General features: G+C 67.0%; 107 protein-coding genes, 1 tRNA gene and 2 pseudogenes (1 of these 110 only partly in view). 56 read left to right on the plus strand and 54 right to left on the minus strand.

All coding sequences use genetic code 11. From position 1 onward, the window contains the following. Positions 1-317: 317 nt before the first annotated feature. Both HZF05_RS03440 and HZF05_RS03445 read right to left on the minus strand, forming a co-directional pair. Positions 318-1,409 carry an alkene reductase gene (locus HZF05_RS03440; RefSeq protein WP_160366300.1) on the minus strand — a complete coding sequence of 364 codons (1,092 nt, stop codon included), beginning with the start codon at positions 1,407-1,409 and terminating at the stop codon, positions 318-320. Beyond that, positions 1,406-2,284: an SDR family oxidoreductase gene (locus HZF05_RS03445; RefSeq protein ID WP_160366301.1), complete on the minus strand. Its 879-nt coding sequence runs from the start codon at positions 2,282-2,284 to the stop codon at positions 1,406-1,408. Before HZF05_RS03445 ends, HZF05_RS03440 begins: the two co-directional genes overlap by 4 nt. Before the next feature lie 119 nt (positions 2,285-2,403). Here HZF05_RS03445 and HZF05_RS03450 point away from each other — a divergent pair, with 119 nt between their 5' ends. Beyond that, positions 2,404-3,324 (plus strand): LysR family transcriptional regulator, encoded by a 921-nt coding sequence (locus HZF05_RS03450; RefSeq protein ID WP_160366302.1) that lies wholly within the window; start codon positions 2,404-2,406, stop codon positions 3,322-3,324. A 246-nt stretch (positions 3,325-3,570) separates the two neighbouring features. After that, positions 3,571-4,017 (plus strand): VOC family protein, encoded by a 447-nt coding sequence (locus tag HZF05_RS03455; protein ID WP_160366303.1) that lies wholly within the window; start codon positions 3,571-3,573, stop codon positions 4,015-4,017. Here the strand turns inward: HZF05_RS03455 and HZF05_RS03460 are convergent. After that, the gene (locus HZF05_RS03460) at positions 4,014-4,319 is read right to left on the minus strand and encodes a helix-turn-helix domain-containing protein (protein WP_160366304.1); all 306 of its coding nucleotides are present in this window, start codon (positions 4,317-4,319) and stop codon (positions 4,014-4,016) included. The genes HZF05_RS03455 and HZF05_RS03460 overlap by 4 nt on opposite strands. An 85-nt stretch (positions 4,320-4,404) precedes the next feature. Between HZF05_RS03460 and HZF05_RS03465 the strand changes: the two genes are divergently transcribed. The 14 genes and pseudogenes from HZF05_RS03465 (at position 4,405) to HZF05_RS03530 (ending at position 18,811) form a co-directional block, all read left to right on the plus strand. Further along, positions 4,405-4,743 (plus strand): VOC family protein, encoded by a 339-nt coding sequence (locus HZF05_RS03465; RefSeq protein WP_220129692.1) that lies wholly within the window; start codon positions 4,405-4,407, stop codon positions 4,741-4,743. Positions 4,744-5,110: 367 nt separating this feature from the next. After that, a complete protein-coding gene (locus HZF05_RS03470) occupies positions 5,111-5,956 on the plus strand; it encodes a LysR substrate-binding domain-containing protein (protein WP_160366305.1) in 846 nt (281 codons plus the stop codon). A gap of 89 nt (positions 5,957-6,045) precedes the next feature. Beyond that, complete coding sequence (locus HZF05_RS03475; protein WP_160366306.1) at positions 6,046-6,729, plus strand: peroxiredoxin-like family protein; 684 nt, start codon at positions 6,046-6,048, stop codon at positions 6,727-6,729. Then, complete coding sequence (locus HZF05_RS03480) at positions 6,726-7,661, plus strand: aliphatic sulfonate ABC transporter substrate-binding protein (RefSeq protein ID WP_160366307.1); 936 nt, start codon at positions 6,726-6,728, stop codon at positions 7,659-7,661. Before HZF05_RS03475 ends, HZF05_RS03480 begins: the two co-directional genes overlap by 4 nt. Before the next feature lie 192 nt (positions 7,662-7,853). Continuing rightward, positions 7,854-10,196: a TonB-dependent receptor gene (locus tag HZF05_RS03485; RefSeq protein ID WP_160366308.1), complete on the plus strand. Its 2,343-nt coding sequence runs from the start codon at positions 7,854-7,856 to the stop codon at positions 10,194-10,196. Positions 10,197-10,219: 23 nt separating this feature from the next. Continuing rightward, positions 10,220-11,608 (plus strand): LLM class flavin-dependent oxidoreductase, encoded by a 1,389-nt coding sequence (locus HZF05_RS03490; RefSeq protein WP_160366309.1) that lies wholly within the window; start codon positions 10,220-10,222, stop codon positions 11,606-11,608. 58 nt (positions 11,609-11,666) lie between these two features. Beyond that, positions 11,667-12,437, plus strand: coding sequence for an ABC transporter permease (locus HZF05_RS03495; RefSeq protein ID WP_343046821.1), 771 nt, complete (start codon positions 11,667-11,669; stop codon positions 12,435-12,437). Position 12,438: 1 nt separating this feature from the next. Then, positions 12,439-13,209 carry an ABC transporter ATP-binding protein gene (locus HZF05_RS03500; protein ID WP_160366310.1) on the plus strand — a complete coding sequence of 257 codons (771 nt, stop codon included), beginning with the start codon at positions 12,439-12,441 and terminating at the stop codon, positions 13,207-13,209. Next, positions 13,206-13,796: a cysteine dioxygenase family protein gene (locus HZF05_RS03505; protein ID WP_220129693.1), complete on the plus strand. Its 591-nt coding sequence runs from the start codon at positions 13,206-13,208 to the stop codon at positions 13,794-13,796. The genes HZF05_RS03500 and HZF05_RS03505 overlap by 4 nt, the downstream gene beginning before the upstream one ends. Before the next feature lie 10 nt (positions 13,797-13,806). Further along, positions 13,807-15,045, plus strand: a complete 1,239-nt coding sequence (locus tag HZF05_RS03510; RefSeq protein ID WP_343046822.1) for a rhodanese-like domain-containing protein — start codon at positions 13,807-13,809, stop codon at positions 15,043-15,045. Positions 15,046-15,587: 542 nt separating this feature from the next. After that, positions 15,588-15,971, plus strand: coding sequence for a hypothetical protein (locus tag HZF05_RS03515; protein WP_160366312.1), 384 nt, complete (start codon positions 15,588-15,590; stop codon positions 15,969-15,971). A 145-nt stretch (positions 15,972-16,116) separates the two neighbouring features. Further along, a pseudogene (locus HZF05_RS03520) lies at positions 16,117-16,473 on the plus strand (heme-binding beta-barrel domain-containing protein); the annotation flags it as partial. Positions 16,474-16,644: 171 nt separating this feature from the next. Further along, the gene (locus HZF05_RS03525; RefSeq protein WP_181638786.1) at positions 16,645-17,889 is read left to right on the plus strand and encodes a PepSY-associated TM helix domain-containing protein; all 1,245 of its coding nucleotides are present in this window, start codon (positions 16,645-16,647) and stop codon (positions 17,887-17,889) included. A gap of 73 nt (positions 17,890-17,962) precedes the next feature. Next, on the plus strand, positions 17,963-18,811 hold the full coding sequence (locus tag HZF05_RS03530) for a GDSL-type esterase/lipase family protein (protein WP_160366314.1): 849 nt from the start codon (positions 17,963-17,965) through the stop codon (positions 18,809-18,811). On the opposite strand, the gene HZF05_RS03535 is transcribed toward HZF05_RS03530, so the two are convergent. Genes HZF05_RS03535 through HZF05_RS03545 form a run of 3 tightly spaced genes read right to left on the minus strand, consistent with a single transcriptional unit; the run spans position 18,745 to position 22,901 of the window. Next, positions 18,745-20,103, minus strand: coding sequence for a dipeptidase (locus HZF05_RS03535; protein WP_160366315.1), 1,359 nt, complete (start codon positions 20,101-20,103; stop codon positions 18,745-18,747). The genes HZF05_RS03530 and HZF05_RS03535 overlap by 67 nt on opposite strands. A 1-nt stretch (position 20,104) precedes the next feature. After that, positions 20,105-21,115, minus strand: a complete 1,011-nt coding sequence (locus HZF05_RS03540) for a M48 family metallopeptidase (protein WP_160366316.1) — start codon at positions 21,113-21,115, stop codon at positions 20,105-20,107. Beyond that, positions 21,102-22,901: a peptide MFS transporter gene (locus HZF05_RS03545; protein WP_160366317.1), complete on the minus strand. Its 1,800-nt coding sequence runs from the start codon at positions 22,899-22,901 to the stop codon at positions 21,102-21,104. The genes HZF05_RS03540 and HZF05_RS03545 overlap by 14 nt, the downstream gene beginning before the upstream one ends. A gap of 191 nt (positions 22,902-23,092) precedes the next feature. Here HZF05_RS03545 and HZF05_RS03550 point away from each other — a divergent pair, with 191 nt between their 5' ends. Then, positions 23,093-23,665, plus strand: a complete 573-nt coding sequence (locus HZF05_RS03550; RefSeq protein WP_160366318.1) for a nitroreductase family protein — start codon at positions 23,093-23,095, stop codon at positions 23,663-23,665. A 48-nt stretch (positions 23,666-23,713) separates the two neighbouring features. Then, positions 23,714-24,055, plus strand: coding sequence for a GntR family transcriptional regulator (locus tag HZF05_RS03555; RefSeq protein WP_160366319.1), 342 nt, complete (start codon positions 23,714-23,716; stop codon positions 24,053-24,055). Between the two features lie 129 nt (positions 24,056-24,184). Here HZF05_RS03555 and HZF05_RS03560 read toward each other — a convergent pair whose 3' ends face one another. Further along, the gene (locus HZF05_RS03560; RefSeq protein ID WP_160366320.1) at positions 24,185-24,469 is read right to left on the minus strand and encodes a hypothetical protein; all 285 of its coding nucleotides are present in this window, start codon (positions 24,467-24,469) and stop codon (positions 24,185-24,187) included. Between the two features lie 276 nt (positions 24,470-24,745). Here HZF05_RS03560 and HZF05_RS03565 point away from each other — a divergent pair, with 276 nt between their 5' ends. Beyond that, positions 24,746-25,498 carry a metallophosphoesterase gene (locus HZF05_RS03565; protein ID WP_160366321.1) on the plus strand — a complete coding sequence of 251 codons (753 nt, stop codon included), beginning with the start codon at positions 24,746-24,748 and terminating at the stop codon, positions 25,496-25,498. A 24-nt stretch (positions 25,499-25,522) separates the two neighbouring features. On the opposite strand, the gene HZF05_RS21715 is transcribed toward HZF05_RS03565, so the two are convergent. Continuing rightward, positions 25,523-26,929: a sugar transferase gene (locus HZF05_RS21715; RefSeq protein WP_343046823.1), complete on the minus strand. Its 1,407-nt coding sequence runs from the start codon at positions 26,927-26,929 to the stop codon at positions 25,523-25,525. An 808-nt stretch (positions 26,930-27,737) separates the two neighbouring features. Here HZF05_RS21715 and HZF05_RS03575 point away from each other — a divergent pair. Next, positions 27,738-27,992 (plus strand): hypothetical protein, encoded by a 255-nt coding sequence (locus HZF05_RS03575; protein WP_160366438.1) that lies wholly within the window; start codon positions 27,738-27,740, stop codon positions 27,990-27,992. Between the two features lie 96 nt (positions 27,993-28,088). Here HZF05_RS03575 and kynU read toward each other — a convergent pair whose 3' ends face one another. The 3 genes from kynU to HZF05_RS03590 are packed head-to-tail and all read right to left on the minus strand — an operon-like array spanning position 28,089 to position 31,587. Further along, positions 28,089-29,318 carry a kynureninase gene (kynU, locus tag HZF05_RS03580; RefSeq protein WP_160366322.1) on the minus strand — a complete coding sequence of 410 codons (1,230 nt, stop codon included), beginning with the start codon at positions 29,316-29,318 and terminating at the stop codon, positions 28,089-28,091. Then, complete coding sequence (locus HZF05_RS03585; protein ID WP_160366323.1) at positions 29,315-30,106, minus strand: tryptophan 2,3-dioxygenase; 792 nt, start codon at positions 30,104-30,106, stop codon at positions 29,315-29,317. The genes kynU and HZF05_RS03585 overlap by 4 nt, the downstream gene beginning before the upstream one ends. An 8-nt stretch (positions 30,107-30,114) precedes the next feature. Beyond that, complete coding sequence (locus HZF05_RS03590; protein WP_160366324.1) at positions 30,115-31,587, minus strand: CYTH and CHAD domain-containing protein; 1,473 nt, start codon at positions 31,585-31,587, stop codon at positions 30,115-30,117. Positions 31,588-31,787: 200 nt separating this feature from the next. Here HZF05_RS03590 and HZF05_RS03595 point away from each other — a divergent pair, with 200 nt between their 5' ends. Continuing rightward, positions 31,788-32,192: a hypothetical protein gene (locus HZF05_RS03595; protein WP_160366325.1), complete on the plus strand. Its 405-nt coding sequence runs from the start codon at positions 31,788-31,790 to the stop codon at positions 32,190-32,192. Here the strand turns inward: HZF05_RS03595 and HZF05_RS03600 are convergent. The 5 genes from HZF05_RS03600 to HZF05_RS03620 all read right to left on the minus strand — a co-directional run bounded on the left by HZF05_RS03600 (position 32,189) and on the right by HZF05_RS03620 (position 36,624). Beyond that, positions 32,189-34,288, minus strand: coding sequence for a S9 family peptidase (locus HZF05_RS03600; protein ID WP_160366326.1), 2,100 nt, complete (start codon positions 34,286-34,288; stop codon positions 32,189-32,191). The two genes, HZF05_RS03595 and HZF05_RS03600, sit on opposite strands and share 4 nt — an antisense overlap. A gap of 56 nt (positions 34,289-34,344) precedes the next feature. Beyond that, a complete protein-coding gene (locus HZF05_RS03605) occupies positions 34,345-34,986 on the minus strand; it encodes an NrsF family protein (protein WP_160366327.1) in 642 nt (213 codons plus the stop codon). After that, on the minus strand, positions 34,976-35,515 hold the full coding sequence (locus HZF05_RS03610; RefSeq protein WP_160366328.1) for a sigma-70 family RNA polymerase sigma factor: 540 nt from the start codon (positions 35,513-35,515) through the stop codon (positions 34,976-34,978). Before HZF05_RS03610 ends, HZF05_RS03605 begins: the two co-directional genes overlap by 11 nt. A gap of 111 nt (positions 35,516-35,626) precedes the next feature. Continuing rightward, entirely contained in the window at positions 35,627-35,764 is a 138-nt protein-coding gene (locus HZF05_RS03615; RefSeq protein ID WP_160366329.1) for a hypothetical protein, read from the minus strand. A 104-nt stretch (positions 35,765-35,868) separates the two neighbouring features. After that, positions 35,869-36,624 (minus strand): YciC family protein, encoded by a 756-nt coding sequence (locus tag HZF05_RS03620; protein ID WP_160366330.1) that lies wholly within the window; start codon positions 36,622-36,624, stop codon positions 35,869-35,871. A 223-nt stretch (positions 36,625-36,847) separates the two neighbouring features. Here HZF05_RS03620 and HZF05_RS03625 point away from each other — a divergent pair, with 223 nt between their 5' ends. The 8 genes from HZF05_RS03625 to HZF05_RS03660 all read left to right on the plus strand — a co-directional run bounded on the left by HZF05_RS03625 (position 36,848) and on the right by HZF05_RS03660 (position 48,050). Continuing rightward, complete coding sequence (locus HZF05_RS03625; RefSeq protein ID WP_160366331.1) at positions 36,848-37,480, plus strand: hypothetical protein; 633 nt, start codon at positions 36,848-36,850, stop codon at positions 37,478-37,480. Beyond that, positions 37,477-38,697 (plus strand): DUF4350 domain-containing protein, encoded by a 1,221-nt coding sequence (locus tag HZF05_RS03630; RefSeq protein ID WP_160366332.1) that lies wholly within the window; start codon positions 37,477-37,479, stop codon positions 38,695-38,697. The genes HZF05_RS03625 and HZF05_RS03630 overlap by 4 nt, the downstream gene beginning before the upstream one ends. Beyond that, positions 38,694-39,650, plus strand: a complete 957-nt coding sequence (locus tag HZF05_RS03635; RefSeq protein ID WP_160366333.1) for an AAA family ATPase — start codon at positions 38,694-38,696, stop codon at positions 39,648-39,650. Before HZF05_RS03630 ends, HZF05_RS03635 begins: the two co-directional genes overlap by 4 nt. Next, positions 39,647-40,966, plus strand: a complete 1,320-nt coding sequence (locus HZF05_RS03640) for a DUF58 domain-containing protein (protein ID WP_160366334.1) — start codon at positions 39,647-39,649, stop codon at positions 40,964-40,966. Before HZF05_RS03635 ends, HZF05_RS03640 begins: the two co-directional genes overlap by 4 nt. Next, entirely contained in the window at positions 40,966-42,024 is a 1,059-nt protein-coding gene (locus tag HZF05_RS03645) for a stage II sporulation protein M (RefSeq protein WP_160366335.1), read from the plus strand. Before HZF05_RS03640 ends, HZF05_RS03645 begins: the two co-directional genes overlap by 1 nt. Then, the gene (locus HZF05_RS03650) at positions 42,021-42,893 is read left to right on the plus strand and encodes an RDD family protein (protein ID WP_220129694.1); all 873 of its coding nucleotides are present in this window, start codon (positions 42,021-42,023) and stop codon (positions 42,891-42,893) included. The genes HZF05_RS03645 and HZF05_RS03650 overlap by 4 nt, the downstream gene beginning before the upstream one ends. 156 nt (positions 42,894-43,049) lie before the next feature. Continuing rightward, complete coding sequence (locus HZF05_RS03655) at positions 43,050-46,454, plus strand: autotransporter outer membrane beta-barrel domain-containing protein (RefSeq protein ID WP_160366336.1); 3,405 nt, start codon at positions 43,050-43,052, stop codon at positions 46,452-46,454. A 117-nt stretch (positions 46,455-46,571) separates the two neighbouring features. Continuing rightward, complete coding sequence (locus HZF05_RS03660; protein ID WP_160366337.1) at positions 46,572-48,050, plus strand: helicase HerA domain-containing protein; 1,479 nt, start codon at positions 46,572-46,574, stop codon at positions 48,048-48,050. A 3-nt stretch (positions 48,051-48,053) separates the two neighbouring features. Here the strand turns inward: HZF05_RS03660 and HZF05_RS03665 are convergent, their stop codons facing one another. Further along, a complete protein-coding gene (locus HZF05_RS03665) occupies positions 48,054-48,395 on the minus strand; it encodes a hypothetical protein (protein WP_160366338.1) in 342 nt (113 codons plus the stop codon). Between the two features lie 98 nt (positions 48,396-48,493). Here HZF05_RS03665 and HZF05_RS03670 point away from each other — a divergent pair, with 98 nt between their 5' ends. Both HZF05_RS03670 and HZF05_RS03675 read left to right on the plus strand, forming a co-directional pair. Next, on the plus strand, positions 48,494-48,859 hold the full coding sequence (locus HZF05_RS03670) for a CsbD family protein (RefSeq protein ID WP_160366339.1): 366 nt from the start codon (positions 48,494-48,496) through the stop codon (positions 48,857-48,859). Then, positions 48,856-49,569, plus strand: coding sequence for an endonuclease/exonuclease/phosphatase family protein (locus tag HZF05_RS03675; RefSeq protein ID WP_160366340.1), 714 nt, complete (start codon positions 48,856-48,858; stop codon positions 49,567-49,569). Before HZF05_RS03670 ends, HZF05_RS03675 begins: the two co-directional genes overlap by 4 nt. On the opposite strand, the gene HZF05_RS03680 is transcribed toward HZF05_RS03675, so the two are convergent. From HZF05_RS03680 to HZF05_RS03690, 3 genes are read right to left on the minus strand one after another with little or no spacing between them, the layout of a single operon-like run. Further along, entirely contained in the window at positions 49,570-50,040 is a 471-nt protein-coding gene (locus tag HZF05_RS03680) for an NUDIX domain-containing protein (RefSeq protein ID WP_160366341.1), read from the minus strand. Between the two features lie 4 nt (positions 50,041-50,044). After that, a complete protein-coding gene (locus HZF05_RS03685; protein ID WP_160366342.1) occupies positions 50,045-54,256 on the minus strand; it encodes a translocation/assembly module TamB domain-containing protein in 4,212 nt (1,403 codons plus the stop codon). Further along, positions 54,256-56,154: an autotransporter assembly complex protein TamA gene (locus tag HZF05_RS03690; protein WP_246331545.1), complete on the minus strand. Its 1,899-nt coding sequence runs from the start codon at positions 56,152-56,154 to the stop codon at positions 54,256-54,258. The genes HZF05_RS03685 and HZF05_RS03690 overlap by 1 nt, the downstream gene beginning before the upstream one ends. A 319-nt stretch (positions 56,155-56,473) precedes the next feature. On the opposite strand from HZF05_RS03690, the gene HZF05_RS03695 reads away from it, so the two are divergent. From HZF05_RS03695 to dinB, 3 genes are all read left to right on the plus strand, one after another. Then, entirely contained in the window at positions 56,474-57,409 is a 936-nt protein-coding gene (locus HZF05_RS03695) for a YihY/virulence factor BrkB family protein (protein WP_160366343.1), read from the plus strand. Between the two features lie 86 nt (positions 57,410-57,495). Continuing rightward, positions 57,496-58,449 carry a helix-turn-helix domain-containing protein gene (locus HZF05_RS21720; RefSeq protein ID WP_160366344.1) on the plus strand — a complete coding sequence of 318 codons (954 nt, stop codon included), beginning with the start codon at positions 57,496-57,498 and terminating at the stop codon, positions 58,447-58,449. Next, positions 58,449-59,534: a DNA polymerase IV gene (gene dinB / locus HZF05_RS03705; protein WP_160366345.1), complete on the plus strand. Its 1,086-nt coding sequence runs from the start codon at positions 58,449-58,451 to the stop codon at positions 59,532-59,534. The genes HZF05_RS21720 and dinB overlap by 1 nt, the downstream gene beginning before the upstream one ends. Here dinB and HZF05_RS03710 read toward each other — a convergent pair. Next, a complete protein-coding gene (locus HZF05_RS03710) occupies positions 59,531-61,576 on the minus strand; it encodes a protein-disulfide reductase DsbD family protein (protein ID WP_160366346.1) in 2,046 nt (681 codons plus the stop codon). The two genes, dinB and HZF05_RS03710, sit on opposite strands and share 4 nt — an antisense overlap. 75 nt (positions 61,577-61,651) lie before the next feature. Between HZF05_RS03710 and HZF05_RS21725 the strand changes: the two genes are divergently transcribed. Together HZF05_RS21725 and HZF05_RS21730 are read left to right on the plus strand one after the other, a co-directional pair. Then, entirely contained in the window at positions 61,652-62,470 is an 819-nt protein-coding gene (locus HZF05_RS21725) for an alkaline phosphatase family protein (RefSeq protein WP_246331547.1), read from the plus strand. Continuing rightward, positions 62,416-63,303, plus strand: coding sequence for an alkaline phosphatase family protein (locus tag HZF05_RS21730; protein WP_246331570.1), 888 nt, complete (start codon positions 62,416-62,418; stop codon positions 63,301-63,303). Before HZF05_RS21725 ends, HZF05_RS21730 begins: the two co-directional genes overlap by 55 nt. 2 nt (positions 63,304-63,305) lie before the next feature. Here HZF05_RS21730 and HZF05_RS03720 read toward each other — a convergent pair whose 3' ends face one another. After that, complete coding sequence (locus HZF05_RS03720; protein WP_160366347.1) at positions 63,306-64,811, minus strand: DUF4139 domain-containing protein; 1,506 nt, start codon at positions 64,809-64,811, stop codon at positions 63,306-63,308. Further along, positions 64,811-66,235: a DUF4139 domain-containing protein gene (locus tag HZF05_RS03725; RefSeq protein WP_160366348.1), complete on the minus strand. Its 1,425-nt coding sequence runs from the start codon at positions 66,233-66,235 to the stop codon at positions 64,811-64,813. Before HZF05_RS03725 ends, HZF05_RS03720 begins: the two co-directional genes overlap by 1 nt. A gap of 136 nt (positions 66,236-66,371) precedes the next feature. Between HZF05_RS03725 and HZF05_RS03730 the strand changes: the two genes are divergently transcribed. Beyond that, entirely contained in the window at positions 66,372-66,827 is a 456-nt protein-coding gene (locus HZF05_RS03730) for a hypothetical protein (RefSeq protein ID WP_343046824.1), read from the plus strand. Positions 66,828-66,891: 64 nt separating this feature from the next. Then, a complete protein-coding gene (locus HZF05_RS03735; protein ID WP_160366349.1) occupies positions 66,892-68,223 on the plus strand; it encodes an amidohydrolase in 1,332 nt (443 codons plus the stop codon). Between the two features lie 153 nt (positions 68,224-68,376). Here the strand turns inward: HZF05_RS03735 and HZF05_RS03740 are convergent, their stop codons facing one another. Both HZF05_RS03740 and HZF05_RS03745 read right to left on the minus strand, forming a co-directional pair. Then, positions 68,377-68,769, minus strand: a complete 393-nt coding sequence (locus HZF05_RS03740; protein WP_160366350.1) for a response regulator — start codon at positions 68,767-68,769, stop codon at positions 68,377-68,379. Positions 68,770-68,773: 4 nt separating this feature from the next. Then, positions 68,774-69,979 carry a GNAT family N-acetyltransferase gene (locus tag HZF05_RS03745; RefSeq protein ID WP_160366351.1) on the minus strand — a complete coding sequence of 402 codons (1,206 nt, stop codon included), beginning with the start codon at positions 69,977-69,979 and terminating at the stop codon, positions 68,774-68,776. Between the two features lie 45 nt (positions 69,980-70,024). Here HZF05_RS03745 and HZF05_RS03750 point away from each other — a divergent pair, with 45 nt between their 5' ends. Next, positions 70,025-71,074, plus strand: a complete 1,050-nt coding sequence (locus HZF05_RS03750) for a LysR family transcriptional regulator (protein ID WP_160366352.1) — start codon at positions 70,025-70,027, stop codon at positions 71,072-71,074. Positions 71,075-71,302: 228 nt separating this feature from the next. After that, positions 71,303-71,422: pseudogene (locus HZF05_RS22370) on the plus strand (tetratricopeptide repeat protein); the annotation flags it as partial. An 89-nt stretch (positions 71,423-71,511) separates the two neighbouring features. Here HZF05_RS22370 and HZF05_RS03760 read toward each other — a convergent pair. Continuing rightward, a complete protein-coding gene (locus HZF05_RS03760) occupies positions 71,512-72,003 on the minus strand; it encodes an Lrp/AsnC family transcriptional regulator (RefSeq protein WP_160366353.1) in 492 nt (163 codons plus the stop codon). Positions 72,004-72,119: 116 nt separating this feature from the next. On the opposite strand from HZF05_RS03760, the gene ald reads away from it, so the two are divergent. Next, complete coding sequence (gene ald / locus HZF05_RS03765) at positions 72,120-73,205, plus strand: alanine dehydrogenase (RefSeq protein ID WP_160366354.1); 1,086 nt, start codon at positions 72,120-72,122, stop codon at positions 73,203-73,205. 112 nt (positions 73,206-73,317) lie between these two features. On the opposite strand, the gene HZF05_RS03770 is transcribed toward ald, so the two are convergent. Together HZF05_RS03770 and HZF05_RS03775 are read right to left on the minus strand one after the other, a co-directional pair. Further along, on the minus strand, positions 73,318-75,774 hold the full coding sequence (locus HZF05_RS03770; RefSeq protein WP_160366355.1) for a zinc-dependent metalloprotease: 2,457 nt from the start codon (positions 75,772-75,774) through the stop codon (positions 73,318-73,320). Positions 75,775-75,848: 74 nt separating this feature from the next. Continuing rightward, positions 75,849-76,565: a PAS domain-containing protein gene (locus HZF05_RS03775; RefSeq protein WP_220129695.1), complete on the minus strand. Its 717-nt coding sequence runs from the start codon at positions 76,563-76,565 to the stop codon at positions 75,849-75,851. Positions 76,566-76,767: 202 nt separating this feature from the next. On the opposite strand from HZF05_RS03775, the gene HZF05_RS03780 reads away from it, so the two are divergent. Beyond that, the gene (locus HZF05_RS03780) at positions 76,768-77,304 is read left to right on the plus strand and encodes a TadE/TadG family type IV pilus assembly protein (protein ID WP_343046825.1); all 537 of its coding nucleotides are present in this window, start codon (positions 76,768-76,770) and stop codon (positions 77,302-77,304) included. Between the two features lie 9 nt (positions 77,305-77,313). Then, positions 77,314-78,954, plus strand: coding sequence for a pilus assembly protein TadG-related protein (locus tag HZF05_RS03785; RefSeq protein WP_160366357.1), 1,641 nt, complete (start codon positions 77,314-77,316; stop codon positions 78,952-78,954). Here the strand turns inward: HZF05_RS03785 and folE are convergent. The 7 genes from folE to HZF05_RS03820 form a co-directional block, all read right to left on the minus strand. Beyond that, positions 78,951-79,562 carry a GTP cyclohydrolase I FolE gene (gene folE, locus HZF05_RS03790; RefSeq protein WP_160366358.1) on the minus strand — a complete coding sequence of 204 codons (612 nt, stop codon included), beginning with the start codon at positions 79,560-79,562 and terminating at the stop codon, positions 78,951-78,953. The genes HZF05_RS03785 and folE overlap by 4 nt on opposite strands. Positions 79,563-79,658: 96 nt before the next feature. Then, entirely contained in the window at positions 79,659-80,258 is a 600-nt protein-coding gene (gene wrbA / locus HZF05_RS03795; protein WP_160366359.1) for an NAD(P)H:quinone oxidoreductase, read from the minus strand. A gap of 119 nt (positions 80,259-80,377) precedes the next feature. Further along, positions 80,378-80,454: transfer RNA gene (locus tag HZF05_RS03800), tRNA-Arg, on the minus strand. 38 nt (positions 80,455-80,492) lie between these two features. Further along, positions 80,493-80,909 (minus strand): DUF1178 family protein, encoded by a 417-nt coding sequence (locus HZF05_RS03805; RefSeq protein ID WP_160366360.1) that lies wholly within the window; start codon positions 80,907-80,909, stop codon positions 80,493-80,495. Next, positions 80,906-81,733, minus strand: a complete 828-nt coding sequence (locus HZF05_RS03810) for a carbon-nitrogen hydrolase family protein (protein ID WP_160366361.1) — start codon at positions 81,731-81,733, stop codon at positions 80,906-80,908. Before HZF05_RS03810 ends, HZF05_RS03805 begins: the two co-directional genes overlap by 4 nt. A gap of 4 nt (positions 81,734-81,737) precedes the next feature. Continuing rightward, positions 81,738-81,995, minus strand: coding sequence for a glutaredoxin 3 (gene grxC, locus HZF05_RS03815; protein WP_160366362.1), 258 nt, complete (start codon positions 81,993-81,995; stop codon positions 81,738-81,740). Positions 81,996-82,043: 48 nt separating this feature from the next. Beyond that, the gene (locus HZF05_RS03820; RefSeq protein ID WP_160366363.1) at positions 82,044-82,796 is read right to left on the minus strand and encodes a ComF family protein; all 753 of its coding nucleotides are present in this window, start codon (positions 82,794-82,796) and stop codon (positions 82,044-82,046) included. Positions 82,797-82,838: 42 nt separating this feature from the next. Here HZF05_RS03820 and HZF05_RS03825 point away from each other — a divergent pair, with 42 nt between their 5' ends. After that, a complete protein-coding gene (locus tag HZF05_RS03825) occupies positions 82,839-83,702 on the plus strand; it encodes a class I SAM-dependent methyltransferase (RefSeq protein WP_160366364.1) in 864 nt (287 codons plus the stop codon). On the opposite strand, the gene HZF05_RS03830 is transcribed toward HZF05_RS03825, so the two are convergent. Further along, positions 83,699-84,106 (minus strand): (deoxy)nucleoside triphosphate pyrophosphohydrolase, encoded by a 408-nt coding sequence (locus tag HZF05_RS03830; RefSeq protein ID WP_160366365.1) that lies wholly within the window; start codon positions 84,104-84,106, stop codon positions 83,699-83,701. The two genes, HZF05_RS03825 and HZF05_RS03830, sit on opposite strands and share 4 nt — an antisense overlap. Positions 84,107-84,315: 209 nt before the next feature. On the opposite strand from HZF05_RS03830, the gene HZF05_RS03835 reads away from it, so the two are divergent. Together HZF05_RS03835 and HZF05_RS03840 are read left to right on the plus strand one after the other, a co-directional pair. Next, positions 84,316-84,492, plus strand: a complete 177-nt coding sequence (locus HZF05_RS03835; protein ID WP_181638787.1) for a Flp family type IVb pilin — start codon at positions 84,316-84,318, stop codon at positions 84,490-84,492. 139 nt (positions 84,493-84,631) lie between these two features. Then, the gene (locus HZF05_RS03840) at positions 84,632-84,796 is read left to right on the plus strand and encodes a Flp family type IVb pilin (RefSeq protein WP_160366366.1); all 165 of its coding nucleotides are present in this window, start codon (positions 84,632-84,634) and stop codon (positions 84,794-84,796) included. Between the two features lie 174 nt (positions 84,797-84,970). Here HZF05_RS03840 and HZF05_RS03845 read toward each other — a convergent pair whose 3' ends face one another. The 4 genes from HZF05_RS03845 to HZF05_RS03860 are packed head-to-tail and all read right to left on the minus strand — an operon-like array spanning position 84,971 to position 88,824. Further along, entirely contained in the window at positions 84,971-85,909 is a 939-nt protein-coding gene (locus tag HZF05_RS03845; protein ID WP_160366443.1) for an acetyl-CoA carboxylase carboxyltransferase subunit alpha, read from the minus strand. Between the two features lie 11 nt (positions 85,910-85,920). After that, on the minus strand, positions 85,921-86,859 hold the full coding sequence (locus HZF05_RS03850) for a tyrosine-type recombinase/integrase (RefSeq protein ID WP_160366367.1): 939 nt from the start codon (positions 86,857-86,859) through the stop codon (positions 85,921-85,923). After that, a complete protein-coding gene (locus tag HZF05_RS03855; RefSeq protein ID WP_160366368.1) occupies positions 86,856-88,694 on the minus strand; it encodes a hypothetical protein in 1,839 nt (612 codons plus the stop codon). Before HZF05_RS03855 ends, HZF05_RS03850 begins: the two co-directional genes overlap by 4 nt. Next, positions 88,678-88,824, minus strand: coding sequence for a hypothetical protein (locus HZF05_RS03860; protein ID WP_160366369.1), 147 nt, complete (start codon positions 88,822-88,824; stop codon positions 88,678-88,680). Before HZF05_RS03860 ends, HZF05_RS03855 begins: the two co-directional genes overlap by 17 nt. 91 nt (positions 88,825-88,915) lie before the next feature. On the opposite strand from HZF05_RS03860, the gene HZF05_RS03865 reads away from it, so the two are divergent. Then, positions 88,916-89,470, plus strand: coding sequence for a shikimate kinase (locus HZF05_RS03865; RefSeq protein WP_160366370.1), 555 nt, complete (start codon positions 88,916-88,918; stop codon positions 89,468-89,470). Then, the gene (gene aroB, locus HZF05_RS03870; RefSeq protein ID WP_160366371.1) at positions 89,467-90,573 is read left to right on the plus strand and encodes a 3-dehydroquinate synthase; all 1,107 of its coding nucleotides are present in this window, start codon (positions 89,467-89,469) and stop codon (positions 90,571-90,573) included. Before HZF05_RS03865 ends, aroB begins: the two co-directional genes overlap by 4 nt. 98 nt (positions 90,574-90,671) lie before the next feature. Here aroB and HZF05_RS03875 read toward each other — a convergent pair whose 3' ends face one another. From HZF05_RS03875 to HZF05_RS03890, 4 genes are read right to left on the minus strand one after another with little or no spacing between them, the layout of a single operon-like run. Then, the gene (locus HZF05_RS03875) at positions 90,672-91,013 is read right to left on the minus strand and encodes a DUF423 domain-containing protein (RefSeq protein WP_160366372.1); all 342 of its coding nucleotides are present in this window, start codon (positions 91,011-91,013) and stop codon (positions 90,672-90,674) included. A 10-nt stretch (positions 91,014-91,023) separates the two neighbouring features. Continuing rightward, positions 91,024-92,814 (minus strand): cation:proton antiporter domain-containing protein, encoded by a 1,791-nt coding sequence (locus tag HZF05_RS03880; protein ID WP_160366373.1) that lies wholly within the window; start codon positions 92,812-92,814, stop codon positions 91,024-91,026. Next, the gene (locus tag HZF05_RS03885) at positions 92,811-93,248 is read right to left on the minus strand and encodes an iron-sulfur cluster assembly scaffold protein (protein WP_160366374.1); all 438 of its coding nucleotides are present in this window, start codon (positions 93,246-93,248) and stop codon (positions 92,811-92,813) included. The genes HZF05_RS03880 and HZF05_RS03885 overlap by 4 nt, the downstream gene beginning before the upstream one ends. Before the next feature lie 44 nt (positions 93,249-93,292). Further along, positions 93,293-93,835, minus strand: a complete 543-nt coding sequence (locus HZF05_RS03890; RefSeq protein WP_181638788.1) for a CvpA family protein — start codon at positions 93,833-93,835, stop codon at positions 93,293-93,295. A 218-nt stretch (positions 93,836-94,053) separates the two neighbouring features. Between HZF05_RS03890 and HZF05_RS03895 the strand changes: the two genes are divergently transcribed. Beyond that, positions 94,054-94,674 carry a hypothetical protein gene (locus tag HZF05_RS03895; protein WP_160366375.1) on the plus strand — a complete coding sequence of 207 codons (621 nt, stop codon included), beginning with the start codon at positions 94,054-94,056 and terminating at the stop codon, positions 94,672-94,674. Positions 94,675-95,264: 590 nt separating this feature from the next. Next, complete coding sequence (locus HZF05_RS03900) at positions 95,265-95,441, plus strand: hypothetical protein (protein WP_181638789.1); 177 nt, start codon at positions 95,265-95,267, stop codon at positions 95,439-95,441. Positions 95,442-95,976: 535 nt separating this feature from the next. On the opposite strand, the gene radA is transcribed toward HZF05_RS03900, so the two are convergent. The 3 genes from radA to HZF05_RS03915 form a co-directional block, all read right to left on the minus strand. Next, positions 95,977-97,350, minus strand: a complete 1,374-nt coding sequence (radA, locus tag HZF05_RS03905; protein ID WP_160366376.1) for a DNA repair protein RadA — start codon at positions 97,348-97,350, stop codon at positions 95,977-95,979. Positions 97,351-97,561: 211 nt separating this feature from the next. After that, positions 97,562-99,082 (minus strand): Ppx/GppA family phosphatase, encoded by a 1,521-nt coding sequence (locus HZF05_RS03910; protein ID WP_181638790.1) that lies wholly within the window; start codon positions 99,080-99,082, stop codon positions 97,562-97,564. Between the two features lie 81 nt (positions 99,083-99,163). Continuing rightward, positions 99,164-99,628: an Lrp/AsnC family transcriptional regulator gene (locus HZF05_RS03915; protein WP_160366377.1), complete on the minus strand. Its 465-nt coding sequence runs from the start codon at positions 99,626-99,628 to the stop codon at positions 99,164-99,166. Positions 99,629-99,726: 98 nt separating this feature from the next. Here HZF05_RS03915 and putA point away from each other — a divergent pair, with 98 nt between their 5' ends. Next, positions 99,727-103,326 carry a trifunctional transcriptional regulator/proline dehydrogenase/L-glutamate gamma-semialdehyde dehydrogenase gene (gene putA, locus HZF05_RS03920; RefSeq protein ID WP_160366378.1) on the plus strand — a complete coding sequence of 1,200 codons (3,600 nt, stop codon included), beginning with the start codon at positions 99,727-99,729 and terminating at the stop codon, positions 103,324-103,326. Between the two features lie 39 nt (positions 103,327-103,365). Here putA and HZF05_RS03925 read toward each other — a convergent pair whose 3' ends face one another. From HZF05_RS03925 to HZF05_RS03935, 3 genes are read right to left on the minus strand one after another with little or no spacing between them, the layout of a single operon-like run. After that, positions 103,366-105,600 carry an RNA degradosome polyphosphate kinase gene (locus HZF05_RS03925; protein ID WP_160366379.1) on the minus strand — a complete coding sequence of 745 codons (2,235 nt, stop codon included), beginning with the start codon at positions 105,598-105,600 and terminating at the stop codon, positions 103,366-103,368. Positions 105,601-105,622: 22 nt separating this feature from the next. Beyond that, on the minus strand, positions 105,623-106,231 hold the full coding sequence (locus HZF05_RS03930; RefSeq protein WP_160366380.1) for an HdaA/DnaA family protein: 609 nt from the start codon (positions 106,229-106,231) through the stop codon (positions 105,623-105,625). Continuing rightward, complete coding sequence (locus HZF05_RS03935) at positions 106,228-107,529, minus strand: heavy-metal-associated domain-containing protein (RefSeq protein WP_343046826.1); 1,302 nt, start codon at positions 107,527-107,529, stop codon at positions 106,228-106,230. The genes HZF05_RS03930 and HZF05_RS03935 overlap by 4 nt, the downstream gene beginning before the upstream one ends. A gap of 60 nt (positions 107,530-107,589) precedes the next feature. Here HZF05_RS03935 and purM point away from each other — a divergent pair, with 60 nt between their 5' ends. From purM to HZF05_RS03950, 4 genes are all read left to right on the plus strand, one after another. Continuing rightward, the gene (purM, locus tag HZF05_RS03940; RefSeq protein WP_160366381.1) at positions 107,590-108,684 is read left to right on the plus strand and encodes a phosphoribosylformylglycinamidine cyclo-ligase; all 1,095 of its coding nucleotides are present in this window, start codon (positions 107,590-107,592) and stop codon (positions 108,682-108,684) included. A gap of 124 nt (positions 108,685-108,808) precedes the next feature. Continuing rightward, on the plus strand, positions 108,809-109,369 hold the full coding sequence (purN, locus tag HZF05_RS21735; RefSeq protein ID WP_343046827.1) for a phosphoribosylglycinamide formyltransferase: 561 nt from the start codon (positions 108,809-108,811) through the stop codon (positions 109,367-109,369). Positions 109,370-109,398: 29 nt separating this feature from the next. Continuing rightward, positions 109,399-109,728 (plus strand): MmcQ/YjbR family DNA-binding protein, encoded by a 330-nt coding sequence (locus tag HZF05_RS21740; protein WP_246331551.1) that lies wholly within the window; start codon positions 109,399-109,401, stop codon positions 109,726-109,728. Then, positions 109,725-110,375 carry a hypothetical protein gene (locus HZF05_RS03950; protein WP_160366382.1) on the plus strand — a complete coding sequence of 217 codons (651 nt, stop codon included), beginning with the start codon at positions 109,725-109,727 and terminating at the stop codon, positions 110,373-110,375. Before HZF05_RS21740 ends, HZF05_RS03950 begins: the two co-directional genes overlap by 4 nt. Before the next feature lie 110 nt (positions 110,376-110,485). On the opposite strand, the gene ndk is transcribed toward HZF05_RS03950, so the two are convergent. Further along, positions 110,486-110,908, minus strand: a complete 423-nt coding sequence (ndk, locus tag HZF05_RS03955; protein WP_160366383.1) for a nucleoside-diphosphate kinase — start codon at positions 110,906-110,908, stop codon at positions 110,486-110,488. Between the two features lie 144 nt (positions 110,909-111,052). Between ndk and HZF05_RS03960 the strand changes: the two genes are divergently transcribed. Further along, positions 111,053-111,364: a hypothetical protein gene (locus HZF05_RS03960; protein WP_160366384.1), complete on the plus strand. Its 312-nt coding sequence runs from the start codon at positions 111,053-111,055 to the stop codon at positions 111,362-111,364. Here the strand turns inward: HZF05_RS03960 and HZF05_RS03965 are convergent. The 3 genes from HZF05_RS03965 to HZF05_RS03975 all read right to left on the minus strand — a co-directional run. Beyond that, positions 111,361-111,786, minus strand: a complete 426-nt coding sequence (locus HZF05_RS03965) for a DNA polymerase III subunit chi (protein ID WP_160366385.1) — start codon at positions 111,784-111,786, stop codon at positions 111,361-111,363. The genes HZF05_RS03960 and HZF05_RS03965 overlap by 4 nt on opposite strands. 44 nt (positions 111,787-111,830) lie before the next feature. Beyond that, on the minus strand, positions 111,831-112,727 hold the full coding sequence (locus tag HZF05_RS03970; RefSeq protein ID WP_160366386.1) for a fructose bisphosphate aldolase: 897 nt from the start codon (positions 112,725-112,727) through the stop codon (positions 111,831-111,833). Positions 112,728-112,812: 85 nt separating this feature from the next. Further along, positions 112,813-113,112, minus strand: the 3' end of a protein-coding gene (locus HZF05_RS03975; RefSeq protein ID WP_160366387.1) for a phosphoglycerate kinase. 888 nt of this gene lie beyond the right edge of the window; the window shows 300 of its 1,188 coding nt (coding positions 889-1,188); its start codon lies off the right edge, out of view — the gene reads right to left on this strand; it ends in the stop codon at positions 112,813-112,815.

A 113,112-nucleotide genomic window follows, 5' to 3' on the forward strand; every position in this document is an offset into this window, starting at 1 on the left:
GCCCGACCGCCTTCTTCTCGACGATTGTACTCGCTGCCACCGTCATCTTCTGGCTCTGATCAGGGAGTCCTGACCCTAGGCGCCGGCTTGTCGCTGTCGCCATAGCGCCGGCTGTCGGGATTCAGCACCGAAAACCCCGCCTCAGCCGGTATCGGTGCCCGCGCGACGTCTGGACAACATGGCTGGTCGGCAGGAAGTCATGCCACAGGATCACAGGTTGCCCATCGGGATCGCCGCCGATCCCGTAATGGAGGCGAACCCCGCCGACGGTCGCGAAGGCGCTGCGACAGTGGTCGATCTAGGCGGGCGCATTCATTTCAAGCGGGTTCGACGTCAGCCACCGTCGGATAATCGGTATAGCCCTTGGCGCCGACACCATAGAAGGTTGATGGATCTGGCTTATTAAACGGCGCGTCGGCGCGCAGCCGCTCGACCAGATCGGGGTTCGCGATATACGGCACGCCGAACGCCACCGCGTCGGCCTTGCCATCGGCGATCACGGCATTGCCCTTCGCCCTGTCGAATCCGGTATTGACGATCAGCGGCACCGCGACCTGCGCACGGAATGTTTCGGCGACATGCTCGATCTGGACACCCTTCTCCGCGTCCTTGGCGTTAGGTTCGAGCAAGGTCAGATAAGCGATGCCGAGACCGTTTAAGCCGTCGATCACGGTCCCGAAAGTTTCTTGCTTATTGCTGTCTTCCATACCGTAGAGAAAACTCGACGGCGACAGGCGGACGCCGACGTGCGCAGCGTCCCAGGCCTCTATCATCGCCTGCGTTGTCTCGATCATCAGCCGCGCTCGGTTCTCGGCCGAGCCGCCATAGGCGTCACTGCGCTTGTTCGATCCGTCCTGCAGGAATTGATCGTGGAGATAGCCATTGGCGCCATGCAGTTCGACACCATCGAACCCGGCGGCCAGCGCGTTGCGTGTCGCCTGCGCGAAGTCAGCGACGATGCCGGAAATTTCCTCGATCCTCAATTCGCGAGGTATAGGAAAATCGACCCGGCCCGACGGCAGGAAGAAATCGCCTGTGGCCGGAATCGGCGATGGGGCGACCGGCATCTCGCCGTCGCGCATGCCGGGATGCGCGACGCGGCCGCAATGCCAGATCTGGCAGAAGATGCGGCCGCCTGCACGATGCACGCGATCCGTCACCATCCGCCAGCCAGCGATCTGATCGTCGCGCCAGAGGCCGGGACCGCGGATCACGCCTTTGCCCTGAGCGGAAACCGCGGTGCAGTCGGTGACGATGAGGCCGGCGTCCGCACGCTGCGCGAAATACTCGGCCATCGCCTCGGTCGGCACATTGTCCTCGGTGGCGCGCGTGCGCGTCATCGCCGACATCCAGACGCGGTTCGGCAAGTCGAGCGCGCCGATCTGCAGGGGGGAAAAGAGATCGGTCATGCGGGGATCCTTTCTCGCTGTTCGGCATCCTTGGATTGCCGGCTGCGGTCAGCGAGTTGCTCGAAATAGGCACGGAGTGTGCGCGGCTCGCGGCCCAGGATTGCAGTGAGAGTCACGGCGTTCCCGCGCAGGCCGATCGTGTCGTAATGATCGAACATCGGCCGCATCGCCTGTGCGTCCGCGGGAAGCATGTCGGGATCAATCCGCCGGGGCGTGATCTCGTGATCCAGCACGTCGCCGATCAAAGCGGCGATGTCGTTGCGATCGAACCAGCCGTCGGCGCACAGCTCGAATGTGCCGTAGAGCAACCGATCTTCGGTCAGCGCGATCGCCGCTACCTCCGCGACGTCGCGATAATCAACGCGCGAGAAGCGCGTCTCGTTCGACCAGGGCTCGGCGATTACGCCGGATTGGACGATGCCGTCCCAAGCGCCGGCGAAATTCTGGAACAGGACGGTCGGATGCAGGAAGACATATTCGAGGTGCGAATTCAGCACAGCGTCCTCGACCGGCGCTTTGAACGCATGGTTGGGCAAGCCGCTCAGCACCGGATGGATCACAGACGAAAAGACGAAGCGACGCACCCCGGCGTCTATCGCAGCAGTGACGAACGCCCTGCCAACCTCGGCTTCTTTCGGAAGCGCCACAGGGGCAACGTAGAACACGCGGCCGACGCCCTTCAGCGCGGCCGCCACGCTGTCTGGGTCGCCGAGATCGCCGACCACGACCTCCTGCGCCCCCGCTTCGCGAACAGCCGAAATGTCGGCCGCCTTATGAACCATGCCGCGGATGTTCGCTCCGCGTGCAGCGAGCTCGGGAACGACCAGGCCGGCAAACTTGCCGCTCGCGCCTACCACCAATATTGTCTCGTCCATCGGATCAGTCCTCAAGCCAGAGCTAGGTTCACCAGTTTCTAGACCACATAATCTCCCACCGCTGGGATAGTTCGTCGCATCTGTTGGACAGACTGTGCCGGTAAGTGCAACAATGCCTTATGCTCGACCTCAACTCCTTGCAGATCTTCGACAAAGTCGCCTCGCTGAAGAGCTTCACTGCTGCAGCACGGGCGCTGGGCTTGCCGAAATCCAATGTCAGCCGCGCGATCGCCCGTCTCGAGGACGCTCTCGGTACCCGTCTTTTCCAGCGGACCACGCGCGACGTCGTGCTGACCCTGACCGGGCAGGCATTGCTTGAAAGGAGCGCCGACATCATCGCCAGCCTCAGCGAAGCACTGAACTATGTCGGCAGCCTCAGTGGTCAGCCTCGAGGCACGCTGAAGATCAGCGCCGGCATGGGGTTCGGCGTCAACGTGTTGGCCGAGCAGCTTCCGGATTTCCTGCTGCGCTATCCTGAAATCGATATCTCGCTCGATCTCGAAAGCCGCGCTGCCGACCTCATCGCGGACTCGGTCGACGTCGCGGTCCGCCTTGGCCCGTTGCCCGATTCCGGGCTGGTCGCGGTGAAGCTTGGCGAAATGCGCCGCTATCTATGTGCGGCGCCGGCCTATCTCGAGCGGTCCGGATGGCCTGCATCGATCGAGGACGTCGCGCGCCACGACACCATCGACATGCCCGCGCAGGACGGGCGCGCGAGGGCCTGGTCCTTCTCTCGTGGGACGGAGACGATCCGTCTGGAGACAAAGCCGCGTATCTCCGTCAACGAGGCACTGACGATCCATCGTCTGGTGTCCAACGCGGCGGGACTGGGCCTGCTATCGGGTTATATCTGCGGACCGCTAATCGAAGCCCAACGGCTGATTCACCTATTCCCGGATTGGTCGCCGCCTGCCGTCGAAGTCAGTCTCGTATTTCCCAGCCGCCGTGAGCTTTCGCCCACAGTTCGCGCTTTCGTGGACTACATGAAGGAGGTCAATCGTCCTGGTTATCTGTGGCTGAACGATTCCTTCAATTGCTGAATTGACAACAACAGGGATTTTCCACAGTCGACCAACTCAGGCCATTCCGGGCACGCATGAAGGCGCCAGAAAGTTGCCGTTGCGTGCCTCGGTCGCATGGCCGTTTAAGTCGTGCACCGACGGCGGAATTTGAGCAATTGTTGCTATAGCAATCAACGCCCGGCTTGTCGCGATGCTAGCCGCGCATTTAACTCCGCCCACGGCATTCGGCCGCAGTGTCAGCGCAACATCGGAAAGGGATGATGGATGTCACTCAGGCCCTTTGGCATTTTGGCCGCCGTCGCCCTCATCTGGCAGGGGGCCGCCTTGGCTGAGCAACCTGGTCACGTCACCGGCATCGGGGGTGTGTTCGTCAAGAGCAAGAATCCCAGGGCTCTTGCGGAATGGTATCGCGAGGTCCTTGGCCTTGATGTAAAGCCATGGGGTGGAGCGGCGATGCCGTTCGACGCACCCGGCCATCCGCCGAAGATTGCCTGGACGGCCTTTCCTGACTCCAGCGATCACATGAGTCCATCGGCGCGCGAGTTCATGATCAACTTCGCAGTCGATGACATGGACGCAATAGTTGCGCGCCTGACCGCACATGGCGTGCCGATAATCAAGCGCGACGACGATGATAGCTTCGGCCGGTTCGCCTGGATCCAGGATCCCGATGGCACAAAGATCGAGCTTTGGCAGCCGAAACGAGACTAGGCGGAGCGCAGCCGGCGCCAAGGTGTCAGGGGTTCGTATTTGGGAATGTCGGTCGCGCCCTGTCGCGTCACGCGCAACAGGCTTCTGTCGACGAGATGGAGGACTGCGTCCTGAACGCTGCGCTTCGACAGCCCGGTTCGTTCCGCAAGCTGGGCGTGACTGAGGCGCGCCGCGCCGTCGCCAGCCTCCGTGGTCAGCGTCAGATAGACCAGAAACGCCGATGCGCGGTGGTCGTGGCCGACAAGGTCTCTCATCAGCGCGTCCACGACATACGCATCGACTGTGTACCGCCTGTCGCTCATTGCTATAGCATAGGTGACAAGCGTGGCTCGGCAAAGCGGGCTGACGCAAGCGTGGGAGGTCACGTTGCTCCGAAGGCTCAACTATGTGGGCATTCCGACCCGCAATCAGGACCGGGCGCTGACCTTCTGGACCGAAATAATGGGCTGCATCATCACCACCGACCGCCTCGTCGGCGAGAAGCGCTGGATCGAGCTCGCCATACCCGGCGCGCAGACCGGCCTGCTGTTGCTGACCCCTGAAGGGCAGGAGGACCGGGTGGGGACCTTCTTCAACGGATCCTTCGGATGCGACGACGTTGAATACGCATACGAAAAGCTGTGTGCGCGAGGCGTGGAATTTCTTGGTCCGCCCGAGAAGAAGCCATTCCCGCACGTCTACTTCAAGGACCCGGATGGGAACTCGTTCTTCCTTTCGAGCCGCTAACACCCGCTACGTTGCTGCGCAGAAAGTGGCTATTGACCAGGCGTGAGTAGGTGATCGCGCACCAGTCGCCGAACGCCAGAGGCTGGTCGACTGCGATCAGCGTCAGGTACGTGCTGCCGGTCGGCACGTGATCAGACCAAGACCCCCGGGCCATCTATCATCGATCCCAAAAGCGGACCTGCCCGAGCACGCGATTTCACGCGGTGACATTGATCGCGAGTCCGCCTTTCCCCTCCCGAGGTCCCCCCGAATTCGGAGCCCCAGCCCACAGAACCATGGGAGCGAAGGCGACCGTCATTATCTCAGATTGTCGCGACTTAAGTTTTTCACTGCTCGCATATCCCTACCTATTTGGTAGGCTATTGCTATGGCCGTCAATCTCCCAACCAATATCCTTCGGAGCTTCGTTGCGATCGCCGATGCCGGGTCGATGCTCCAAGCGGCCGACCACGTCTTTGTGACGCAGTCGGCACTCAGCCTCCAGATTCGCAAGCTCGAGGATCTGCTCCAACAGTCGCTGTTCCATCGGGACGGGCGGCGGCTCTCGTTGACATCCTCCGGCGAGCTTCTGCTCGATTACGCGCGCCGGGTGCTCGCGCTCCACGACGAGGCAGTGACAGCGATTGGTTCGCGGCAATTCGTCGGGCCAGTACGCATCGGCATGGTCCAAGATTTCGCCGAGGCGCTGCTGAGCGGCGTGCTGGCGCGCTTCTCCGAACTGCATGCCGATGCCCAAATCTATGCGCGCGTGGCCGGCACCGCCGAGCTTCTCGGCATGCTCGAGCGCGACCAGCTCGACATCGTGGTCGGCTACGCTGCGGCGGACGCGGCCGACGCCGTGTCGTTGGCTCCCATGGCCTGGTATGGGGACGAGGCGCTAGTCCACCGCGATGTCCTACCCATCGCCGTGCTCGAACCGCCATGCCGTTTCCGTGAGGCGGCGATCAGCGCTCTCGATGCGGCGGGACGCCCTTGGCGGATCGCGATCGAGACGCCGAACCTGTCGTCGCTACGCGCCGCCGTCGACGGCGGCCTCGGCATCACCTGCAGAACCTCGCTCTTCTCCAGCGATCCCCCTCTCAGGACACCATCGCTGCCCGGTCTTCCGGCGGTCACCTCGATCCTGAGGAGCGGCGACGGTCGCGATCGCGCGGTGCAGGGGCTTCTTGCCCTCGCCCATGAGGTCGTGGCGGGAACCGAGGCGGCCTTATGAGCGGCGATCATCGATCGCGACTGCTTCTCGTTGGTCGCAGCGGCGGAGCGGGCCTAGCTGTCGTCATCCGGAACATCCGGAGAGAAATCATGCCCGAACAGTCACCCCTGGCATCCGCGTTCGCGGCGCTCCAGCAGGAGCGCGAATCGAACTGGGCTGCGGAGGCCCTTGCCGCCAACCACTCGCAGCGGCGGGCATTGGTGAAGAACTTCGACCCGGCGAAGGCTGTTCGCGCTGGCGACGTGCTCCCGGAGGCCTCGTTTCTCGACCTCGAGGGCAACGAGATCCGCCTGGATTCGCTCGTCGCCGACGGCCCCGCGGTGCTGATCCTGTTCCGCCACGCGACCTGCGCCGCCGACAACCTGGCGCTGCCCATCTATGATCGCGACCTGCGCGAGCCTCTCGCCGCCGAGGGCGTGCCTCTCGTCGCCGTCAGCCCCCAGGTCCCCGAGAGGCTGTCCGCCATACGGGAACGGCACGGCCTGAAGCTGACCGTCCTGAGCGACCCCGACAACCGCTTCGCGCGTGAACTCGGCGTGCTGTTCGCACCGATGGATCAACCGTCGCCGCCGCCCTCCGGCTGGATCGGCGAGGTGACCGGAACGGGAAGCTGGGAGCTCCCCCAGACCAGCGTCCTGATCGTGGACCGCGGTCGGATCGTCCGGTTCGTGGCCGTCAGCCCGGACTGGCTCGACCGGGTCGAGCCTAAGGACGTGTTCGACGCGCTCCGCGCCGTTCAGGACCATCCTACCTCGAAGCAGGCGGCAGCATGAGCCTCCTCGACCGCCGCCAGTTGCTCGCGAACGGCCTCGCTGGGTTCGTCGCCGCTTGCAGCCGCTCCGCGACCGATGACACCGGAACGCTGCTCGTCGGCGACCAGCGCGGCGGGCAGAAGGTGGTGCTCGACGCGACGGGAGCGCTCCGCGATCTCCCGTACAGGATCCAATGGTCCTCGTTCCCCAATGCCGCCCCGGTCCTCGAGGCCCTGAACGCCGGTGCCATCGACGTCGGGTTCGGCGGAGATTCCGCCTTCGTGTTCGCCGTCGGCTCGGGCGCCAAGGTCAAGGCGATCGGCGGGCAGCGCTATGAAGGCCCCGGCCCGGTGCTCGTCGTCCGGGGAGATTCACGGATTCGCACCATCGATCAGATCGCGGGCACGCGGATCGCGACGCCCCGCGGCTCGGTCTCGCACAACCTGATCCTTGCCGCGCTCGAGCACCAGGGCAAGCCGCTCGACGCCGTGACCTTCGCCTTCATGTCGCCCCAGGATGGGCAGGCGGCGCTCCAGGGCGGTTCGGTCGACGGCTGGGCGATCTGGGATCCGAACGCCACGCTCGCCGTCCGGCAGGGCGCGCGCATCGTCGGCGGCAGCGCCGGCCTGGTGCCGTCCTACGCTCTCCTCTTCGCGCGCGATGGCGCCCTCAAGACCAAGCGCGCCGATCTCCTGGACTACCGCCGCCGCATCGACGCAGGATGGCAATGGGGCGCCGACAACGTCGACGCCTACGCCGACCTGCTGGCGAAGGAGACCGGCGTTGCGGCCGATGTCTGGAGGGAGGTCGCCCGACGGACGAAGCGGCTCCCGGCCCCGATCAACGACGCGCTGATCGCAGATCAGCAGAGAACAGCCGATCGCTACTTTAGAGCCGGCCTACTCCAGAACAAGTTGGACATTCGTACGGGATTCGATCGAAGCTTCTCATAAGATCGCGATAAAAACTATGAGCGTAAATGGAATAATATTGGCAATATAAATAAGCATTAAATCTATCGAACAGCGTCGAATCGATTTGTTACTAGGGTTCTCTAACTAGAATATTACAGGCCCATCATCGAAAGGGCCAACATGAACTCGGCGAGAACTCGATTGAGACTGACTCTTGTGAGCGGAGTAGCAATGCTGGCCCTGTCTTCACCCGCACGTGCGGAGGACGCAGCGGCGGCGCCTGCATCGGCGGCGGGCGCCGCCGACGGCACCCCAAGCCAGAACGTCGGCGAGATCACCGTCACGGCGCGTTACCGCAAGGAGAGCGCGCAGAACGTGCCCATCGGCATCACCGCTCTGCCGGCGGACACCCTCGCCAGGCAGGGCGCGTTCAACATCAAGCAGGTCGTCCAGCAGCTGCCGAGCCTCAACATCCAGGGCTACAGCGGCCGCAACCAGACCATCACCATTCGCGGCATCGGCACCAACGCCGGCGGCACCAACGACGGTCTCGAACAGGGCGTCGGACTCTACGTCGACGGCGTCTATCGCCCGCGCACCGGCTCGGTCATCACCGATCTGATCGATATCGACAGCATCCAGCTGCTACGCGGTCCGCAGGGCACACTGTTCGGCAAGAACACCGTGGCGGGCGCGATCGACATCCACACCCGCGAACCGAGCTTCACGCCGGAGGCGAGCGGGGAGATCACCTACGGCAACAAGAACTATCTCCGCGGCTACCTCTCGTTGGATTCGACGATCGGCGACGACATCGCCTTCCGCGTCTCCTACCTGCGCACGCAGCGAGACGGCCTGATCTACAACACCCGATACCATCAGGACTGGGACAATCTCGACAACCACTCGGGCCGGTTCGACCTGCTCTACAAGCCCACGACGAACTTCAAGCTGAGACTGATCGCCGACTACAGCATCCAGAAGGGCAACATGGGCTTCCAAAGCGTCGCGGCGGTCCTGCCGACCACGCTCGCCAACGGCACGCAGGTCCGCGGCTTCTACAGGCGCGCGGCCGACATCGGCTACACGCCGCCGCCGATCGACCCGTTCGCGCGAACCACGGACATCGACAGCTCCCAATACGACAAGATGCCAAGCTGGGGCGTGCAGGCGAAGGCGGACCTCACGCTCGCCAACAGCGCCACGCTGACTTCGATCAGCGCCTATCGGAACTGGAAGTGGATACCCAACTTCGACGGAGACCAGTTCGGTGCAAACATCTCGACGGCCTCCAACGTCGTCACCCACCAGCAGCAGTTCAGCCAGGAGGTGCGCCTCACCTCGCCTGGCAGCCAGACGATCGACTACACCGCCGGCCTCTACTACTTCTGGCAGAAGGCCAACGACACGCAGGTCACCGGCTACGGCCGCGACGCATCGGTTTGGCTGACCACCCCCAACACGCCGACCGCCGCCGTGTCGACGCTGCCGAGCGCCGCTCTCAACGGGCTCTACGCCTATGCACGCCAGGTCCCCGTCACCTACAGCTACGCCGCCTACGGCCAGGCTACTTGGAACATCGCGCCCGTGTTCAGGATAACCGGCGGCCTGCGCTTCACCTACGAGCACAAGACTGGCCTCTACGACGCCTATGCCGGCGGGGACGTCGCACCGATATCGAGCTTCGACCCCAGCCTGCAGGCCACGGTGGCGGCACGCCGCGCCGCCCTTGCTCCGGTCGGCTCCTACACGGCTTCCAAGGACACCAAGAACGTCTCCGGCACGCTGATAGCCGCCTACGACCTGAGCGCGGACATCCACAGCTACGCGTCCTACTCGCGCGGCTACAAGTCACCCGGCATCAACCTCGTCGCGCCGTCGAACGGCATCGACATATTCGTGAAGCCAGAGAAGGTCGACGACTACGAACTCGGCCTGAAGAGCCGGTTCGCCGGGGGGAAGATCGAACTCAATCTCGCGCTCTTCTGGACCGAGGACAACGGCTACCAGGCCAATTACATCAACTACGCGGTCACGCCGGTCGTCGGCTACATCACCAACGTGGGCAAGCTCAGCACCCGCGGCGTCGAGGTGGATGCCCGCGCCAATCCTCTCAAAGGCCTCACCCTCACCGCCGCCGGCACCTACGACGACGCGCGGTACGTCAAATACACGAACGCCCCCGCGCCCTATCTCCAGAGCTATCTGAGCTCGATCGACCTGTCCGGCCGCCGCGCATCCGGCGCGCCGAAGTGGGCGCTTACCGGCACGGCGGAATACACCCACGAGGCCGGCGGGCTCGAAGCCTATGCAGGCGGCGACGCCAGCTACCGGTCCGGTTTCTACGCCGCGGTAAACCTCGATCCCTTCTCCTACGTGCCGGGCTATGCGCTGTTCGGCGCGCACGTCGGCCTGCGCCGCCCGGACGGACGCTGGGACGCGTCGCTCTGGGTCCGTAACCTCACCGACAAGAACTACTTCAACACCAGGTCGATCAGCACCGCCTACGGCACCGTGCTCGCGGCGCTCGGCGAACCGCGCACCTTCGGCATCACCCTCCGCGGCAAACTCTAGGCTATCTGAAGAGGAGTATCCCCATGTCCAATCCTCATCCGAAGCGGCAGCTCAAGTTCGGCGTCGTCCCCACCGGCGTCGGCGGCCCCGGCGAGCACAATCGCTGGCTCGATCCCGACATCCCCGTCGATGCCAGCGTGAACATCGACTGGTACATCGACGTCGCTCGCCAGGCCGAGGCGGCGAAGTTCGACCTCGTCTTCATCGTCGACAGCCAGTTCATTACGCCGCACTCGCCGCCGCACTACCTCAACCGGCTCGAGCCGCTGACCCTACTCTCCGCCCTTGCGGTCGCGACCAGCCGCATCGGCCTCGTCGGGACTGCGACGACGTCCTATAACGATCCCTACAATCTCACGCGCCGGCTCGCGTCGCTCGACCTGATCAGCCGCGGGCGTGCCGGATGGAACGTCGTAACCAGCGGCGACGCTGGTACCGCCGGGAACTACGGCAAGGAGGAGCATTACGACTACGACACCCGCTACGGCCGCGCCCACGAGTATCTCGAGGTCGCGCGGGGTCTGTGGCGCTCCTACGAGGACGGAGCGCTGGTGCGCGATCGCGAGACCGGCGTCTTCCTCGATCCCTCCAAGCTCCATGCGCTCAACCACAAGGGCGAATTCTTCTCGGTGGCCGGTCCGCTCAACATCCAGCGCTCGCCGCAGGGCGAACCCGTGATCTTCCAGGCCGGCGACAGCGAGCAGGGCCGCGATCTCGGCGCGGCGATCGCCGACGGCATCTTCACACACGCGAAGACCGTCGAGCAGGGCCAGGCCTTCTACAATGACATCAAGGGCCGCGCGGCCAAGCTCGGACGCGACCCCGCCCAGATCGTGATCCTGCCTGGCACGAACGTCACGATCGGCGACACCGACGAGCACGCCCGCGAGATTGAGTGCCATTGGCACGATCAGGACCACAGCTTCGGACAGGCGCTGGGCGAGCTCGGCCGCTCCTTTGGCTGGCACGACTTCAGCCAGTATGATCTCGATGCCCCCTTCCCCAGGGAGGCGCTTGAATTCGCCCGCCGCAGCTTCTTCACCAATGCCAAGAAGGTGACGGACCAGGCCATCGCGCAGTGTCTGACGCTACGTCAGGTAGTCGAGAACAGCCGGACGCTGCGCTCAAGCCCCTTCGTCGGCTCGGCGGAGACCGTCGCGAACGAAATCGCGCGGTGGTTCGAGGCGCGGGCGTTCGATGGCCTTAACGTCTACGCCGGCCATCCGAGCCAGTTCCGCCGCTTCACCGGCGAGGTGGTCCCCCTGCTCCAGGAGCGTGGCCTCTTCCGCACCGACTACGAGGCCGACACGCTGCGCGGCAATCTCGGGATCGACGTCCCGACAAACCGGCGCGAGCCGGCCCAGCGGACCGACGCCGCGTCTGCGTCCACCCGCGAGGCGGTTGCAGCCTGATCCCGTCGCCGGGCGGAGTCGATCCGCCCGGCCTCCCTCTATCCGGAAGGACCGGAACGTGACGACCAAGCGCGACGTCCTGCAGGCACGCTGGCTCTCGCCCGTGGCCCTGCTGCTGCTCTGGGAGCTAGCGTCCCGAACCGGCGTGATCCCCGACCACATCCTCGCAGCGCCGTCCTCGGTGGTGCGCAGCCTGTTCGGCATGACGGCGTCCGGCGAGCTGCCGCTCAATCTCGCCGTCTCGCTGCGGCGCGCGGCACTCGGATTCGCGATCGGCAGCAGCCTCGGCGTGGTGCTCGCGCTCGCGGCCGGACTGCTCCGCCGCGGGGACGCCCTCATCGACCCGATCATCCAGATCAAGCGCACCCTGCCCGTCGTCGCGCTCACGCCGCTCTTCATCATCTGGTTCGGGATCGGCGAGACGACAAAGATCGCGCTGATCGCCTTCGCCAGCATGCTGCCGGTCTACATCAACCTGCACCAGGGAATACGCGGGATCGACATCCGGCTCGTCGACGCCGCGCGGAGCTTCGGCCTCGGGCGCGCCGCGCTGATCGGCAATGTGATCCTGCCGGGCGCGTTGCCGTCGCTTCTCACCGGGCTGCGCTACAGCCTCTCAATCTCGGTGCTCATGCTGGTCATCGCCGAGCAGGTGAACGCGAGCGCGGGGCTCGGCTTCATGATCCAGAACGCACGCGACGCCATGCGGACCGACATCATCGTGGTCTGCCTGATGGTCTACGCGCTGCTGGGTCTCGCCGGCGACAGTCTGATCCGCGCCATCGAGTCAAAGGCCCTCGCCTGGCGCCCGACCCTCGTGGAGGCCTGACATGAACGAGCTCACCCGCATCCCGCTCGCCGCCGTTCCCGATCCCTCGCCGGTCGTGCGGCTCCGCGGCTTTTCGCGCGTCTTCGGCGACACCCGCGTGCTCGACGATCTCGATCTCGAGATCGCACCCGGGGAGTTCGTCGCCCTGCTCGGCCGGTCCGGATCGGGAAAGACCACGCTGCTCCGCACGCTCGCCGGCCTCGACCCGTCGGTCGGACAGGACCTGCGCCTTCCCGGAACCCGCGCGACGGTCTTCCAGGACGCGCGCCTCCTGCCTTGGAAGAGGGTCTGGCAGAATGTCGTGCTGGGCCTGGGCAAGCGCACCCGCCGCGACCTAGCCGCCTCCGCGCTCGAGGAGGTCGGACTTGGGCACCGTTGGGACGCGTGGCCGCTGACGCTTTCGGGCGGTGAGGCGCAACGCGCCTCGCTGGCCCGTGCGCTCATTCGGAAGCCCGAACTCCTGCTCCTCGACGAGCCCTTCGCGGCGCTCGACGCACTCACGCGGATCCGCATGCACGCGCTTGTGCTATCGCTCTGGCAGCAGCATCGTCCGGCTGTGCTGCTCGTCACGCATGACGTCGAGGAGGCAATGGCGCTTGCCGATCGTATCCTGGTTCTCGATCGTGGCAGGATCGCTGCGGAGGAGCGCATCGGCGCGCCCCGGGGCAGTCGCGGCAGCGTCATCCGGTCGCTGCGCGCATCCCTACTCGGCCATCTCGGGCTCCAGACTGAGAGCGGGGTCTACGCCGACCTGATCGGGCGCAAGCCTTGACCGATCTCGCCACCGCCCCGCCGACCGACCGGCTGGTGCCGCTCCGCCGGTTCGTGCGGGATTTCGCCGAGTTGCTTGACGGCACCTCCGAGGAGAGCTTCGTCCTCGGCCGAGGCAGCCGCCTCCTCGGCTCGCTGATCGACGACGACCGCTGGCTGCCGGACAGCCACGCCGCGCCGGCTCCAGACCGCTATCGACAGTATCTGCTCCACGCCGACCCCGCCGGACGATTCTCGGTCGTCAGCTTCGTCTGGGGTCCGGGTCAGCGGACGCCGATCCACGATCACACGGTATGGGGGCTCGTCGGCGTGCTGAGGGGTGCAGAGGTCTCAGAGTCGTTCGAGCTGATCGACGAACGGCTGCGGTCCCTCGGCGAGCAGCGGTTAGGACCCGGCGCGATCGACATCGTCAGCCCCAGCGTCGGCGATCTTCATCGCGTCAGCAACGCTCTCGACGATGCCGTCTCGATCAGCATCCACGTTTACGGCGCCGACATCGGAACGGTCGAGCGATCGGTGTACGATGTCTCGGGTCGTCCGAAACCTTTCATCTCCGGTTATTCGCCAGCCCCGAACCTTCAACTCTGAAAGCATCATCGTGATCCGCACCACCAATGCAAGCGAGGTGCGTCGCGCCCTCGTCCTCCGCCGCGAAATCGCGCTTATCGATCTTCGCACGGAGGCGTCTTTCGCTACCGGTCATCCCCTGTTCGCAGCCAATCTGGCCGCGAACCGCATCGCTCTCGAAGCGCCTTTCCGCCTGCCGCGCCGCGACGTGCCGATTGTTCTCTACGATGACGGCGATGGATGGGTCGGCACAGCAGCGGAGGCCTTCGCGGAGCTCGGATTTACCGACATCACCGCGTTAGAGGACGGACTATCGGGATGGCGCGCGGCAGGCTTCGAACTGTTCCAGGATGTCAACAGCTACGCGAAGGCGTTCGGCGAACTCGTCGAGGCGCGGCGTCACACGCCATCGCTCTCGGCCGAGGACGTCGCGGCGCTGATCGAAGAGAAGGCGGACATCGCAATCGTAGATGCGCGAAGGCCGTCCGAGTACGCGACGATGAACATCCCGGGATCGGCAAGCGTACCCGGGGCGGAACTGGTGCTCCGGGCAGGCGCGGTGGCACCCGATCCGGACACCACGATCATCGTGAACTGCGCCGGGCGGACGCGATCGATCATCGGCACCCAGTCTCTGATCAACGCCGGAATACCCAACCGCGTCTTGGCTCTCCGCAACGGAACGATCGGCTGGACACTAGCCGAACAGGCGCTCGAACATGGATCGGAACGCCATGCCGCGCCGGGCGATGCAGCCGAAGCGCGCTCGCGCTCGCGGGCCGTCGCCTATCGCGCTGGAGTTCGCCGCGTCGGACCGGATATCATTCCATCGCTACGGAGCGATCTCAGCCGCACCCTCTACTGCTTCGACGTCCGCTCAGACGAGGAATATGCCGCAGGCCATATTCCCGGCTTCCGGCATTATCCCGGCGGCCAGCTAGTCCAGGAGACCGACATGGCTGCTCCGGTACGCGGCGCCCGGATCCTCCTCGCCGACGACCTCGGCTCGCGTGCCGACATGACGGCGTCCTGGCTCGCGCAGATGGGGTGGGAGGTGTACGTGCTCGACGGAGGTTTCGACGATGGCATGGTCGAACTTGAGCGCGGACCGCAGGAGGCGCCGTCGCCCATTCCTCTCGGAGCGCGCTATAAACGCCCCTACGAAGGGACTGACAACGCCTCTGTGGCGATGCAGGCCTATCTCGATTGGGAATATGGTCTGGTCGAACAGCTCGAGCGAGACGGAACACACGGGTTTTTCGTCATCTGACGAAGATGAGGAACGGTCCCGCTTCCGTCTTCTTCAATATTGCCAGATTATTGTCATGTCCCCGACCGTCTGGTCCCCCATGGCCCACTCTTCCCATCGCTGTGAGGGGAGCTTAGCTGAGCTTCAGGCCCGTAAGCTGTCGGTCGGCAATGTCCCCACGAAGGCCTTTGCGGTCGCTACCGATATGATTGATCGGCAACGAAGCTGACCGGCAAGGTTCAGGAACGGCCCAAAGCTACGGAAATGGCGACAATCGGGCGCCCAGCTGCCCGCTGAACCAGTTCGCCTTGACGTCGAAGTCGTTCGCGAATAAAGGCGCCCTCCGCGTTTGGATGGGCCATTCGCAACATCCTGGGAGGCACATCGTGAATATTGCACTGCTGCCTCCGGCGAGAAAAACGCTGTTTGCGTTTCCGCGCGCGTAGGCCTGACCTGGCTCGCGCGCGCTTCCCTTTGCCCACCCCATTGATTTGCCTGCGCTGATCTCTAGCGGCTGACATCTGTCACGCAAGCCATGCGCCGGCCTGCTCTGCGTGGACATCATGTATCTTCGGTTCGTAACACCCGGCACGGTCACACGTGCTGGCCTCCGGCCGGGCTTGTTCCGTGCCGCATACGATACGCGTCGCGCCCTGTGGCCAAGTCCGCTCGCACAGGCGATCGACCACGAACTTTCGTGGTTCGGCAGGCACCTACCGGTGCCGCGTGGCGCGCATCCGTTCGCCGTCCGTGCCCAGCGGGTCTGGCACAAGGACGGTGTTTGCTGGTTTCGTCCGCAAGACGAGGCTCGCGAGGCGATCGCGCACGCGCATGTTCTGAGCGCCTTGCTCGGTGAGTGTGGCGTGACAGTGGAAAGGATCGCTGCGCGGCATCCGGGCACGATACTCTACCGCGACGCGATGCAGGTCGTCGCCAAGCCGGATTGATTCGAAACGAGCGCGAGGCGCCCGATCCCAGCCAACATCAGGATGATACCATGACCAGAATATCCGACTTCACTTGAGCGGCCCCCACGGGGTGGACGGGTTGATTGTTAGTGCATGATCGCCTCCTTCGCCATGGTCGGAGCCGGCCACCGGGCTGATCCTGCAGACGCTGGCTATCCCGCGCGGACAAGTGGCGCTCGCCTCGGGGCAGGCCAAGCCGGGCGATGACACACTGACGGTCACCGCGACGCGCGGACAGACCGAATATGGCATCTGCTCCACCGCTTTCCTCGAATATGGCTTCCGGACCAACAGCTACAGCATCGCGATCACCTTCGATGGCAACGATGCTTGGAGCTACGACATCAAGACGATGCTGCTGGTCCACGGCCGGCCCGATGCGTTCGAGCACCACGACACCAACACTCTGAAGCGGGTCGCGCCGGGCAAACCCAATCCGCTCCAGCAGATTTTGACGCACCGCTACCAAAGGGGCAGCTGAACGGTGATCGATATTGCGACTTGAGCGCAATAAAATATTGCGAGCCATTCGCAAAAAAGCTAGCCGTGGCAAGTCAGAACAGGTGTCGGCACACCGCCGCGCGCCGAGATTTGGTAGGCGGGAAAACCTGTGCCGGAACGGAAGAGTGGATATATCGCTGCCGGCCTCCGCATGTCGCTCACCCGCCGTTTCTGGGTCGTTGCCCATCGCTGGGCGGGGCTGACCCTCGCCATCTTTCTCACGATCGCGGGGATCACCGGCGCGCTCCTGCCCTTCGAGGAAAGCCTGAACTACGCGACGCGACCGAGCCTTTCGCGCGCCGTGCCCCCGCATCCGGGCGCACAACCGCTTGATGCCGTGACGATCGCCGAACGGGTGGAGCGCGCAACCGGCGGCCGGATCGCCTATCTGCCGCTGGAAGTGCCGCGCAACCATGCCATGCGCATGTTCATCGCGGCCGCGCCGCACGGCCCGGCGTTGCCCTACGACGTCGTATGGGCCGATCCCTATAGCGGCGTCGCGCGGCTGACCTACACCTGGGGCGGCGTGCGCGACGGGCCGGAAAACATCATGCCGTTCCTCTACCAGCTCCACTACGGCTACGTGGCGGGGCCGTGGGGCATGATCACATTCGGAATCGCCGCGCTGATCTGGACGCTGGATTGCTTCGTCGGCTTCGGCCTGACACTGCCTGTCCCGCAGAGGACGGCGCTGCGATCTCCTCTCGCCGGCTGGTGGCGGCGCTGGAAACTGGCCTGGACGGTCCGGCGCCATGTGCGCGGGCACAAGCTCAATTTCGATCTGCACCGCGCCACCGGCCTGTGGCTGTGGCCGCTGCTGCTGGTCTTCGCCTGGTCGGGTGTGGCGCTGACCCTGCCGCAGGTCGAACGGCCGGTGATGCAGATCTTTGGCGCGAGCGACCGCTACGTACCGCCGCAACGTCCGCAACCGCTCGCCGATCCGCCGATAGACAGGCGCGAGGCGATCGCGATCGGCCTGCGCGAGCTGCGGACGATCGGGATGCGACGCAGCTTCACCGTCAGCCAGCCCGCCATGCTGGGATATGACGCGGGCAGCGGGGCCTATGCGCTCTACACGCGCACCAGCCTCGATGCCGTGCACGCCGGCGGGCGGACGATTTTATGGCTGGACGCGGCAAGCGGCCACCCGCTCCACTGGGACGATCCGATCGGGCGCACCGGCGCCGACCGCCTCGAAACCTGGTTCGAGATGCTGCACATGGCCGACGTGTTCGGCCTGCCCTATCGCATATTCGTGTCGACGCTGGGCCTCGCGGTGACGACGCTCAGCGTCACCGGCGTGTTGATCTGGCTGAAAAAGCGCTCCGCCCGGCTGGCTGCATCAGCCCGCGGCCGGCGCCTTACCCCCCAGGCTCGACCCAAGGTGGCCGCTTGAACTTAGGGCTTATCGTTCGCGCCGCTTCCGACTAGACGCCGCTCAGGGTCTGCGTAACAGGGAGTGGCCAAGCGTGCGGCGTTGGATTCTTTCGCTTTTCGGCATGCTGTTCCTGCCCGCCGCCGTCCATGCGGCCCCCGTCCAGCTGGTGCCGGGCGAGAAATATGTCGCGATGGGCAGTTCCTTCGCCGCCGGCCCCGGCCTTGTCCGGCAGGCGGAAGGGAGTCCTCTCAACTGCGGACGATCGCAAAACAACTACGCGCACATCCTCGCCGAGCGGCATCGGCTGAACCTGGTCGATGCCAGCTGCTCGGGCGCCACCACGCTCGACATCCTCTATCGCCGCGAATTCAACCAGCCGCCGCAGATCGACGCGGTGGACGCCGCCACCCGGCTGGTGACGATCACGATCGGCGGCAACGACGTGAGCTACATGGCCAACGTCATCGCCCAGACCTGCCTGAGCCGGGGTTTCGCACCGGCGCGCTGTCGCCCGACCGCCGACGCCGATGTCGAGCGCGTCTTCACCGAGCTGGAGGCGCGGATGACCGCGGTGGTCGATGCCACGCGCGGACGGGCGCCCAACGCTACCATCGTGCTGGTCGACTATTTCACGATCGTGCCGGAAAGCGGCGGCTGCCCGAACCTGATGCCGCTCAGCGACGTCCAGTTGCGCAGCGCCGCGATGATCGCGAGGCGGCTGGCAGACATCACCGCGCGCGTCGCCGAGCAGCGCCGCGTCTGGCTGGTGAAACTGTCGACCGCGTCCGCGACGCACAATGTCTGTGCGCGCGATCCCTGGATCCAGGGCTATCAGCCGCGCAACGACTGGCCGGGGTTCAAGACCCCGCCCTATCACCCCAATCTGGCGGGTATGACGGGCGCGGCGGACGTGATCGACCGGACGCTGTTCGGCCGCTGAGATCGGGGGCGGGCGGCGGCTTGTCCGTCCAGAGCCGGCTCGGTGACGGTTACCGGCAGCTCGCCTTTCATCGAGGCCGCCACCGCCTCGGCCCGCTCCATCACGCGCAGCACGTTGCCGCCCGCCAGCTTGGCCACCTCGGCATCGCTCCAGCCTCGCCGGATCAGCTCGGCGAGCAGCGCCGGATAGGTGGAGACATCGCGCAGGCCCTCCGGCAGATCGTTGTCCACCCCGTCGAAATCCGATCCGATGCCGACATGATCGACGCCCGCCACCTTGGCGATATGCTCGATATGGTCGGCGACTTGCGACAGCGTCACCCTGGGCGCCGGATGCGCGGCCAGCCACTGCTTCATCGCCTCGGCCGCGCGATCGGGCTGGCCGATGTAGAGGCCGCCGAAAGGCGGTGAATTGTAGCGCGCTTCCTCGGCATGCTTGTCCGACGACCAGCGGCGATAATCGTCTGACACGTAGGCCAGCGCGTAATTGACCATCACCACGCCGCCATTCGCCGCGACCAGCCTCAGCACATCGTCGGGCACGTCGCGCGGATGATCGTCGAGCGCGCGGGCGCCGGAATGCGAGAAGATCACCGGCGCTTTGGAGACGCGCAGTGCGGCGCGCATCGTCGCCTCGCTGACATGGCTGAGATCGACCAGCATGCCGAGCCGGTTGAGCTCATGCACCACCGCTTCGCCATAGGGTGTGAGGCCGCCATGCTTCGGGTTGTCGGTCGCCGAATCCGCCCACTCTATGGTCTTGGAATGGGTGAGCGTCAGATAGCCCGCGCCGAGATCGCGATAGGCACGCAGCACCGAGAGGCTGTCAGCGATCTGGTTGCCGCCCTCGACCCCAATCAGGCAGGCGATCTTCCCGGCCTTGTGGATGCGGCGCACGTCGTCGGCGGTGCGTGCCATCTCGAACGTGTCCGGGTAGCGCGCGGCGATATCCTTCACGAGATCGATCTGCTCGAGCGTCTCCTTCACCTGCTCGAGCGGCGGCAGCGAGGCATCGACCCACACGGACCAGAATTGCCCACCGACCATGCCCTGCCGCAGCCGCGCGATGTCGGTATTGTAGGGGATCGGCCGGGCGCCGAGCCCCTGGCGCAGGTCCATCGTCCAGCGCGCCTCGCCTTCGCGCTCGCGCAGCACCTCGGCCCAGTCGTTGTGGCCGTCGATCAGCGGCGTGGTCTTCAGGATACGTGCCACCCGCGCCACGGAATCGGGCGAGACAGCGAAAACCGGCGTGGCCGTGAGAGAAAGGCAAGCGATCAGCGCGAATATCTTCATCTCAATGGCCCACCATTTCGCGGAAATGGCCGTAATCGGGATCGAGCGGCTTGCCCGCCGCTTTCTTGGCGTCGATCTCGGCCGCCACCGCTTCGAGATCGTGGACCCGCGTAGCGTTGCTGGGATGGCTCATCGCGAACAGGCCATTGATGTCCATCCGGCTATGGCGGCGCCAGAAGATAGCGGCATCGTGCGGATCGTAGCCCGCCCAGGTCATCATATAGACGCCCCAGTAATCCGCCTCGCGCTCGCTGTCGCGCAGCCGCGCGCCATTCTCGCCGAACACGCTGAACAGGCCGAAGCTGGTCCCCTGTGCGTCCAGCGTCTCGCGCGTCTTTAGGAAATTGTGCGAAAGCTCGTGGCCGAGGATGAAGGCCAGGTCCGCCTCGCTCTGGATCTCGGCGAGCATGCCCTGGTCGATGGTGACGACGGTACCCTCGGCGGACGCCTGATGCCCCGTCCCCTGCCCGATCTCGACGAAGGACCAGCAGGCCGGCGTGCCCGTCACCGTGATGCCGAGGGGGTTGCCGTCGCGCAGCAGGCCGAGCGTCACGGGACCGGCCGCGAAGGCCGCATCGATCCTGTCCCGGATCATCGTGATGCGCGTACCGCCGTCCTGCTTGTCGGTCAGCGCGGGCAATTGCGCGCCGAGATCCTGCCCGTCGAGGCTGACGATCGCGTCGCGCGCCTTCACTCCGGCCTCGTCGGCGGGGCCGCCGGGGATCACCGCCTCGACAGTCGGATGTTTGTCGGCGCCCCATTGCGCGGCGACGAAGCGGCGCCAGTCGCCCGGATATTGCGAGGGATCGATCACCAGCATGCCCGGCAGCGCCGTCCTGCGCGGGCAATGGCCGAGCGCGTTGGTCTGGAGCAGATAGGCGACCTTGGCGACCGTCAGGTCCGCCTTCAGCAATTGCTGCGCGTCCCGCACGTATTTGGGATCGCCAGGCGCCGGGCCGGCAGCGGTCGCCGCCAGCGCCAGCCCGGCAAGCAGGGCCTTACGAAACCCCATGCATCAGCCGCTTGAGCACCGGCGTCAGCGCCAGCAGCAGGATACCGGCGCCGATCGTCAGCTCGCCACCCGTCATGAACGTGTGGAGATAGGTGTTGAGCGCCAGTTCGGGATTGGTCACCTGCCCGCCGACCGTCTGCACCGAGGCCGACTGTGCCGCCGCGCCGGCGAGATATTCGCCCACCGAGATCGACAGGAACCAGACGCCCATCATCATGCCGACAATCCGTGCGATCGACAATTTGGTGATCATGCTGAGTCCCACCGGCGAGATGCATAATTCGGCGATGGAGTGGAGGAAATAGGTCAGCACCAGCCACCACAAGGAGACGCGGAATTCTGCGTTGTGGAACTGACCGCTCCAAGCCAGCACGACGAAGCCCAGCCCCACCAGCATCAGCGCAATCGCGAACTTGACCTGGATGGACGGCTCCAGCCCGCGCTTCGCGAGTCCCAGCCAGAGCAAGCTCACCACCGGCGCGAAGGTCACCACCACGATCGGATTGAACTGCTGCGTCGCCGCCGCCGACATGTGGAAGCCGAACAGCTCCAGCGTCGTGTTGCGATCGGCGAACAGGGTCAGCGAGGAAGCCGCCTGCTCGAACAATGCCCAGAAGGTGACGTTGAAGACGACGAGGACGATCGCCGCGAGCATCATCTGCGCTTCGGTGCGCGTACCGACCCGCCACGACCAGATCGGGATCCCGATCACCGCCGCCAGGAAGATGGCGAGCAGCGCCTTGCCGAGCAGCGGCGTCGCGGCGACATATTCCCAGATGGTGCTGCCCGAAGGCTCGGGCGCGTCCATCACATTCTGGAAGATCAGCCACACCACGGCGGCCGCGACGAGCGTCAGGACGTAGATGAGTGGCGCACGATCGCGCCCCTGCTGCACGGGCGGCTCGCCATAGCCGGCGAGGCGACCGCCCTCGAACTGCATCAGGATGTAGGCGAGGAACAGAACCACCGAGACAATCAGGAAGCCGGCCCACCAGCCGACGTGGTTGACCAGCCACGGGCAGGCCGCCTGCCCGAGGATCGAGCCGACGTTGATGCCCGCGTAGAAGATCGTGAAGCCGGCGTCTCGCCGCCGGTCTCCAGGCGCATAGAGCGCGCCGACGATGGTCGAGATGTTCGGCTTGAAGAAGCCGTTGCCGACCACGATCAGGCTGAGCGCGAGCAGCATCAACGCCGAATAGAAAGCTGAGCGGTCCGCGCCAGAGCTGAATGCGTCCGCCGAAACCGTCTTGGCGACCTGTCCGCCATCGCCGAGCAGCTGCACCGATCCATCCGGCAGGCCGTGGATGGTGAGCTTGCGCCCGTTCATCACGATCGTCTGCGGTGCCTCGTTGACCGCCAGCGGCGTCGCGGGCGGCGCTTGTGCCACGTCGTAGCGGGCGCCGCCGATCGTGGCGTAGGGCTGGCCCTGCTGCCCGCCGAAGCAGAGCAGGAAATAGCCCAGCGCCATGACGAGCGCACCGAACTTCACCGATCGTTTCGATCCGAGATAGCGGTCGGCCAGCCACCCGCCGACCAGCGGCGTCAGGTAGCAGAGACTGAGGAAGCCGCCGAGCAGGCCGTTCGCCTCGTGATCGGGCAGCAGGAAATGCTTGGTGAGATACAGGATGAGCAGCGCGCGCATTCCGTAGAAGCCGAAACGCTCCCACATCTCGATCGAGAACAGGCGCCTGAGCTGCTTGGGATGGCCGAGCCACGTTCCGCCGTCGGATCGGCTGACATGGGGGGATTGGGGTTCGAAGGTGGCGTCCGCGTCGGGAAGGACCATTGAGGCTCCGGAAAATACTGGCTGGCGGGCGTGATCGCCCTGCCGATCATGGCGCGCAGACTAGCGACGGCAGCGGCGGCGGCAAGAGGCGTGAAAGGATATTGCCGCTGTGACATCCAATCCTCCCCACCATCGATAGGATGAAGCCGGCGATCCTTGGCGCGCCGTCTCGCGGCTGCTAGGCGCCGGGCATGCTCAACGACCTCTCCTCGCCCGCCGCCTTCGTCGCCACCCGCCGCTCTGGCAAGCCGCGTGAGATGGTGACGCCGGGGCCGGACGAGGTGCAGCTCGCGCGTATCCTCACCGCCGCGATGCGCGTGCCCGATCACGGCAAGCTGGAGCCATGGCGATTTGTGGTGATCGGCAAGGGTCGGCGCGACGACTTCGCGTCGATGCTGCAGCAAGCTTGGCGCAGCGAGCACGGCGTCGAGGATCGCCCCGACATCGCCGCGATCGACCAGTTCGCCCATCAGGCACCGACCTTGGTGGCGGTGCTCTCCACACCTGTCGCCGACGCCAAGATCCCGGTCTGGGAGCAGGAGCTGTCCGCAGGAGCCGCCTGCATGACGATGCTCGCCGCCGCGCACGCTGAAGGATTCGTCGGCGGCTGGCTGACCGGATGGGCGGCCTATTCCTCCGCCGTCGCCGAGGCGCTGGGCCATCCGGGCGCGAAGATCGCCGGCTTCATCTTCGTCGGCACACCGGGCAAGGAACCAGAAGAGCGCCCCCGGCCGTCCGACGAAAGTATCGTTTCACGCTGGTAAAGCCGAAAGCGCTTGACCCGACCTGCCGTGTTACTACAGCATGGCACCATGGCTGCCGATGATCGCCCCGTCTATATCCGCCTGCGCGACGTGATCGCCGAGGCGATCCTCGAAGGCCGTTACCGGGATGGCGATCCGCTTCCCTCGGTGCGCGCGCTTGCCGCCGAACATGGCGCCAATCCTCTGACCGTCGCCAAGGCCTATCAGAGCTTTCAGGACGATGGCCTGGTGATCGTGCGGCGCGGCGTTGGCATGTTCGTGGCGGACGGGGCCTCGGCCCGCCTCCGCCGCCAGGCCCGCCAGCGTTTTCTCGACGACGAGTGGCCACGCGTGCGCGCGCAGATCGAGCGGCTCGATCTGAAGATGGACGAGTTGTTCGATCTCGCCTGACGTTTGTCGCAACCGTCACCGTAGAAGCCGAATCGCCGCACGACGCTGCTCGCCGCCGGCAGGGCGCTTCCACAACAAAAAAGGCGCGGCGGATGCCACGCCTTCCTTGTTGTCTCGCGGTCGGTCAGCTTACGGGCTGGTCGACGAGTGGCCACCGCTGGTGCCGGCAGCAACGCCACCGGCCACGGCGCCCGCTGCAAGAACGGCAACAACCACCGCAACGCCAGCCGCGATATTGCTGCCGTTCGCCTGCTTCACCGCGCCGCGGCGCACAGTCGAGCCGAGGTTGGTGCCTGCCACCGGGGCCAACGAGATGCTCGCCACCGAAGGCATCACCGGAGCCGCGGCCATCGCCGGCGAAACGCCGAGAAGAGCCACGGCGGCGAGGCCGAGCGAGATCTTGCGAATCTCCATATCAATTCCTCCACTGAACCTTTGCCCTGCTGCATTGCCATAACTGCAACCGTCGATCAAGTTACAACCCCTTGGGATCGTTCGCGACCAAGCGCTTTGCCCGATTCTGTGGTTTCACCGCGACTCGCGGTCCATCCGAAGAATGCCGCCTGATCGGGCGTGCAAAAATTCCCTGTTCAAATCGCGATTGCCGAATCGACACTCTTTCTCCATCGCTCCGGGCGCTTTTTGCCCGATCAACCGCGCATTCATATCCGAAGGCCCATAAGCGACCTCATGCTGAGCCGATTCCTGCGATCCTCCCAGCCGACCGTTCCCCCGGGGCACCGGGTCTATGCCATCGGCGATGTGCATGGTCGCGCCGATCTGCTGGATCGTCTGCTCGATACCCTGCAGCGCGACAATGCCGATCGCTGCGCGGCCCAGACCAGCATCGTCTTCCTTGGCGACCTGATCGATCGCGGGCCGGATTCGCGCGGCGTGGTGTCGCGGGTGCGTGCCGGCGTCGACTGGGCACGGACGATCACGCTGATGGGCAATCACGAATCGATCATGCTCGACGTGCTCGACGGGCGCAGCGAAATGCTGGCCCAGTGGCTGCGCTTCGGGGGCATCGAGACGCTGGAAAGCTGGGGCATCGATCGCGACGCCATCGAGACCTGCACGCGCGACCAGCTTCTCGAAACCCTCCGCGCGACAGTGACGACTCAGGAACGCGCGTGGTTCGGCCGCCTGCGGACCAACCTGCGCATGGGCGATTATTATTTCGTCCATGCCGGTGTCCGGCCGGACGTGCCCCTGGACAAGCAGGACGACGAGGATCGCCTCTGGATCCGAGAGGATTTCCTGGAAAGCCGGAAGAAGCACGGCGCGATGATCGTGCACGGCCATTCGGTGAACAGCGATGTCGAGAACCTGCCCAACCGCATCGGGCTGGACACCGGCGCCTATGCCACGGGGAAACTCACCGCCGTGGGGCTGGAAGGCCGCGATCGCTGGTTCCTGTCCACGGTGCCCGTCACGGCCTGATCCTCGGCCGATCGGTCAACGACCTCAATAAGCGTTGCGGTGCACCACGACGCGCAGCGTGGCGAGGATGATCGACACGTCGCGAAAGATCGTCCAGCCCGAGACATATTCCAGATCGGCCTGCAGCCGATTGGTCAGGTCCGATCGCTGGTGCGTGGCGCCGCGATAGCCGCGCACCTGCGCGAGGCCGGTGAGTCCCGGCTTGCAGACATGACGATGCCAGTAGCGCTCGTCGACTTCCCAGAACAGCAGGTCGCCCGCCAGCGAGCCGAGCGCGTGCGGCCGCGGCCCGACGAAGCTCATCTCGCCCTTCAGGATGTTGAAGATCTGCGGCAATTCGTCGATGCTGGTGGCGCGGATGAAGCGACCGACCCGCGTGATCCGGTCGTCATCCCGGCTCGCCGAGCGGTTGCCGGCGTGATCCGAGCGATCGACCCGCATGCTGCGGAACTTGTAGATACCGAACAGCCGGTTACCGCGGCCGACGCGATCCTGAACGAAGAGTATCGGCCCCGAGCTGTCCAGCCGGATCGCGATGGCGACCAGCAGGAAGAGCGGCGCCAGCAAAGTCACCGCCACGACCGCGATCGCGGTGTCGAGACAGCGCTTGAAGAAACGCTGCCGGAGATCGAGCGAGCCCGCGGCGACGACGATCGTCGCATTCCGGCCGAACCAGCCGGTTCCGAGTGGACCAATCTCGGCGAGCTCGGGACTGACGATCTCGCCCTGGATGTTGGCGCCCTTCAGCACCATCGCCCAGTTCCTGCGCCGCGCGGCCGGGCAGGCGATGACGACCCGGTCGGCAGGCGCAAGCAGCCGGCCGATGCGATCGAGCATCAACGGATCCGCCAGATCGCAGCGCAGGTTGAAGGCGGCAGCGTCGAGCGCGTGCACACCCTCCGGCACATCCATGCGGCATTCGTCGAGGATCAGCACCTCGCTGTGCAGATCCTTGCCGTAGCGTATCCGCGCCAGCGTGTGGAACAGCGCCCGCTCGCCCGCGACGAGGAGTGCCGCCAGCCCGCCGCCGAAAGCGAGCTCCATGCGCGAGGTCTGTGCGCCCGCCTTCAGGAAGAAGGCCAGCAGGCCGACGCTGGCGGATGCGAGAAGCACCGTGCGCACAGCGATCATCACGCTGCGGCGACGGTTGGCCAGCATCTCGGATGCAAAGACACCGGCATTGGCGCCGGCGAGCGCATAGAACACGGCGCAGGCCGCGACGACGGGCACGCTCGACGCGCCCAGGAAGTCGCCCGACCAAAGCCGGCTCGCCAGCACGAAGCCGGCGATCACCGCCAGCAGATCGAGGGCGAAGAGGCTGACTTGGAGAAGCAGGCGGAGGCGGGAACGATGCGGTGGCAGCGAAAGCACCTGATGCACCGGGCTGATCACGACCTCGGCCGCGCGTTCCAACGGTGAGCTGACCGTCACGAGCACCTCTCCCTCTCTCGGACGCTAGACTCAGGCCACACGACGATGAACGCTGATCGCGGCACCATTATTAGCGCTTTTCCCGCATCACAGCAATCTCTCGAAAGGCCGGTTTCAAATCGGAACATTTCGATCAACGGCTCGGCCCCGGTTGCCGACGCCCGTCTTCCGAAAAGAGCGCGCATCCTTCTTCGATCCGTTCGACGACGCAAACCCCTGTTATCGCACGCCATATGCGCACCAGAGGAACTTTGGCCCAATCATGCGAGCGTTTCGAGGCCGGACAAGCGCCCCGTCGACCAATCGAGCGAAGCGTGCGACGAGAATGTTGCGACGCAATGCTTGCGCCCCGACGCCGCGCCGAGTTGTCCCAAATCGGCACGCAAAGCACTATCGTCGAGATGTGCTCCGTCGGCAGAGTTCTCGCGCAAACAGAGCGCCGCAAAGGAAGCGGGCCTTAGCCACCGCGCGCAACGAAACGGCCCACCGCCACGGCAGGCCTTAAAGGATTGATCCCGATGCGGATGTGTGCCTGTGCAGGCTTAGCCACAAGCCCCAATGGGGCTGAAGATCAATTCCGCGTAAGCTTCATCAAGATCCCGGTCACCGCGAGACCGGAAACCGGCAGTGTCGCCAGCACGAGTGCAAACATGAAACCCCTCCAGATAATTATTATGCATGACAGGTTTCTATGATTGCAACCGCAAGTCAAGCGGCAAGATCATCGCCCTTTCGGCCCATTGGGTTGCAACCAAGGGATCATGATCGTGACCGACGAGGCGCCCGCGTGTAGGGGCAAGGAATGAAAATGCCATTCGGAGACGTGCCGGTGCCCATCGCCCTCGACCAGCAAGCGACCCTCATCGATCTCGACGGGACGACCCCGCTGATCGCCCCTTTGGCCGAATGCGTACGGCACTTCGCGGCGCTCAAGGCGTCGGCGAAGGCGGATCACCGCATCCTGCTGACCCAGCCAGTGCCGCGCAAGGATCGGCCGACGCGCACCTGGATCCTCAACCCCGACGATATCGAGCCGCTTGTTGCGGAACAGGCGCAGGACTGATGTCCGATCTGCGGTATCGCTTATGGTGGGCCTGGGCCAAGTTCCGCCTAGGCTCGGACGTGCTCGAGGCGGCGGGTTACCCGCCACCGCGCCGGATCAGGTGACCGCCGCGCGGGCGCGAAAGGCGGGTTCGTCCCATGCCTCCGTCGCCAGGATATCTCGCAGGATATCGACCGCGCGCCACAAATCCTCGAACCCGACATAGAGCGGCGTGAAGCCGAAGCGCAGGATGTCCGGCGCGCGGAAGTCCCCGATCACGCCGCGCGCGATCAGCGCCTGCATGATCGGCCAACCATGATCGTGTCGGAAGGAGACGTGGCTGCCCCGTAAACTCGGGTCGCGCGGAGTCGCGAGCGTCACACCCAGGCCGGCGCAGCGATGCTCGACCAGATCGATGAAGGCCGAGCACAGCGCCTGCCCCTTGGCGTAGAGCGCCTCCCGGTCAGTGCCGAGCAGCATATCCACCCCTTCCTCCAGCGCGGCGATGCCGAGAATCGGAGGCGTGCCGCACAGAAAGCGGGCAATGCCCTCTCCCGGTGCGTAATCGTCGTCAAAATCAAACGGCGCGGCATGGCCCATCCAGCCCGACAGCGGCGAACGCAGCATCGCCTGGTGCCGCTCGGCGACGAAGAGGAAGGCCGGCGCGCCGGGTCCGCCATTCAGATATTTGTAGCCGCAGCCGGCAGCCAGATCGGCGTTCGCGGCATTGAGATCGACCGCCACGGCGCCGGCACTGTGGCTCAGATCCCAGAGCACCAGCGCGCCCTTTTCCTGTGCGGCGCGGGTGACCGCCGCCATGTCGAACGTCACCGCGCTCCGGTAGTGGACGTGGGTGAGCAGGAGGACGGCCACGTCTTCATCAAGGGCGTCCACGATCGCCTCGCGCGGAGCCAGCCGCAGTTCGACATCGAGCGCCTCCGCCACACCCTGCGCGACATAGAGATCGGTCGGAAAATTGCCCGGCTCCGACAGGATCACGCGCCGACCCGGCCGCGCTTTCACCGCCGCCGCCAATAGCTTGTAGAGATTGACGGAGGTGGAATCCGCGACCAGCACCTCATGCGGTTTCGCGCCGATCAGCTGCGCGATCTTGCCGCCGACGCGGGCCGGCGCCTCGATCCAGCCGGCCTTGTTCCAGCTGCGGATGAGATCGCGCCCCCATTCGCCGCGGATCGTCTCCGTCATCCGCGCGATCGTCGCGCGCGGCAGGGCGCCGAGCGAATTGCCGTCGAGATAGATTTCGCCGTCCGGCAGATCGAACGCATCCCGCAGGCCCCGCAGCGGATCGGCGGCGTCAAGCGCCCGGGCTTCCTCCAGCGTCCTCACAGCGCCGTTCTCACGCTCAGCAGTTCGGGAAAGAAGGGCTTTTCCAGTACCTTGGCGAGATATTGCACGCCCGCCGTGCCACCAGTTCCGGTCTTGAAGCCGATCACCCGTTCCACTGTTTTCAGATGTCCGAAGCGCCAGAGCTGGACGTGATATTCGATGTCCACCAGCTTTTCGGCCAGCTCGTACACATCCCAATATGTCTCGGTGTCAGCATAGATCGTCGCCCAAGCCCGCTCGACTTCGGGCGAAGCTGCATAGGGCCGGGAAAAGTCGCGCTCGATCACCCCCGCCGGAATGGCGAAGCCACGCCGCGCCAGCAGCCGCAGCGCCTCGTCGTAGAGGCTCGGCTGCGCCAGCCGCATCTTCAGCCGGGCATGGGTTTCGGGATCGTCGGCATGGATGTCGACCATCGCCGCATCCTTGTTGCCGAGGATGAATTCCATCTCGCGATACTGATCGGACTGGAAGCCCGAGCTAGTGCCGAGCTTGCCCCGCATCCTGGTGTAGTCGGCGGGCGTCATCGTCGCCAGCACCTCCCAACTGCGGATCATCTGCTCCTGGATGCGCGCCACCCGCGTCATCATCTTGAAGGCCGGGCGCAGATCGTCCGCCGCGACCAGCCCGCGCGCCGCATGCAATTCGTGCAGCGCCAGCTTCAGCCAGATTTCGGAAGCCTGATGGATGGAGATGAACAGCAGCTCGTCATGCGCATCGGACAGCGGCTGCTGGCAGGCGAGCAGTTCGGGCAGCCGAAGATAGCGTCGATAGGTGATCGTGTCTTTCATGAGAGGATCTAGGCCCGCCAGAAGCGCTTCACGTCAAGCAATGTCTCGAGCGAATCCTCGGCCCCCTCCAACATCTCGCGCTGCTCGCGCTTGCCGAGCGACGGCAGGCTCTCCTCGATGCCGAGCCTGGCCAGCACCTCCGGCCCCGTGACGAAATCGTTGAGCTCGCCGAGCGCATCCTGCAGGTCCTCGATCGCGGCGAGGAACGCCTCGTGCCGCCGCCGCGCCTTCTTGCCCGGATAGAGCGAGCCGAAAAAATCCGCCGCATAACGCAGCTTCTTGCCCTCGATCCGCACTTCGTGGCGATGCTCGTCGTCGAGCTTGGCGAGATGCTTGCCGCGCTTGCGGAGCTTGCGGCGGTGGCGATCGAGGATGTCCGCCGCGAAATCCGGCGCCAGCCGCGCCGCCAGCGCCGGGTCGGCGGGATCGACCCGCCAGTCGCCGATCGCCAGCCATTCGACGAGATCGATCATCAGCAGCCGCGTGCGCGCCGACGCCAACGCGATACGAACGTGCTCCAGCGCCCGTTCGCGCGCCACCTCCAGCTGGCCGCGCACGCGATCCGACATTCGCGGGATCAGCACATCGAGATTGCGGACTTCGCCCAACTCGGCGGCCAGCCACTTGAGCTCCAGTCTGAGCAGTTCGGCGCGCGCATCGTCCGCGATCAGCGGCTTGAACAGCGAGAAGGCCGATCGCAATCGCCGCAGCCCGACCCGCGCCTGGTGGACCGACCCGGCCTTCCCGGCGCCCATCACGCCGCTTTCGTTCAGCCGGAACTGCCGGATGCAGCCGCGCGCGATCGTTGCGAAGGCGTCACGCGCGTCGCTCGCGCGATCGAGCACGACAGGTTCCGCCTTGATGGCGCGCGGCTTGGCGTCGTCCGAAAGTCCGTAACCCGCTTCAGACTTGGAGCGCACGCCGAGCCGCAGGGGCACATGCTCGTCCAGCTGTCGGGCAAGATCGAACAGCGCGCGGGGATTGCCGGATTTCAGCTCCAGCTCGACCTCGGACAGCGGCACGCTGCGTGGCCCGGCAACCGCCTCCCCGACATCCAGCGCCAGCTCGATCGCTGCGCCCTCGATCGTCGGCTCGAACACGGTGCGCGTCACCCGTGTCTCGAACAGCGGCTCCAGCGTGGCTAGCACCTCCGGCGCGAACAGCTCGGGCAGCGGCCCGGCATTCGCATCGAGCACCGGCCGGTCGCCCTTTACCGCGCATTCCCATTCCGGGCGCACGAAAAGGCCGGCGGCGCCCTCGCCTTCCGCCTTCAAGGTCTGGACGCGTTTGCTGCCCTTGCGGCGGATGCGCAAGCCATAACCCCTGCGGCGCAGGTCCCTTTCGGGCGTGTCGAAATAGGTAGAGAGCAATTCCTGCTTCTCGCGCGCCAGCTCCGCCAGCAACGGCGCGTCCGCGAGACGGTCTGCATCGTCCGCGTCGATCTCCAGCTTGAGTTCGACTTCGAGGGGCTCGATCGCCATTCCCGTCATCCGCTCCTTCTCAATCGCTGCGCTGGTTTAGCCGCATCGTGCGAACGGCCGAAGACATATTCTGTCTCCGTTCGGAAACAGATCGCGCGCGTCGGCGTTCCGGCTCATGCAGGGTTCAGGATTTCGGGGGCATCATGACGTCACTTATGGCTTGGACTCCATCTTCCGCTGCGTCTGTGCGCATCCCGCCGATGGGGCAGGGCCTGGCCGTGGTCGTCGCGGTCGCGGGCATCGCGGTGCTCTCGATCGGCGGCGTGCTGGGCTATCTCGTCTCGCTGCACATCGCCGCGTGGAGCAGCGAGAATCGCGCGCTCGATGCGCAGATTTCAGCCAAGCAGCATCAGGTCCAGCAGTTGCGCAACGAGCTGGAATTCCGCACCCGCTTCCCCGAGCTGGAACGGTGGAGCGATCCGCTCGGCCTGCAGCCGGCGGACGGGCGCCAGTACGGCCAGAATGTCCGCGACATCGATGCCCTCGCCGCCGCCAGCAACCAGCGCGTCGCGGACAAGCTACCGCGCGTCGGCGGCGCCAAGGGCTACACGCCGCAGGCGCGCGACCAGATCGACACGCTGATCGACAAGATCGCGACGAACTAGCCCACCGGGCCGAGCTTCTCTTCCAGGAAACGCGCCGTCGCGGCGTCCGCCTTCAGCCAGCTTTCGTAGCGGAGGAAGCCGTGGATCTCGTTGGGGATCACCAGCTCCTCGAACGGCACGCCCGCCTTGGTCAGCCGCCCGGCGAGATCGACCGTCTGGTTGAAGCGGACGTTGCGATCGTCGTCTCCCTGGATGAGCAGCACCGGCGAGCGCCAGTCGGCGATCTGCGCGTCGGGCGAGGATTCGAACGCGGTCTTCAAAAACCGGTCCCAATCGCCCTGCTCGTAGCGCTTGGCCGGCGGGTTCTCCTCCGAAACCAGGCGGGACCAGTCGTGGACGCCGTGCAGGTCCGCCCCCGCCTTGAACACATCCGAATTGCGAGAGAGCGCCATGCCGGTGAGGTAGCCGCCATAGGAGCCGCCCCAGATGCCGATCCGCGCCGGATCGACACCCGGCTGCTGCTGGAGCCAGCGTGCCCCGGACAGTACGTCCTGATATTCGGCGCCACCGGCAGCGCCGCCATGATCCGGCTGCTCGAAGGCGCGGCCATAGCCGATGCCGAGCCGGTAGTTGACCGAGAGCACGACGAAGCCCCGGCTCGCCAGATACTGGTTCACGGCATAGCCGTTGGAATAATAGCCCATATAATGCCAGCCGAGCAGCATCTGCCGCGATGGGCCGCCATGGACGAAGATCACGGCCGGGCGCTTCTTTGCGGTGCCGGCTGCCCCGAACAGCTGGCCCTGGATGGTCAGGCCGTCGGGCGCCGTCCAGCTGACCAGTTTCGGCGTGACCAACGACGCGACGGGATAGTCCGGCACCGCCACGTGGAGCGGCTTGAGCATCTTGCCTTGAGCGAACGCGACAGCCGCCGGATGCGTGGCATCCGCCGAGATCAAGGCCACGCCCCGCCCCGCCGCAACCGGCGACCATTGCAGGCCGGTGCCACCAATGAGGGCGACCGGCTTGTTCTCCGGTGTGACCGCAAAGACGTGGCGCCGATCGTCATCGTCCTTCGTCGAGCCGGTGTTCGCCGCGTAAAGGAGAGTCCGCTTGTCACGGCCGAGCGAGACGTGCTCGACCATATAGTTGCCCGGCGTCAGCAGCTTCGGCGTTCCGCCTGCAGCCGGCAATGCGTAGAGATGCTCCCATCCGTCGAGGGTCGTCAGGAAGGCGAGCGTATCGCCCGCCATCCAGCGCAGGCCGAGCCCGTCACCATCCTGCGGATAGGAGCCGTTGAGCGTCACGGGACTGGCCCAGACGCACCTGCCCTCACCGGTGGCGACGTCCGCCGTCCAGATCGCGAAGGGCTGCGGCGTGTTGACCAGGAACGGCACCGGCGCCCCGCCGTCTCCGGGCTGGCGGCTGAAGGCGATGCGCGTGCCGTCCGGCGACCAGACCGGATCGCCGTCACGCCCCGTCGACGGCGCGAGATAGATGAGCGGCGTCGCCGCGTCCGTGAAGAGGGTGACGAAGCTGTGATCGCCCCGCCCCGAGACGAAAGCCAGCCTGCTGCCATCCGGCGACCAGAGCGGCTGCCGATCCTTGCCGCGATCGAACAGCAATTTGGCGGGCTTCACCGATCCGTCGAGCGGCACGGACCAGATCTGGTGCTCCTTCACGAAGGCGACCATGCCCTTCGCCGACACCGCCGGCTCGTCGCCCTCGCTCAGCAGGCGCGGCGTGCCGCCAGCGAAGGGGACAGCATAAACCTCCACCTTGTCTTCGGTGGCACCGTTCGCGGGATCGGGGGCGAGATCGCCTTCCGCCGGCCAGTTGGCGTCATGATCGCCGCCGCGCACGAAGACGATCGTGTCGGCCGCCCGGTCGAAGCGGAGCTGGGTGATCTCCTGACCGTCGTCGGCCGTGTAGTGCGTCACCGGGTGCGCGGCGAAATCGGGTCCGGACGCAGCCCAGACATTGCGGACGCCCTTGACGTTTTCCACCCAGGTGATGCGATCGGCATGCTCGGCAGAGGTTAGCTCGCTCACGAAGCTGTAGCCGAGGAAATCCGGCAGAGTGGGCTTGGCCAATGCGGGCATCGCCACTCCGGCCAGCAGCACCGCCCCGAAAAACCGCATCGCCCGAGCCGTCATGCCATCGCCCCTGTTGTTTCGGGGTCGAGACTAGACCGCAAGGCGGCGATCGCAAGCTACCAGCGCGCGACGAATGGAAGCAGCGTCCTCCCCGCCAGCCCGACCAGCACGCAGCCGAGCCCGTACCAGAAGACGATATAGAGCGGGTCATCATGCCCGCAGGCGAAGAAGAAGACGAACGCCCCCCACGCGGCCGCGCCCAGCCCCGCCGCCATCGCGCTTCCGCGTCGGTGGGTGGGGGCGCCGCGCCGCATCAGTACGGCTAGTGCCGCCAGCATCGGCAGCGACAGCAGCACCATCCAGGCGAGGCAGTTCACGCCCTCCCGCCATTCGAGCCGGGCCAGCAGCGGTCGGCTGGCATGATGCGAGGCATCGATGCCCCAGCCGATCAGCAAAGCGATCACGGCGAGCGCCGCCGCCCAGCGCAGCCCACGGGACGGCGAGACGGCGGGATCGAAGGAGCGCACCGCCGTCGTCACCGCGAGGACGGTCAGCAGGCCGAGCGTCGCCAGCTTCCACCAGAAGGACATTTCCCCCATGGCGTGATGCATGTCGGGCCGGGCCAGCCCCATCATCAGGAACAGGGTCAGCTCGCTTACCGCCAGCCCGCCCACGATCAACCCGTCCCGCCCCGCGCTGCGGCAGCGGACGGGCGTGAGGCCGGAGGCGAGCTCGTCAAGCAAGCGCTCACTCGTCATCGGGCACCTCCTGCACGATGACGGCAAGCTGCTTCAGCCCGCGATGGATGTTGACCTTGACCAGCGAGGGCGACTGGCCGGTCCGCGCGGAGGCCTCCTCGACGCTGTAGCCGTCCAGCTTGACCAGCCTGATCGCCTGCTGCTGGGCGGGCTTCAGCCGCGCGATCAGATCGCGCAGCAGCACCGCGCTGGTGACCTCGCTCTCATGGCCTTCGACGCCGATCGCATCGGGCAGCTCCTCGGTGCGATCGCGGCCCATGGCGCGCAGCCGGTCGATCCACTTGTAACGCGCCACCGCCGCCAGCCAGGGGCGGAACGGGCGCGCGGGATCATAGGTGTGCCGCTTCTCGTGGATCGCGATCAGCGTCTCCTGCACCGCATCCTCGACCTGGGCAGGTGGCAGACGGCGGGCGAAATAGCGGAGTAGCCACGTCCGGATCTCGCCGAGCAGACGGCGATAGGTGCCGCCATGGCCGCCCTGCGCGGCAGCCATCCAGGCGCCCCATTGATCGGCCTCGTCATTCTGCATCCGGGCTCCCGCGCAGCCGATCGCGTCGGTCGCCCGCTCTGGATATCGAAAAGGATGCGCCGCCGCCATGCCTCAAGGTTCGGCGGCGGCGGCGATCCGGTTACGCGCGGCTTACCAGCACTTGCGAACCTTGTGGTGGTGGACCCAGGTCACCTTGCAGGTGCGATGATGCGGCCGCGCCTGGCTCGCCGTGGCGAGGCCGAAGGACGCGATCAGCGCGCAGGCGGTGGCGATGCGAAGAGTCTTCATGGGCGAACTCCCTCTGGTTGCTCGAAATGAGCCGTGCAGGGGACTGCCCGGCGGATGTTTCCCGCCTTGTGCAAGGTTAACACATCGCTTCGCCCCTGAAATGTTCAGGCGAACACCTCCGCGAGGCCGGGCGCGGACTGGCCTTCGCGGATGCGCCGGAGCTCGACGTAGAGAGCCGCCGCAAAACCCGTGGCCAGCAGCGCGGCGAAGATCTGAAAGGCTACCGCGTAGATGGTAATCGGCCAATAGGCGCCCGGAATGAAATGTCTCACCATAAGCTCCGGCGTCCAGACGCCGAGGACGATCGCCGTGTAGAGCAGGACGGCCAGCAATATCCGCCCCCGTGAGCCGGTCGTGAGATCCCGGCTGCGGCGGATCGCTGCCAGAATGCCGACGCGCTCGACGATCAGCACAGGACCGGCGGCCGCCCAGCTCAAATAGATCAGGATGCCCGGAACGATGAACAGGATAACGCCAAGCACCGCGCCGATAAATTGCAGAAGGGAGAGCGTGACGACGGGGAGAAACAGGGACGGAAGGCCGGCCATCGCCGATCGCAGCGATACCGGCTGGCCCTGATAACGGGCAACGAGCAGCGCGATCGCGGGAATCTTGAAGATCACCTCCACCACGCGAAGCAGGAAGGTCGCCGCATAAGTGTATCCGGCGGTCTGGAGTGGGGAGATCGCGCCGATCCCGACTCGCGGGCGCAGCACCGCCTCGTACAGATGGACCCAAGCCGTATGCGACAGGCCAACGATGAGCGCCGCAAGCAGCAGCATCGGCCAGCCGAGCGCGACGAAAGCCTCGAACGAACCACCGATGACCCGTCCGATATCCAGCGGCTCGATCAGCGACACCGGCTCACGCTGTGCCCTTAGCGATAGCCATACGACCAACGCTATCGCCCCGACCAACAGATAGCCTAAAAGAAAAGACGTCAAGAAAGCCCCCCGCCCATGCCACGATCCCCGCTCGATTGTTGTTCTATGCGGATCGACTTGTCCATTGTGCGTCGGGACTTGCGAACGAAATCGTAACGGATAGTCTCTTGAATGCCCTGGGGTGGGCACGGGAGTAAGCGTGGGGACAGGGGCAGCTCCGGCAGCGAAGGCGGGCGCGGACGCGTTTGCGCGGGCGCATGTCCATCTGCTCGCCGATTCGCGCATCCAGTTCGCGCTGCCGCAGGCGCCCCGGCCACACACACCGGCCTGGCTCGCGGCGATCGCCCGCTGGCTGCACCATGCCTGGCCCGTGTTCAAGGTGCTGACGTGGATCACGCTCGGCGGGATCGCCCTCTTCATCCTCTATATGATCGTCAGCCAGTTCGTGGACATACGCTGGCCGTGGCAGCGCCGGGGTGACAAAACGCTCGAGGAGCCCGAATGGCGTCCCGACGTGGCGCCGGTGCGTGCGCTGCTGGAGGAGGCGGACGCGCTCGCCGCCGCCGGCCGCTATGCCGAGGCCGCGCGGCTGATCCTGCTGCGATCGGTGGAGGACATCATGAAGCGGCGGCCCGGCCTCGTCCGACCCGCCACCACCAGCCGCGATCTTGCCGCGACGCCGGAGATTCCGCTTGCCGCGCGCCCCGCCTTCGCCTCGATCGCCAATGTCGTGGAGATCAGCCTGTTCGCCGATCGCGGCGCCACCGCCGAGGCGTGGACACGGGCCCGCAACGCTTATGCCGATTTCGCGCTGGCGGGAAACTGGCGATGAGCGGGGAGGCCCAGGCCGCGCCCTTCCGATCGCGCACGGTGATCATCATCATCGTGGTGGCGGCGATCGCCTTCGCCGGCTTCCTGTTGCTGATCGCCTTCGCCCCGCAATTTCAGAGCGGGCATGACGGGCGCGGCCACGCGCTCTCCACGTCGGGCAACGGCTATGCCGGGCTGGTCGAGCTGACCGACGATCTCGGCAGCCATTCGCTGATCGTGCGCGACGATGCGCAGCTCGGCACGCGCGACCTGCTGGTCGTCACGCCTGAGATCGACACCGAGCAGAAGGATTTCACCAAGCTGCTCGCCTCGCGCGGCGATGCGCCGACGCTGGTGATCCTACCCAAATGGTGGACCCGGCCGATGCCTGAACGGCCCGACTGGGCGCAGCGGGTCGACATGATGTGGTCGGGTGGCCCGGTCTTCGCGCTGTCCAAATATGCGCCGAAGATGACGATCGACCAGACACCTTTCAAGGCCCGGCCCCCGCGCACCGGCGACACGCCACGCCTCGCCCGCGTCAAGGTCGGCCCATTGAATGAACAGCAACGGTTGACGGGGGGCGGCTTCACCCCGGTGCTGCTCGACAAGGACGGACGCGTGCTGATCGGAAAGCTGGTGGGCCGCCCCGTGTTCGTGCTCGCCGATCCCGATCTGCTCAACAACCAGGGCATCGCCGATCCATGGACCGCGCGGCAGGGCTGGCAGGTGATTGACGACCTCGCCCCTACAAACGAGATCGCCTTCGACTTGACGCTCAACGGCTTCGGCACCTCGAAGCAGGAAAAGAGCCCGCTCCAGTCGGTGTTCAAGCCGCCCTTCCTGCCGATGACGCTCATCATCGTCGCGGCGGGTCTCCTCGCCGGACTGCACGGCGCGGTTCGCTTCGGCGCGCCGGCTGTCACCGCGCGCGCCATCGCAATGGGCAAGCGCACGCTGGTCGATAACGCTGCGATGCTGTTCCGCGCCGCGCGCAAGGAGCATCGCGTCGGCGCTGCCTACGCCGCGCTCACCCGCGACCTGACGGCGCAGGCGACCCACGCCCCGGCCCGCCTCTCGGGCGAGGCGCTGGACGACTATCTCAATCGCTCGGGCAAAGCCGAGGGCGATCCCCCTTATGCAACCCTCGCATGGCAGGCCGAGACCGCCGAGGATCGCGATCAACTGCTGAGCGCCGCCCGCGCGCTGTACCGCTGGAGAAGGAACCGCACACGATGACGCTCGACGAAGTCAAAGGCCTGGGCGAGCGTATCGCAGGCGAGATCGGCAAGGCGGTGGTCGGCCAGGAGCAGACCGTGCGCCATCTGCTGATCGCGCTCTTCTCGGGCGGCCACGTGCTGCTGGAAGGGCCGCCCGGCACCGCCAAGACCTTCCTCGCGCAATGCTTCGCGGCCACGCTCGGCCTCGATTTCAAGCGCATCCAGTTCACGCCGGACCTGATGCCGGGCGATATCACCGGCTCCAACGTCTTCAATTTCCAGACCAGCAGCTTCAGCCACATCCGCGGGCCGGTCTTCTGCGACCTCCTGCTCTCCGACGAGATCAACCGCGCTCCGCCCAAAACGCAGGCGGCTTTGCTGGAGGCGATGCAGGAGCGATCAGTGACGCTAGACGGCGTTTCCTACCCGCTGGGCGATCGCTTCATGGTGGTTGCGACGCAGAACCCGATCGAGAATCAAGGCGTCTATCCGCTGCCCGAAGCGCAGCTCGATCGCTTCCTGTTCAAGCTTCTGGTCGATTATCCCGACGAGGCCGAGGAAATCCGCATCGTCGCCAGCCACGGCAAGGACAGCGGCATGGCTTCGCCCGGGCGCTGGGGCGTCGGACAGCTAGCCGATGGCGCGCAGGTCGCGGCAGCGCTGGAGGCGGTGTCCACCGTCACGCTGGTGGATGAGGTGGTCGCCTATATCGTCCGGCTGATCCGCGCCACCCGGACCAGCGTGGAGCTGACCGCTGGCGCCTCCCCGCGCGCCGCCGCGAAGCTGGCCGGTGCCGCGCGCGCGGCAGCCGCGCTGGCAGGCCGCGACTATGTGGTGCCGGACGATGTGCGCGCGCTCGCCCCCGCTGTGCTGCGCCATCGCATCGCGCTCTCCCCCACCGCCGAGATCGACGGGCGCAAGCCCGAGGAAGTGGTCGCCACGCTGATCGCCGAGGTCGAAGCGCCGCGATGAAGTGGCACAGGCAGCGATCGGGCGGCGGCCTCTATCCCACGGCGCGCGCCGTGCTGCTGATGGCGGCCGGCGCGCCGGTGGCGCTCGTCATCGGCGTCGCCGCGCCCGCGCTGTGGACGATCGGCTTCGCCTGGATGCTGCTGGTGATCCTGCTAATCGGCGCCGATGCGCTGCTGGCGCCGGGACGGAATCAGGTCGCGGCCGAACTGACCGTGGCCGGCACCGCTCCGGTCGGCAGCCGGATCGACGCGAGTCTCCAGGTTTCCGCGCGCAGTCGCGTGCAGTCGGCGATCGATCTGGACGAGCGCCTGGCGCCGGTCGACGATGTCCGCCGCACGCTTCGCGGCGACGAAACGCAATCGATCCCGATACGGGCCACGAGGCGCGGCACGGCCCACGTCTCCGCGCTCTGGCTGCGCTGGAAAGGGCCGCTCGGTCTGATCTGGAAGCAGCGGCGCGACGATCGCGATCACGCCATCCTCATCACGCCGGATCTGCGCCCGGTGCGCGAGGACAGCCAGTTGCTGATCCAGCAGGCGATCAGCGGTGAAACGGCGCGGCGCGAGATCGGCACCGGCTCCGAATTCCAGTCGCTCGTCCAATGGCAACCGGGCATGGACCGGCGCGCGATCGACTGGAAGCAGTCCGCCCGCCACGCCACCCTGCTCGCCAAGGACTGGCAGATCGAGCGCAACAACCAGATCCTGCTGGCGATCGACGCGGGCCGCGCCATGGCGGAGCCGCTGGGCGGCACGCCGCGCGTGGATCGCGCCGTCACCGCTGCACTGCTCGCCGCCTATGTGGCGCTCAAGCTCGAAGATCGCATCGGCCTGTTCGCTTATGCCGAGCAGCCGATCGTCTCGTCGGCGATTTCGCCTGGCGTGCACAGTTTTCCAACCCTGCAGCGGCTCGCGGCGAGCATCGATTACGGCACGCGAGAGGCGAACCACACGCTCGGCCTCACTCGGATCGCGCAGAAGCTCGATCGGCGGACCCTGATCATCCTCTTCACCGAGTTCACCGATCCGACCAGCGCCGAGCTGATGGTCCGCGCCTGTGCGCCTCTGCTCCAGCGCCACATCCTGATGTTCCTGATCTACCGCGACGAGGAACTGGAAGCCCTCGCCGCCGCCGAACCGACCGAGCCGGAGGACGTCACCCGCGCCGTCGCCGCGCAGGCGCTTCTGCGCGAGCGCGCCATCGTGGCAGCGCGGCTCAGGCGGATGGGCGTGCATATCGTCGAAGCGAGGCACGACACGGCCGGTACGGCGCTGGTCGAAGCCTATCTCGGTCTTAAGCGGCAGGGAGTGGTCTGATGGCGTTCGCTTTGCCCTTCCGCCGCAAGCGCGATGCCCATCTGCCCGACGACGAACTGGCACACCAGCAGCGCCGCCTCGATCCGCTCCCCTCGGCAAAATTCCGCGCCGAGCGAGAGGGCGACTGGCGGCGGCTGGAGGAATTGCTGAACCGGGCCGAGCGCCGCTCCGCCGCCGTACTGACCGACGACGAGCTGCTCGCCCTCCCGACTTTGTATCGCGCGACCGTGTCGGCGCTCGCAGTGGCGCGCGAAACCTTGCTCGATCGCGCGCTGATCGATTATCTGGAGGGGCTGTCCACCCGCGCCTATTTCTTCCTCTACGGCGTGCGCGGGCGGATCGGGCCGCGCCTGAAGCAATTCTTCCGCCACGACTGGCCCGCCGCCGTTCTGGCGCTGTGGAAGGAAACGCTCGGCTCGCTGCTGCTGCTCGTCGCCGGCGCGCTCGCCGGCTACATGCTGGTACGCGCGGATTCGGGCTGGTTCATGTCGCTGGTCGGCGGGATGTCCGAAGGCCGCACGCCCGATTCCACCACCCAGCAGCTGCGCGACGTCCTCTACGACAGCGACACCAGCGGGCTGGAGGCGCTCGCAAGCTTCCTGTTCACCCATAATGCGCAGATCTCGCTGATGTGCTTCGCGCTCGGCTTCCTGTTCGCGGTGCCGAGCGCGATCCTGATCCTGATGAACGGGCTGACGCTGGGCGCCTTCCTCGCGCTCTACGCCGATCACCATATTGCAGGCGAACTGGTCGGCTGGCTGTGCGTCCACGGCACGACCGAGATGTTCGCGATCACGCTGGCGGGCGCGGCCGGCATCCGCATCGGCTGGGCGGTCGCCTTTCCCGGCCGCCTCTCCCGGTTGGACGGCATGGCGGCGGCGGGGCGCCAGTCCGGCACGGTGATGGCGGGCGTGGTGGTGATGCTGTTCGTGGCCGCGCTGCTGGAGGGCTTCATCCGCCAGCTTGTCACGACCGACTGGCTGCGCTTCCTGATCGGCGGATCGATGCTGACCCTGTGGCTGGCCTATTTCTACGGCCCGGCGGGGCGCCGCCGATGAGCGCGCGGATGCCGAAGGACGCCAGGCGCGTCCGCATGCTGGTGACGCCCGAAGGCGTGCCGCTGCCGCTGGAGATCGCCGATGCCGGCCAGCGCGCGGGCGCCTTCGTGCTCGACATGCTGATCCTGCTGGGATCGATCATCGCGATCACCGTCTTCCTCGCCTTCGTCGCCAAGTCGCTCCCCGGCCGCGCCGTCGATCGCGGCGTCGGCCTGATCTGGACGATCGGGCTGTTCCTGCTGCGCAACTTCTACTTCACCTGGTTCGAGGCGCGGCCGCGCGGGCAGACGCCGGGAAAGCGTGCGCTCGGCATCCGGGTGATCGCGCGCCACGGCGGGCGGCTGACGCTCGACGCCGTGATCGCGCGCAACGCATTGCGGGAGGTCGAGGCGTTCCTGCCGATCATGCTGATGTTCGCCAGCTTCGCGACCCACGGCTACGACACGCTGATTCTCGTCTTCGCGCTCGGCTGGACGGCGATCTTCCTGTTCATGCCGCTGATGAACCGCGACCGGCTGCGCGCCGGGGACCTGCTCGCCGGCACCTGGGTCATCCGGGTGCCTAAGCGACCGCTGCTACCCGAACTCTCCGCCGATGCCGAGGAAACCGTCTTCACCGAAGCCGAGCTCGATGCCTATGGCGTGTTCGAGCTGGAGACGCTGGAGCAGGTGATCCGCCAGGCCCATGCGCCGGCCGTCGCCACCGTCACCTACACGATCTGCCAGCGCATCGGCCGCCAGCACTGGAGCGACGACGGGGGGGCACGTGACCTTGCTTTCCTGCAGGCCTATTACGCCGCGCTGCGCGGCCGGCTCGAACAGAAGCTGCTGTTCGGCAAGCGCCGGGCCGACAAGCACGACCGGAGCTGAACGCACGGTGCACCGTTAAGATTCTGCGGCATTTCTGCCACATCGTACATCGCACGTTCAGCCCGCCGGACGGGTTCGGTTGACCATTGCCCGGCCCATCGTCACCTTGCCGCCTGCCATTGAGGGATGGCTTAAAAAGGCAGGGGACACAGTTAGATGGCTATCAACAAGGCTCGCCGGGCAGCTCTCGGCGCGACGGCGATTGCGGCGCTCGGCGCGGCTCTGGCTTCGGCGCCGGCCAGCGCGATCACGATCAACGATGGCTACACGCCCGCCCAGGCGGTCGATCCCACCAACATCACCGGCGTCGGCCAGATGGTGTCGATCACCGCCGAAAATGACGACGGCAGCATCAACCTCGGCCTCTGCACCGCGACGCTGATCAACCCGCGCACCGTGATCCTCGCCGCGCACTGCGTGAACGAGCAGCCGGCCAGCAGCTACGGCTCTGCGCACGGAGGCACCCCGATCGGCGTCGGCTTCCAGGCCGACAACCTCCGGTCGCTTATCAACTGGGCCTTCGGCGGCCTGCAGAGCAGCGCGACGGACCATTTCTACAACGGCAGCTACGTTGTCTATAACCAGCATTCGCTCGATCTCGGCCCCGACAACAATTATCTGCAGGGCGACGTCGCGATGATCGCCTTCAACACGCCCGTCACCGGCGTGCCGACCCACGACATGCTGTTCAGCCCGCTGACCGGGCCGACCCACGCAATCATCACCGGCTATGGCGGCAACGGCACCGGCACCACCGGCAGCGACGGCTCCAACATCGACTACAAGCGCCGCATCGCGGAAAACGTCGTCAGCGTCCTCGGTTCGCTGGACGATCTGGACAAGGCGTTCGGTTACAACCCGGAAGGTCTGCCGCAGAATCTCTACCAGGCCGATTTCAACAGCCCGGGCTATGAGAGCCTGTCCGATTTCGGCCTGTTCGGCGACACGCCGCTGCCCAAGGAGGGCATCACCGCGCCCGGCGATTCGGGCGGCCCGCTGCTGATCGACCAGGAATTCGCCAGGCCGGTGATCGCCGGCGTGCTCTCCGGCGGCCTGACCTTCGGCGGGCAGGTCCAGGCCGGCTACGGCACGTCCAGCTTCTACCAGCCGCTCTATCTGTACTGGGACTGGATCGTCGCCAACAACCCGTACAAATATGTCGGCGCCAAGGCCGGCGACGGTAGCTGGACCGATCCGAACCATTGGGTGATCAACCTCGATCCGGTCTATCAGACGATCGGCGCAGACGGCCAGCTGGTCAATGCGCTGCCGACCACGCCGGCCGGCGGCCTCACCGGCGACAGCCCCAAGTTCGGCTATGTCTGCGACGGTCTGAACTGCACCAACATCGCCACCGGTGAGGTGGTACCGCAGAGCCCGACCGACGGCACGCCGGAGACAGGCTCGACGTCGAACAACGCCAAGGGCGCCGTCGCCTCGAACGACAAGGGTGGCATGCAGCTTTCGCTGAACGGCGCGACCGTAGCCAACGACAAGGGCGGCACCACCGCCAAGATCTCCAGCCCGACGAGCGGCTTCGGAAGCTCGGGCGGATCGGTCGCCAGCCTCGCCTCGCCGCAGGACGCCGGAACGCCGGCGGAAGGATCGGCGATGGTCGGCGGCGAGCTGGTACAGGGCGCGCCGGGCTCCTCCAACTTCGTACCCGACGACACCGACGGCGACGTCACCACCGGCGCCCCGGCGCGCTATTACGACGTCACCCTCTCGGCGGACGGGACCACCACGCTGTCGGGCGCCGACATCATCATCGACCGCCTGACCATATCCGGCGCGAAGTCCAACCTCACGATCGCCGCCGACGCCAATCTCGGCACGCTGATCGACACCACGCAGGCCAACGGCGTGATGACGGTCGACGGCCAGTACGTCTCGATCGGCGAATATTACCTCGCCGGCGGCCTGCTGCAGGGCAATGGCTCGGTGGTGGCACCCGACATCATCTCGATGCTGGGTGCGATCGCGCCGGGCAGGTTGGGCACGATCGGCACGCTGACCGTGGGCGGCAACGTGATCCTGTCGTCCGGTACGCGCACCTACATGGATATCGGCGCGACGACCGCCGACAAGCTCGCCATCGTCGCCAACCCGTTCGTCGATCCGGCCGCCGGCGGCCAGACCGGCGTCGGCGATCTCGGCGGCATCCTCGCGCTCGCGCCGGCCAAGGGCTATCACTACGATCCCAACCGCACCTACACGCTGATCACCGCCGACGGCGGGCTGCTCGACCACTTCTCGGCGGTGACCGAGCTTTCGGCGATCCTCTACCCGGTCGTCACCCAGACGGCGGACACGCTGTCCGTGAAGATCCGCGCGCGGCCCTATACCAGCGTCGTCAGCGGCTCGCCGATCCAGGATGCCTATGCCCAGCTGCTCGATCGCAGCCGGGCCGGCGGCTCCTATATCCAGGGCTTCTACGATCGCACCGACGTGATGGACCTCGGCACGATCAAGAGCACGCTGGAGCAGGCCGGACCGTTCGCCCAGCAGACCGAGCTGAGCCTGGTGCGGATGCAGGACGAGGCGCTCGCCAAATTCTACCGCGATCGCTTGAGCCTGCTCCGCCACGGCGGCGGCGGCGACACGCTGGCGGTGCTCGGCAACCCGCTCGGGGTGATCCGCACCGGCTACCAGACCGCGCGGGACGTGGCCTCGGGTCTGATGCAGGCGCCGACCAACCCGCAGCAGACGGCGGTCAAGCTGCCCGAGGGCGTCAGCGCCTATATTGCGGGCGGCTATCTGGACGGCTCGTCGCGGCCCCTGCCCAACCTGATCTCCGGCAAGAAGGACGATCTTTCCGGCTGGTACGTCGCGGGTGGCCTCGAAAAGCAGATCGACGACAAGACGATCATGGGCCTTTCCGCCAGCTACTCGCACGGCAAGGGCGACACCATCCTGTCCGAGCGGGCGCGCAGCAACCTGTTCGAGCTGACCGCTTACGGCACCTACAGCTTCGGCAACGGCGGCTTCATCAACACCTCGGTGACGGGTGGCCTGATCAGCACGAAGACGCGCCGCCAGTATCAGATCGCCGACGTGACGGCGAAGCTCCACAACGAAGAGAATGCGCCGATCGTATCGGGCGAATTCGCGCTCGGCTACGACATGAAGACCACCAACTTCACGATCACGCCGATGGCTTCGATCCGCAGCAGCCATCTGGAGTTCGAGGGCGGGCAGGAAAGCGGCGGCATCGGTTCGCTGACCTTCAACCACCGCAACTTCAACAGCATCCAGGCGCGGGTCGGCGGGCAGGTTGCGATCGACGTGGGCGGCGTCCACCCGCATGTTGATGCGGCTTTCGTCCACGACTTCCTGAAGAATGGCGAGGATATCCTGGCCCACTTCACCGAGGCATCGGGCACCGGCCTGCCGAGCGCGGACTTCGGCTCCTTCGGCCGCGACCGCAACTGGGGCGAGGTCGGCGGCGGCCTCAGCATCGTCAGCGGGACGACCGACATCGGCGTCTCGGCGGACACCGTCTTCGGCCGCAAGGACCTGAGCTATCAGGTCTATCGCGGCTCGGTGACCTTCCACTTCTAATCCTCTCCGGATGGAGCAGAGGCCGGTCTTCCCCACGGAAGGCCGGCCTTTCGCTTTTCTGGGGATGTTTCGGGCCGACTCGCTTGCGGCTCGCCGCTCGGCCCCTAGAACGGCCCCATGACCGTTGCCGTCGACATGGGCACCGCGCCGGACGGTGCCGTCGCCCCCATGGACCTCGAAGAACTGCTCGCCACCCGCTTGCTCGTCCAGGGCAATAGCGGGTCCGGCAAGTCGCACCTCCTGCGCCGCCTGCTCGAAGGATCGGCGAGGTGGGTGCAGCAGGTGATCATCGACCCCGAGGGCGATTTCGTCACCCTCTCCGATCGCTTCGGCCATGTCGTGGTGGACGGCGGCGCGCACAGCGAGGCCGAATTGCGCCGTCTGGCGCTCCGCATACGCGAGCAGCGTGTCCCCGTGGTGCTGACGCTGGAGGGGCTGGAGGTGGAGGGGCAGATGCGCGCAGCCGCCACCTTCCTGTCCACCCTGTTCGATGCTCCGCGCGAGCATTGGTATCCGGCACTGGTGGTGGTGGACGAAGCGCAGCTCTTCGCCCCGGCCGTCGCCGGCGAGGTATCGGACGAAGTGCGCCGTCTCTCCCTCGGCGCGATGACCAACCTGATGTGTCGAGGCCGCAAGCGCGGCCTCGCCGGTGTGATCGCCACCCAGCGCCTCGCCAAGCTCGCCAAGAACGTCGCCGCCGAGGCGTCCAACTTCCTGATGGGCCGCACCTTCCTCGACATCGACATGGCACGCGCCGCCGACCTGCTGGGGCTGGAGCGGCGCCAGGCCGAGCAGTTCCGCGATCTCGCGCGCGGCCATTTCATCGCGCTCGGTCCGGCCCTGTCGCGGCGGCCTCTGCCGATCAAGATCGGTGATGTCGAGACGCAGGCGCGCTCCTCCTCCCCCAAGCTGATGCCGCTACCCAACGTCCCGGATGACGAGGCGCGCGCGCAGCTTTTCGAGCGCCCGGCCGAGCTGGATCTGCCGCTGCCTGCTCCTCCGCCGCCACAGCCGCGCCCGAGCATGGAGCAACTGCTCCGTTCGATCGAGGCGCCGTCATCCGGCCCGGCCGACGAGACGCGTCTCGAAAAATCACCCGAAGAGCGCGAAGCGATCGTCGCCGCCTGCCTTGCCGAGATTGTCGCCGACGAAGGCGAGAGCTTCCGCCCGGCGGCCGTGCTGTTCCAGGATTTTGGCGTGCGCTGCCGAATGCGCGGGCTGGCCGATTCAGGTCTCGACCTCGCCGACTTCCGCACCCGTCTCTCGCTGGCTCGCGCCGGGCTCTACGAGGCGATCGGCGAGGACGATCCCATGGCCGACGCCGCGTGCGAGGCCGAAGCGCTGCCCGAGGATGCGCGCGGCGTCTTCCTGCTTCTCGCGCGTGCCGCGCTGGAGCGCGTGCCCTGCCCGTCCGACACCGAGATCGCGCGCGTCTACGGCACGCACTCGACCGGCCGGGCGAAGCGCCTGCTCGGTTTCCTCGAACAGCAGGGCGCGATCGTCATCCGCATCGATCTGCGCGGCGGCCGCGCCATCGCGCTCCCAGCGCTGGGCTGGACCACGGCGGTGTCGGACAAGGTTTCGGCCGAATCCTGAGGCTCAATCCAGCTTCCCGCACTCCGGCAGCTTCAGGCTCTTCATGTCGCCGCACGCACGCACCTGCACGCTCTCGTCCGGCCCGGTGAAGATGGCGTAATCGCCGCCCGGCTGGCAGTGCGCCACCCACAGGCCGAGATTTCCGTAGGGCCCGCGATAGGTGCTCTTGCTCAGCCGCCCGCATTTCTCGTCGCTGTTGGTGATCGCGCGGCGCAACGCGCCGTTGCGGTCGGCGAGGCTGAGCGCCATGATCTTCTGGTTGAACGGATTGGCCCATTGCGGGGTCGCGGCCAGCGCCGGAGCCGTGAGAACCAACCCGATCAGGCCACCGATCAACGCACGCATCGTCATCTCCTTTCGCATCCGAACCGTTCGTGCGAACCCGTCGCGCGATTCGGGCGTTCACTATGCCGATAAGCTAAACCCGTCAGGAGACACAGACCATGAACGAGGACGAGATCAAGGGCACCGCCAAGAAGGTCATCGGTACCGCGCAGGAGGTGGCCGGCAAGGTCGCCAATGACGAGCAGCTCGAGGGCAAGGGCTATCTCAACCAGGCGCTCGGCACCGTGCAGGATGTCACCGGCAAGGTGCGCGACAAAGTGAAGGACATCGTCGACGACGCCCCCTCAGCCGCCAAGACCGCGATCGACACCGGGCGCGATTATGCCCGTCGTGGCTCAGCGGCGGTGGCGCGTGCTACAGGCGATAATACCGTGCTGATCGCAGCCGTCACCGCCGGTATCGCCGGCTTGGCCGTGGGCTGGTTCGCGTGGAGCCGTCGCGGGAGCAAAAAGACCGGCGAATGAGCGCGGCGCCCAAGACATCGATCAAGGTCGCCAGCTACAACATCCGCAAGGCCATCGGCACGGACAGGCAGCGCCGCCCCGAGCGCATTCTGTCCGTGCTGAACGAACTCGGCGCCGATATCGTCTGCCTGCAGGAGGCGGACCGGCGGCTGGGCGCCCGCCAGAGCGCGCTCCCCTTCGAGGCGATCGCGCGCGAGACACCCTACAAGGCCGTGCCTTACGAGATCCGTCCCGGCGGCATGGGCTGGCACGGCAATGCCGTCCTCGTGCGTCGGGATGCAGACATCCTCGATCATCGCCCGCTGACGCTGCCGGTGCTGGAACCGCGTGGAGCAGTGATGGCCGAGATCGCCCTGCACGGGCAGAGGCTGCGCGTGATCGGCATGCACCTCGATCTGTCCGGATTGTACCGGCGACGGCAGGCACGCGCGGTGATCGAGCATGTCAAGGCGTGCGGCGATCATATCCCGACTGTGCTGATGGGCGATCTCAACGAATGGAGCTCGGGCGGCTGCCTCAGGGATTTCATGAGCCATTTCCACTTCGCGCCGACTGGCCCCAGCTATCACGCCAGTCGCCCGATCGCCCGTCTCGACCGGATCATGACCACTCACGATCTCGCAGTGCTGGACGCCGGCACTCACCATTCCCCGCTGGCGAAGCGCGCCAGCGACCATCTACCCATCTGGGCTGCGGTGGGGTTACGGTAGCTACCAGTCCCCCGCCCCGGTTTCTCCACGTCGATATTCCTCGATCCGGCGCAGCGATGCCGGCGAGATATCCTCCGGAAGCCGATCGAGCGCGAACCAGCCGGCCGCCTCGATCTCCAGCGCATCGGCCGGGCGGATGTCCGCCGTGGCTGTTCTGATGCGCACGACGTAGATCACCACGTGGTCGTCCTTGCCCTCACTGCCGTTGCGATAGATGCCGAGCATCCGATCCAGCCGGAATTCAGTGAGCCCGATCTCCTCGCGCAGCTCCCGCGCCAGAGCGTCGGCGAAGCGCTCGCGCCGCTTCACGCCGCCGCCCGGCAAGTACCAGTTCGGCAGATAGGTGTGCTTCACCAGCGCCACCCGCTCCTCTCCATCGAGCACGAGCGCGCGGACGCCCAGCGTTCTCGGCCTGCGGATCGCCCACCAGAGCCTTGCGGCGCGCGCGATCAGGCGGTGGGTGCGCGCCATCGGCTCAGTGATATTGCTTGGAGTATTTCAGCGTGATGGACGGCCCAGTCACGCCGCCCGCCTGGCTCAGGATGCTGAGCGCGCGGGAGAGGGCGATGGTCAGCTGGGTCTGGGTGAAGCCCTTGGCGTCGCTGATCACCTCCACATAGATGTTCTTGGAGATGTATTTGCCTGCAGCAAGGCTGGTGCCGCGCCCGCTGGTCTGGTCCGACCCCAACACGCGCAGTCGATCGAGGCCGGTCGCACCACGCAGCTTGCCGAGCGCGCCCGCGCCACCACCACCGGTCCTCAGCGAATTGAGCGCGGCGGCGAGTTGCAACGCCTCCATCGGCGACAGCGAGGTGACCGAGGAACCGAACAACAGCCGCGACATCACCTCGTCCTGCGGCAGCGAGGGCGTCGAGGTGAAGGTGATCTGCGGGTGCAGCGCGTCGCCGTCGATGTTGATGCCGATATCGACGCTCTCCACCGATGTGGTGGCGGTGATGTTGAGATCGGGATCGAGCAGCGGGCCGTTGAACTGCACCGTGCTCGTGTCCGCCACGTCGAGGCGGCGGCTGGCGAAGGTGTAGGTGCCGCGCACGACCTGCAGCTTGCCCACCACCGTCGGTGCCGTGACGGTGCCGCCGACCTGCATCCGCGTGCTCCACTCGGATTCGAGGCCCATGCCGGAAACGAAGATCTGGTTGTCGCCGCGGATCTTGATGTCGAGCTTCCAGTTGCTCGGCGCCGGGCCTTGCATGGCGGCGGCCGCGTTCGGATCGGGCGACGGCGCCCCCTTGCGGCGGACGCCGGTCAGCTCGGTAACCTGCGCGGCGTCGTTGCGGACGTAGTTGTAGCGCGCCTCCTGGATGTGGATGTCGCCCTGGATCAGCCCGCCCGCCGCTTTCGAGTTGGTGACGTGGATCGTGCCGGACGCGGTGCCGCTCATCCCGTCCGAATGGGCGAGCTGGGCGTTGTCGAGCTTGGCGGTGATGTCGATCGGGAAGCCGCTGTCCGCCGCGAAGCCCACCGAACCCGACGCCTGGATCGTGCCCTTGCCGGCATTGCCGCTCAGGCTGTTGAGCTGGAACTGCGATTGGGTGAAGCGCCCGTCCAGCGCCAGACTGGTGATCGTCGTGCCGGTGGTGGTGTTCTCGTAGCGCAGCTGGTTGGCGCGGATCACGCCCGTTACCTGCGGCGCCGAGACCTTGCCCGAGAAGTCCGCGCCGATCGCGATCGGGCCGGCGAGCGTCTGGCCGCCGATGCCGGTCAGCGTCCACAGCACCTCGGCCGGGCCGTTATAGCGGATGCCGCCCGAGATCGGCCCCTCCATCAGGCCGGAGACCGAAGAGGCCGCCGCCATCCGCACCTGCACGCGGCCGATATTGGTGCCGCCGCGCCGGATCAGCGCGTTCACCGCATTGCCCTCGCGCCCCAGCGTGCCGAGGATCGCGATGTCGACCGGATCGGAGATGACCAGCGCGCCTGTGCGGGTGAAGTTGCTGATGTCGACGCGGGCACGGGCATCGGGGATGGCCGAACCGTGCATGGTGAGGTCCACCGTGCCGTTCGCCTTGCCCGAGAGGCCGAGCGAGGGCGCGAAGGCCTGCGCGATGCCGATGTCCATGTCGTTGAGCTTGGCGTGCGCCTCGGTGACGGCGCCGTAGCGGCCGGAGAGATCGATGCTGCCCTGGCTGAACTGGATGGTGGCGGGTTGGAGGACATAATCCTTGCCCTGCTTCACGATCGTCGCAGGCCGGGCGAGGCTGAACGGGATCGAATTGGCCGATCCCTTGATGTTGGCGAGGATGCGCTCTGGCGTGAACTGCGCCTGCGCCGCCACGTCGAACGGCACGCCGCTGGTGCCCGCCGCTGTCACCGCTGCCGTGCCGCGTCCGCCGGCATAGTTGATCTTGGCACGCGCCGAGCGGACCAGCAACGAACCACTGCGCACATCCACGAACGCCGCCGAGCCGTTGATCGAGGGGCCGGACGGCAGGACCAGCACGGTCGCGCGGATCAGTCCGGAGCCGATTGTCACCGGCACCTTGCCCGGCAGCTTCGCCTGGGTTGCGGTGAGGTTGACGTCGGCCTTCTGGTTCTTCCCCGCCGCCGCCAGCGCGACCTGTCCGCTCAGGCCCGATCCGCTGACGAAAAGCGTCCCGGCGAACGGCCCGGCGGCAGTCTGCACGATATTGCCGTGGACGTTGATGCCCGCGACCAGCAGCGAGTTAACACCGATCGCCAGCGGTCCCTTGCCGGCCTTTATCAGGACGTCGGCGGTAAACGGCCCATAGTCCGATCCGCCCTTCGCCTGCACGCGATAGCCCGCCGCCGATCCGGTCAGCACCGCATCGAGATTGGCGAGGCCGATGCCGACACCGGGATGCACCGCCTTCAGCTCGGCGCGCGGATTGGCGAGCGTGCCGGAGGCGACGATCGTGGCGGGGCCGTAGGTCCGCGACCAAGCGCTCGCCTGCGCGCGGATCTGGCCGGTGGTGAGGTTGTAGGAGCCGCTGCCGTGATCGATCCGCAGATCGGGCGCGGTCATCCGCAAATTGCCGATCGTCGCGCCCGCGCGTGGATCGTAACCGACATCCGCCGTGATCACCGCATTGCCGCCGAGCTGCTGGGCGAGGCCGGCATTGGTGATCTTCTTCGTGTTGATCCGGACATGGCCCTTGATGCCGAAGCCGCCATTGTCGGTCGGCACCAGCTTGGCGTCGGTGACGAGATTGATCCGGCCGAGGCCGTCCACATTGTAGTCGTTCACCCGCCCCTTGAGCGCGCCGGTGTATGTGCCGGTAGAAAGATCGGCGAGGACAAGTGCCGTTGCGTCGATCCTGTCGGAGCGCAGGTGGAGGTTGTCCGAGAACACCTGCTGCTTGGCATAGGCGATGTCGCCGTCCACCCGGATGTTGGTGACGAGGCCGCCCGCCGCCGCATTCAGGCCGCTCACCCGCCGCGCGGTAGCATGGATGGGGACGATCCACTTGTCGGCCTGCGTGTGCGCCATGCCGCTCGCCTGCAGGCCCTCGATGCCGGTTGCGCCGAAGGCGATGCTGTCGGCCGAGGCCTTGTAGGCGATGGTCGGCGCGAGGAAGCCGCCGTCGAGCGTCGCCTGTACCTGCACGTTCCTGCCGGCGAGGTTCGGCGCGATGGCGCCCGGCGTCAGCAGGCGCGCGGCGACCTCGAAATTGCCGAAGCGGCTCTTGTCGAAATCGAGGATGCCCTGCGCGTGCGCCGCGAACGCCGCCGAGGCGAGGCTGACATTCGTGTTCGCAACGCGCTTGTCAAGCGACACCGTGCCGTCGATGCGGATCGCCGGTGACGTCATGCGGGCAGCGGGGCCGGTCAACATGATCGAAGGCATGACATTGCCGAACGCGCGGAAGGTGCCATCCTTGCCGGTGAGGTCGACCTCCATCAGCGGCTGGCCGCCCAGCGTCGCCGCCGCCTTGCCCTGCCACAGATGCCAGTCACCCTGCCCGCCGACAGAGAGCGTGAGCGGCCGCCCGAGCTTGCCGTAGCTGTCCACCAGCCCGCCCGCAGACGCATCGAGCTTCACGTCGATCTTGAGGCGGTTCTCCGCCGGCACCGCATCGATCAGCGCGTGCAGCCTGTCGCCGCCGGCTACGCCCGGCGCGGCGATCGTGTCGGCATCGACCAGCAATTGCGCGCGCCCATCGGAGATTGCCGCATTGCCGTCGATCTTCACGATCGATCGCTTGCCCGTCACCGGCGGCTCGAGGATGAAGCGATCGATGTGAAGATGCTTCAGGGTCAGGTCGATATCGGGAATGGTCGGCGCGTTGGGGTCGCTCGGCACGGGCTTGAGCGCCGGATTGCGCAGCATCCGGATCTCGCCCGCCGTCACGCTGTCGAGATCGATCTTGGAGTGGATGTAGGCGAAGGGATGCCACTGGATGTCGACCAGCGGCGAGGTGATGAACGCGCCGTTCTGGTCGCGTATTTCCAGATCGTGGAGGATCATATGGCTGTAGATCGATCCCTCGATCTGGCCAACGCGGATGTTTATGCCGGATACCGTGGTGTAGGCACCGAGCTGGTGTGCGAGGAAGCGCTTGCCCGGCCCGGTGTTGAGCCCGAGGATCAGCGCCACGATCAGGCCGAGCAGAATCGCCAGCACCACGGCGATGCCCGCCGCGATCCGTTGCCAGAGCGGCTTGCGAACGATCACCACGGTTTCGGTCTCTCCGCCCTCGACCGCCATCAGAAAGCCTGCCCGATCGAGATATAGAGCGCGATCTTGGATTCGCCCGGCTTGCGCGCGATCGGGGTCGCGACATCGACGCGCAGCGGGCCGAAATTGGTATAATAGCGTCCGCCGATGCCCGCGCCGTAGCGCATGCCTCCAATGCCTGGAGTGGAACTTTCGCCGAGCCGGCCGCCGTCGAAGAAGGGCACCACGCCGAAGTTGCCGAAGCGGTAGCGGACCTCGGCGGCGAACTCGGTGGAGGAGAGGCCGCCGATCGGGTTGTTCTGCGCGTCCTTGGGGCCGAGCTGCTGATAGCCGAAGCCGCGCACCGATCCGCCGCCGCCGACGTAGATGCGCCGCGACGGGGCGATCTCGCCGATATCGTTCACCCCAACGATCGAGCTGACCAGTACGCGGCCCGCCAGCACGATCGACTTGCCGATGGGATAATAGCCGGTCACCTGGCCCGTCAGCCGGCCATAGCCCTTCACGCCCTTGTGGATCGAGCCTTCGGGGCTGACCCGCGCCAATATGCGATAACCGGTGGTGGGGTTCAGCAGATCGTTGGAACGGTCGTACTGCACCTGCATCGGCAACGCGGCGATCAGGTAGTTCTTGCGCGGCCGGTCTCCGGTCGCATCGAGCGCGGCACCCTGCTCGTTGGTGCCGACCAGTTCAGCGCCATAGCTGTAGGTCCAGCGCTTCTGCCAGATCGGCGTCGACTGGCGGGACCAGTTGATGCCGAGGTTGATCGATTTGGCGTCGTAAGCGTCGTAGTTTGAGCGATCGAAGCCGCCGGTGATCTGGAAGGTCTTGTCGCGCCGACCGGCGTTGGAGCGGCGGAAGGTGGCGTTCGCCCCCTGCTCCTGCGTGCCGCCGATCACGCCGAGGATCAGCGCCCCCTCCGGCGGGAACATGTTGCGCGCCGTCCAGGTCACCTCACCCTTGATGCCCTGCCCTGTACCGTAGCCGGCATCCGCCGCCCAGCTGTGCCAAGGTCCCTTTTCCTGCGTGACCTCCAGATCGGTGATCTCGGTGCCGTCCGCCGCCTTCACGCCGGTGTCGACAGGCTGGATCGCGACGGTCGAAAAAATGCCGGTGGCGACCAGCGCCTGCCGCAGATCGTCGGCCTTGCGGCTGTCGTAGAGATCGCCGGGCTTGAATCGCGGGAACACCGCGAGATGTTTCTCGGAGAAGATTTTCGGGCTTTTCTCCGAAGGCCGGACGCGCCCAAAGCTCGATTTCGGCCCGGCGGTAAGCGGCAATGTATAATCGCCCGTATGCTTGTCGCCATCGAGCAGCACGTCACGGTCGCCGACCTTGGCGAAGGGATAGCCCTGCTGCGGCAGCGCCAGCGCCACCTGCGCCTCGCCGCCCGTGATGTTGAGCGAGCGGATCGGATCGCCAACCTTGATCGCCGACGTCAGCGCACTCGTCGCGATGCCGGTCGGCTCGGGATCGGCACCGGTGATCAGGATGCTGGAGAGCGTGTAGCGCGGCCCCGGTGTGGCGCTGATCGTTGCCGTCACCTGCCCCGGTTGATTGGGCACCGCCAAGACAGTCGAGGAAGCTACGCCGTCATAATAGCCTTCGGACCGCAGGATCTTGGCGGCGAGTTGCTCGTCATCCTTGGCGCGTGCCGTCACCTGCGCGGCGTTGGCGGCCTTCTTCCGGCCGGCCTCCAGTTCGGACAGACTGCGGAACTCGTCTTCGAGACCGATCTTGGAAAGGCCCTCGATCTTCACCGTGTAGCGAATGCGGGTTTCCTCGGTGCCTGGCACGCTTGCCTTGCTGGTGTCCGGCGTCGGATCGAAGCCGGCCAGCGGCGGCAGCGGCTGCCCAAGCGCGGGATCGTTGGCGACCGGAGCCGTCGCAGGCTGCGTCGGCACGACGGTCGCAGGAGGCGCCTGCATGCTGTCGAGCGACGGCAAGGCGGCGTTAAAGGACGGATCAGTGGCCGGATCGACCGCCCGATCGGGCTGATCCGATATTTGCGACGGATCCTTGCGAGCATGAGCAGGCGCGGCGATTGCCAGCGCCAGGGCCAGAGCGGAAATCAAAGGGCTGCCGGTACCGACACGGAAATCACCCCCTGATCGCACCCCACACCCCTTCCTACCCGACGCGATGTATCGCTCCCGTTCGGCCAACGCCGCATCGCAACATGGGTTCCGGCGAAAGTTAACGGTTCGTCGCACCGGAAATATACGAGCCTTCGATCATTGTTGCCCCATGCAGGACGAAACGGATAACGCCCCGCAACACCAGCGCTTCGAGCGGACTCGCGAATTCGCGCACCGTGCGGAGGAAGCCGGCAAGGGTTTCTTCGGGAAGCTGATCGCCAAGATCAGTCGCGACAATGTCGCACTGATGGCGGCGGGCGTAGCCTTCTACTGCTTCCTGTCGCTGGTGCCGCTGCTGGCGGCCGTGATCCTCACCTACGGGTTGATCGCCGATCCCGCGACCGTCGCAGACCATATCCGCACGATCATCACCGTCGTGCCGCACGATGCCGCCAAGCTGATCCTCGACCAATTGGTGGCGGTGGTGACGGCCTCCTCCGGCAAGACCGGCTTCGGGCTGATCGTGGCGCTGGTGATCGCCATCTACGGCGCCACCCGCGCCTCCACCGCGATCATGGCGGCTCTCAACGTTATCTACGGGCAGCAGGATGAGGGCCGCGGCTTCATCATGGGCACCTTCGTGTCGATGGGGATCATCGTCGGCGCGGTGGGCGTGGCGGTTACCGGGCTGCTCGCGGCCACCATCCTCGGATGGCTGCAGACAGTGCTGACGGATCTCGGACCTGTCGCCCTGATCGTGATCAAGATCGCGACATGGATTCTGGCGGCATTGCTCGCAAGCGCGGCGATCGGCGGCGCCTACCGCTTCGGCCCCAACCGCGCACCGACCGGATGGCAATGGATCAGCATGGGCTCCGGCATCGCCACCTTGTTGTGGCTGGCAGCGACGGTGGGCCTTGGCCTCTACGTGTCGAGCTTCGGCAACTACAACGCCACCTACGGATCGCTGAGCGCGGTGGTGGTGCTGCTGATGTGGTTCTACGTCTCGGCCTACGCCATCCTGCTCGGCGCGACGATCAACGCGGTGCTGTGGCCGCAGAAGCATCGCCGGGCGATGGCGGCGGAAGCGCGGGCTCAGAGCTGAGATGCTCCCGCTCGCGCTCGATTTCGCGCCACAGCAGGAAACCGCCCAGCGCCGCCACCGCGAGCCCGACAGGCCGTTTCCCCCCGGTGAGCATCAGCGATGCGCCGCTGGTCAGCAGCGCCGCCGGGATCGTGCCGATCGTGGAAACCCCCGCCTTCTTCCGTGCGAAACCGATAACGGCCGACATGGCCAACCCCCTGATCATGACCGTAACTCCCCGGTTGACCTCGCTCCAACGCTTGCGCGACGATCCTGTTCTGCGCAATAGAAACGCGCGGGGAAGCAAGCGTATGCATGAAGCCGTTCGTCACTATCTCGATCCCTTTCTCGAGAAGATCGAGATTCGGGATAGGTTGACCGATGACGAGAAGGCTGCGCTGCGCGCGCTGCCGCAGAAACTGGTGCGCACCGCCGCGCGCAGTCGCATCGTCGAGGAGGGCGAGAAGCCCACCCACGCCTGCATGGTGCTGGAAGGCATCGTCTACCGGTCCAAGATCGCATCGACCGGGCGGCGGCAGATCATCTCCTTCCACGTGCCGGGCGACATGGTCGATCTTCACACCGTCCTCTTCAAGGTCGCCGATCATACGATCGAGACGGTGCGCAACGCTGCCGTCGTGCTGGTGCCGCACAAGGCGATCCTGGAGACCGCAGAGGAAGTCCCCGCGCTCGCCCGCGCCTTCTGGTACGATACGCTGCTGGATGCCTCGATCCAGCGCGAGGCCTTGCTCAACATCGGCCGCCGCGATGCGCGCAGCCGCACCGCGCACCTGTTTTGCGAGCTTGCGGTGCGTCTGAAGCGGGTCGGCCTCGTCACCAACGGCAGCTTCGAGCTGCCGCTGACCCAGACCGACATAGCCGATGCGCTCGGCGTCACGCCGATCCACACCAACCGCGTGCTCGCCCAGTTCCGCAAGCAGGGGCTGATCACCGCCACCGGCAAGTCGGTGACGATCCACGATTGGCGCGCGCTGGTCGCGATCGGCGATTTCGATGCGACCTATCTCCATCTGGAGGGGCCGTCCGACCTGCATCTCTGATGGACGAAACCGAACCGCCGGTAAGGCGGATCATCCATGTCGACATGGACGCCTTCTATGCGTCGGTAGAACAGCGGGATAATCCTGATCTGCGGGGTAAGCCGGTCGCGGTGGGCGGATCGCGGGAACGCGGCGTGGTGGCGGCCGCCAGCTACGAGGCACGCAAGTTCGGCGTGCGATCCGCCATGCCATCCTCCCGCGCGCGAAGACTCTGTCCGGACCTGATCTTCGTCAAGCCGCGCTTCGAAGTGTATCGCGACGTCTCGCGCCAGATCCGCGCGATTTTCGCCCGCTACACGCCGCTGTGGGAACCGCTCTCGCTCGACGAGGCCTATCTGGACGTGACCGAGGACATGGCGGGCCTAGGCTCCGCCACCGCTACCGCAGAGCGTATCCGCGCCGAGATTCGGGCAGAAACCAGTCTCACGGCCTCGGCCGGCGTCTCCTACAACAAGTTCATCGCCAAGATGGCATCCGACCAGAACAAGCCCGACGGCCTGTGCGTGATCCCGCCGCACAAGGGGCCGGACTTCGTCGCGTCGTTACCGGTCAAGCGCTTTTACGGGGTCGGTCCGCGCACCGCCGAGAAGATGGCGCAGCTCGGCATCGAGACGGGGGCGGACCTGCGCGCGCAACCGCTCGAGTGGCTCAACCGGAATTTCGGCAGCTGGGGCGAATATCTCTACGGCGCCGCGCGCGGGATCGATCATCGCGAGGTGCGCAACGATCGCCCCCGTAAATCGGTCGGCGCGGAGAACACCTTCTTCCGCGATCTCGTCTCGCCCTCGGAGTTGATCGAAGCGTTGGACGAGATCATCGACACTGTCTGGCCCCGCATCGAGAACTCGGAATCGCGCGGTCGCACGATCACGCTCAAACTGCGCTACAACGACTTCCACACCATCACGCGGGCCAGAAGCTTCGCCGAGCCGGTGCTGGATCGCGCGCAATTCACCGAGGCCGGACATGCGCTGCTGCTGGCGCTCTGCCCGGTGGACAGGCCGATTCGGCTCCTCGGCCTGACCCTTTCAGGATTGGAGCAGCCGGGCGAACCCCGATCCGGACAGCTGGGGCTCGACCTCTAGGATTTGGCCAGCCCTGCCAGAAGCCCCGGAGTCAGGACCTGCGGCAACTCCTTCGGCTGACTGCTGCCCGGCGCGTACCAGAGGTAGAGCGGAACGCCGGAGCGACCATGCGCCTCCAGGAACCTGCCGATCGCGGCATCGCCGTCGGTCCAGTCGCCGACCATCGTGACCACGCCCGCCTTGCGGAACGCCTCCTGCGTCTCGGTGCGCTCGATCGCCACCTTTTCGTTGACCTTGCAGGAGAGGCACCAGTCGGCGGTGAAGTAGAGAAACACCGGCTTGCCTTGCGCACGCAGCGCAGCGAGCTTAGCTTCGTCGAAGGGTTGCGAGGTCGTGCTCGCCTCCGTCGCCTTCGTCTCCTTCGGAGGCAGCAAGGCCATGCTCCCGACCGCGAGCAGCAGTCCCGCAGCGGCCGGCACCCATGACGCCGCTTTGAAGCCGCGCTGGCGCAGGCCGGTGAGCCACAAGCCGAAGGCGAGCAGCATCGCCGCGCCGAGACCGACCACCACGCCGTTCGCCTGCGTCTGATGCCCCAGCACCCAGGCGAGGCCGAGTGCCGTTAGGAACATCGGCACGGCGAGGATGCGCTTGAACGTCTCCATCCAGCCACCCGGCTTGGGCAGCAGACGCCGGAAAGCGGGCACGTAGCCGATCAGCAAGAACGGCAGCGCGAAACCGATACCGAGGCCAACGAAGACCAGCAGGGCCGCCGCGGCCGGCAGCTCTACCGCCACACCGAGCGCGCTCGCCATGAACGGGCCCGTGCATGGCATGGCGACGAAGGCGGCGAGCGCGCCCGTCCAGAAGGCGCCGGCCGTCCCGCCCTTGGCGGCCAGATCGGAACCGGCCGAGACGGCGCCGAACTCGAACAGCCCCGCCAGGTTGAAGCCGATCGCGCTGGTGAGGAGGATCAGGACGAGGATCACGCGCGGATCCTGCAGCTGGAAGGCCCAGCCGACTTGTGTGCCAGCCGCCTTCAAGCCGAGGATCACGCCGCCCAGCCCGACGCAGACGAGGATCACACCTGCCGTATAGGCCAGCGCCTCGCGCCGCACGGTGCGCTCGTCGCCGCCGGCCTTGGCGAGGCTCAGCGCCTTGAGACTCAGGATCGGGAAGACGCAGGGCATGATGTTGAGGATCAGCCCGCCGAGCAGCGCTCCCGCGAAGGCGATCAGCGCCAGCATCAGCGTGCCGTGCGAGGCCGTACCCGACGCCCCTGCCGCCGGAACCGCGCCCGGCGTGGCGGTCAGCGAAAGACCCGTTCCGTCGCCGAGCGACAGCACGCCCTCGAAACTCTTCGGCGGCGTCGTGCCCGCCGCCGTTTCGATCACCAGCGTGTCGCCGTCGCGGCTGACGGTCTGCGGGGCGGCGTAGTTCACCGCGCCATCCGTCACGGCAAACAGGTGCGGCTGGTTGGGAGTCACCGAGGCCGGCAACGGCACGGCGATGCGGAACTTGCCGTTCTTCACCTCGAACTCCGCGGGCGATCCGAGCGGTCGGGGCAGCGCCTTGCGCCAAGCATCGAATTTCGCGGCGGATGTCGCGTCGGGCGTTCCGTCGCCGGCCGTCAGCGTGGTCGATATGCTCGCACTCTCAGGTACGCAGATGCTCGGGGAGCAGACGAGGTAATCGAGCTTGGCCGAAACCGGCAGCTTCGTGCCCTTCGCCAGCCCCGCCGGTACGTCGAACGGCACCAGCAGCGCATAGGGCTTTTCGAACACGTGGTTCATCAGGCCTGCGATGACCAGCGTCGTCGGCACCGGATAGGCGGGATCGCCCGCCGTCGTCCCCTTGGGCAGCGTCCAGTCGATCTTCATCGGATAGCCGGTGTCGCCCGGCGTCCGCCAGTAACCGTGCCAGCCCGGCTGCGGCACCATATAGATGGCGAGCGTGGTGCGTTGGCCCGCCGCGGGCGCGCTGCTCTCCGGCACCAGCGAGGCCGTGATGTGCGGCCCCCCGCTGCCGGCCAATTCCGCAGCGGCCGGTGTCGCGAGGCCGAGCAGCATCGCCACTGTCATCAATACGAAACGCATCACAGCCATCGCCGCCCTTGATCCTTCATCTGCTTGCGGTTTCGATGCCGCGCGGAAAATCGTTACCGTTTCGGGGGCATATAGATGCGTTCAGCGATGATTGCAGCGGGCTTCGCGGCCCTTCTGGGGAGCAGTGCGACACAGGCCGTTCCGCCGCCGGGAAAACCGAAGCTGATCGTCGCCATCTCGGTCGATCAATTCTCGTCCGAACTCTACAGGCGCTACCTCGACAGCTATACGGGCGGCCTCAGGACACTGTCCTCCGGCACGGCCTTCCCCATCGGCTATCAGAGCCACGCCGCGACCGAGACCTGCCCTGGCCATTCGACCATCCTCACCGGCATGCACCCCGAGCATACGGGCATCGTCGCCAACAGCTGGTTCGACGTGAAGACCGGCTCCAACATCTATTGCGTGCAGGCGCCGGGCTCCTCCGATCTCAATGCGCGGGGGCCGCAGAACATGAAGGTCGGCACGCTCGGCGACTGGATCAAGGCCGTCGAGCCGGGCGCGCGCAGCTACGCCGTGTCGGGCAAGGACCGCGCGGCGATCACCATGGCCGGCAAGCATGCCGACGGCGTCTATTGGTGGTACGACGGTGTCGGCTTCACGACATCCTCGTTCGCCGGACCTGCCGGCCCGGCGGTGACGGCGCCGGCCGACGCCTTCAACAAGGCGCTGTTCTCCCACTGGAAGGCCTCGCCGCCGCCGCTTTACCCGGCCGCCTCGGCGACCTGCCAGGCGATGGAGAAGCCGGTCCGGTTCGGCCAGATCGATCTTTCCGGTCACGTGCCGCGCGCTCCGAGCAGAATCCGGAGTTCCTCAAGACGACCGACTTCCAGGACAACCTGCGCGCCTCGCCACAGTTCGACGCGACCGTCGTTGACTTCGCCGAGAAGCTGATCGCCGACCAGAAACTCGGCCACGGCCCGGCGACCGACGTCCTCGCCGTCAGCCTCTCCGCCAACGACTATATCGGCCACCGCTACGGCAATGGCGGGCCGGAGATGTGCGTGCAGCAGGCCGCGCTCGACCAGACGCTGGGCCGCTTCCTCGACGATTTGCAGAATCTCGACGTGCCGGTGGTCGTGGTTGTGACCGCCGATCACGGCGCGACCGACGCCGCCGAGCGCGAGCATGATGCCGATCCGGAAGCCAGCCGCCTCGACAGCGCGGCCTTCGTTTCGAAGCTCAACAAGGCGGTGATGGCCGCGACCGGCCTCACCTACGAACCGATCGTCGGCGACGATCCGCAGCAGCTATACATCAATGTCGGCCCGGATGAGGCGCTGCGCGCCAAGGTGCGCGAGGCTACCATGGCGTGGTTGAAGCAGCAGCCGCAGGTGCGCGCCGCCTTCACCCGCGCCGAGGTGGAGGCAGCCGACGTGCCCCCGCACACGCAAGCGCCGTCGCTCAGCATGGTTCAGCGCTTCCACGAGAGCTACGACGCCGATCGTTCGGGCGACATCGCGGTCGCTTATGCGCCTCGCACCAGCTTCGGCATCCCGCGCGGGCCGGGCGATGTGGTCGCCGGACACGGCTCGCCCTGGGATCACGACCGGCAGGTGCCGATCCTGTTCTGGTGGTCCGGCGCTCAGCGCGACACGCGCAACGATCCGGCCGAAACGGTGGACATCGCGCCGACGCTGGCGGCCTTCGCCGGCATACAGACGCCGCCGGTGGACGGCCGCTGCCTCGACGTGACCCGGGGCCTGTGCCCCGTGCCGAAGAACTGAGGCTAGTCCCCGATCCGATAGTCGAGGCCGGCCGAGCCGTTCGCCGGCACCGTGACCCGCCAGGTCTGGAGGCCGTCGATCCGCTCCAGCGGCGCGCTGGCGTTCCCGTAGTTGGTTTCCTGCGCGATGCCGATCGCCACCTCGACCGGCACGGGGAAGGGACTGGCGTTGGTCACCGTGATGTGGCGATCGGCACCGCGCGCGCTCTGCTCGGCGAGTATCTGGCGGCTGACGCCCGCCGTCAGCAGCGTCCTCTCACCCTTGGCGGTATCGCCGATCGTGCCGAGCCCGAGCAGCAGGCGCGCATCCTGACGCGGCGCGTAAAGCGCGGTCGTCCCCGCCGGAAGCGGAATGCCCAGCCCCTGCTTCTCCTCGTTGCGCATCCGCAGCACGATCGTGGCGGGAACGCCCTGCATCGCCATCCAGCTGAACAGCCGTATCCGGTAAAGTTTCTCGAACGCCACGCGGTGCTGGACGAGCAGCGCCACCTGCCTCTGCCCGTTAGGCGCGACATCGACCGTCTCGGGCACGCGGTAGAGCTTCAGATCGCCCAAATCCTCGGGCGGGGGCGGCGGCGGCGGGGGCGGTGCAGGCGCCATCAGCGCCATCGGTGCGAACCGGCGGGCGCCCGTCACCACGATGTCGTCTGCGGCTTCCTCGTCCCGATGATAGGGCTCGATCGTCGGCAGGTCCGACGTGGTGGTGCCGAGCGGGTAGCAGCGCAGCTGGAGCCGGCCCGCTTGCCCCGCTATCTCGCGGATATTCCGCCGCGAGACCCGGCCCGCCACGGCCTGCAGATCCGCCGAGGAATAAGCCTGCGCGTTACCGTCGGCGAGCGTCAGCCAGGCGAACAGATCGAGCGAGCGGCCATCGGGCGCGAGGTTGGCGACATAGCTCGCACTCCAGTCGAAGCCGCCGGCCAGGTAGGACAGGCTCACCGTCACGTCGGCCGCGTGCGGACTGCGGGTGAGCACGCTCAGCACCGGTTTGGCTGACAGCCCTGCCGGCACGCCATCGTAGCGCGGGCGTTCGGCGAGGCCGGCACAGCCCAGCGTCTCGATCCCGCTCTCGGTCTTCAGCACGACGCCGTTGGCGGGCCCGGCGACGATCGTCGCCTGCTCCTCACGGACCTTGCCGGTCTTGCGGTTGGTGCGGCGGATCGTCACCTCGCGGCCGAGCGTGCCGTCGATCAGCGCCGCCGGAGACAGCAGCTTCGCATCGCGGTTCTTCTCGATCGTGCCGCCGGGAAGCCCGGTGACGATCGCGCTCGCCGGGATGATGCCGTCCGAGACACCCTCGAACCGCAGCAAGGCATCGCCGGCCGGCAAATGGATCGTCCGCGTCTCGGTGATCAGCGCGAAGCCGCCGAGCCATTGCAGGTTCATCGCCTGCTGCCGTCCCCGCGTCGGATCGCGATAGACGGTGAGCGAAACATGATCCGGTGCCGGCGATTCCACCGTCGCGGCCGCCGGCATCGCGGCGGCGAGCAGCACCGCCAGGGCGAGCATCAGATGCGGGTTTCGTAGGTCGCGGTGACGATCGTCGTGCCGTTGGCGGGCGCCGGGACCTGCCAGACCTCGGTATCGGCGTCGTGATGCTCGCTCTTGAGGCTTTCGGCGGTGATACGGGTGTCGGTCCACCACCAGGGCACGCCGTCCTGCACCAGCTCGACGGTGACCGGCTTGTCCTTCGCGTTGGTGACGGTGTAGCGCATGGTCGTGCGCCAGCGGTCGGCAGAGAGCCGCGTCCGGTCGATTACGGTGGGCTGTACCTTTACGTCGAAGGCATCGCCGGTGCGGATCACGAGATCGGAGCCCTGCGGTGTGTGGTCGATATGGTTCTCCCCGATGAACTGGGGTTGGCCGCGCGCGTCGCGCATATAGACGCGCACCGTGCCGGCAGGCAGAGCATCGCCGAGGCCGCCCTTCGAGGCATTCGAGAATTTGAGCACGCTCGACGCGCTCTGCGGCTGATCCGCACTGTCGTTCCACTGCGCGTGATAGATATAGCCACTGGTCGCGGGCGCGCCCTTCACGTCGAGGAAGCTGACCTGTTTGGTCTGCTTGTCGGCGATCGTGGTGCGCTCGGGCAGCGGATAGAGATAGAAATCGCCGAGCTGCTCGCGCGCCGCCGTTTCCGTGCCAGCACGGCGCAGCGGCGCGACGACGGGGCGCGGGCGGTAGATGTTCGGGTTAGTATCGTCCCCGCTTTGCCCGACCTCGCCCGCAACCAACAGGGTCTTCGCATTGTAGAAGGAGGTACCGCTGATGTTGCGCAGCGTCACCCAGCCCTGCACGTCGATAGTACCGGCCTTCTCGTCGAACAGCGCGACATAATCGGCGCTCCAGCCAAGCCCACCGGAGAGGTAGGAAAGCGTCACCGGCCGCGCCCCGGCGCGGCTGCTGGCGAGGCTGACGGAAAGCGTTGGACGCGCGCGCAGGCTGTCCGGCACCTTGTCGAAAATGGCCCGGACGGGGAGGCCGTCGTCGCGCAGCACCTCGATCTTGTCGCCGACCTGCAGCACCACGCCGCCGTTGACCGCCAGCACCTTGGCGCGCTCGGTTGTCTCGGCGCCGGTGCCGGGGTTGGTGCGCACCAGCGTGATGGTCTCGCCCACCGCCTTCTGCATCAGGCTGGAGGGGCTGAGCAGATCGTAGTCGAAATTCTGCTCGATCACCGTCGCATCGGGCGCCGCGAGGCTCACCGTCTCGGGCCGGATCGCGGCGGAGACGTCGGCGAACGCCTGCCGCGTGCGCCCTGACGGCAGATCGAGCCGCCGCACGTCCTGCACCAGCGCCAGATCGTTCGAATAGATGGTGACGGAGAGATCGCCCTGCGCGGTGCCGCCACTACCGGGCGGATCCTGCGGCGTGGGCTGGGCGATCGCCATCGACGGAGCCAGAATCAGGCTGGCCATAACTGCTCTACGCATACGCCTCTCCCTGTCTTGGTCGGGATCATGGCGGATTTCCAAAGGCAGGCAAGATGTCTTGAAGACGAGTGTGGCTCATTCCCTTTTAACCTTGATTGCCATACAGTCGTGCGACCGATCGTTTCGGGGATGGAATGTGAAGCCGGACGCCGCGTTGCCGCTCACCCACAGCTGGCCACTCTTCGAAAGCGAGCAGCGCTTCGATCTGGGGATGACCTTCAACGGCGGCGATGTGCCTCCGATCATGGACCAGCTCCGCCCGATCGCCGATGTCGGGCGCTGGGAATGCGATCTGAGCGACAACCGCCTCGCCTGGTCGCCGGCGGTCTATGCGCTGTTCGGCCTCCCGATCGGCACCGCCCCTGTCCGCGAGGCGGTGCTGCCCTTCTACGAGGAAGGCTCGCGCGCGCTGATGGAACGGCTTCGCGCCTACGCAATCCGCCACCGTCGCGGCTTCACACTCGACGCCGAATTGCGGCCGGCCGACGGCGGGCGTCGCTGGATGCGGCTGGTCGCGGCCCCGGTGATCGAGGACGGGCGCGTCGTCCGGTTGCTCGGCCTCAAGCGGGATCTCGCGAGTCCGTTCACCTGATCGTTGCACCACCCAGCCTTTTCGTCTTGATTGCCGTGCGACCGGTTCGGGACAGGGGTTTGTGATGATCAAGGGATGGCTGCTTTTCGCGTCCGCGCTCACCGCTCCGGCAGCGATTGCCGCGCCGCTGGATGTACCGGCCGCGAAGGCACAGATCGATGCCAGTCTGGCGAAGACCTATCCGGACCTCGAAACGCTCTACAAGGATCTCCATAGCCATCCCGAACTGGCGTTTCAGGAGACCCGGACCTCGGCGCTCCTCGCCGCGCGGATGCGCAAGCTCGGCTTCACCGTCACCGAGCATGTCGGCAAGACCGGCATCGTCGCGATCTACAAGAACGGCCCCGGCCCGGTGGTGCTGGTCCGCACCGAACTCGATGCGCTCCCGGTCGAGGAGAAGACGGGCCTGCCCTATGCGAGCACGATGCAGACGACCGGCGCGGACGGCAAGACCACCTTCGTCGCGCATGCCTGCGGCCATGACAGCCACATGGCCTGGTGGATCGGCACCGCCGAGGCGCTGCTCGCGATGAAGGGCCAATGGCACGGCACCTTGATGTTCGTCGGCCAGCCCGCCGAGGAGATCGTCGCGGGCGCCAAGGCGATGCTCGCCGACGGGCTGTTCACGAAGTTTCCCAAACCGGATTACGGCTTCGCCGCGCATGTCGGGCCGACCGAGATCGGGCATGTCGACGTGAAGCAGGGCATCGTCACATCGGCGTCGGACACAATCTTGATCACCTTCAAGGGCGTTGGCGCGCACGGATCGATGCCGGACAAAAGCATCGATCCGATCGTCGAGGGAGCGCATTTCGTCGACGACGTCCAGACTGTGATCAGCCGCCAGAAGGACCCGCAGAAGTTCGGCGTGGTGACGGTCGGCTCGTTCAACGCCGGCACCGTCGCCAACATCATCCCGGACCATGCCGATCTGCAGCTGACGCTCCGCTCCTACGAACCGGACGTGCGCAAGGTGCTCAACGACGGCGTGGTGACCACGGCCAACGCCGTGGCCGAAATGGCACATGCCCCGGCACCCGACATCAGGCATCCGTTCGCTGCGAATCCGGTGCACAATGACAGCGCGCTGGCCGCCGACATGTCGGCCGTGCTCAAGCCCGCGCTCGGCGACGCGAACGTCGCGCTGGTGCCCGCGGAGAAGCCCGGCTGGACAGCGAGCGAGGATTATTCGGAATTCGTCGACGCCGGCATGCCGCACTCGGTCTATTTCAGCATCGGCGGCTACGCGCCCGAGACGATCGCGCGATACAAGGCGGAAGGAAAGCCGCTGCCGGTCAACCACTCGCCATATTTCGCGCCGGACCCCGAACCGACCATCCGCACCGGCGTGGAGATCCTGACGCTGGCCGTACTGAGCGTCACCCGCAGCAAATGACCGTGCGTACGATCAGAAATGATGCGTGCAGAGCGCGATCAGCAGGATGATGGGAATGGGAATCCCGATCACATAAAGGAGGATCGACCGCATTTCTTGCTCCCTGAAGGCTTTGATTCCCGCTCAACGCCTTCCGCAGCAAAAGTCTCCCGCTCAGCCGTAAGCGCGCGGTTTCTCGACATAGGCCATCAGTTCGCCGCCGAGGGTCAGCGGATCGAACGGCTTGATCACCACCCCGTCGACGCCGCGCTTGCGATAGGTCGCGATCTCGCGCTGGCCGACCTTCGCCGTCATCAGCACGAAGGGCATCCGCTTCAACCCCTCCCGCTGCAGGATGTCCAGGATCTGCAGGCCGTTCAGACCGGGCATCATCAGATCGCTCACGATCAGGTCGGGCCGCAGCGACCCGGCCTTGATCTGACGGATCGCCTCGTCGCCCTCCTCGATGTGGCGCGCCGCGATGCGCGGATCGAGCGCCAGCGCCAGCAGGGTGATCTGGGCGATGTCCCAATCATCCTCGATCAGCAGGATTTCGGTTTCGGGCATGATCCTATCCCACCTTCGCGGTGCGGCTGCCGACGCGCATGCCGGCATGCCGATCGATCCAGTCGCGGCGACCGCGATCGCCACCCAGCTGCGTGCGGTCGAACGGGCCAAGCTCGTCCCAGTTTCCCTCGGGTCGCAGCAGCAGCATGGGGTCCGCGCCGAAACGGATCGCATCGTTCGAGGGTTCCAGATCGAGCACGATCTCACGGTAGGGGATATCGGCGAAACTGAAATCCTTTCCGCCCATGTCGCGCCAGCCAAGGCTGCCCCACAGCGGCACGAGATCGGCACGCGAATGGGCATAGAGCTTCCGATAGCCCTTGCGCCGACAATGCTCGACGCCGGTGCGCACAAGCTGGCGGGTCAAGCGGTGGCGGCGATATTCCTTGCGCACCGCAACCCGCTCGATCTTGGCGAAATCGCCGAACCAGCGGATGCGCAGGCATCCCGCCGCATCGCCGTCGACCGTGGCGAGCAGATGGGTCGCGCAGAAATCGTTGCCGTCGAACTCTTCTTCGTAAAGCGGGAATTGCTCGGCCATGTAGACGGTGGAGCGCACCGCGAAGACGCGGGCGATATCCTCCATGCTGCGCGCGACCTGAACCTTGATCTCGGGCCGGCGCAGCTTCACCGCCGGCAGCGCCACCAGCAACCAGTCAGGGGCGGACGGATAGAGTTCGCTGGCATGCTGGAAACCGATCGCCGCCTGCATGCGCGAGGAGACCTGCGTCACGCCGCGCGAGAAGATCGGGATATCCTCGCCCGCCATCTCGTCCATGTGGCCGATCAGCCGCATGCACTGGCCGATCTGCCGGGGCGCCCACACCAGCCAGATATAGAGCGCCGCCGCCTGCTGACCGGGACGTGCCAGCCATGCCACCTCCGGCTGGCGCCCGGAGAGGCGGCCATCGACGATGGCGGCCGCCCCCGCATCGTTGAGCCGCATGAACGCGATCAGCTGCCGCGCGCCACCCTCACTCGGCTCGGTGATGCGGAACTGCGCAGGATCGACCGACCACACCGCATCGACGGCACGATCGTCGGCCAGCGTCATCGTCTCGCGCGCAATGGCGAGGATATCCGCAACCTCCTGCCGCGTCGCCGGGCGGATCGGACGGTTTTCGGCGTGATCGGCCCAGCGATAGAAGACAGGCTCGAACCTGTACCCCGCCGACATCTCCAATCCGGTCGCGCGCGCCACGTTGCTCATGATTCCGCTCTCGATCCGTGCTAAAAGTTAACGCGGAGCATAATCATGGCCGTGACGGCGCAGGATATGGAGATTGCTGAAAGCGGTGTTCAACCGCTGAACACCCGAAGCCCCGGCCGATTGCCGGACGGCATCCGGTGGGACGATCTGCGTGTCGCGCTGGTGCTCGAAGAGGCGAAGAGTTTCCGCCAGGCGGCAGAGAAGATCGGCGTCACCATCAATACCGTGCGCGCCCGGCTCGACCGGCTCGAGGCGGCGGTCGGGCTCCGCCTGTTCCGGCGCTCGCCCAAGGGCGTGACGGCGACCGCCGCCTGCATCGATCTGCTGTCTGCCGCGAAACAGATCAGCAAGGGGCTGGACTCGCTCGATATCGACGATACGCCGCCGCTCATCGTACCCGGAGAGATCCGGATCGGCGCGAGCGAGGCGCTCGGCGTGTTGTGGCTCGCACCCAGGCTCGGCGCACTGCAGGATCGGCTGCAATCGCGCGCCGTGCACCTCAACTGCTCCTACGATCTCGAACGCGATCGCAGCTTCGAGGTGGATATCGAGGTGGGGTTCCGCCGTTCGGAAAATCCGGACCGGATCTGCGCGCGGCTGGCGACGACCCATTTCATGCTGTTCGCCTCGCGCGCCTATCTGGCGAGGATGGGCACGCCTCGGACGCTCGGCGAACTTACCAGCCATCGACTCGTGGCGCAGATCGCTCCGGGCGTGAATTCGCAGATCCTCGATTTCCTGGTGGGCACCGGGCATGAGATGAAAGTCACGCCGCTCCGCATGAACTCCGGAATGGCGCTGCTCACCGCGATCGAGCGGGGCGAGGGCATCGCGCTGATGCCGACCTACGTGATGGCCCTGAGCCGGGGGCTGGTGCCGCTCGATCTGCCTGTCCAGCTGCGCTTCGACATCTTCCTCACCTACGCCGCCGATCTGCGCAACACGCGGCCGATCGTGGAGACGGTGCGCTGGCTGCGCGAAATCTTCCAGCCTGCGGACCAGCCCTGGTTTGCGGAGCCGTTCGTCCACCCGGATGCGATGACGGATGCCATCGCGCGGATGACCGAGGACGAATTGGATTCCGGCATCCGCTGACGCCGAAAAATTGCCGAGGGCGCCGCTGTGCGGTTATGCTGGTGGCATGCCCGACAGCCTGATCCTCGCCGCGCGTAATGCCCTGAACGCCGGCCAGCTCCGTGATGCGACGGACATCGCGAACAATGCTCTGGAGCGGCACGCACAGTCGATCGACGCGCTCGAAATCCTCGCGCTCGCGGCGATGCAAGCGGGCAATCTCGCAGATGGGAACGCCGCGTCCGCCAGATCCTCTCGATCGCGCCGGACGCGGGCTGGGCACGGATGGACCTCGCGCGCCTGCTGCTCGAAGCCGGGCGACCGGAGGAAGCCGAAGCAGAGACGAGGGGCGCGCTTGCACATGATCCCCGCAATACCGAAGCCCTGCCCTTTCTTCCCCGAGCGCCGAAAAGAAAAAGGGCAACCCTTCGACAAGCTCAGGGCGAACGGTGGATGAGTCAGCGTCTCGCCGGCATCAGCGACGGCGGGAGCCTTGGCTTCACCACCTCGCGCAGCACGAAACCAGATTCCATCCGCACCACGCCCGGCAGGTGCGACAATTCCGACCGATGGATCTCCGCGAAATGATCGAGCGAGCGCGCCAGCACCGTCACCAGATAGTCGTCGGTGCCGGACATCAGATCGCACCGTACCACCGAAGGGCTCTCGATCACCGCCCGTTCGAACGCTTCCAGCGCCTCCGCGCTCTGGCTGCCGAGCGCGATCTTGATGTGGACGATAGTGCCATGCCCCAGCCGCCTGAGGTCCAGCTTCGCCTCGTAGCCGGCGATGACGCCCGCCTCCTCCATCGCCGCCTGCCGCCGGGCGATGGCGGTGGGCGACCGGCCGACGGCCTCCGACAGCGCGTTCTGCGTTATACGTCCGTTGCGCGAGAGTTCGGCGAGAAGCTGCCAGTCGAGCGCGTCGAGGGAAGCTAGGGATTCCTGCATGGATGATCGCCTTCACGAAGAATATCGGCGCACATAGCAGCATCTGTCGCCGACTTCGCCGGGAAACAGCGTGCGTTTCGATATATCCTGTGCCCAACCCATTAGGAGACACCACCATGCTCGTCGGCGTTCCCAAGGAAATCAAGAATCACGAATATCGCGTTGGCCTGACCCCGGGCGCGATCCGCGAATATGTCGCCGCCGGCCACACGGCGATCGTCGAGACCAATGCCGGCGCCGGCATCGGTGCGTCCGACGACGTCTATCGCGCCGCCGGTGCGGACATCGTCGACACCGCCGAGGAAGTCTTCGCGCGCGCCGAAATGGTTGTGAAGGTGAAGGAGCCGCAGCCCTCCGAATGGGTGCAGCTGCGCGAGGGCCAGATCCTCTTCACCTACCTCCATCTCGCTCCCGATCCCGAGCAGGCCAAGGGCCTGATGGCGTCCGGCGTCACCGCCGTCGCCTACGAGACCGTTACCGACGCGACCGGCGGCCTGCCCCTGCTCGCGCCGATGAGCGAAGTCGCCGGGCGCCTCTCGATCGAAGCGGCGGGCACCGCTCTCAAGGCGGTCTCCGGCGGGCGCGGCCTGCTGCTCGGTGGCGTGCCGGGCGTGCAGGCGGCGCGAGTCGTGGTGCTGGGCGGCGGCGTGGTCGGCACGCATGCGGCGCGCATGGCGGCGGGCCTCGGCGCCGAAGTCACGATCATCGATCGCTCGATTCCGCGCCTGCGCCAGCTCGACGAGCTGTTCCACGGCCGGGTCCGCACCCGCGTGTCGACCATCCAGTCGATCGAGGACGAGATCGCCGAGGCCGATGTCGTGATCGGCGCGGTGCTGGTGCCGGGCGCCTCGGCCCCGAAGCTGGTGACCCGCCCGATGCTCGGCCTGATGAAGCCGCGCGCGGTGCTGGTCGACGTCGCGATCGACCAGGGCGGCTGCTTCGAGACGAGCCACGCGACCACGCATGCCGACCCGACCTACGAGGTGGACGGCATCATCCACTATTGCGTCGCCAACATGCCGGGCGCCGTGCCGCTGACCTCCAGCCACGCGCTCAACAACGCGACGCTGCCTTATGGCCTCGCGCTGGCGCAGGACGGCGTGAAGGCGTTCGACACCAATCCGGGCCTGAAGGAAGGCCTGAACGTGCAGGGCGGCCATATCGTCAACAAGGTGGTGGCCGATAGCCTTCACTTCGCCTGAGCGACACATTCTATCCCGTTCGCACTGAGCGAAGTCGAAGTGCGGGCTGCAAGCGATACCGCCTGTGGCCCGTCCTTCAACTTCGCTCAGGACGAACGGGGAATTTGATTGATCAGGGCAGATCCATCCAGTCGCTCTCCCCACCGATCGGATCGCCGGGCGGGACGTCGACATTGCGGGGACGATCCGCCAGCAGCCGCTCGCGCTCCTGCGGATCGAGCAGCTGGCGCGAGAGGCTCGACGCCCAGGCGGTATCCCCCGCATCGCCGTGACGCTTCGCCAGCGCCCCGGCGACATCGTGGACATGGGCATCGAGGATCGCCGCGACCTCCGGCGAGGTGCCGGGCTTGCGGGCGGTCTGCGCCATCGTGACGATGGTGCGGTACGCGATGCGGCGGCTCAGCGCGTCAGTGCGATCCGGGAGCGTCGCCTCCAGCAGCCTATCGAGCAGCTCGCTGACGCCCAGTGCGTTCGGATCGGCGGCGTGCTGCACCTCAAGCCGGGCGAGCCGCGTCGGGGCGAGCAGCGCGTTGAGCGGGATTTCCGCGCCGACATCGGCCGCGACCAGCGGATCGAACACCGGGCCGCCGGCGCTCTGGAACAGCTCGATCTCGAACTGGCGGTTGTCGCTCCCGTTGCGCGGCGAGGACAATAGCGGGAGCAGCCCGGCCGGCACGCGCAGTTGTTCCGGCGAGAGTGTCGCCAGCACCGCCGACAGCGCCGCGCGCTGGCGATCCGGCGACACCGGCGGCGATTGCTCACGCCCGTCGCCGTTGACCGAATAAGCGAAATCCACCCCGCCGATCGATTTGGCCGCCGCCACCACCTCGTAGCGATGCAGCAGGTAGATCGGCACGAAACGGCGCTGAAGATCTGCCACCGGCTCGCCGGACGATAAGGCGCCCAGACCAAAGTTGTCGATCGCCGCACGCCGCACTGTCATCAGGCGGTCGAGCTCGGCGATCGGGTCCGCGCCGTCATCCCACAGCCCGGCCCATGGTTGAGCGGTGTCCGGCTTGCGGGCATTGTCGTCCTGCACGTAGCGCATGCCCGCCGCGACATCGGCCGCCGCCTTGGCGCTCGCCTCGGCATCGGTCCCGGCGCCATAGAGCCAGTCGACCGTCGCCTTGTCCCACGTGCCGATGCCGCGCGCATAGGCATCGGTCAGGTCCGGCCTGCCGTCAACCAGCCCGATGCGCGGCCCCGGATAGTCCATCACCGAGGCGCGATCCTGCGTGCTCGCCGCGAAATTATGCGCGAAGCCGAGCGAATGGCCGACCTCGTGCGCGCCCAGTTGCCGGATGCGGGCCAGCGCCACCTGCACCGGATCATTCGGCCCGCCCTGCCCGGTCTTCGCCGCGCCGAGAAGACCCTGGAAGATCAGGATATCCTGCCGCACCCGCTCGGAACCCAGCACCACCATGCCCTTGACGATCTCGCCGGTGCGCGGATCGACGATCTCCTGCCCGTAGGACCAGCCGCGCGTCGCGCGATCGTCCCAGTTCACGATATTGTAGCGCACGTCCATCGGATCGGCGCCCTCGGGCAGCAACTCAGCCTTGAAGGCATCAATATAGCCGGCGGCGTCAAACGCCTGGCCCCACCAGTTGATGCCTTCCAGCAGCGCCGATCGGATCGGCTCGGGCGCGGCGCGATCGAGATAGAAGATGATCGGCTTCTTCACCCGCGAACGCGCGGCGCCGGGATCGGTCTTTTCCAGCCGGAAGCGGTTGGCGAGATCGTGCACCACGTCCTGCCCCAGCGGAGCCCGGTAATCGACCACCTGCGTCGAGAAGCCGCCGATGCGCGGATCGAAGGCACGGGGCGTGAAGCCCGGCCCCGGCAAGCGCACGAAGCTGTGGTGGACGGTGAAGCTCACCTGGCGCGGATCGGGCGCGACGTTGGTCACCTCATCGCCCGGCGTGTCGGACGCATAGGTCTGGATCGCGTCGATCTCGAGATTGTCGGGGAAGAGCTTGACCGAGGCGGGATCGGCTGCGCTCAATTTATCGTCGAGCTTGAAGCCCTTGCCGGCGCCCTGTGGCGCGTCGCCGGTGCCGGCAGTGTCGCCTTCCTGCCCCAGCGATTTCGCGATACCGAGACGGTCGGCGGTGAGGAAGCTGGATATGTCGATCACGACCGATCCGTCGGGCAGCGTCGCGGCCACGTCGCCGGTCCAGACGATCGATGTCGCGAAGTCGCTGCTCGGCACGGCGACGCCGCCCGGAGAGCGGAAACGGGGATTCTCGAACTGCGCGATCACCTTCTTGCCGATCCGGCGGAAGGCGAGGATCTGCGTGTCCCCCACGCGCCCTCGATCGAGGAAGGTCGGCGCCGAGCCGAGCCCGGTGCGCAGCGCCGTCGAATAGAGATAGCGCGCCGACACACCATCGGCGGCGGCGGGCGGCAAGGTCAACAGGATGCACCCGCCGTTGCGATTGACATGGACGGGCAGCAGCCCGTCCATTGCGACCGTCCCGGCAAAGGGCGACGGCGCGGCCGGTGCGACGGCATGGGCCACGGGCGCGAGGGCGAGAACGGCAACGGCGGAAAGAAGAGCAAGACGCATGACGCCCCCGGTTTATGGCCCCCTTCCGCCACGATGGGGAAAGGGGGCGGCCGGGGCAAGCGCCTATCGCGCGCTCAACTGAGCACGATCACCGCGCCGCTGGTGCCATAGCCTTCGACGATCGGCGCGATCGCGATGTGGACGGGCCTTTCCTCCGCGCCATTGACGAGCAACCGGCTGTCCACCGATCGCGCGCCCTTGCCGGAAAGCACGTCCTCCATCGCTTCGGACACCTTCGTCCGCGCGGAGAGCGCCAGCAGATCGGTGGCGCGCACGCCCACGAGGCGGCCGGCTGTGAATCCCGCCATCCTCGCGAAACCCGCATCCGCCGTCTTGATCGTGCCGCGCATGCTGATCTGCGCGGTGCCGATCGCGCCGTGCGCCTCGATCGCCTCGCGCAGCGCGACGGCAGTGCGCTCCGCATGGTCCGCCTCATCCTCCTCGCCCGCCGGCCGCAGCGTCAGTGCCACGCCGTCCGGCCAGGGGAACACATGAACACGCAGCTTGCCACCGCCGTGTGGCGCGATCAGCCGGCCGTCCTCGCCGGAACGCAGCGTGCGGCGGAGCTGGCCGCCGACCGGGCCGTCCGCCAGCACCGGCATCGCCTCCGCGAAGGACAGCCCCACAAGCGTGTCGCGCGCATGGCCGAGCATCATCGCGCCCAATGCGTTGGCGCCGCGGATCATCAGATCGCCATCGAGCGCGACGAAGCCCGAATCGATCCGCTCGGCCAACAGATCGTGTTCGATCAGCGCCCGCTCGTCGTCGGACACCGGCTCGATGCTCGCCATCTGCTGCCACGCCGTAGCGGAGACGAGCACGCATCGCGGCCGGCCATGATGCGTAACAATCAAAGGCCCCTGAGCAGTGCGATCCTGCCACATTCCGAAGTTTCGCGTGATTTCCGCGGCCGACACGAACCGCGGAGCCTGCCGTTCCAGCATGACGCCCGTCCTCCTCCCCCAAACGCTGACGACAGTTTGGTGAACGGACGTGAACGCCGCAATCGAAGGCGTCTCCGATTTGCGCGTAATCTGCGTGAAACTGCGCGGAAGCGGAGATACCCGGCTCTCACCGGCCCCGGTCCATGTTGGCGGCATGGTTCGACTGCCCCTCTTCTCTACCGCATGCACCGGTTGGCGCGATGCGCGCGGCACGGCGTTGGTCGAGATGGCGATCACGCTGCCCATGCTGCTGATGCTGCTGATGGGGATCGTCTCCTATGGCGACTGGATGCTGATCGCGCACGGCGTCCAGCAGGCGGCAAACGACGCGGCGCGCGCCTCGATCGCCGGACTCACCAGCGCCGAGCGGGCGAGCATCGCGCAGACCACGATGCAGACCACCCTGCGGCGGGCGGGCACGCTCGATCCGTCCCGCGCCACGCTCTCGGTGGATGACGACGGCACCACCCTCGTGGTGCGGCTGCGCTACGATGCGAACGCCGATCCGCTGCTCCACCTCACCTTCGTGCCGATGCCCAGCGCGCAGATTCAGCGCAACGCGGCGATCCGGCTCGACAGCCTCTGAGGCCCACCCATGGTCCGCTGGCTCAAACGATTCCGCCGCGATCGGCGCGGCGCCGTCACCATCATCGCAGCTGGGTCGCTGATCGCCTTGCTCGCCGCCACCGCGCTGGCGGTGGACATGGGCTCGGTCTATCTCAACGGCCGCCGCCTGCAGGGCGCCGCCGACGCGGCCGCGCTCGCGGCAGCAGGCTCGTCCGACGCCAACGGCGCGGCGCGGCTGGCGCTCTCCTCCAACGGCGTCGCCGATGCGCAGGTCTCCGCGCTGACGCGGGGCAGCTATACGCCCGATGCCGCGCTCACCCCCGTGCAACGCTATGTAGCGGGCGCGAACCCGGCCAATGCCGCGCAGGTGACGCTGGGGCAGGACGTGCCGCTGTTCTTCGCGCGCGCGATCACCGGGCATGCGACGACCCGGATCGCGGCCAAAGCCACCGCCGTGCGGATCGACTATGCGGCTTTCTCGATCGGTTCGCGCCTCGCATCGGTACAGGGCGGGCTACCCAATGCGCTGCTTTCCGCGCTGGCCGGCACCAGCCTCAACCTCTCGGTGATGGACTACAATGCGCTGGTCGGCGCCGATATCGACATTCTGCAGTTTTCGGACGCGCTGCGCACACAGCTCCGCCTGAGTGGTGCCACCTTCGGCCAGACCCTGAACACCAGTATCACGCTGCCGCAAGCGCTGACCGCGCTGGCAAGTGTCACTCCGGACGGCAATGCCGCCGCCGCGCTCCGCCGGATCGCGCTGCAGGTCTCGCCCGTCACCGTCCGCCTCTCCGACCTCATCGATCTCGGCCCCTATGCGGGCCAGGATCATGCCGATCCGGATACCGCCATCCGGGTGGACGGCTATTCCGTCCTGCGCGAGTTGCTTCAGCTTTCCAACGGCCAGCGGCAGGTGGCCGTGAATCTCGGCCTGTCATTGCCCGGCGTGACGAGCACCACGCTCACGCTGGCGATCGGCCAGCGGCCATCCCATTCGCCGTGGCTGGCGATCACGCAGGCCGGTGGCACCATCGTGCGGACCGCGCAGGCACGGCTCTATCTCGATTCGCGGGTGGGCGGCGTCGCGACGCTGGGCATCGCCTCGCTGCGCGTGCCGATCCTGATCGAGCTGGCCGAGGCGCAGGCGAAGCTCGACACGATCTCCTGTCGGGGCGGCCAATCCAACGCATCGGTGACGCTCGATGCGCTACCCTCGGTCGGTTCGATCGCGATCGCCGATATCGACACATCCACGCTTGGCGACTTCACGAAGACGCCAGTGGAGAATCGCGCGCTCCTCGCCCACGCGCTGCTGCTCGACGTCACCGCCAAGGCTCATGTCGATCTGGGCGGCGTGACGTGGCAGCAGGTCGCCTTCTCGGCCTCCGACATCAGCGCCGGCCGTGTTCGTACCATCTCAACCGGCGACATCCTGCAGGGCGTCGCCACCTCGCTCATGAAGAAGATGGATCTGCAGGTGAATGTGCTCGGCATCGGCGTGAACGCGTCCGCCGCCACGCAACTCGTCGGTGCGGTTCTCACTCCGCTTTCGCCCGCGCTGGACGGGCTTGTCGATCAGCTGACCGGGCTGCTCGGCGTCCATGTCGGCCAGGCGGATCTTCGCGTCGACGGCGTCCGCTGCGGCAAACCGACCCTGGTCGCCTAATAGCCCATCAGGCTGAGCACTTCCTGTCGGCTGCGCTCGTCGTCGCGGAACACGCCGAGCATCCGGCTTGTCACCATGCCGACGCCGGGCGTGCGCACGCCGCGTGCTGTCATGCAGGCGTGGCTCGCCTCGATCACCACGGCGACGCCGGCCGGCTGGAGCTTCTCCCAGATGCAGTCCGCCACCTCGGCGGTAAGGCGCTCCTGCACCTGCAGCCGCCGCGCGAAGCCCTGTAGCACGCGCGCCAGCTTGGAGATGCCGACCACCCGGTCCTTCGGCAGATAGGCGATCGACGCCTTGCCGATGATCGGCGCCATGTGATGCTCGCAATGCGACTGGAAGGGGATGTCCTTCAGCAGCACCACGTCGTCGTAACCGCCCACTTCCTCGAAGGTGCGGGCGAGGTGATGGCCGGGATCGTCCGCATAGCCCGCGCAATATTCCTTCCAGGCCCGTGCGACGCGCTTGGGTGTGTCGAGCAGGCCCTCGCGGGTGGGATCGTCGCCCGACCAGCGGATCAGCGTGCGGATCGCGTCCGCCACTTCGTCCGGCACCGGGATCTTGGCTTCGTCGGCGAACAGGTCGCCGTCCTCGGGATCGTGCGTCATGCTGCGCGATGTGGAGGCTCGGGCCGCCTGGCACAATAAAGAAAAGGGTGGCGACCCGGAAGGATCGCCACCCGGACACGCAACGCTACCGAAAACTCAGCCGTGCAGCTTTGCCGCGGTCTCGGCGACCAGCTTGCCCTGGAAGCGGGCGGCGTCGAGCTCTTCGGCGTGCGGCTGGCGCGAGCCGTCGGCCCCCGCAATCGTCGTCGCGCCGTAGGGCGCGCCGCCCTTCACCTCGTCGGTGCCCATCTGGCCCTGGAAGCTGTAGGGCAGGCCGACGATGACCAGCCCGAAATGCAGCAGGTTGGTGATGATCGAGAAGAGCGTCGTCTCCTGCCCGCCATGCTGGCTGCCGGTGGAGGTGAAGGCCGCGCCGACCTTGCCGTTGAGCTTGCCTGCTGCCCACAGGCCACCCGCCTGATCGAGGAACGCCGCCATCTGCGAGGACATGCGGCCGAAGCGCGTGCCCGTGCCGACGATGATCGCGTCGTAATCCGCCAACTCGGCGATGGTGGCGACCGGGGCCTTCTGGTCCAGTTTGAAGTGCGCGCCCCTGGCGATCTCCTCGGGCACCGTCTCGGGCACGCGGCGGATCGCCACCTCGGCGCCACCGGCGCGCGCGCCCTCGGCCATCGCCTCGGCCATCTGCTCGATGTGGCCGTAGGAGGAATAATAGAGGACCAGAACCTTCGCCATGATCGTGTCTCCCGAATTTGCTCGCCCGAAGGCGCTGAACACGGAGGCGATCTAGCGATCCCGGTCATGGGCTGGGACCCGGATAAAACAGGATCGAACGTTCGAGATTCTGGAAAAGTTGGTGGCCCCAGAGGGATTCGAACCCCCGACCTGCGGTTTAGGAAACCGTCGCTCTATCCTGCTGAGCTATGGAGCCACTCCGGCGCGGAGCGTTAGGCGAGCCGCTCCGAACGGTCAATTGTCGCGCGCCGGGTCCCGCACCGGGAAGGGCAAGGGCGCGACCGGAACGCCTTCCTCTATGAGCTTCTTCGCCTCGGTAGGCGTGGCCTGACCGTGGATCAGCCGCTCCTCGGAATCGCCGGCGTGGATCGCGCGCGCTTCCGACGCGAAGCGGTCGCCGACATCCTCGGATTTCGCCAGCATCCGGCGCTGCGCCATCATCATCGCCTGCATCACCTGCTTGGGATCGGGCGCGGCGTTGCTGCGGGTGCCGGAAATGCGCGGAGCCATCGGCGCCTTGTCCACTGCGCCGTCTCCGCAGATCGGGCAGGAGACGAGCTTGCGCGCACGCTGGTCGTCATAGTCGGCCTGGCTGCCGAACCACGCTTCGAACACGTGGCCGCCCGCGCAGGCGAGGTCGAAGACGATCATGCCCGCGCGACCTCGGGGATCGGACGGCGATGCTTCAGCGCGGGGATACGCGTGCGGATGTCGTGGAGCTTCGCCAGATCGATCTCCGCGAAGCCCACACCGGGCGTCTCGCCCATGTCGAGCAGCACCTCGCCCCACGGATCGATCACCAGCGAGTGGCCGTAGGTGGAGCGGCCGTCCTCGTGCGTGCCGGTTTGCGCCGCGGCAATGACGAAGCAGCCTGCCTCGATGGCGCGGGCGCGAAGCAGGACGTGCCAGTGCGCCTGCCCGGTCGGTAAGGTAAAGGCGGCGGGCGCGGCGAGAATTTCGGCCCCGGCATCGCTCAGCGCGCGGTAGAGATCGGGGAAACGCATGTCGTAGCAGATCGAGAGACCGAGGCGACCGGCTGGCGTCGCCGCCACCACCGCTCCCTCGCCCGGCGCATAAGCCGCCGATTCCCGCCAGCTCTCGCCGGTCGGCAGATCGACATCGAACAGATGGAGCTTGTCGTAGCGCGCCCGGACCGCGCCCGCATCGTCGATCAGGAAGCCGCGATTGACGTAACGGATCTCCTCCCCTCCCGGCCGCAGCGCAAGCGATCCGAGATGCACCCACAAGCCGAGCCGGGCAGCCGCCTCGCGCGCGGCTATAAGCACCCGGTCCTCGTCCTCGCCCACGATCGAGCCGGCCGCACGCTTGCGGTCGCGATCGAGCAGGCCGGTCATCTCGGGGGTGAACAGCATCGCCGCCCCGCCCGCCCTCGCCGCCTCCATGCCCGCTACGAGCGCGGCGCCGTTGGCGGCGGGATCGATCCCGCTGGTCATCTGAAGGATTGCGACGCGCATCGGCTCAGGCAGCCAGCAGCCTGTCCAGATCGCCCGAGGCGTTCAGCGCGGCGAGATCGTCCGATCCGCCGATGTGCCTGCCGTCGATGAAGATCGAGGGGACGGTCGTGTGATTCGGCGCCCGCTCCAGCATTTCCTTGCGGTCGGGGCCACCCATGGTGATGTCGATCTCCTTGAAGTCGATGCCCTTCTCGCCGAGCAGCGCCTTGGCGCGCGCGCAATAGGGGCAGAACATCTTGGTGTACATCTCGACCTTGGGCACGGGGAAGCTCCTTCGTTTCCACCGAACTGTGGATGCGTCACGCGATTGTCAACGTTGCGCCTCGTCCTCGCGGAGCACGCGCGCCCAGCAAAGAAGCCGAACCTCCGCTGCGCCCGCGCGCTTGAGCGCCCTGGCGCAGGCATCAGCGGTGGCACCGCTGGTATAGACGTCGTCGACCAGCAGGATGGTGCGGCCCCTCACCATCGCCTTGTCCGCGACCGCGAAGACGCCCGCCACCGCCTTGGCGCGGGCCTTGCGGCCGAGGCCGCGGAGCACCGGCGTCGCCTTGGTGCGCACCAGCAGGTCGGGGCTGCAGGCCAGGCCCGATCGCTCGGCCACGCCGCGCGCGATCAGCAGCGCCTGGTTGTAGCCGCGCGACCACAGTCGCCAGCGATGCAGCGGCACAGGCACCAGCAAGGAGCCCGGCGGCGCATCGCCCACCAGCCGCGCCATGTGATAGGCCATCGTGCGCGCGACGCCCGGCCGGCCGCCATATTTGAGACGCAGCGCCACCGTCCGCGCGACGTCGCCATAGGCAACGGCGGCGGCAGCGCGATCGAAGGCCGGCGGATGGGCGTGGCAGGCCCCGCACAGCGCTTCATCTCCGAGGTCATGTGGCAGCGGCACGGCGCAGCGCGCGCAGGCGGGTGGTCCGAGAAACTCCAGCGCCTGCCAGCAGTCGACGCAAAAGCGGTGATCGCCATCGACGATCAGCCCGCAGCCCGGGCAGCGCGGCGGCAGCACGAAATCGAGGCTCGCCCCCCAGGCGGACCGAAGCAGACGCGTCGCGGTGGCGGCCATGCACCCCTTGTCCGCCGCAGGCGCACGTTGCACAAGCCCGGCATGAATTCCCCGCTTCCCGAACCGTTCGATCGACGCCGCCGCCGCGCGCGCCGGGACCGGGCGCTTTCCCGCTTCGCCCATCACGGCTTTCTCACCCATCACATGGCGGACGAACTACTGGCTCGGCTCGAGGCGGTCGATCGACGCTTCGGGCGCGCCCTCGTCATTGGTGCGGGTGACGATCGACTGGCGGCGGCGCTGGAGGCCAAGGGCATGACGGTGATCGTCGCCGAAGCCGGCTTCGCCGCCGCCCGGGCCGCCGGTGGGGTGCAATGCGACGAGGATCGCCTGCCCTTTGCCGATGGGGCGTTCGATCTGGTGATGTCGACGGGCGTGCTCGACAGCGTCAACGACCTCCCCGGCGCGCTGGTGCTGGCGCGTCGCGTGCTCCAGCCCGACGGGTTGTTCATGGCCGGCTTTTTGGGCGCCGGCAGCCTGCCCAGGCTGCGCGCGGCAATGCTGCAAGCGGATTTCGCCGGCGGCGGCGGGGTCGCGGCGCGCATCCATCCGCAGATCGACGTGCGATCGGCCGGAGACCTGCTGGCGCGCGCCGGCTTCGCGCTGCCGGTTTCGGACGGCGAGGCTTTGGAGGCGCGTTACCGCGATCTCGGCGGGCTGCTGGCGGACCTTCGCTTCGGGGCGCAGGGGGGCGTGCTGGCGGGCACTCGCCCTCCGCTCAGTCGCATCCAGGCGGCAGCGGCACATGGCGCCTTCCTGGCGGAAGCCGACGAGGATGGCCGAGTCACCGAGACGTTCGAGATCGTCTATCTGATCGGATGGGCGCCCGACGAATCGCAGCCGAAGCCCGCGCGGCGCGGAAGCGCGGTCGCGTCGCTGGCGAGCGCGCTGAAGGCGAAAAGCTAGACCAGCGCTTCCAGCAGCCCGATCAGCGGTCGATCGGGCGCCGGCATGTCGAGGCGGTGCAGTTCCACCGGCCGCACCCATTTGAGCGCCGCCGCTTCCAGCGGTTGCGGCAGGCCCTTCCACTTGCGGCAGACGTGGAGCAGCAGGAGAAGGTGTCGCTCTCCCAGCGGCTCGCTGGCGAAGGCGGCGGGGGCGAGGCAGGCCGCCTCGACATCGATGCCCAGTTCCTCGCGCAATTCGCGGATCAGCGCGGCGGCCGGCGTTTCACCGGCTTCGATCTTACCGCCGGGAAACTCCCAAAGCCCCTTGAGCGCACCGCTCGATCGCTGCTGGACCAGCACACGCCCATCCGCGTCGATCAGCGCGACGGCTGAAACCAGCAGCAAAGGCGAAAAGGCATCCATCGGCTAAAGTCCCATTCGGTCAGGCCGCACCGGCCCGCTCCCCCACCCGGCCTCCCAAACAGCGTATCCTAAATGGGAGGCCGGGTGGGGGCGGGCCGGTGACGATAAGAATGCGCTCTTTTCGCGCATTCTCGAAAGGCCACTAAACCTTCGTTAAGCCAAAACGAATAGTCCCGAATCGGGAACGTGGAATTTGACAGGGGACGTGTGTGCGCAAGATTCGGGAGCTCGCGCGCGATCAGAAAGGCGGGACGCTCATCGAATATGGGCTGATCCTCGCCCTGATATTCGTCGTGATGATGGTGGCGGTCCACGCGCTGGCGATCCAGGTCGTCGGCACGATCAATCACGTCAAGAACGAGGTCGTCAACGCCAGTGCTGTTTAATGTCGCGTTTACGATAGATTCTTCGTTTTCCGCTTCTCCACTTAAACATTTAGCAACCCCGTTCCGCTTAAACCCAGTCTTGCCGAGCCCAAGGGGGCAAAGCCGGGTAGTGTTACGGACGAAGACGTAGGAGAATTTCATGCGCAAGTTTCTGAAGAACAACAAGGGCGCCACCGCGATCGAGTACGGCCTGATCGCCGCCCTCATCGCCGTTGCCGCGATTTCCGCGATGTCGGCCCTCGGCACGAAGCTGAAGAACACCTTCACCAACGTGTCGACCGCGATGAGCTCGACCGTCTCGTAAGAGACGATCTAACTCAGATCGAATGCGGCGGGCGGCGTATCCTCGGATACGCCGCCCGTTTCGCGTTTGGGGTATTCAATCCACCTCCGTTCGGCCTGAGCGAAGTCGAAGGCCATGCGAGGCCCAGCTGCACTTCGACTTCGCTTAGTGCGAACGGACCTTGGAAGGTGAAGCTCAGCCGATCGCGAGGAACTTGTCGCGGCGGCGGCGGCGGACTTCCTCCGCCGCCAGCGACGTCAGCGCGTCCAGCTCCTCGCCGAGCGCCTTGCCGAGCGCAGTGACCGCCGCCTGCGCGTCGCGATGCGCGCCACCCATCGGCTCCGGGACGATGCGATCGACGATGCCGAGCTTTTCCAGATCCTGCGCGGTGATTTTCATCGCGTCGGCCGCGTCGGCCGCCTTCTCGGCAGTGCGCCACAGGATCGAGGCGCAGCCTTCGGGCGAGATCACCGAATAAACGGCATGCTCGAACATCAGCACGCGATTCGCCGCCGCCAGCGCGATCGCGCCGCCCGATCCCCCCTCACCCACGATCGCCGACACCATCGGCACGCCAAGCGCGAGGCACGCCTCAGTGGAGCGCGCGATCGCCTCCGCTTGCCCGCGCTCCTCGGCCTGCACGCCGGGGAAGGCGCCTGAGGTGTCGACCAAAGTCACCACCGGGATGCCGAAGCGGTCGGCCAGCGCCATCAGGCGGATCGCCTTGCGATAGCCTTCGGGCTTGGCCATGCCGAAATTGTGCCTGAGGCGGGTCGCGGTGTCGTCGCCCTTCTCGTGGCCGATCACCATCACCTTGCGTCCGCCGATCCGGCCGAGCCCGCCGATGATCGCCTGGTCGTCGGCGAAGGCGCGATCGCCGGCCAGCGGCATGAAATCGTCGACGAAGCCGGCGATATAATCTTTGAGGTGCGGGCGCTGCGGATGGCGCGCGACCTGCGTCTTCTGCCACGGCGTGAGCTTCGCATAGGTGTCGCGCAGCATCTTGTCGGCCTTGGCCTCGAGCTTGCCGACCTCCGCCTCGATATCGAGCGAGCCCGAATCGGCGGTGTCGCGCAGCTCCGCCACGCGGGTTCGCAGCTCGGCGATGGGCTTTTCGAAATCGAGGAACATCATCGGCAAGGCGATTAAGGCTCCGGCTTGGCGAGGTCAACGGACGGCGAATCGGCGAGCGGGTGCCGCGCATTGACCAATTCGATCAGGCGACGGCTGTCGACATGAGTGTAGATCTGGGTCGTGCCGATGTCGGCATGGCCCAGCATCGTCTGCAACGCTCGCAGATCGGCGCCGCCTTCCAAGAGGTGGGTGGCGAAAGCGTGGCGCAGGACGTGGGGGCTGATCCGGTCCGCCGGGATGCCTGCCTCGGCACCCAATGCGCGGATCAGCTGATAGAGGCGGACGCGGCTGAGATGGCTCTTGCCGGATGGGAAGAGCCACGGCTGGCCGGTGGGCACCAGCGCGCGCCAGCGTTCCACCGCCTGCAGGGCGCGGTCCGAGATCGGCACCAACCGCTCGCGCCCGCCTTTGCCCTTGAGGATCAGGAACGGCTGGTTCGGCCGGATCGCGGCGCGCGGCAGCGAGACCAGCTCGGTCGCGCGCAGGCCGGAGCCGTAGAGCAATTCCACCAGCGCGGCGGCACGGATATCCTCGGGCCGGGCGGGATCGGCGCAGCGGCGATCCAGCACCTCGAAAATGCGATCGACATCGCCGTGGCTCAATACCTTGGGGAGCGAGCGGCGTACCTGCCCCCTCGGCAGCGCGGCGGAGGGATCGTCGGCGCGGTCGCCCTCATCGATCAGGAAGCGGTAGAAGCGCCGCAGAGCCGCCGATTTCCGCGCGATCGTGGCGCGGGCAAGCGTCGCCCATTCCTCGCCGAGCTTGGCCAGACCATCGGCATCGGCGATTGCAAGCTTGCCCTCCAGCAGTGCGGAGGAGGCCCGCAAATCCGTCCCATAGGCCAGCAGCGTATTACGCGAGGCCCCCGCCTCGGCCGCCAGCGCCTCAAGGAAGCGCTCGATGGCGCGCGCGTCCTCCCCCTGGGCGAACGCGGCGCCGGGCCGGCTCACGACCGCATCAGGGCTTCGGCGGCGATCATCCGGGCCTCGGGCTCCAGCCCCACCGATCGGAGGTCGGCAATGATGTGGTAGAGGAAGACCGGCTGCACCTGGCTCCAGTCGCTGGTCTGCATGCCGACCGCCGCGAGCACCGCCACCGTCGCCGGCTCGCGCCGCGCCGCCGCTTGGTCGATCGCCTGCGTCCAGACGTTGCGGACGCCCATCGGCACGTCGAGCTTCTGCGCCAGATCCTGCGCATCGCTGGCCTTCAGGCGCCCCAGCGCCGCGAGGCTGACGTAGAGGAACTGCGCGCGCAGCTTGGCAGATCCGCGCCCACCCTCGCCGAAATCGGCGATGCGATCGGCGTCGATATCGACCACCGGGCGCGGGCTGCCCACCGCCATCAGCGCCCAGGCCTCGTCATCCTTGCCGCCGCGCACGACATCGGCCCAGCGCGCCGCCTGGATATCGAGCCCCGCCGACAGCATCGAGGCGACCAGCGCCGCGGTATCGGAGGCATAATCGCTCGACGGCTTGATCCGCGCCGCCGCCCGCGCGGTCAGGATGCGCGAAGCATATTGGGCGCGCTCGTCCTCCGGATTCGCCCACAGTGCGCGGAGCGCAGTGATGCGATCCGATTCGCTCTCCCCCGCATAGGCCTTGCGCAGGCGCCCGGCGGGGCTGTCGTCCATCGCATAGGGGTCGCCGCTCTCCGCCGCCTGGCTGAGGAAATCGACGAGATCGGCCGACGAGACCACGCCGAGCGTCGCCGCCACCTGCTCGGCCTTGAGCCGGGTCGCGACCGGCAGCATCGGCGCCCGCGCGCGCCAGCCCTGCATGGCGAGGCCGCCCTGATCGAGCAGGTAATCGGGGATGGTCAGTCCCAGCGCGCTGCCAAGGCCGAAGCGCCAGCTGGTCAGCTCGTTGACACTGGTCCACTGGATATCGGGGGCGCGCTTGGCGCTGGTGCCGGCTCCGACGACGCGCTCGGCCAGCGCGAGATCGATGCCGTCCGCAGCGCCCGGCAGCGAGCGGGCGCGATCGACCAAAGCCGAGGCGGTGCCGCCGTCATTCTGCAGCCCCGCGCACATCGCGCGCGCCAGCGGCCAGGTCGGCGTCGGCTTCGCGCCGTCGGCGGCGTCAGCCACCGGGCAGAGCGCGCCGGGATCGGCCGCCGCCAGCGCCGATTCCATCACCGCGTCATAATAACGCGGCGTCCCCTTGTCGGGATCGACCTTCTGGACGAGCAGGTGCGCCGAATCCGCCTCGCCCATGCGGGTGAGCAGCAGCGCGCGCTCGGCCACCCAGTCGGACGGATTCACGCCGCCCGGCGTGTCGATATCGGTGGTCAGCACGCGGCGCAGCAGCATCGACAGCCAGCGCGAGGCGATCGGCGCGTCGAGCCTCGCCAGCAGCGTCTTGAGATAACCGCCCGAGGTGGCGCCGAAGCCATCCTGCGCGATGCCGGTGACCGACGTGCTCAGGATGCCGATATGCTCGGTGGAACGACGGGCGAATTCCGGAATGTCCTGCTTCTGCAACGCCTCGGCGGCGGCTTCGGCGGCGTTGGCGGTATTGTCCGCTTCGTCCTGCGCGTTGGCGGCGGCATCGGCCTCGTCCTGCGTCGGCGGAGCGAGCGACAGGGTCGGCAGCTCCTGCACCTGATCGCTGTCGACGGGCGGCGCCGACGGCTGCGTCGGCTCGGCCGGCTGCGACCTGGGCGCGGGCGAACCGAAACCGGGCGGCAGAATCGATTGCGGAGACTGGCCGATCGCGACGGGAATGCCGATCGCCAGCACCAAAGTGCCGGCGGCGATCCCGGCGATCAGCTTAGTGCGCGGACGCATCGGCGCCGTTCAGCGTCACCACCTTCTCGACATGGTGCGGCGTCACATTGTGGTTGCCCCGCGACAGCCAGACGAGGCCGGCGACGATCAGGACGACGATGACGATCAGGGTGATGCTGCCGCGCGACATGGGGCTTTCTGCCTCGAGTAGAAAAAGATGACACAGACGAAGGAAGCGGGCTTTTGCCCCAACCGGTGCCCCTGTGTATAGCCCCGGCGCCATGCCGCAAAGCCCGCCTCCGCAACGACCTGCCCCGGTGCTGCCCCGTCCGCACCGGCCGATCGTGCTCGTCGGGCTGATGGGTGTCGGCAAATCGACCATCGGGCGCAGGCTGGCGGGGCGGCTGCACCTGCCTTTCGTCGATGCCGATCGCGAGATCGAGCAGGCAGCGGGCCTCTCCATCCCCGACATCTTCGCGCGTTTCGGCGAGGACGGCTTCCGCGACGGCGAGCGCCGCGTGATCGCCCGCCTGATCGACGGCCGGCCAAAGGTGATCGCGACGGGCGGCGGCGCCTTCATGAACGACGAGACACGCGCGCTCATTCTGGCGCGCGCGACCGCCGTGTGGCTGGATGCCGATATCGAGGTGCTGGTCGATCGCGTCGGCCGCCGCGACGACCGGCCGCTGCTCCACGGACGCGATGCGCGCGAGGTGCTGGTCGAGCTCTCGGCCAGGCGCAACCCGGTCTATGCGCTCGCCCCCATCCATGTCCGCTCCGAGCCGCTGCCGCACGATGCGACGGTGGACGCGATCTTGAAGGCGCTCGCCGCATGACTGTCGTTGCGGTTTCCCTGGGCGATCGCAGCTACGAGGTGGCGATCGAGGCCGGTGCACTGGCGCAGGCCGGCGAGCGACTGAAAGGATATGCGCGGGGCAGTCGCTTCGTCGTTGTCACGGACGAGAATGTCGCCGGGACACAGCTGCCGAAGCTGGCGGCCTCGCTTGAGGCGGCGGGGATGACGATCGAGCCGATCGTCCTGCCCGCCGGCGAATCGACTAAGAGCTGGGATCAGCTTTCAGCATTGTGCGATCGGCTGCTCAGACTCGGCATCGAGCGATCGGACAGCGTGATCGCGCTCGGCGGCGGGGTGATCGGCGATCTCGTCGGTTTCGCCTGCTCGATCCTCAAGCGCGGCTGCGGCTTCGTGCAGGTGCCGACGACGTTGCTGGCGCAGGTCGATTCCTCGGTCGGCGGCAAGACGGCGATCAACACGGCCGCCGGCAAGAACCTGATCGGCGCCTTCCACCAGCCGAGCCATGTGCTGATCGACCCCGACACGCTCGACACGCTGCCCCGCCGCGAAGTGGGCGCCGGCTATGCCGAGGTGGTGAAATACGGGCTGATCGACGATCCGGATTTCTTCGATTGGTGCGAGGCGAACGGCGAAAAACTGCTGGCCGGCGATCCGCAAGCGCGCACCCGCGCCATCGCCACCAGCATCGCCGCCAAGGCCCGCATCGTCGCCGCCGACGAGCGCGAGACGACGGGCGTGCGCGCGCTGCTCAACCTCGGCCACACCTTCGGCCACGCGCTGGAGGCGGAGACCGGCTTCGGTTCGCGGCTGCTCCATGGCGAGGGCGTGGCGTGCGGGATGGCGCTGGCGTTCCGCTATTCGGCGCGACTGAGGCTGTGCCCGGCGGGCGATGCCGAGCGCGTTTCAGCGCATCTGAAGGCGGCGGGCCTGCCCGTCACATTGGCGGAGGCCGGCGCCGATGCATCCGGCGAAACGCTGGTCTCGCACATGCTCCACGACAAGAAGATGGCGGGCGGCAAGCTGCCCTTCCTGCTCGCACGCGGGATCGGCAAGACTTTCCTCGCGAAGGACGTCGATCTGGCCGACGTGGCGCGATTTCTGGACGAAGAACGCAGTCTCTAAAATCCGTTCGGGCTGAGCCTGTCGAAGCCCTGCCCTTTCTTCATCCGCCACGGAAAGAAGAAGGGCAGCCCTTCGACAAGCTCAGGGCGAACGGACTTTTAGACCTTCGTGCGTGATGCCCCGATCGCGACGCTGAGCCAGCCCGTGATCATCCCCGCCGCGCCCAGTGGAGGCAACGCGCCCAGCCAGTGCGGCCCGCCCAGAGCCAGCGCATAGATCGGAAGCGCGAACAGCAGGCTGCCGACCACGAAGCACCAGCTCGCGAACCCGCCGAGCGGTCGCTGCAGAACCGCCACCGCCGCCACCGCATGGACCAGCTGGTAATGCGATCCGGTGCCGAACAGCTCGGCCGGATGCCCGGTCACGCCATGCACGCCGTATGCGCCCGCAACGATCGACAGCGCACCGGATAGCCCGGCCAGAACAGCCTGTCCCTTCATATATTCCCCCTCATGCTTCCGCCTGCTCGTCGAGCGCGTCGGGCGCCCGCCCCGGACGATACAACAGTGCCGAAGCCGTGGATGCCCGCAGCTCGCCCGCCTCATGCTGGGCGCGCAACCGCCGCAGGTCGCGTTCGCGATAATCCGCCTCGATCCGATCGATCTCGTCCCCCTCGACCCCCACGGTTTCGAGCGCCATCCGCCCCATCTTCACGGCGCTCTCCATTACTTCGCGCACGGCCTGCGGGGCGATACCGATCTTCTTGAGCGCCAGCACGTCGCGCCGATCGAAAACGCGCACCAGCAGGCGCGCGTGCGGAAAAGCCTCCTGCACCGCCTCCAGCACGTCGGTCGAGGGTTGCTGCTCGCCGTCGATGCAGAAGCAGATGAGCTCGGCCTCGTCCGCCCCCGCCTGCCGCAGCAGATCGAGCCGGGTGCCGTCGCCATAATAGACCTTGATCTCCATCCGGTCGCCGATGTCGATGATCTCGGTGTCGAGGTCGACGATGGTGAGCGACATGCCGTGCGCGAACAGCATCTGCGTCACGGTCTGGCCGAAGCGGCCGTAGCCGACGACGATCGCCTGCCCCTGCTCGGCCTCCTCCGGCCCGGCGATGCCGCGCAGCTTGGCGCCCGCCTCGTCGCCGCCGAAGCGCCGGGCAAGCGACATCAGGAACGGCGTGGTCGCCATCGACAGCGTCACCACGGCGGAGAACAGGCTCGCCGCCTGCGGCGCGATCAGGTAGGCGGCCTGCGCCTGGCCGAAGAGGACGAAGCCGAACTCGCCGCCCTGGCTGAGCAGCAGGCCGAGCGCGAAGGCGGATCGGGTCTCCATCTTCGCGATCTTGGCGATGCCGAACAGGACGAGCGTCTTCACCACGATCAGCGCGACGGCGATGCCCAGCACGAACAAAGGGCGCGTCGCGATCGCAGACAGGTCCAGCAGCATGCCGATGGTCAGGAAGAACAAGCCGAGCAGGATCGAGCGGAACGGCTCCACATCCGCCTCGATCTCGTGCCGGTAGGGCGAATCCGCCAGCATCACGCCCGCCACGAAGGCGCCGAGCGCGGTGGAGAGATGCAGCCACTCCATCAGCGCCGAGGCCGCCAGCACGGTGAACAGCCCGGCCGCCACGAACATCTCGCGCTCACCGAGATTACCGATCAGGCGGAGCGCGGGCGTCAGCACGTAGCGCCCCGCCAGCACCAGCGCGATGATCGCGCCCACCGTGTAGAGGCCGAGCAGCCAGCCCGGCGGCGCATTGTGATCGATCGGCGCACGGCTGAGCGCGGTGATGATCGTGATCAGCGGGATGATCGACAGATCCTGGAACAGCAGGATCGAGAAGGCGCGCTCGCCGAACTGGGTGTGGAGGCGCCCCTGCGAGCGCAGCAGCGGCAGTACCTGCGCGGTGGAGGAGAGCGCCAGCGGCAGGCCCAGCGCCAGCGCCGCCTTGGGGCTGAACCCCGCGAAGCCCCAGATCACGCCGGTGATGGCGAGGCCCGCCACCACCACCTGCGCGGTGCCGAAGCCGAAAATCTCGCGACGCAGGTCCCACAGCCGGCGCGGATTGAGCTCCAGCCCGACGAGGAACAGCAGCAGGGTGATGCCGATCTCGGCGATACCGAGCTTGCCCTGCGCGTCGCCGACGATGTCCAGCACCTGCGGGCCGACCAGCACGCCCGCGACCAGATAACCCAGCACCGCGCCGAGGCCGAAGCGGCGGAACAGCAGCACGGAGGGCAAGGCCGCGCCGAGCATGATCACGCCGTCGCGCAGCAGGTTGTCGGTGGGCGTCATGCCGCCTGCACCCGGCGGGCGTGGGATGCGGCCTCGGCCACCGCCTCGAAGGCGAGGCGGATCGAGGGGTGGCGCGCGGGATAGTCGCGCGCAGGCCCGAAGATTTCGAGGCCGGGCCAGTTCCCCGGATCATCGCGTGTTCCAGCGAGAAATGCGGTGATGGCATCGCGCGCCTCGGCCAACTCCTCGGCCGAGCGACCGATCGCATGCGCCCCCATCAGCGATGCCGACGCCTGCCCGAGCGCACAGGCTCTGATCTCCTGGCCCAGCGCGGCGATGCGTCCCTTCCCGTCCAGCACGACATCGACCGTCACCCGGCTGCCGCAGACCGGCGACCGCTTCTCGGAAGAGCCCTGCGCGTGGGCCAGGCGTGCGTGATGCGGAATGGAAGCGGCGAGCCGCAGGATGGTGGAATTATACAGCGCGGCCGACATGGCCCGAGAGATAGGCGACCGTTTCGGCCGCGTCACCCCTGCCCTTAGTTGGTCGGCCCTTCGACATTCTCCACACCGGCAGGCTCGCCGCGCCGTTTCGCGACCAGATCGTCGATCGCGTGGCGGCTGGCCTGCAGCAGCGAGATCGAGCGCGCCTCGCGCACCCAGTCAGGGCGCGGCGTCGTGCCGCCATAGCCGATGTCGTAGATCAGATTGCCAAACATGAAGAGCAGGGTCACCCCGATCAGACCCTTCAGCGCACCGAAACCCAAACCGAGCGTGCGGTCGATCGGCCCCAGCACCGAATCGCGCGTCCGCCGCCCGATCCGCTCCGCCACCATCCGCCCGCCGAAGAAGACGATCGCGAACACCAGCACGAAGGCCAGCAGCGACGCGCCGGACTTGGTGTGCAGCCACGTCCCCACGATCAGCGCGGCGGGCGTGTAGAAGAGCTTGAGCGCGATCACCACCGCCACCCAGGCGAACAGCGACAGCACCTCGGTCACGAAGCCGCGCAGCGCGCCGAGGATGGCGCCGCCGCCGACGAAGATCAGCACGAGGATGTCGAGGAGGGTCAGCGAATGCATGGTGGCGCGGAGGTAGGAGGTGCGGCGGCGAGGGTCAACGGAGCGGGTGGCGGCCCTTGCATTCCCGATGCTACCCCTCCGTTCGCCCTGAGGAGGGACTGAGCGAAGTCGAAGGCCCGTCTCGAAGGGTGTTGCGTGGCGCATGTGCTTCGAGACGCCGCTCCGACAAGCTCAGCGACTCCTCAGCACGAACGGAAGTTGTGAAGGGAGGTATTCCCGTGACCGAGCCGACCACCGACGAACCCGCCACCCCCACTTCGCCCCGCAACCGGCTCGACCTGATCCTCGCGCTCTGCGCGATCTTCATCTCGGCGGTGTCGCTGGTGGTCGCGATCCAGCAGAGCCGCACCGAGCGCAGCCTCGTCGCCGCGGACACCTGGCCCTATCTCCAGCGCATCCTCAACAACGAATATGACGGGCATCGCACGATCGCGATCGGCGTCTCCAACGACGGCGTCGGCCCGGCCAAGATCAAGAGCGTCGCGATGTTCTTCGACGGCAGGCCGGTCGCCTCCGGCATCGACCTGCTGCGCCAGTGCTGCGGGCTGGACACGGGCAAGCCGATCCCGCCGCAACTGCCCGGCGGCTTCGAAAGCTCGATCGTCGACGAGACGGTGCTGCGCGCCGGGCAGGACAATCCGATGCTCAAGTTCCACGAGGCGGAGGGAAGCTCGGCGGTGGTGGACAGGCTGCGCGCCTCGCTGCTCAAGATCAGCTTCAAGGCCTGCTATTGCTCGACGCTCGACCAATGCTGGACGAGCGACCTGCGCACGACGGCGATCACGCCGGTGGCGGAATGCAAGCCGCCCGAGCATCCGTTCGACCCGAACGGGCGGTGATCCTTCATCCTCCCTACGCGAAGCGTTGGGGAGGGGGACCGCTCGCGAAGCGAGTGGTGGAGGGGCAATGCGAAGCGTTCGAGGCATCCACAGTCGCTTGCGCGACGGCCCTCCACCATCCTTCGGATGGTCCCCCTCCCCATCTGCGATGGGGAGGATGAAGGGCAGACACACTTCGCCCGTAAAATCAGGACAGAGGGAGATTCACGGCCGGCGCGTCCTGCGCCAATGGCACCCGGTGCTGGACGGCTCGGGGTAAGCGAGTGCGGTTGGTAACCAAAACAGCCGCGTCCAGACTTTTGATTGGGGACCTGAAGCCCCTGCCCACGGTTGGCATGGCAGGGTGTCACGACGGTCCACGGTTACGTTCTCAGCGAAGCTTCGGCTTGATACCGGATGACTCCGCGCCGGCCGCCCGGAGACACGATGCGAGCATCGCGGACCCGGTTCCCATCCTTCGCCCCCGTGCGCTTCGGGTTTGAAGGATGCCGCGACTTATAACCTAAATGGTTCTCGATGTCAAGACCGGATCGAGCGCGCTATCGCCCTTGCGTCGATCGATGCTAGGCGGCGCCGAAAGGTGCGTATCGATGATCGCCATAGGCTGCCTGCTGCTCGTCATCCTGCCCATCGCCGGCTTCATGCTCGGCCTGTTCGTGTCGGGGATATCGATAGCGATCGGGCTGGCGGTGGCCGGCTTCGTCATCGCCGCCGCCGTCTGCTGCGTCACCGGCTACGCGCTCGCCAAAGCGGGGCGGCGGGCGTAGCGGCACGGCGCACGTCCGCAAATGGTGGAAAGCTGCCGTTCGCTAGTTTCGCGCGTCGATAGGACTTGGCTGCCATATGCCATGATGCGAGGCAGCTATCGAACCATCTCTATTTAGCGCATCAATCGTATAATCGTTTCGGCCAACAACATTCAGGCGATACGAGAAATCGCAATCTTTACCACCCCAGTCGATTCCGGGTCCCGGGGCGTTGCTCGAAATATAGTGGGCATCGTTATAATCGCCGCAAGATATTCGCATTCCAAGTTCTTTGAAACTGCGAGCATATCGGCCATGCTTGTAGTGGAATCGTCCCATATACATATCGATTGCGGCAAAATTTAATTGCACTGGCCCTGCATGGATGTGTGTGGCGGAAGCGCTCTGGCAAAACCAAGCGGCGACGACCAAGGCCGCGAGGGTTGCTGGTTGATGCTTTGGCGGTTGCTGCATAGCTAAAATCCCCTCGCTATGGCGAGGATAAGCGATCTGCCGAACGACGGCTACTGGGGCGATAGCCGCCCTCCAATAACCCTCATCCCCGCCCCAGCAGATGATCCACCAGCCGCCCCAGCGTCGGGAAGCGGCTCGGCGTGATGCTGCCCGCCTCGATGCTCCCCGCGCTCGGCACCAGCGCGCGTTCGAAGCCGAGCTTGGCGCTTTCCTTGAGCCGGATCGCGGCGTGGGCGACGGGGCGCAACTCGCCCGACAGCGAAACCTCGCCGAACGTCACCGCGTCGGCTGGCACCGGCCGCTCGGCCAGCGCCGAGACCAGCGCCGCCGCCACCGCGAGGTCGGCCGCCGGATCGGTGATGCGATAGCCGCCCGCGACGTTCAGATAGACCTCGGCGGTGGAGAAGCTGAGGCCGCAGCGCGCCTCCAGCACCGCGAGGATCATCGCGAGGCGCCCCGAATCCCAGCCGACCACCGCGCGGCGTGGCGTCGCGCCGCTCGCCAGCCGCACGGTCAGCGCCTGGATCTCGACCAGCAGCGGCCGCGTCCCCTCCAGCGCCGGGAACACCACCGCGCCGGCCACGCCCTCGTCGCGTTGCGTCAGGAACAAAGCCGAGGGGTTCGGCACCTCGCCCAGCCCGGCCTCGGCCATGGCGAAGACGCCGATCTCGTCGGTGCCGCCGAAGCGGTTCTTGATCGCGCGCAGGATGCGATATTGGTGGCTGCGCTCACCCTCGAAGCTCAGCACCGTGTCGACCATATGCTCGAGCACGCGCGGGCCGGCGATCGATCCGTCCTTGGTGACGTGGCCGACGAGGATCACCGCGCACCCCGTCTCCTTGGCGTAGCGGATCAGTTCCTGCGCGGAGGCGCGGACCTGGCTGACCGTGCCGGGGGCGCCCTCGATCATGTCGCTATGCATGGTCTGGATCGAATCGATCACCAGCAAGGCGGGCGGCCTGCCGCCGTCCAGCGTGGCGAGGATGTCGCGCACCGAGGTGGCCGAGGCGAGCTTCACCGGCGCATTGCCGAGGCCGAGCCGGCGTGCGCGCAGCCGCACCTGATCGGCCGCCTCCTCGCCCGAGATATAGGCGACGGGCAGGCCGCGCGTCGCGAGCTTCGCCGCCGCCTGGATCAGCAGCGTAGACTTGCCGATGCCGGGATCGCCGCCGATGAGGGTCGCCGATCCGGGAACGAGGCCGCAGCCGAGCGTGCGGTCGAACTCGGCGATGCCGGTCTGGGTGCGAGGCGGAAGGGCCACGTCGGCATCGAGCGCGACCAGCTCGATCTGGCGGCCGCCGCGACGCAGGTCATGCTTGGCGGCGAAGGCGGTGTTGGCGACGGGCGCTTCCTCCACCAGCGTGTTCCACTCGGCGCAATCGGTGCATTGCCCCTGCCAGCGGGGCGAGACCCCGCCACAGGCCTGGCAGACGAAGCGCTTGGTGGCTTTGGGCATAGGGTGTCCGGGCAGTTGAACGAAGCGGGAACATAGATGATCGAGTTGGGATCTGCCAGATCAAAACCTCTGTTCGTGCTGAGGAGCCGCTGAGCTTGTCGAAGCGGCGTCTCGAAGCACGTTGCGCGCTAAGCCCTTCGAGACAGGCCTTCGAGTTCGCTTCGCTCCGCTCAGTCCTTCCTCAGGGCAAACGGATGCTGAGTTCCTGCGATTACCCCTCGCTCACCGTGGCCTTCAGGCCGAAGCTGGCGGCGAGGTTCTTATGCCGCCGCTCCACCGCCTCGCCGTAGAGGGCGCCGTCGCCCTCGGCCAGGCGCAGCGCCACCGCGCCGTCGGCGATCCCGATGCCGCTCGACTTGAGCGGCGCCGCCACACCACCCGACAACCGCTGTCCCAGCCGCATCGCGAGACCCCAGCGGAGCGCCCGCACTCGGTCCTCCGGCGCGCAGAGCTTCGCGACGATCTCCGGCTCCCCGTCCGCGCCGAAGCTGGTGTAGAGCGCCTGCGCCATCATCGCGCGCCCTCGCGCGTCGATGCCGACCCAGTTGCCGTGCAGCGCCGTCTCCAGCCCGCGCTCGCCCCGGAACTCCGGATGCGCGCGCCAGCCCACGTCTGCAAGCAGGCAGCAGGCGTGGCGCAGGCGAGCCTCGTAGGCGCCCTCCTTCTTGAAGAGCGGCGCCATCCATTTGTCGAGCAGGTCGCCATGTTCGGGGAAGCGGCCGAGGCGGCGGCCCTCCTCGCGGGTGGCGTGGATCAGCGGATCGACGTCGCGGATGTCGGCAGGCAGGTTGCGGTGCAGGACACCCTCACGCAGGCCATAGGCGGAGGTGATCAGGCTCGCCGAGCCGAGCTCGCGCACCACGATCGCCAATAACGCGGCAGCGTCCGGCAGCGCATTGGCCCGCGATGTGGAGAGCGAATGCACCTCCTTCAACCGCGCCCTGTCGAGATGGGCGAGCGCGCGCACGACGCGCTGCGCGGTCTCCACCGGCATGGCGTAGCCGTGGACGATCGGCAGCGGATAATCGGTCATGTGCATGACCAGCCGGGCGAGCGCGCGCCACGATCCACCGACGAGGTAGAAAGGCAGGCCCGCGCCCTTGCCGTGCCAGCCCGCCTCGACGAGCATATGCTCGACCCGCTGGCGCAGCGCGCGCGGCCCTTTCTTGCGGATCTCGGCCACGCGCAGCACGCCCAATGGGAAGGAGGCGCGATCGTGGACCTTGCCGTCCTTCACCCGCGCCAGCTCGAGCGATCCGCCGCCGAGATCGCCGACGATGCCATCGGCCTCCGGGAAGGCGGCGAGCACGCCCTCGCCCGCCATCTCGGCCTCTTCTTCACCCGAGAGCACCGAGACGTCGAGCCCGATCCCGGCCGCGCGGGCGAGAAAATCGGTGCCGTTGGTGGCATCGCGCACAGCGGCGGTCGCGACGACGTGGAGGGTCGCCACGCCGATCTTTTCGGCGACGAGGCGGAAGCGCTCCAGCGCCACGAAGGCGCGCTCCACCGCCTGCGGATCGAGCGTGCCGGTGGCGGCGAGGCCCTTGCCCAGCCCCGCCATCACCTTCTCGTTGAACAGGATCGAGGGGATGCGCTGCGGCCCGTCATAGACGACGAGGCGAATCGAGTTGGACCCGATGTCGATGATGCCGACGCGCCCGTCGGCCCGATCCACGGTCTTGGAATCGGCTTCCTTGGGCAGGGCCGGGCGGAAGAGGAAACCGGGCTTCATGTCGGCGGAGAGTTAGCGGGATTTGCGCGGGCCGCAAAGGGGACGTGTTCGGTTGGGCGCTTCGGACCTTCGGGTGGGCCTTCACCGATCCTTCACGGTCTCCATCGCCACGAAGGTGGAGGTGCTCGCCACGTGCGGCAGGTTCGAGATCTTCTCGCCGAGCGCGATTCGGTAGCGGCGGATGTCGGCGGTGCGGACCTTGAGCAGATAATCGAAGCTGCTCGCCATCATGTGGCATTCCTCCACCTCGGGAATGCGGCGGACGGCGGCGTTGAACTCCTCCAGCGCCTTTTCGCGCGTGTCGGACAGCTTGATCTCGGTGAAGGCGACATGATCGAGGCCGAGCTTGGCCGGATCGGTGACGGCGCGGAAGCCGGTGATCACGCCCGTCTCGACCAGTCGCTTCAGCCGCACCTGGCAGGGCGTCTTGGAGAGGCCGACCTGCCGGGCGAGATCGGTCACGGTGATCCGCCCGTCATGCGCCAGCACGGCGAGGATCTTGCGATCGAACGAATCCAGTTCGACCGCCGAAGCGCCATTTTCCATATATGAAGCCCGATCCTAAGCCGAAATGAAGTACGATCGCCTGCGATCTAGCAGAAGATAGGTCAGATCGACATCGCCACCTCTGCTATATTCCGCGCATGACCGAACAGCCCCCCTTCGCCGCCTTCGCGCCCGCCATCCGCCGACCCTCGCCGCTGCGCGCTGCGATCACCGCCGCCTATCGCCGTGACGAGGCGGAATGTCTCGCCCCGCTGCTCGATGCGGCGACGCTCGACGCGGCGACCAAGGCCGCCGTCGCCGAAACCGCCCGCCAGCTCGTCACGACGCTGCGCGCCAACCACAAGGGCAGCGGCGTCGAGGGGCTGGTGCAGGAATACTCGCTCTCCAGCGAGGAGGGCGTGGCGCTCATGTGCCTCGCCGAGGCGCTGCTCCGCATCCCCGACGCCGCCACCCGCGACGACCTGATCCGCGACAAGATCGCGGAGGGCGACTGGGGCTCTCATCTCGGCGGCGGCAAGTCGCTGTTCGTCAACGCCGCGACCTGGGGCCTCGTCGTTACCGGCAAGCTGGTCGGCAGCGTCGACGATCGCGGGCTCGGCGCGGCGCTGGCGCGGCTGGTGGCGCGCGCGGGCGAGCCGGTGATCCGGCGCGGCGTCGATCTGGCGATGCGGATGATGGGCGAGCAGTTCGTCACTGGCGAGACGATCGCCGAGGCGCTGAAGCGCGCCCGCGAGCTGGAGGCCGAGGGCTTTCGCTACAGCTACGACATGCTGGGCGAGGCCGCGACGACGATGGCCGATGCCGAGCGTTATTATGTCGATTACGAGCGCGCCATCCACGCGATCGGCAAGGCCGCGAAGGGGCGCGGCGTGTACGAAGGCCCCGGAATCTCGATCAAGCTCTCGGCGCTCCATCCGCGCTATGTCCGCGCGCAGGCGGATCGCGTGATGGGCGAGTTGCTGCCCCGGGTCCGCAAGCTGGCGCTGCTGGCGAAGGGCTACGACATCGGCCTCAACATCGATGCCGAGGAGGCGGATCGGCTGGAGCTGTCGCTCGACCTGCTGGAAAGCCTCGCGCTCGATACCGAGCTCGCCGAATGGAACGGCCTCGGCTTCGTCGTGCAGGGCTATGGCAAGCGCTGCCCGGCGGTGATCGACTGGATCGTCGATCTCGCCCGGCGATCGAAGCGGCGGATGATGGTGCGGCTGGTCAAGGGCGCCTATTGGGACGCCGAGATCAAGCGCGCGCAGGTCGACGGGCTGGCGGATTTCCCGGTCTATACCCGCAAGGTCCACACCGACGTCGCCTATATCGCCTGCGCGCGGAAGCTGCTGGCGGCACCCGACGCGGTGTTCCCGCAATTCGCCACCCACAACGCCCAGACGCTGGCAACGATCTACCGCCTCGCCGGGCCGGATTTCGCGGTCGGCCAGTATGAGTTCCAGTGCCTCCACGGCATGGGCGAGCCGCTCTACGAGCAGGTGGTCGGCGCCGGGAAGCTCGACCGGCCGTGCCGGATCTACGCGCCGGTCGGCACGCACGAAACGTTGCTGGCCTATCTGGTGCGCCGCCTGCTGGAGAACGGCGCCAATTCCTCCTTCGTCAACCGCATCGCCGATCCGGCGGTGGCGATCGACGACCTGGTGGCCGATCCGGTCGATCAGGTGCGCGCCATGCCGCATCCCGGCGCGCGGCACGATCTGATCGCCTTGCCGTCGGGCCTCTATCCCGATCGCCGCAATTCGGACGGGATCGACCTCAGCGACGAGACGACGCTGGCGGCGCTCACCGCGAAGCTGCGCGAGAGCGCGACTATCTACTGGACGTCAGGCGCCGAAGGCACCGAGCGGCCGGTGCTCAATCCGGCCGATCATCGCGATGTCGTCGGGCGCGTGTTCGAGGCTTCGGCCGATCAGGCGAGCGCGGCCGTCGCGACCGCCGCGCGCTCCTCGTGGGGCGAGACTCCGGTTGCCGAGCGCGCCGCGATGCTCGATCGCGCCGCCGACGCCCTGCAGGCGCGCATGCCGATCCTGCTCGGGCTGATCGTGCGCGAGGCTGGCAAGTCGCTGCCCAACGCCATCTCCGAGGTACGCGAGGCGATCGATTTCCTGCGGTACTATGCCGCGCAGGCGCGCGAGACGTTCGGGATCAGCCAGGAGCCGCTCGGCCCGATCGTCTGCATCAGCCCGTGGAATTTCCCGCTCGCCATCTTCACCGGCCAGATCGCGGCCGCGCTGGTCGCGGGCAATCCGGTGCTCGCCAAGCCCGCCCAGGAGACGCCGCTGATCGCCGCCGAATCGGTGCGCCTGCTGCACGAGGCCGGCATCCCCGCCGATGCCCTCCAGCTGCTGCCCGGCGATGGCGCGATCGGCGCGGCGCTGGTGGGCGCGCCGGAGACGGCGGGTGTGATGTTCACCGGCTCCACCGAGGTGGCGCGCCTGATCCAGCGCCAGCTTGCGACGCGGCTCTCCCCCGCCGGCAGGCCGATCCCGCTGATCGCCGAGACCGGCGGGCAGAATGCCATGATCGTCGATTCCTCCGCGCTCGCCGAGCAGGTGGTCGCCGACGTCATCGCCTCGGCCTTCGACAGCGCGGGCCAGCGCTGCTCGGCGCTGCGCATCCTGTGCCTGCAGGAGGATGTCGCCGATCGCACGCTGACCATGCTCAAGGGCGCGCTCAAGGAGCTGCGGATCGGCCGCACCGACGCGCTCAAGGTCGATATCGGCCCGGTCATCACCGCCGAGGCCAAGGAGGGGATCGAGAAGCACATCGCCGCGATGCGCAAGGCCGGCGCGCATATCGAGCAGCAGGCGCTCCCCGGCGAGGCGATCAACGGCACCTTCGTCGCGCCGACGATCATCGAGATCCGCGACATATCCGAGCTGAAGCGCGAGGTGTTCGGCCCCGTGCTCCACGTCATCCGCTACAGGCGGGAGCGGCTGGGTGCGCTGATCGATGCCATCAATGCAACTGGTTACGGGCTAACCTTCGGACTCCATACTAGGCTTGATGCGACGATCGCGCATGTCACGTCGCGGGTGAAGGCGGGCAATCTCTACGTCAACCGCAACGTGATCGGCGCGATCGTCGGCGTGCAGCCGTTCGGCGGGCGCGGGCTTTCGGGCACCGGCCCGAAGGCGGGCGGGCCGCTCTATCTCGGGCGGCTGGTCGGCCAGGCGCCGGTGTTCGCGGCGCGCGCCGGGCATCTCGATTCGCCGATCCACGACTTCGCCGACTGGCTGGAAGCCGAGGGCGGGACGGAGAGCGCTGCGGTGGCGCGCCGCTATGGCGAGGCCTCGGCGCTCGGCGTCGATCTCACGCTGCCGGGGCCGGTCGGCGAGCGCAATCTCTACGCGCTGCACCCGCGCGGGCGCATCCTGATGCAACCCGCCACCCGCGCCGGCCTGTTCGAGCAGATGGCGGCGGTGCTCGCCACCGGCAATCGCGGTGCGGTGGAAGGAATGGCGCTGCCGGCCGGTCTCCCGGCGAACGTGGCGGCGGCGTTCCCGGCCCACTCCGCGGAGCCCTATGCGGCGGCACTGGTGGAAGGCGACGGCGAGGCGGTGCTCCGTACGGTGGCCGTGGCCGCGGCGCTGGACGGGCCGATCGTCTCGGTCCACGCCGCGCAGCCCGAACAACCGCTAGCCTACCAGCTCGACTGGCTGCTGGAGGAGGTCTCGACCTCGATCAACACGACGGCGGCGGGCGGCAATGCCAGCCTGATGATGATCGGGTGAGGTGGAAGCCCCCTTCCTGGAAGGGAAGGGAACGCGACCTTAAGCCCCGCCCCGCCGCAGCTTCAGCCGCGGCACGCCCTCGCTCTTCTTGAGCGCCGCCCCGCGGCCCGACAGCGACGGATTCGTCATAAAATAGCGGTGCAGGTTAAACGGTTTGCCGCCCGCATTGACGACACGATCATAGCTTCCATCGGGCTTCAGCACCCAGCTCTGCTCGGTGTCGATCAGGTTGGCGACCATCACCTGCCCCAGCACCTGCTCGTGCACCGTGGGGTTCTCGATCGGCAGCATGTACTCGACGCGACGATCGAGGTTGCGCGGCATCCAGTCGGCGGACGAGATGAATACCTTGGCTTCGGGGCTCGGCATCGCCTTGCCGTCGCCGAAGCAGAAGATGCGGCTATGCTCGAGGAAGCGGCCCACCACCGATTTCACCCGGATGTTCTCCGACAGCCCCGGCACGCCAGGCCGCAGGCAGCAGATGCCGCGCACGATCAGGTCCACCTGCACGCCCGCCGCGCTGGCGCGATACAGCTTCTCGATGATAGAGGGATCGACCAGCGAGTTCATCTTCGCCCAGATCGTCCCCGGCCGCCCGGCGCGGACATGGTCGATCTCGGCGTCGATTAGGTCGGACAGCTTCTCGCGCAGGCCGTGGGGCGAGATGGTGATCCGCTCCAGATCGTGCGGCTCGACATAGCCGGTGATGTAGTTGAACACCTGCCCCGCATCGCGCCCGATCTTAGGATCGGCCGTGAAGAAGCTGATATCCGTATAGATTTTTGCCGTCACCGGATGATAATTGCCGGTGCCGAAATGGCAGTAGGTGCGGAACGATCCGTTCTCGCGGCGCACCACCATGCTGATCTTGGCGTGGGTCTTCCAGTTGGTGAAGCCATAGACCACCTGCACGCCGGCGCGCTCCAGCTGGCTGGCCCACATGATGTTCTGCTCTTCGTCGAAGCGCGCCTTGAGCTCGACGACGGCGGTCACGGACTTGCCCGCCTCGGCTGCGTCGATCAGCGCGCGGATGATCGCGGACTGCTTGCCGGCGCGATACAGCGTCTGCTTGATCGCCACCACGTCCGGATCCTGCGCCGCCTGCTTGAGGAAGGCGATGACCACCTCGAACGATTCGTAGGGGTGGTGGACGACGATGTCCTTGTCTCTGATCGCGGCGAAGCAATCGCCGTCATGTTCCCGGATTCGCTCGGGAAAACGCGGCGTGTAGGGCGGCCATTTGAGGTCTGGCCGGTTCTCCTCGGTCAGCGCATCGAGATCGGCGATGCCGAGGAAGCCCGATGCCTCGGAGACGATCGCGCCCTGCCCCACCGCGTCGCAGACATGGGTTTCGAGATCCTGGGGCATACCCGCCTCCATGCGCAGGCGGATCACCCGGCCACGCCGCCGCCGCTTGATCGCGGTGTGGAAGAAGCGGACGAGATCCTCCGCCTCCTCCTCGATCTCGATGTCGCTGTCGCGGATGATGCGGAAGGCGCCGTCGCCGAGCAGTTCGTAGCCGGGGAAGAGGATGGCGGTGAAGCGGCGGATGATGTTCTCGATCGATACGTAGCGCGCCGCCTCGCCGGGCAGGCGCACGAAGCGCGGCAGCGTCGGCGGAATCATCAGCAGCTCGCGGATCGGCTCGCCGTCCGAGATGCGCTTGAGGTCGAAGATCAGGCTGAAGCCCTTGTTCGGGATGAACGGGAAGGGATGCGCAGGATCGAGCGCCTGCGGGGTGAGCACCTGCAGCACCTGGTCGCGGAAATATTCCTCCAGCCAGCGCGAGGATTCGGCGTCGACATCCTTGTTGCTGAGCACGCGGAAATCCTGCGCGGCCAGTTCGCGGCGCAGCTCGCGCCAGACGACCTGCTGGCGATGCATGAGCTTCTCGGCGCTTTCTCCCAGCGCGTCGAGCTGCTGCGTCGGCGTCAGGCCATCGGCGGAAAGCTGCTCCACCAGATTGATCTGCTGCCCGCGCAGGCCCGCCACCCGCACCATGAAGAATTCGTCGAGGTTCGCGCCGGAGATGGACAGGAAGCGCAGCCGCTCCAGCAGCGGATGCGCCGGATTGCAGGCCTCGTCCAGCACGCGCTCGTTGAAAGCCAGCCAGGAAAGCTCGCGGTTGAAATAGCGCTCGCGCGGGGCGACGGGCTCGACCGCGACCGCTTCGTCGTGCTGGCTTTGGACATCCGCAACAGCCTGTTCGATCGTTTCGGTCGTGGCCGGCGTGATGACCGGCGATTCTTCGTGGGTTTCGATCCGTTCGCTCATCCGTGACGGAATAGCGCGGTTTTCATGAATCGTCGATGACGCCGCCTTGTATTAGCGTCTCCCGCGCCAGCGGGATGGTGAGCCGATGGTGGCGCGTGAGCGAGGCCCGATCGAGCGCGTCCACCGCCGCGATGATGCCCACGTAGCTCCGCTCGATCCGCGCGCTTAGCCACGCGATCAGCGTCGGCGGCGCTGGCAGGCCGCGGTGCGCGAGGCCGCGTTCCAGCAATGCCGCCAGCAGTTCGTCGTCGGGCGGCAGGATCGCGACGCGTGGCGTGGCGGTGAGGCGCGAGGCGAGATCGGGCAGCGCGACCGCCCATTCCGGCGGCGCGGCGTCCGCCACGATCAGCAGTGGACGCCTTGACGTCATCGCCGAGTTCCAGGCGTGGAAGACCGTCTCCTCCTCCTGCTTCCACGCATCGTCGATCAGCCTGCCGCCGGTCTTCTGCGCGAACAGGCGGCCGAGCAGGCTGCGACCGGACTTGCGGGGGCCGGTCAGGATGGTGATCGGCACCGGCCAGAGCGCCCAATGCTCCAGATGCTTCGCCACGGCGGCGTTGGCGGCGGACAGGATGAACTGGTCGTCGCGCTCGTCCTCCGGCCAGTCCAGCGGGAGGGCGATCTGGCTCACGGCTTGGGCTGGGCCGATGGAGGCGCGGCGGGCGTCGCCGCCGGTGGGGAGGCCTGGCCGCCCCGCTTCATGGTGAGCGTCGCCCCGTCGCCTTCCAGTCGCCAGCCGCGCGCCTGCAGGCCGACCTTCAGCGCCGCGAGATCGCCATTGTAGCTGAGCGACAGCAAGGATGTTCCGCCGAGCGCGAGGCTCTGCACGCTGGCCGACTGCACGCCGGGAACGCTCTTCAGCGCCGACTGCGCCGCATCGAGCGCCGCCACGTCGGCGGTGTCGAGCTGGATCGTCGCATTGTTCTGGTCGATGCCGCTGATCACCGAGGCGAGCGGATCGTCGGCCGTCGTCGGCAGCAGGTCGTCGGTCGGCGTGTCCGGCTCCTCGATCGTGAGCGAGGGATCCGGCTTCAGGCTGCCCGCATTCAGCGCCTGGATATAGAGATCATCGACCTGCTTCACGCCCTGATCGAGCATCTTGTCGAGGCCCGCGCTGTTCGGCGCCACCAAGGAGAAGGTGCCGAGAACCTCCCCGTCCGGCCCGTGCCGCGCCACGAAGCGCGCCGCGATCGGCCCGCCGGGGAAGCGGCGCTGAAGATACACTTCCGGCGTCACGATGTCCGACGCGCCATATTGATCGAGCAGCGAGCGCCACCACAGGCGGCCGGGGCGCCGACTCTGGCCGATGTTGAGCAGCAGCGGGTCCGGCCCGTTGCCGTAGGGGCGGACATAATCGATCGGGCTCTGGCCCGTGCGGTAGCGCGCCCAGGCCTTCTGCCAGCTCGTCCGCTGCTCGAACGTCACCGGGCCGGCGCCGTCATATTCGACCGGGATCACCAGCATCGGCGCCGAATGCGGCGTGCCGCTCGTCGATCCGATCATCTCGCCGGTGCGCGCGCGGTCGAACAGGATACCGAGCGTCGCGATATAGCGGTGCGGGCCGACCTGCTCCTGCTCCACCTCGATCCCCGCGACGATCGAATCGAGCGTCGAATCGGGGACGCCGGGCGCCGCATCGGGGCCGAGGCCATGCATCCGGCCCCACAGCACCTTCCAGCCCTTGCGCTGGGCGAGCCGCCACGCGGCGGTGCGCGCCTCGTCCGCGCTCTTGCCGGCGACGTCAACCTGCACGCCCGTCACCTCGTAGTTGGACGAGCTGTCGATCGGCGCGACGCCGCGATCGCCCGGCGCCAGCTGCGCGATGGCGTACCAGCCGCCCGCGCCCGCCAGCACCACGCCCAGCGCGATCAGCGGAGCGCGCCAGCGGGGCTTGGCGATGACGAATTGGGTAGGGTCGACAGGCTTCACGATCGCCCTTCTGGCGGGTTGGGCATGGAAATCCAAGTAGGATGTCGCTACGGGCCGCGCATGAGCGACGACAAGAGCTATACCTACGCGCAGGCGGGCGTCTCCATCGCGGCCGGAAACGCCCTCGTGAAGGCGATCGGCCCGTTGGCCAGATCGACCCGCCGGCCGGGCGCGGATGCCGAGCTGGGCGGCTTCGGCGGCTTTTTCGATCCCAAGGCGGCGGGATACAAGGATCCGTTGCTGGTGGCGGCGAACGACGGCGTCGGCACCAAGCTCAAGCTCGCGATCGATAGCGGGCGGCATGACGGCGTCGGCATCGATCTCGTCGCGATGTGCGCCAACGATCTGGTCGTGCAGGGCGCCGAGCCGCTCTTCTTCCTCGACTATTTCGCCACCGGCAAGCTGGAGGGCGGCGTCGCCGAGCGCGTCGTCGCCTCGATTGCGGAGGGCTGCATCCAGGCCGGCTGCGCGCTGATCGGCGGCGAGACCGCCGAGATGCCCGGCATGTACGCCGACGGCGACTATGATCTCGCCGGTTTCTGCGTCGGCGCGGTGGAGCGCGGCGAGCAGCTGACCGGCGACAAGGTGGCCGACGGCGACGTCATCCTCGGCCTCGCTTCCACCGGCGTGCATTCGAACGGCTATTCGCTCGTGCGCAGGCTCGCCGCCGACAAGGGCTGGAAGCTCGACCGCCCCGCTCCGTTCGACATCGAAACCCTGCTGATCGACGCGCTGCTCGCGCCGACGCGCATCTACGTGAAGAGCCTGCTGCCGATCGTGCGGACCGGCCACATCCACGCCATGGCGCACATCACCGGCGGCGGCCTGCTGGAGAACATCCCGCGCGTGCTGTCGGAGGGTTTGCATGCCTTCATCGATGCCGACACCTGGCCGCAGGCGCCGATCATGGGCTTCCTGCAGGCGCAGGGCCGGATCGAGCCGGAGGAAATGGCGCGCACCTTCAACTGCGGCATCGGCATGGCGGTAGTGGTGAACCCGGTGGACGTGGACTACGTCACCACCGAGCTTGAGCGCGCGGGCGAGACGGTCCACCGCATCGGGCGGATCGAGAAGGGTGAGAAAGGCTGCACCGTCTCCGGCAGCGACGAGACCTGGGCCAAGCGCGAGGCATGGTCCGCGACCCATAATGCCTAACCTCGCTAGACATGCGTAACTCTTCCCCGTTCGCACTGAGCCTGTCGAAGTGCGTGACACGAAGCGCCGCGCTCGCTGCACGTCCTTCGACTTCGCTCAGGACGAACGGGATATGAGTGGCGGGGTGAAGACGAGGGTCGCCGTCCTGCTCTCCGGGCGCGGCTCCAATCTCGAGGCGCTGATCGAGGCTGGGCAGGATGCCTACGAGATCGTCCTCGTCGCCTCCAACGTCGAGGACGCGCCGGGCCTCGCCATCGCCCACGCCGCCGGTATCGCCACTTTCGCGCACGCCCACCAGGGCCTCAAGCGCGCCGAATTCGATGCGCTGATCGACGCGCAACTGCGTGCCCAAGATGTCGAGGCTGTCGCTCTCGCCGGCTACATGCGCATCCTCTCCGAAGGCTTCGTGGAGGGCTGGGCCGGGCGGATGCTCAACATCCATCCCTCGCTGCTGCCGCTCTACAAGGGCCTCGACACCCACGCCCGCGCGATCGAGGCGGGCGACCATTTCGCCGGCTGCTCGGTCCACATCGTCACGACGGGCCTCGACGACGGACCGGTGATCGCGCAGGCGCGCGTGCCGATCATGCCGTGGGACACCCCGGACACCCTTGCGGCGCGCGTGCTGATCGAGGAACATCGCCTCTATCCGCGCGCTCTCGCGGAGTATGTGAGGATGCTGTGACTCCGCTCGATCAACTCCGCGCGATCTGCATGGAACAACCCCGCGCGACCGAGAAGATCTCGCACGGCATGCCCGTCTTCTTCATCGAGAAGGGCAAGACCTTCGCCTGGTACAGCGAAAACCACCACGGCAACGGCATCACCGCCGTGCTGGTGAAGACCTCCGGCCCCGACGAGCAGGATGCGCTGGTCGAGATGGATCCAGAGCTGTTCTACAAGCCCGCCTATCTCGCGCCATCGGGCTGGATCGGCATCCGCGTCGACACCGGCGACACCGACTGGAGCCAGATCGAGGCTCGGATCGAGCAGAGCTGGGCCTATGCCGCCACACCCCGCCTGAGAGAGCAATTCGGCCGATGAGTGAGATTCCCGAGACGCCCATGGAGCGCGCCCGCCGCAAATCCCGCCTGCGCTGGATCACGCTGGGCGAGGCGGTGGCGGTGGCGGCGGTACTCATCTCCGGTCTCGGCCTCTGGATGAACTATCAGGATCGCCGCGACGCCCGCGCCGACAAGCAGGCCGAAGTCGCCAAGAGTGCGACGCACGCGCCGTTCCATCTGAAGGCGGAGGCGAACAGCTCAGGCTCCTCGCTGACGCTGGCGCCGATCAGTGCGGACGACGTGATCCAGGGCCAGACGATCCGCTTCCCGCCTTCGTTCGGCCTCTCGCCGGTGACGACGACCAGCGACGCGCGGATCGACGCGGACTGGTTCGCCAGCGCGCTCAAGGCGGACCGCAAGAAGCGCGAGCTGCCCGACGAGACGGCCGGCGACGAGCGCGTGCCGGTGATGATCGAGACGGACTATCTGGCCAATGGCGAGACCGCCAAGGCGCGATCCTATTACGACATTGGCTACGCGCTGGAAGGCCACTTCCTCGGCGGCGCGAGCGTGAAGCTGCGCGGCCTGTCGCTGATCGGCGTGGCGGCGACGCAGGACACGCCGGCGGACCAGCGGCTCGCGGGCCTGTGGGCGTTGCGCGCGGGCAAGGTCAAGGAAAAGAAATAGAAAATCCCCTCCCTGAAAGGGAGGGGTTGGTGTGGGTTCGTCACTGGATAGGAATGAGCCCGCCTCAGGCGAACCCACCGCCGTTCCCTCCCTTTCGGGGAGGGGAGAAATTACCCGACGATCTCTTCGGGCTTGAAGAAATACGCGATCTCGGTCGCGGCATTCTCCAGGCTGTCCGAACCGTGGACGGTGTTCGCCTCGATCGATTCGGCCAGTTCCTTGCGGATCGTGCCCGGCTCGGCGTTGGCAGGATTGGTCGCGCCCATCACTTCGCGGTTGCGGGCCATGGCGTTCTCGCCCTCAAGCACCTGCACCACGACCGGGCCGGAGATCATGAACGAGACGAGCTCGCCGAAAAAGGGCCGCTCCTTGTGGACGGCGTAGAAGCCCTCGGCCTGCTCCTGGGTCATGTGGATGCGCTTGGAAGCGACGACGCGGAGGCCGGCCGCCTCCAGCATTTTCGTGACGGCGCCGGTCAGGTTGCGGCGGGTCGCGTCGGGCTTGATGATCGAGAAGGTGCGTTCGGTCGTCATGGCCGAGCGGGCTCCATATTATGAGGGGTTGGAAGTTGGGCGCCCCTCTAGGCGGCTGCGCGCCGGGAGGCAAGCCCGGCGCCGCGCCGCGCTCCCGCCACAATCCATGGCCAGCTAGGATGCGTCATCGCCTCGGGGGTCCGCATGCCCGGTTTCGCGTTGCTGCTGCTCCAGGCCTCCTTGGCCGCGACCGCCGATCCCCATGCGCTGCTGCTCCAGCCCGTGCCGGCGCGACAATGCCGGGCCGACGGCAGCGATATCCTCGTCTGCGCGAAGGATCGGGATGCCTACCGCCTGCACGGGGCCGGTCCCGGCATCGAGCCGACCGTGCCGACCAAGGCGGAATGGCGGCTGTTCGGCGACGCGACGGCGAATGCGCACGGCGTCGAGCGGGGCGTACCGGGTGGCGGCGGCGCGGCGCCCGCCGCGGTGGTGACGGTGACGGTGCCCTTCTAGGCCACCTGCCGCCAGCGGCCCTCTTCCTGCCGCCAGTAGCGCGGCTCGACGCCCTCGCGCCCTTTCAGGCCGCGCCAGGCGGTGCGCGCCGCATCGATCGAGCCGTCGTCGAAGAAATGGAAGGCACGATCGAAACCCAGCGCCTCCTCGCGCCACAGCCCGTCGACGATCGCCACGTTGCGCGCGGCATTGGCGGGCTCGGGCGAGGCGGAGATCAGGATCGGCTGGTCTGCCCCGACAAGGCCGTGCGGCAGGAAGCTTTCGACCGAGGCGGTCCACAGCCCCTCGTCGATCGCCCTGGCCTGCGCGTCGTCGCCCGTGACGACCAACAGCCGCCCGCCGCCCGCCAGCACGCGCGTCGCGATGCTGGCGAGGACGGCGGGCAGCGGATCGCGGCCCAGTTGATAGAAATCCACCTGCATCGCCACCGCCTAGCCGACGATGGCGGTCGCCGGAAGGGCTGCGCTCAGCCCTTCACCACCGAGGCGGTGTAGATCTGGTCGATCGCCTTGCCGAGCACCGCGTCGAATTCCTCGTCGCTCTGGCCGTGGCGGAGATCCTCCAGCAGCGCGCGCGAGAAGCTCGCGATCATGCCGTGATTGTGGCTGAGATGCTCGCACGCCTCGTCGCACGAAAATCCGCCCGACAGTGCCACCACGCGCGCCACGCGATAGTGCCCGACCAGCGGTGTGTAGGTATCCGCCTTGGCCGGGATCGAGAGCTTGAGCATCACCTGCTTGTCGCCGGTCAGCGCATCTAGGCCCTTGGTGAGCTCTTCCAGCAGGATCGCCTCGATCGCCTCGCGATCCGGCGCCTTGATCGAGACTTCCGGCTCCAGGATGGGGATCAGGCCATGAGCGATGATCTGCTCACCGATCTCGAACTGCTGCTTGACGATCGCGGCGATGCCCTCGCGGTTGGCCGACTTGATCACCGAGCGCATCTTGGTGCCGAACACGCCGAGCTTCACCGCGCGGGCGAGCAGATCGTCGAGGCCGGGCATCGGCTTCATCAGCTGGACGCCATTCGCCTCGTCCTCCAGCCCCTTGTCCATCTTGAGGAAGGGGACGACGCCGCGCTTCCACAGAGCGGTCGGCACGGGGAGGCCGTCCGCCTGCCCGTCCATCGTCTTCTCGAACAGGATGGCGCCGAGCACCTTCTTGCCGTTGAACGACGGCGCGGTGATGATGCGGACGCGCATCTCGTGGATAAGCTCGAACATCCTGGCGTCGTCGCCGGCGAACTGGTCCTCCGGCACGCCATAGGCCTTGAGCGCGCCCGGCGTGGACCCGCCGCTCTGGTCCAGCGCGGCGATGAAGCCCGCCCCGCTCACCATCTGCGCCATCATGATCGGATCGGTCATCGTCGCCCCGCTTTCTAGAGATTTGTGCGCTGCGATATAGGGTTGCCCGACCACGGCAAGGCTGACAACGCCGTCACGGGCTCCCTTAGCGAGACAGTGCGGCCACGCCTGGCAACTCCTTCCCCTTCATCCACTCCAGGAACGCGCCGCCTGCGGTCGAAACGAAGGTGAAGTCGCCGCTCACGCCCGCCTGGTTGAGTGCCGCGACGGTGTCGCCGCCGCCCGCCACAGAGACGAGGCTGCCATCCTGCGTCAGCGCCGCCGCCGTTCGGGCGAGGCTCACCGTCGCGGTGTCGAAGGGCGGCGTCTCGAAGGCGCCGAGCGGGCCGTTCCAGACGAGCGTCTTGCAGGTCTTGAGCGCATCGCCCAGCGCCTCGACGGCGGC

It is taken from the genome of Sphingomonas chungangi, from assembly GCF_013778325.1.
In the GTDB taxonomy this organism is placed as follows: Bacteria; Pseudomonadota; Alphaproteobacteria; order Sphingomonadales; family Sphingomonadaceae; genus Solisphingomonas; species Solisphingomonas chungangi.

Bases quoted from the DNA above. Each gene is read 5' to 3' on its own strand.
- HZF05_RS03650 (WP_220129694.1), top strand. From the start codon at position 42,021: ATGAGCGCGCGGATGCCGAAGGACGCCAGGCGCGTCCGCATGCTGGTG.
- putA (WP_160366378.1), top strand. From the start codon at position 99,727: ATGACCGAACAGCCCCCCTTCGCCGCCTTCGCGCCCGCCATCCGCCGA.
- HZF05_RS03535 (WP_160366315.1), bottom strand. From the start codon at position 20,103: ATGAAGATATTCGCGCTGATCGCTTGCCTTTCTCTCACGGCCACGCCG.
- HZF05_RS03745 (WP_160366351.1), bottom strand. From the start codon at position 69,979: ATGAGCAACGTGGCGCGCGCGACCGGATTGGAGATGTCGGCGGGGTAC.
- HZF05_RS03585 (WP_160366323.1), bottom strand. From the start codon at position 30,106: ATGAAAGACACGATCACCTATCGACGCTATCTTCGGCTGCCCGAACTG.
- HZF05_RS03710 (WP_160366346.1), bottom strand. From the start codon at position 61,576: ATGGCTGTGATGCGTTTCGTATTGATGACAGTGGCGATGCTGCTCGGC.
- HZF05_RS03880 (WP_160366373.1), bottom strand. From the start codon at position 92,814: ATGACGCCCACCGACAACCTGCTGCGCGACGGCGTGATCATGCTCGGC.
- HZF05_RS03460 (WP_160366304.1), bottom strand. From the start codon at position 4,319: ATGAGCGACAGGCGGTACACAGTCGATGCGTATGTCGTGGACGCGCTG.
- ald (WP_160366354.1), top strand. From the start codon at position 72,120: ATGCTCGTCGGCGTTCCCAAGGAAATCAAGAATCACGAATATCGCGTT.
- HZF05_RS03690 (WP_246331545.1), bottom strand. From the start codon at position 56,154: ATGCAGGCGCCTCCTGCGACCGTCGTGCCGACGCAGCCTGCGACGGCT.
- HZF05_RS03480 (WP_160366307.1), top strand. From the start codon at position 6,726: ATGAGCCTCCTCGACCGCCGCCAGTTGCTCGCGAACGGCCTCGCTGGG.
- ndk (WP_160366383.1), bottom strand. From the start codon at position 110,908: ATGACGACCGAACGCACCTTCTCGATCATCAAGCCCGACGCGACCCGC.
- HZF05_RS03655 (WP_160366336.1), top strand. From the start codon at position 43,050: ATGGCTATCAACAAGGCTCGCCGGGCAGCTCTCGGCGCGACGGCGATT.
- HZF05_RS03615 (WP_160366329.1), bottom strand. From the start codon at position 35,764: ATGAAGACTCTTCGCATCGCCACCGCCTGCGCGCTGATCGCGTCCTTC.
- HZF05_RS03770 (WP_160366355.1), bottom strand. From the start codon at position 75,774: ATGCGTCTTGCTCTTCTTTCCGCCGTTGCCGTTCTCGCCCTCGCGCCC.
- HZF05_RS03680 (WP_160366341.1), bottom strand. From the start codon at position 50,040: ATGGCGCGCACCCACCGCCTGATCGCGCGCGCCGCAAGGCTCTGGTGG.
- wrbA (WP_160366359.1), bottom strand. From the start codon at position 80,258: ATGGCGAAGGTTCTGGTCCTCTATTATTCCTCCTACGGCCACATCGAG.
- HZF05_RS03605 (WP_160366327.1), bottom strand. From the start codon at position 34,986: ATGACGAGTGAGCGCTTGCTTGACGAGCTCGCCTCCGGCCTCACGCCC.
- HZF05_RS03640 (WP_160366334.1), top strand. From the start codon at position 39,647: ATGAAGTGGCACAGGCAGCGATCGGGCGGCGGCCTCTATCCCACGGCG.
- HZF05_RS21725 (WP_246331547.1), top strand. From the start codon at position 61,652: ATGCGTTCAGCGATGATTGCAGCGGGCTTCGCGGCCCTTCTGGGGAGC.
- HZF05_RS03860 (WP_160366369.1), bottom strand. From the start codon at position 88,824: ATGTCGCGCGGCAGCATCACCCTGATCGTCATCGTCGTCCTGATCGTC.
- HZF05_RS03950 (WP_160366382.1), top strand. From the start codon at position 109,725: ATGAGTGAGATTCCCGAGACGCCCATGGAGCGCGCCCGCCGCAAATCC.
- HZF05_RS03720 (WP_160366347.1), bottom strand. From the start codon at position 64,811: ATGCTCGCCCTGGCGGTGCTGCTCGCCGCCGCGATGCCGGCGGCCGCG.
- HZF05_RS03600 (WP_160366326.1), bottom strand. From the start codon at position 34,288: ATGACGGCTCGGGCGATGCGGTTTTTCGGGGCGGTGCTGCTGGCCGGA.
- HZF05_RS03890 (WP_181638788.1), bottom strand. From the start codon at position 93,835: ATGCATTCGCTGACCCTCCTCGACATCCTCGTGCTGATCTTCGTCGGC.
- HZF05_RS03595 (WP_160366325.1), top strand. From the start codon at position 31,788: ATGGGGCAGGGCCTGGCCGTGGTCGTCGCGGTCGCGGGCATCGCGGTG.
- radA (WP_160366376.1), bottom strand. From the start codon at position 97,350: ATGCCCAAAGCCACCAAGCGCTTCGTCTGCCAGGCCTGTGGCGGGGTC.
- HZF05_RS03610 (WP_160366328.1), bottom strand. From the start codon at position 35,515: ATGCAGAATGACGAGGCCGATCAATGGGGCGCCTGGATGGCTGCCGCG.
- HZF05_RS03515 (WP_160366312.1), top strand. From the start codon at position 15,588: ATGTATCTTCGGTTCGTAACACCCGGCACGGTCACACGTGCTGGCCTC.
- HZF05_RS03630 (WP_160366332.1), top strand. From the start codon at position 37,477: ATGAGCGGGGAGGCCCAGGCCGCGCCCTTCCGATCGCGCACGGTGATC.
- HZF05_RS03695 (WP_160366343.1), top strand. From the start codon at position 56,474: ATGCAGGACGAAACGGATAACGCCCCGCAACACCAGCGCTTCGAGCGG.
- folE (WP_160366358.1), bottom strand. From the start codon at position 79,562: ATGACGCACGATCCCGAGGACGGCGACCTGTTCGCCGACGAAGCCAAG.
- HZF05_RS03670 (WP_160366339.1), top strand. From the start codon at position 48,494: ATGAACGAGGACGAGATCAAGGGCACCGCCAAGAAGGTCATCGGTACC.
- HZF05_RS03965 (WP_160366385.1), bottom strand. From the start codon at position 111,786: ATGCAGGTGGATTTCTATCAACTGGGCCGCGATCCGCTGCCCGCCGTC.
- HZF05_RS03490 (WP_160366309.1), top strand. From the start codon at position 10,220: ATGTCCAATCCTCATCCGAAGCGGCAGCTCAAGTTCGGCGTCGTCCCC.
- HZF05_RS03565 (WP_160366321.1), top strand. From the start codon at position 24,746: ATGCTGAGCCGATTCCTGCGATCCTCCCAGCCGACCGTTCCCCCGGGG.
- HZF05_RS03885 (WP_160366374.1), bottom strand. From the start codon at position 93,248: ATGTCGGCCGCGCTGTATAATTCCACCATCCTGCGGCTCGCCGCTTCC.
- HZF05_RS03500 (WP_160366310.1), top strand. From the start codon at position 12,439: ATGAACGAGCTCACCCGCATCCCGCTCGCCGCCGTTCCCGATCCCTCG.
- HZF05_RS03550 (WP_160366318.1), top strand. From the start codon at position 23,093: ATGCTCAACGACCTCTCCTCGCCCGCCGCCTTCGTCGCCACCCGCCGC.
- HZF05_RS03750 (WP_160366352.1), top strand. From the start codon at position 70,025: ATGGCCGTGACGGCGCAGGATATGGAGATTGCTGAAAGCGGTGTTCAA.
- HZF05_RS03805 (WP_160366360.1), bottom strand. From the start codon at position 80,909: ATGATCGTCTTCGACCTCGCCTGCGCGGGCGGCCACGTGTTCGAAGCG.
- HZF05_RS03675 (WP_160366340.1), top strand. From the start codon at position 48,856: ATGAGCGCGGCGCCCAAGACATCGATCAAGGTCGCCAGCTACAACATC.
- HZF05_RS03855 (WP_160366368.1), bottom strand. From the start codon at position 88,694: ATGCGTCCGCGCACTAAGCTGATCGCCGGGATCGCCGCCGGCACTTTG.
- HZF05_RS03645 (WP_160366335.1), top strand. From the start codon at position 40,966: ATGGCGTTCGCTTTGCCCTTCCGCCGCAAGCGCGATGCCCATCTGCCC.
- HZF05_RS03440 (WP_160366300.1), bottom strand. From the start codon at position 1,409: ATGACCGATCTCTTTTCCCCCCTGCAGATCGGCGCGCTCGACTTGCCG.
- HZF05_RS03735 (WP_160366349.1), top strand. From the start codon at position 66,892: ATGATCAAGGGATGGCTGCTTTTCGCGTCCGCGCTCACCGCTCCGGCA.
- HZF05_RS03925 (WP_160366379.1), bottom strand. From the start codon at position 105,600: ATGAGCGAACGGATCGAAACCCACGAAGAATCGCCGGTCATCACGCCG.
- HZF05_RS03725 (WP_160366348.1), bottom strand. From the start codon at position 66,235: ATGCGTAGAGCAGTTATGGCCAGCCTGATTCTGGCTCCGTCGATGGCG.
- HZF05_RS03475 (WP_160366306.1), top strand. From the start codon at position 6,046: ATGCCCGAACAGTCACCCCTGGCATCCGCGTTCGCGGCGCTCCAGCAG.
- HZF05_RS03825 (WP_160366364.1), top strand. From the start codon at position 82,839: ATGAATTCCCCGCTTCCCGAACCGTTCGATCGACGCCGCCGCCGCGCG.
- HZF05_RS03450 (WP_160366302.1), top strand. From the start codon at position 2,404: ATGCTCGACCTCAACTCCTTGCAGATCTTCGACAAAGTCGCCTCGCTG.
- HZF05_RS03970 (WP_160366386.1), bottom strand. From the start codon at position 112,727: ATGACCGATCCGATCATGATGGCGCAGATGGTGAGCGGGGCGGGCTTC.
- HZF05_RS21740 (WP_246331551.1), top strand. From the start codon at position 109,399: ATGGAACAACCCCGCGCGACCGAGAAGATCTCGCACGGCATGCCCGTC.
- HZF05_RS03845 (WP_160366443.1), bottom strand. From the start codon at position 85,909: ATGATGTTCCTCGATTTCGAAAAGCCCATCGCCGAGCTGCGAACCCGC.
- HZF05_RS03470 (WP_160366305.1), top strand. From the start codon at position 5,111: ATGGCCGTCAATCTCCCAACCAATATCCTTCGGAGCTTCGTTGCGATC.
- HZF05_RS03775 (WP_220129695.1), bottom strand. From the start codon at position 76,565: ATGGCGAGCATCGAGCCGGTGTCCGACGACGAGCGGGCGCTGATCGAA.
- HZF05_RS03455 (WP_160366303.1), top strand. From the start codon at position 3,571: ATGTCACTCAGGCCCTTTGGCATTTTGGCCGCCGTCGCCCTCATCTGG.
- HZF05_RS03635 (WP_160366333.1), top strand. From the start codon at position 38,694: ATGACGCTCGACGAAGTCAAAGGCCTGGGCGAGCGTATCGCAGGCGAG.
- HZF05_RS03810 (WP_160366361.1), bottom strand. From the start codon at position 81,733: ATGCGCGTCGCAATCCTTCAGATGACCAGCGGGATCGATCCCGCCGCC.
- aroB (WP_160366371.1), top strand. From the start codon at position 89,467: ATGACTGTCGTTGCGGTTTCCCTGGGCGATCGCAGCTACGAGGTGGCG.
- HZF05_RS03910 (WP_181638790.1), bottom strand. From the start codon at position 99,082: ATGAAGCCCGGTTTCCTCTTCCGCCCGGCCCTGCCCAAGGAAGCCGAT.
- HZF05_RS03540 (WP_160366316.1), bottom strand. From the start codon at position 21,115: ATGGGGTTTCGTAAGGCCCTGCTTGCCGGGCTGGCGCTGGCGGCGACC.
- HZF05_RS03525 (WP_181638786.1), top strand. From the start codon at position 16,645: ATGTCGCTCACCCGCCGTTTCTGGGTCGTTGCCCATCGCTGGGCGGGG.
- HZF05_RS03590 (WP_160366324.1), bottom strand. From the start codon at position 31,587: ATGGCGATCGAGCCCCTCGAAGTCGAACTCAAGCTGGAGATCGACGCG.
- HZF05_RS03785 (WP_160366357.1), top strand. From the start codon at position 77,314: ATGGTCCGCTGGCTCAAACGATTCCGCCGCGATCGGCGCGGCGCCGTC.
- HZF05_RS03820 (WP_160366363.1), bottom strand. From the start codon at position 82,796: ATGGCCGCCACCGCGACGCGTCTGCTTCGGTCCGCCTGGGGGGCGAGC.
- HZF05_RS03865 (WP_160366370.1), top strand. From the start codon at position 88,916: ATGCCGCAAAGCCCGCCTCCGCAACGACCTGCCCCGGTGCTGCCCCGT.
- HZF05_RS03685 (WP_160366342.1), bottom strand. From the start codon at position 54,256: ATGGCGGTCGAGGGCGGAGAGACCGAAACCGTGGTGATCGTTCGCAAG.
- HZF05_RS03560 (WP_160366320.1), bottom strand. From the start codon at position 24,469: ATGGAGATTCGCAAGATCTCGCTCGGCCTCGCCGCCGTGGCTCTTCTC.
- HZF05_RS03840 (WP_160366366.1), top strand. From the start codon at position 84,632: ATGCGCAAGTTTCTGAAGAACAACAAGGGCGCCACCGCGATCGAGTAC.
- HZF05_RS03545 (WP_160366317.1), bottom strand. From the start codon at position 22,901: ATGGTCCTTCCCGACGCGGACGCCACCTTCGAACCCCAATCCCCCCAT.
- purM (WP_160366381.1), top strand. From the start codon at position 107,590: ATGAGCGACGACAAGAGCTATACCTACGCGCAGGCGGGCGTCTCCATC.
- HZF05_RS03555 (WP_160366319.1), top strand. From the start codon at position 23,714: ATGGCTGCCGATGATCGCCCCGTCTATATCCGCCTGCGCGACGTGATC.
- dinB (WP_160366345.1), top strand. From the start codon at position 58,449: ATGGACGAAACCGAACCGCCGGTAAGGCGGATCATCCATGTCGACATG.
- HZF05_RS03575 (WP_160366438.1), top strand. From the start codon at position 27,738: ATGCCATTCGGAGACGTGCCGGTGCCCATCGCCCTCGACCAGCAAGCG.
- HZF05_RS03660 (WP_160366337.1), top strand. From the start codon at position 46,572: ATGACCGTTGCCGTCGACATGGGCACCGCGCCGGACGGTGCCGTCGCC.
- HZF05_RS03900 (WP_181638789.1), top strand. From the start codon at position 95,265: ATGATCGCCATAGGCTGCCTGCTGCTCGTCATCCTGCCCATCGCCGGC.
- HZF05_RS03875 (WP_160366372.1), bottom strand. From the start codon at position 91,013: ATGAAGGGACAGGCTGTTCTGGCCGGGCTATCCGGTGCGCTGTCGATC.
- HZF05_RS03960 (WP_160366384.1), top strand. From the start codon at position 111,053: ATGCCCGGTTTCGCGTTGCTGCTGCTCCAGGCCTCCTTGGCCGCGACC.
- HZF05_RS03760 (WP_160366353.1), bottom strand. From the start codon at position 72,003: ATGCAGGAATCCCTAGCTTCCCTCGACGCGCTCGACTGGCAGCTTCTC.
- HZF05_RS03485 (WP_160366308.1), top strand. From the start codon at position 7,854: ATGCTGGCCCTGTCTTCACCCGCACGTGCGGAGGACGCAGCGGCGGCG.
- HZF05_RS03445 (WP_160366301.1), bottom strand. From the start codon at position 2,284: ATGGACGAGACAATATTGGTGGTAGGCGCGAGCGGCAAGTTTGCCGGC.
- HZF05_RS03665 (WP_160366338.1), bottom strand. From the start codon at position 48,395: ATGCGTGCGTTGATCGGTGGCCTGATCGGGTTGGTTCTCACGGCTCCG.
- HZF05_RS03830 (WP_160366365.1), bottom strand. From the start codon at position 84,106: ATGGATGCCTTTTCGCCTTTGCTGCTGGTTTCAGCCGTCGCGCTGATC.
- HZF05_RS03740 (WP_160366350.1), bottom strand. From the start codon at position 68,769: ATGCCCGAAACCGAAATCCTGCTGATCGAGGATGATTGGGACATCGCC.
- HZF05_RS03915 (WP_160366377.1), bottom strand. From the start codon at position 99,628: ATGGAAAATGGCGCTTCGGCGGTCGAACTGGATTCGTTCGATCGCAAG.